The following is a 115343-nucleotide window of genomic DNA, read 5'->3' as shown; positions in this document are numbered from 1 at the left end:
ACTAAATAATACAGTATTAGGGCAGTCCTTAGATGAATACGATAATTTGTGGTTGGGTTTGGATAATGGAATAGCTAACATAGAGCTCAATAATGATAATTACTTTTTTAATGATGTTTCAGGGAAATTAGGTGCGGTTTATGATATTGTAGATTATAAAGGAGTTATATATATAGGAACAAATACAGGTCTTTTTAAACTAGACCAAAAGGATAAGCTACAATTTGTAGAAGGCTCACAAGGACAAGTTTGGAATTTAAAGATTTTGGATGGTGATCTTTTTTGTGGGCACAACGAAGGTACATTTTTGGTAAGCGAAGACGGTTTTAAGATGATCTCTACGCACACAGGTGGTTGGTCCATTAAAAAAGTACCAGAAAGAGAGCACACCTATATACAAGGTACCTATTCTGGATTAGTTAAATTTGAAAAAAAGGCTAATGAATGGCATGTGAAGCACTTAGGTAAAACAACCATACCATCTCGTTTTTTAGTTTTTGAAAATTTGCATACGGCTTGGGTAGCACATGCCACTAAGGGTGTTTATAAGTTGAATTTTGATAATAATTATGACACCATAGTGAGCGTGCAGAATTATCAAAACAAAGGCATTAGTTCAGACTACAATGTTAGGGTCTATAATATAATGAACACCATTAGTTTTAAGACTAACGAGGGCTGGCAAAAATATGAACCTTTACTAGATTCCATAGTTCCATTCCAATTGTTAAATGATAAGTTAGGTAGATATAGTTACATCATTTCTGAAGAAGATACTGAACTTATAGCATTAAAAAACAGAAAAGGATTTATCAATTTTAAATCTTTTGCAAATGATGAGGAAGGTTTAGTCTTAAACGATAAATTTTTGAAGGACCGCTTTATTGTGGGTTATGAGAACGTCTCTAAAATAAAGGACTCTATTTATGCTTTAAACTTGGATAATGGTTTTATGATGATAGATGCTACGTCTAAAGCTGATGTCAAGGTTTTTAAACCAAAAATTAAAAGCGCTTTTGTAGGAGGGGAACCTATTATTATTTCAAATGCAACAAATAAAACCGTGGGTTTTAATTTTAATAAAAACCTTACTGTTGCGTTATCCTCGCCTAAATCTATAAACCATTTCTTTGAGTATAATATTTCTGATACTGATAATACTTGGTATAGGGTAGAAAGTGATAAAGTAGAGTTTTCTAACTTAAAAGATGGTGACTATACTATTGCATTTAGAACAAGTGATAATTATGGTAACGTTTCAGAGGCTCTGGTTATCAATGTGGATGTTTTTCCGCCTTGGTACAGAGATAAGTTAGGTTTATTGCTTTATCTCTTAGTTACAGGTCTTATTGTAGCTCTATTTTATGTAATGCACCATAGAAAAATAGCAAAAGAGCAACGCTTAATCAAGATAAAATTTCAAAGAGAGCAACAAAAGTTATTGCGCGAAAAGACTTTAGAAAATGAAAAGCGCATTGTACAGTTAAAAAACGAATCACTTCAAAACGAAATTAAGCTAAAGAGTAAGCAATTGGCCAATAATGCAATGGCGTTGGTGAAAAAAAATGAAACCTTACAAGAGATTAAAAAAGAGTTAATGCTCAATAAAGAAGGATTTAATAATTACTACACTTTTAAAAAACTATTAAAAAAATTAGACAATTCAATTGTACTAAAAGATGAGTGGGAAGTATTTGAAAACAACTTTAGTCAAGTTCATGACGAATTTTTTGAAATATTAAAACGAAAGCACCCTTCACTTACACCTAAGGATTTAAAGATTTGTGCATACATCAAAATGAATCTTTCTTCAAAAGAGATTGCGCCATTAATGAATATTTCTGTAAGAGGCGTAGAAACACACAGATATCGCTTAAAAAAGAAATTAGATTTGGAAAATGACATTTCTGTAGGTGATTATTTGTTAAATATTAAATAATCGTCACAATTTTTTATTCAATAGGTAATTTATACTACGTCATTAATACGTCATTTAGTTAATTTCTATTCTACTACAACGTTTTTTTTATAGCTTTATAGTACGTCAAAAGCAAGTTTTTCTTAAACTCTTACATCTTCTTTAGGATTATGGCGTATTTAAAATGTAAATAGATGTTAACGGAATTTAACATTAGATTATAACTTAGACAAACAAATAAACTGACTATCTAATCTAATTATTAATTGACTTTATGAAAACAAAAATCAATCTATTATTAACGCTATTATTTTCAATTAGTGTATTTGCACAGGAGATTGAAATTAGTGGTGTTATTACGAGTGCTAGTGACGGTATGCCACTGCCTGGTGTTAGCGTTGTAGTAAAAGGAACAAGTAGAGGCGTTTCATCTGGCTTTGATGGTAATTATGCTATTACGGTTCAAAAAGGTGAAGAAATTCAATTTAGCTACATTGGGTTTAAAACTGTAACTATTACCGTTGTAGACCAAAGCGTTATAAATGTTGCTTTGGAAGATGATGTGGAATCTCTTAATGAGGTTGTCGTTGTCGGTTACGGTACACAAAGAAAGGAAGACCTTACAGGTGCCATATCCACGGTAAAATCAGAAGACATTGCAAAAACACCAAACAGTAATATAATGCAATCTCTTCAAGGTAAAGTAGCAGGTGTACAAATAACAAGTAATGGTTCACCAGGTGCATCACCAAATATAAGAGTACGTGGTGTAAACTCATATTTAGCAGGTAATAACCCATTATTCGTTGTCGATGGAATGTTTTATGATAACATAGATTTTTTAGATTCTAGCCAAATAGAATCTATTTCAGTATTAAAAGATGCGTCTTCCATTTCAATTTTTGGGCAAAGAGGTGTCAATGGTGTTATTATAATTGAGACTAAAAATGGGAAACTAAACCAGAAACCTGTTTTTACCTATAATGGATACACAGGATTTCAGAATGCTCAAAATGTTGTAAAAATGGCTAATGCAGAACAGTTTGTGACTATGGCTTTAGAGTCTGGTTCTCAAGCTGATATTGAATATATAGAAAACGCTATTCAACGTTACGGTAGAAGTAGAGTAAATCCTAATATTCCTGACGTAAATACAGATTGGTATAAAGAGGTATTGCGAGTAGCTCCAATATACAGTCATAGTTTAGGTGTTACTGGAGGAAATGAAAATACAACATATGGAGTTAATGCAAGTTACTTTTCTCAGGATGGTATATTGGATATGAAAAATGAATATGAGCGTTTCAATATACAATCTAATATAGAAGTTAAACTTTCGGATAGAGTTAAAGTTGGTACAAATGCCATCTTTAGTAATGCCACACAATATAATCCAGAAAACGGAGCTTGGTTTCAAGCCTATTTTGCGGTGCCTATTTTGCCAGTGTACGATCGTTCTAATTTAGAAGCAACGCCTATTGCATTTTCTGATGCAACACAAATTGGTTATCGTGGGTCACAAAACCCATTTCCAGTGATGACTTTTAATGAAAACCAATTGAAAATTAAAAAGATATTGGCAAGTATGTTCTTAGAAGTAGATCTTATACAAGATAAATTAAAGTTCAAGACCTTCTATAGTCATGACTATTCAACATTATCGGAACGTAATGTTAGATTACCATATTTTATTTCAGAAAATTCTCAGCGCGAAACTTCTTCAATTAGACGTGCAGAAGCAAAATACTCAAACCAGCTTTGGGATAACACTTTAACCTACACAGATAATTTTGGTGATCATGCATTAACTGCTATAGTAGGTACATCTTACAGAGATGAGCAATACAATACCTTTTCTGCTACAGGAAATGATATACAGGGAATTGGCTTAGAAAGCTCTTGGTACCTCAATTTTGCAGACCCAACGACATTCAGTAATCAGGTAAATGAAATTGGTGATCGTTTCTATTCTTTTGCAGTTTTTGGAAGACTAGAGTATAGTTTTAAAGACAAGTATTTAGTTAACGCAACATTAAGACACGAAGGTGATGGTAGATTTCCTAAAAAATTATGGGAAACTACACCAGCTGTAGGTTTAGGTTGGGTTATCTCTAATGAAGATTTTTTTGAGAGTAATGAGCTGTTTAACTTTTTGAAGCTTAGAGTGGCTTGGGGTAGGTTGGCCAATGGATCATTAGGAGGTAGTACAGGTGCTAGAACAGTATCTCAGGTCGTTACAGATATAGGAGATGTGCCAACCAATGGTATTTTAACAACAAACACATTTCAAGATTTAAGACGTGAGATTTTAGAAGAAACCAATTTTGGTATAAGTTCTCGTTTATTTGATAACAGATTAAATTTAGAGATAGACTATTATATAAGAGACACAGAAAACTTGGTATTACCTCGTGAAGTGCCTATTACTGCGGAAGTAGTGAATGATAATATTGGGGAAATGAGAAACCAAGGTTTAGAGATTGCAGCTAATTGGAGTCAAAGCATTAACGATAATTGGAGCTTCTCTGTAGGTGCTAATATAGCAACGCTTAAAAATGAGATTACTAAGATCAATAGCACACAAGGCTATTTTGATACAGGTAGTGCTGAATTCCGTCAAAGACTTATTGTAGGTGAGCCGGTTAATGCATTTTATGGATGGGAAGTCATTGGTGTTTACCAAAATGATGCACAAGTTTCAGCCGACCCAACAGCTCAATATGAATTAACAGAAAATAGCAACCAGTTGGTTCCAGGTGATTTTATCTACAAAGATCAGAATAATGATGGTAGAATAGATGCTGAGGATAGAGTCGTTTTAGGTAGCTATTTACCAACGTTTACTTATGGAGGTAATTTTAATGTGTCTTATAAGCAATTTGACCTTTCGGTAGCTGTATCGGGTCAGACAGGTAATAGTATTCTAAACCGTAAAAGAGGTGAAGTTATTTTTACAAATGACACTAATATTGATGCTGATTTTGCTATAAATAGATGGCATGGTGAAGGAACAACCAATACTTATCCTTCTTCTGAAGGTAGAAGGAAAGCTTGGAATCAGAAAATGAGCAGTTTCTTTGTTGAAGACGGTGCGTATTTTAGAGTACAAAATGTACAATTGGCTTACACCATTCCTTCAAGTAACTTTAAAGGTGCTCTTTCTCCAGAAATTAAGCTTACACTTACGGCAGAACGTCCATTAACTGTTTTTGATTACAATGGTTTTAATCCAGAAGTGGCTAATGGAGTTGACAGACAGACATACCCAGTGCCAGCAGTTTATACTTTTGGCGTGAATATAAAAATTTAAAAAAAAGCTAATTATGAAAAATTTTAATCTTGTAAAAAAACACCTAGCATTTATGTTAGGACTCTGTATGGTGGCTTTGTCTTGTACAGATAAATTAGAAGAGAATGACGGACAGCTTGCGGCTGATGATCTTGATTTTACTATTTCAGAGGATATGGTTTTACCTTTAATTGGTGCATATTCTGCAGTTTATTCAAGAGGATGGGAAGATCCCTTACTTATAGGTGTAAGAGGAGATGATGTTAATGCTGGTGGTTTGGGAGACCAACCTTTATTTGCAGAAACTGATGTATATAATTATGATAACAATTTTTGGATGTTTAACCAAATATGGGAAAACTTCTATGGAGATATTGTAAGAATTGTAAGTTCTCGAGAAACGATTCAGAGTTATAAAGATTTTGCTACTGAAGATGAGTTTATTGATAGAGCAGATCAGTATATGGCAGAATGTAAAGTGTTGAGTGGTTTCACACATTTTCAAATGTCTAGATTATGGGGTGATATATTTATTATAAGGTCATCAGATATATCTACAGAATTAGATAACGGTGTAAAAACTAAGGATGAAGTAATGCAATATATTTCGGACCTTATGGATGAGGCTATTCCATTTCTTCCAGATGCAAGACCTAATGAGCGCCAAGATGTACCAACAGGTGTAACTAAGTACACTGCTTTAGCTATTAAGGCATTAGCTAATTTAGAGTTAGAGAACTATCAAGGTGTTGCTGATGCAACAGGGCAAATTATCAATTCTAATAAATTCTCTTTATATCCAGATTTTTATGAGTTATTTAAAAAGCCAGGTGAAAGTAGTAATGAGAACTTATTTGAATTACAGTTTTCAGATTATAATACAGAATCTGGCGCCGTAAATAACCATCTCTATGCTCCTTTTGGTCCATCAAGTTGGAACCCTGTGGTAGAAACAGCTTCTGGTGGTTGGGGTTTTTATGAGCCAAGTCTTAAGTATATAAAATTTATGATAGATAGAGGTGATCAAATACGTTTGGTAACGAGTGTCAACTTTACTCCTAGAGGTATTAATGAGTTGATGTTAGACCCACAATATGCAACGTTGCCAAATTATATTTCAAACATTACACCAGATGGAGATGAGTTTAACGATTATCCTAGAGCAATGTTTGGTAGTGGTAAACACTACTTACCATCTAATCAGTTAACTCCTGGAAGAAATAGCTATGGTTCAGGTAAAAACTTCATTGTTATCAGGTATGCAGAGATGTTATTGATGTATGCTGAAGCATTAACACAAGGAGCAACTGGTGTAGGTATGTCAGCAGACCAAGCCGTTAACATGGTAAGAGGCAGAGTTAATATGCCTGCTCTTTCGGGTGTGACTACTCAAGATGTGTTAGATGAAAAATTTGCTGAACTAGCAATGGAATGGGGAGTACGCTATTTTGATATGATAAGATTAAATAGATACGACGAATTAAGTTATGAAGGAAGGACGTTCACTGCTGAAGATGAATTATTACCTTATCCACTAGCGCAATTAGATTTATTACCATTAGGAAACAATTAAAACAAATGACTAAGATGAAAACTTTAAGTAAATATATAATGATGCTTTCTGTATTATTGGTAGTGTCTTCATGCTATGAAGGTATTGATTCAATTACAGAAGTAGATCCAGGTGACGACGCTGGTGCTCCAATGGTTACAATAAATAAACCAGTTGATGGCTTTGAAATACAAGTTGCAGATCCTGTAACCTCTACAGAAATTGATTTTAGAGCAGAAGATGATATAGAATTGGCTTCTGTTAGAGTAACTTTAGATGGTCAAGAAATAGCATTTTTTGATTCGTTTTTAGATTACAGAATCTTTATTCATGATTTCGTTTATGATAATATTACTACAGGAGAACATGTTTTGGAAATATCCGCAACAGATATAGTTGGTAATACTACTGTTGCAACTTCAAATTTTAGTAAAGAACCTCCTTATACACCACTTTTTCCAGGGGAAACTTTTTATATGAATTTTGATGGGAGTTATAGTGAGTTAGTAACAGTAACAGATGCTACGGAGATTGGTAATCCTGGTTTTGCGCCAGAGGCAAGGGTTGGTTCAGGTGCTTATTCAGGAGCATCAGACTCTTACTTAACGTTTCCAACAGATGGTCTTTTAGCTAATGAGTTTAGTGCTTCGTTTTGGCTAAAGGTTAATGCTACTCCAGATAGGGCAGGTGTTTTAGTAGTTGGACCTCCTGACACCGCAAATCCTGATGCTCAAAATAATAGAACAAGTGGTTTTAGATTCTTCCGTGAAAATGCAGGAGGAATGCAACGCTTTAAATTAAACGTTGGTAACGGGACAGGTGATAATTGGTTTGATGGCGGAGCTGCAGCAGATGTGGATCCTACTGCAGATGAATGGGTGCATTTTGCATTTACGATTTCAGGAACTGAATGTGTAGTTTATAAAAATGGTGAAATTGTTAGCCAAAATTCATTTCCTGGTGTAGATTGGACTGGTTGTGATGTCCTCTCTATAATGTCTGGTGCACCACGATTTACAGGTTGGGGACATAACTCTGATGCAAGTTTTATGGATGAGCTAAGGTTATTTAATATGGCATTAACTCAAGATGAAATTATTGAGCAGATTGCTCAAGCAGATGAAATCTTCAAATTAGGATTCAACGGAAGTTATACAGATAGCTATAGTGATGTAGATTGCACTGAAGTTGGCAGTCCAGGATTTACGGGTTCAGCAGATGCTTATGAAGGTAATAATGCTTATCAAGGTGCTACAGATTCTTACTTAACCTTCCCTACAGATGGTTTACTAAATGAAGAGTTTTCTGCCGTATTCAGATACAAAGTTAATGCTGCTCCCGATAGAGCAGGTGTTTTGGTTATTGGTCCACCAGATACAGCAAATCCTGATGCCCAAAATAATCGATCAAGTGGATTTAGATTCTTCCGTGAAAATGCAGGAGGAATGCAACGCTTTAAATTAAACGTTGGTAACGGTACAGCAGATTCATGGTTTGATGGTGGTGCAGCAGCCGATGTAGATCCAACTAACCCACAATGGGTACAGATGGCATTTACAATATCTAATACAGAATGTGTTGTCTATATAGATGGGCAGGTTGTAAGTCAAAATTCATTTCCTGGTGTAGATTGGACAGGTTGCGATATTCTTTCCATAATGTCTGGCGCACCACGTTTTACAGGATGGAATCACTTGTCGGATGAAAGTGCTATGGATGATTTAAGAATCTTCAAAAAAGCATTGTCACAAGCAGAAATACAATCAATGCTATAAATTAATTGAGCCGAAACACCTTAGAGTGTATAGAATTTTTTTGAATTAGTCTTTATTGCTTTAGCTGCATTTATAAAACATAAATGCAGCTAAAGTTTATCCAAGTTTTAGTAATGAAACCATCTAAGCAAAATAAACTATTTGTTTTGGCGGCTATAGTATTATCTATTATGAGCTGTAAAAACAATTCAAGTCAAGCTGAAAAAATAGATTCAACCTCAGTTATTGAGGAAGAATTTAATGAAGAACAATTATTGGATACGATTCAATACCAAACTTTTAACTATTTCTGGGAAGGAGCAGAACCTAACTCTGGCTTAGCGAGAGAGCGTTTGCATTTAGATGGTGCTTATCCAACTTCACCAAAAAACACAGTAACTACAGGAGGAAGCGGATTTGGATTAATGGCTATCTTAGTTGGTGTAGAGCGTGGTTTTATTACCAGAGAACAAGCTTTAGAGCGCTATCTTAAAATAGTTGATTTTTTAGAAAAAGCAGACCGTTTTCATGGAGCTTGGCCACATTGGATTGACGGTGAAACAGGAAAAGTGTATCCATTTAGTAAAAAAGATAATGGAGGTGATTTAGTAGAAACTGCTTTTCTTATTCAGGGATTATTAACGGTTTCAGAATATTTTAAAGAAGGTAATGAAAAAGAAAAAGAGTTAGTTGCTAAAATAGACCAACTTTGGAAAGATGTTGAGTGGGATTGGTACACCAAAAATGGTGAAGATGTATTGTACTGGCATTGGTCACCTGAGTTTGGTTGGGAAATGAACTTCCCAGTTGGTGGTTATAACGAGTGTTTAATAATGTATGTACTTGCTGCAGCATCTCCTACACATTCAATTGACAAATCTGTCTATGAAAAAGGGTGGGCACGCAATGGTCAAATCGTTTCAGATAAAACCTTTTATGATGAAGAACTCGTACTAGATTATTATGAGCATGATAAAGATCTTATAGGTCCCTTATTTTGGGCACACTATTCCTACTTAGGTTTAAACCCAAATGGACTTTCGGACCAATATGCAGATTATTGGAAATTAACCCAGAATCATGCAAAAATTCATTACAAATATGCTGTAGATAATCCTAAAAGCTTTAAATGTTATGGTGATAGTCTTTGGGGATTTACTTCTAGTTATTCTATTAAAGGCTACTATGGTCACAGACCAGAAAAAGATATAGGTGTAGTATCTCCAACAGCAGCGTTATCATCTTTTCCATATACTCCAAAAGAGAGTATGAATGTTTTAGCAAATATCTATAAAAACCATGATAGCTTGGTTGGTAAGTATGGCCCATATGATGCCTTTAGTTTTGAGCACAATTGGTATGTGCCTCGTTATTTAGCTATTGACCAAGGTCCAATTCCAGTAATGATTGAAAACTACCGTACAGGTTTATTTTGGAAATTATTTATGAAGAATAAAGATGTTCAAGCAGGTTTAGACAAATTAGGTTTTAAATACACTAAAGTAGATTAAATGAAGAAATTAAGTTTTATAATTATACTAACTATACTACTAGGTTGTGGTAAAGATGAAGGTCCTGGTTATCAGGAACCTTATGATCCAAATGATGATGATCCAGTTATACCACTAACAGATGAAGAACTTTTGGATTTAACCCAACAAGAAACCTTTAAATATTTTTGGGATTATGCCGAAAGCAATTCTGGTGCTGCTAGAGAACGTTACCATACCGATGAGCCTTCTAATAGTCAAAATGTAGTAACTACTGGTGGTAGTGGTTTTGGATTAATGGCTATTCTTGTCGGTATTGAAAGAGGTTATATTACCAGAGCAGAAGGCTTTAATAGATTAAGTCAGATTTTAGATTTTTTTGAAGGAGCAGATCGTTTTCACGGTGTATGGCCACACTGGTTAAACGGAACAAATGGAAATGTTATTCCGTTTAGTCCACAGGATAATGGTGGTGATTTGGTTGAGACTGCTTTTTTAGCTCAAGGTTTGATTTGTGTAAACGAGTACTTTAAAAATGGTTCAGCCGAAGAAATGGCACTTTCCCAACAAGCTGATGTACTATGGAAAGGAATTGAATGGGATTGGTACACACAAAATCAAAATGCATTGTATTGGCATTGGAGTCCAACAGATGGATTTGCTATCAATTTGGAATTACAAGGTTATAATGAAACATTAATAGCATTTATTTTAGGAGCTGCATCACCAGATTATCCAATTCCAGTGGCAGCTTATCACGAAGGTTGGGCCAATAATGGATCTATTGTGTCACCAGCAAATCAGTATGGTATTCCGTTAATTCTAGATCATGCAGGTACAGGCACTGGACCATTATTTTGGGCGCATTATTCTTATCTTGGTTTAGACCCAAGAAATTTATCAGATCAATACGCTAACTATTGGGATTTAAATGTTAATCATACCAACATTAATTATCAGTTTTGTGTTAATAATCCTAATAACTATGTGGATTACGGACCAAATTGTTGGGGATTAACAGCAAGCTATTCTAGAAATACAGATGGCTCTGTAGGTTATTCAGCTCATGATCCAGAAAATGATATTGGTGTAATTTCACCAACTGCAGCCATAAGTTCTATTCCATATACTCCAGAAAAATCATTGGCAGCAATGCATTATTTTTACGAAAACGAATTAATGGGACCAGCTGGTTTTTACGATGCGTTTAGTCCTCATTATGATTGGGTTACAGAACGTTATTTGGCTATAGACCAAGGGCCTGAGATAATTATGATTGAAAATCATAGAACTGGTTTGCTTTGGAATTTATTTATGCAAAACGAAGATGTCCAAAATGGGTTGGAAACTTTAGGTTTTAGTTATTAACTGTATATGGTTATTAGGTATTACATACTCGTCTTTATTTTTCTCAATAGCTGTAGTAGTTCTAAAGGAGACAGTTTTGAGTTTGTTGTGCTTCCAGATACTCAAACTTTAGTTGAAGAATTTCCAGAAGTATATATGAATCAATTGCAATGGATAGAACGTAATAAAGAAAGATTTTCTTTTGTGTTGCATGTTGGAGATATAACCCAGAACAATTCTGAAGAAGAATGGCAAGTTGCAAAATCTGGATTATCACTTTTAAACAAAAAAGTGCCATATAATTTAGCACTTGGCAATCATGACATGGGTAGCGAAATTGGGAAATTTGCGGATACTAGAAACACAATGCTCGCTAATCGGTTCTTTCCTCATTCAGAATACATAAGTCAATCTAATAGCATTGCTACTTTTCCTAAAGGTTCAATTGATAATAACTGTGCAGAATACGATCTAGTAGGTCAAAAATGGCTGGTTTTTTCTTTGGAATTTGGTCCAAGAAATAAAACAATTGAATGGGTGAATGGTATAATTGCAAACCACCCTAACCATAAAGTAATCCTAAATACACATTCTTATATGTATAATGACAATACTTTGCAAGACGGTAATGATTGGTATTTGCCTCAAAAGTATGGTGTTGGTAAAGATACAGGAGCTGAGGCAGTAAATGATGGAGGGCAACTTTGGGAAAAATTAGTGAAGCCCAATAAAAATATCATTATGGTATTTTCAGGACATATTTTAGGGTCTGGTGTTGGGCAGTTAGTTGCTAAAAACAATTATGGTAACACAGTTTATCAAATGCTTGCCAATTATCAAAAAAATGTAAAAGGAGTGGAAAAGGGAGATTCAGGCTATTTAAGAATTATCAAAGTAGATAAGAAGACAAATACTATTTCAGTAAAAACATATTCGCCTTGGTTAGATAAGTTTTATACCAATCCAGAGCATGAGTTTACTTTTACAAATGTTGAAATCTAAATTTAAAAATATGACCATACAACATAGATACTTACAGCTTTTGATTACTTCACTTTTCATGTTAAGTGGTTTAAGCATATTTGCACAACAAGAAAGTCTTTTTAAAGAGGAAAGCTTTATACAAGAAACTGACACTTTAAAATACCGAATATTATTGCCTGAAGACTTTTCGGAAGACAAGCAATATCCAGTGGTGTTGTTTCTTCATGGTGCTGGAGAACGTGGTGAAGATAATAAAAAACAACTTGTTCACGGTAGTAAACTATTTACAGATATTACCAATCGTGGTGCATTTCCTGCAATCGTCATTTTTCCGCAATGTCCAAAAAATAGCTATTGGTCAAATGCAGAAGTTGACAGAAGCAGTTACCCAATAAAATTAACGTTTCCAAAGGATAAGGAAGCCACAAAACCTTTGCAATTGGTTATTGGTTTAATGAAAGAGATAACCAGTAAAGCTTACGTAAATAAAGATAAGGTTTATGTTGGTGGACTATCAATGGGAGGTATGGGAACGTTTGAAATCTTATCGAGGCAACCAGATATGTTTGCAGCTGCCTTTGCAATTTGTGGTGATGGAAATGCTGAGTTAACCAAAAATTACGCTACAAAAGTAGATATATGGGTGTTTCATGGTGCAAACGATGATGTTGTAAACCCAAAAGGTTCAGTAAAAATGGTCAATGCCATTTTAGAGAATGGAGGAAAACCAAATTTTACATTATACGCAGATGATAATCATAACAGTTGGGACTCAGCTTTTGCAGAACCCGAATTATTAACCTGGCTTTTTTCGAAATCAAAAAAATAGAATATGAACAAATCAACTTTATATATACTCTCATTTTTGGCACTTGTTTTAGTGCCATGCAATGCTAAAGACGGTAACAAGAATAAATCAAGCGCGAATCCTTTTGAAGCTAAAGTGGATTCCATTTTAAATTTAATGACTTTAGAAGAAAAATTAGGACAATTAAACCTGCCATCTTCAGGCGACATTACAACAGGTGCTTCTCAAAGTTCCGATATTGCCAAAAAAATTGAAGAAGGCAAAGTAGGAGGATTGTTCAATATAAAGTCCGTAGCCAAAATACGCGAAGTTCAAAAAATCGCTGTAGAAAAAAGCCGATTAGGTATTCCGTTAATCTTTGGTATGGATGTTATTCACGGCTATGAGACTACTTTCCCAATTCCATTAGGTTTGTCTGCTTCTTGGGATATGGAAATGATTAAAAAAACAGCTCAAATGGCGGCTAAAGAAGCTACTGCAGATGGTATAAACTGGACGTTTTCTCCAATGGTAGATATTTCCCGTGATCCACGTTGGGGAAGAGTTTCTGAAGGGTCAGGAGAAGATGTGTATTTAGGAAGTGAGATTGCAAAAGCCATGGTCAATGGTTATCAAGGAGACGATTTAACCTTAAACAATACCATGTTGGCTTGCGTAAAGCATTTTGCACTTTATGGAGCACCTGAAGCTGGTAGAGACTATAATACGGTTGATATGAGTCGTATTAGAATGTACAATGAATATCTTCCACCTTATAAGGCAGCAATCGATGAAGGTGTAGGTTCTGTTATGGCTTCGTTTAACGAAATTGATGGCATTCCAGCAACAGGAAACAAATGGTTACTTACAGATTTGTTACGTGACGATTGGGGTTTTAATGGCTTTGTAGTAACTGATTATACTGGAATCAACGAAATGATTGCTCATGGTGTAGGTGATTTACAACAATCATCTGCTTTAGCTTTAAAAGCAGGAATAGATATGGATATGGTTGGCGAAGGTTTACTAACCACGCTTAAAAAATCTTTAGATGAAGGTAAAGTTGATATGAACGATATCGATACTGCTGTAAAACGAATTCTTACTGCTAAGTATCAAATAGGCTTGTTCGATGACCCATATAAATATTGTGATTTAGAACGACCTAAAACCGATGTTTTTACTGCTGAAAATAGAGCTTTTGCAAGACAAGTCTCAGCAGAATCTATGGTACTTCTTAAAAATGAAAACAACCTTTTACCACTTAAAAAATCAGGAACGATTGCTCTTATTGGACCATTAGCTAATACAGCTGTAAATATGGCTGGAACTTGGAGTGTGGCAACAAAACAAGAAAAATCAAATCCGTTATTAGAAGGTTTAAAATCTGTTGTGGGTGATCAAGCCAATATTTTATATGCTAAAGGAAGTAATGTCGATTACGATATAGATTTTGAAAAGCGCATTACAATGTTTGGTAAAGATATTCCTCGTGATGATAGAACCGATAAACAATTATTAGACGAAGCTTTGGCAATTGCAAAAAAATCTGATGTTATTCTTGCTGCAATTGGTGAAACTGCTGAATTGAGTGGTGAGAGCAGTAGTGTTACAAATCTTCAAATTCCGCAAGCGCAAAAAGATTTATTAAACGCCTTATTAAAAACAGGAAAACCAGTCGTGTTGGTTTTATTTACAGGAAGACCATTAGCTATAGTTGAAGAAAATGAAAATGTTCCAGCAATTTTAAATGTTTGGTTTCCTGGTAGTGAGGCAGGTTTAGCTATTTCGGATGTATTGTTTGGAGATGTTAATCCATCAGGTAAACTTACAGCTACATGGCCGATGAATGTTGGTCAGGTTCCTATTTTTTATAACCATAAAAATACAGGTCGTCCATTGGGTAATAAAGAAGGAAAATTTGAAAAATTCAAATCCAATTATTTAGATGTACGAAACGAGCCATTATATCCATTTGGTTATGGGTTAAGCTATACCAATTTTGAATATTCAAACTTAAAATTAGATAAATCATCAATAACTGCTGATGGTGAGATTACCGTTTCGGTCGATGTAACTAATTCAGGTGATTACGATGGTAAAGAAGTAGTGCAATTGTATATAAGAGATGTTATGGGTTCTGTAACACGACCAGTTAAAGAACTAAAAGGCTTTCAAAAAGTAATGCTTAATAAAGGTGAAACAAAAAACATAAGCTTTACTGTTTCTGTTGAAGATTTAAAATTCTACAACTCAAATTTAGATTTTGTTGCTGAGCCTGGTGAATTCCATGTATTCGTTGGTACTGATTCCAGCACAGAAATGATGAAAACATTTGAATTAACAAAATAGCATTAAAATGAAATATAGATTCCAATATATTCTTTCTTTTTTACTTGTATCCAGTTTTGGCTTTGCTCAAAATTATGAAGCCAAAGTAGATTCCATAATGAATCTCATGACGCTACAGGAAAAAATAGGACAAACCGTAATGTATGGTGGAAGTTGGGATCAAACAGGACCAATTGTTGGAGCAAATAATGGTAAATACATTCGCGAAGGCAACATGGGAGCGATGCTCAACGCTATGTCTGTAAAAGGAACACGCGATTTACAAAAAGTAGCTTTAGAAGAAACCCGTTTGGGTATTCCTCTATTGTTTGGTTATGATGTTATTCATGGACATCGTACGATTTTCCCAATCAATTTAGGTTTAGCGGCAAGTTGGGATTTAAAAATGGTTGAAGAAAGTTCTCGTATTGCTGCAGAAGAAGCTTCAGCAGAAGGTATTCATTGGACGTTTGCGCCCATGGTTGATATATCGAGAGAGCCACGTTGGGGAAGAATTTCAGAAGGTGCAGGTGAAGATGTGTATTTAAGCAGTGAAATAGCAAAAGCCTATGTCAAAGGTTTTCAAGGAGATGATTTGTCTAAACCTAATACTATTTTAGCTTGTGCAAAGCACTATGTAGCTTACGGAGCAGCTCAAGCAGGTAGAGACTACCATACGGTAAATATGGGTGAAGGCGAATTACGAAACGTTTATTTACCACCTTTTAAAGCTACAATTGATGCAGGAGTAGAAACCTTTATGTCTGCTTTTAATGAGCTTAATGGTGTGCCAACTTCTGGAAATAAATTCACTTTGAGGGATATTTTAAGAGACGAGTGGAAGTTTGAGGGCTTTGTCGTTTCAGATTATACATCGATTAACGAAATGATTCCTCATGGATTTGCAAAAGACAGTATTGATGCAGCTAGAATTGGTATGAATGCAGGAGTAGATATGGATATGATGGGACATATTTATAGAAAACATCTTAAAACATTAGTTGAAGAAGGTAAAGTTTCTGAAGATTACATCAATGATGCTTGCCGAAGAATTTTATTAGCAAAGTATAAGTTAGGACTGTTTGATGACCCTTATCGTTATATAGACGAAGAACGTGAAAAAACAACCAAATATAAGCCTGAATTTTTAACAAAAGCTCGTGAAATAGCTGCAGCATCTTCAGTATTATTACAAAATAATAATAGTGCATTGCCTCTTTCAAACAACACAAAAAAGATTGCATTTATAGGACCATTGGTTAAAGATGAATATGATATTATTGGTAATTGGGCAGCAAAAGGTGATAGAAAGGGTAAAGCGGTTAGTGTGTTTGAAGGCGTGTCTGAGTATTTAAAACCCAATCAAATTTTATATGCTAAAGGTTGTGATATTTTAAAAGATGATGAGTCAGGTTTTGAAGAAGCAATTTCTATTTCTAAACAAGCTGACGCGATTGTTTTGGTTATGGGAGAAGGACATCATATGAGTGGAGAAGCAGCTTCAAGAACCAATTTAAAAATCCCAGGAATTCAACCAAGACTTATTCAAAAAATACGAGAAGCCAATCCTAACAAAAAAATCACTTTAGTATTGATGAATGGTCGACCAATAAATCTTTCCGAAGAAATTAATTTAGTCGATGCCATTTTAGAAGTTTGGTTTCCTGGTACTATGGGTGGAGCAGCAACAGCAGATTTACTCTTCGGGACAGTAAATCCTTCAGGTAAGTTAACAGTCACTTTTCCTAGAAATGTGGGTCAGGTTCCTATTTATTACAATATGAAAAATACAGGACGACCAATACCTGAAAACAATCCAAAAGAGGATTATAAAAGTAATTATATAGACGTGCCAAATACACCTTTGTTTGTTTTTGGGCATGGATTGAGTTATACAAATTTTAAGTATTCAGATTTAAAATTATCAGCCAATCAATTAACGCACTCTAATACTATTACAGCTTCTGTTGATGTTACAAATACAGGTGATTATGATGGTCATGAAATTGTTCAACTCTATATTCACGATAAAGTAGGAAGCGTTACCAGACCAGTTAAAGAGCTTAAAGGATTTCAGAAAATATTCTTAAAAAAAGGAGAAAGCAAAACCGTTTCATTTACTATTTCTGTTGAAGATTTGAAATTCTACAACAGCGAAATGAGATATACCGTTGAGCCGGGTGAATTTGAAATAACCATTGCACCAAGTTCTAACTTTAAATTTAAAAATACGTTTAACCTCATAGATTAATAGCTAACTGATGCCATACATGAATAACAAAATTATCCCCCTTTCCTTGTTGTTGTGTATGGCTTTTTCTTTAAAAGTTTTTTCACAGTCAAAAGTTATTAATTCGGGTTGGCAATATTCTCAAGACAAAACTATTTGGCAAACTATAAATATTCCGCATACTTGGAATATTGAAGATGCTTTTGATGACCAACCAGGTTATCGTCGAGGGTTAGGTTATTATAAAAAGCAGATTTTTATACCTTCAGAAGAGAGCGAAAAAATTCATTATTTAAAATTTAATGCAATAAATCAAGAAGCAACGGTTTTTGTTAATGGTAAAAAAGTTGGAAATCATAAAGGAGGTTATACTGCTTTTAATTTTGATGTCACTAAGTTTCTCAAATATGATGACTACAACCTTATTGAGGTTACTGTAGATAATTCGCACAATATAGATATTCCGCCTTTAGATGCCGATTTTACGTTTTATGGCGGTATTTATCGCGATGTAGAACTCATTTCACTGCCAAAACAACATTTTAGCTTAAAAGATTTTGCTTCAGACGGATTTTACATTGATTATCCTTTTGTTTCAAAGGGTGCAGCTAAAATTGAAATTAAAGCACTAATAGATAATTTTGATTCAAATGAAGTAGAGTTAAATCTAAATTTGGATGTATTTGATAAAGAAGGTAATTCTGTTTTCAATAGTGAGAGTTCTTATGAGGTAAATTCTATTTCAACTAAAACAGTAAATATTAGTGAAATAAAAATAGTATATCCAAATTTATGGTCACCAGACAATCCATATTTATACAAATTACAACTCACATTAAGCGATGAAGATGGAATCATTTTAGACCAAAAACAATCTAACTTAGGCTTTCGTTGGGCAACTGTTGATGCAGAAAAAGGGTTTTTCTTAAACGGAAAACCAATAAAATTAATAGGTGTTAATCGTCACCAAGATCATAAAGATTATGGTAATGCAGTACCAATTGAGCTGCAAAAACAAGATATTCATCTCATCAAAAATATGGGTGCAAATGTGATACGGTTTGCACATTATCCTCACGCTAGAGAATTGTACAAACTTTGTGATGAACTTGGCATTTTAGTCTGGACAGAAATTCCAATAGTTAATAAAGTAACCGATTCCGAAGCATTTTTTGAAGTCTCAAATACAATGCAAAATGAGCACATTAAACAATATTACAACTATCCAAGTGTGGTAATGTTTGGTTATATGAATGAGATTTTTTTAAGACTTGCTTTTGATAATAAATCAACCGAAAAAGAAAAGGAAGATTTAAAAATCACATCATTAAAACTAGCAAGAGAGCTTGAAGATTTAACCCGAAAACTAGCACCAAACCATATTACGGTTATGGCTGGTCATTTAAACGAAGTATATAACGAGACTGGAATTGCCGATTTACCCATGATTTTTGGGTGGAATCTCTATTTCGGCTGGTACGATGCACAAGTTGAAGACTTAGGTAAATTCTTAGACGACCAACATCAGCGGTATCCAAAACGCTCATTGTTACTCTCGGAATATGGTCCAGGAGCAGATGTTAGAATTTTTACCAAGACCCCTAAAAAGTTCGATTTTTCTACTAATTATCAAGCAAAATTGCATCAATCCTATTACAAGCAGATTACAGACAGACCTTTTATGACTGGAATGACAGCGTGGAATTTTGCCGATTTCGGTTCAGAATTCAGAGGTGATGCCATTCCGCACGTTAACCAAAAAGGTTTAGTACAATATGACCGAACACCAAAGGATATTTACTATTGGTACAAATCGGTTTTAGATGATTCTGGACCATTTATTCATATTGCAACTGATTATTTAAAACAGTTAACGGTTTTAGAAGATGAGACATTTCCAATTCAAATCTATTCCAATTCAAAAGACATCAATATAAGTTTGAATGGTAACAATTTAGGCGATTTTAAGGTTGAAAACGGTGTTGTTTCCATCGATATGCCTTTCACAAATGGTGACAATACAATAAAAGTTTCAACTGAAACTATTTCCGAAGAAAAAAGAATTGAAGTCAATCACATTAAAACTTTCAATTTTAAAACTTTCAAACGTTTTGGTATAAATTTAGGTGCACACTTCAACTTTTATGAAGAAGCACAAAACATTACTTTTGTTCCAGACCAAGCGTACAAAAAAGGATGGTTTGGCTATAAAAATGGTTCAGCTTTTGGGATGACTAAAGACAAAAACCAAGGCTTGCCACATAATATTAAAAACACGAATGCAGAGCCTTTGTTTCAAACCTTATTAGAAGGTTGTGATGAGTATAAAGTAGATGTTCCTGAAGGTAATTATAAAGTAACATTATACTTCGTTGAACCTCAAATTAAGCCAACCGAAAACATATATAACCTTTCTGGAAGCACTTCAGAAACTAGTAAGAAACAACGCATTTTTGATGTGTACATTAATGATACATTACTTGAAAAACAATTGAATTTAGCCCAAGCCTATCCTGAAAAATATGGTGTAACGCTTCAGACAACTATTCAAACTAAAAAAGGAATAACTTTAAAACTCAACGCTATTGAAGGGTTACCCGTAATTAGCGGCATTTTAATAGAAAAACTAGACTAAATGAAATTAGTAATAAACGTATTTGTATTCTTATTTGTGCTTACACTGTCAGCACAAAATAAAGCGACATATACCTATTCCATAAAAGGAAATGACACTTTAAAATTGGATGTTTATACACCAGAAAACATCAAAAAAACAGATACGTTGCCTGTTTTGCTTTGGATGCATGGTGGCGGATTTGCTGTTGGTCATAGAGATTACATAGACGATGAAAATTTAGTAAAATATGCTGCCAAAGAACAGAATTATATTGGTATATCCATTTCATACCGCTTGCTAAGAAAAGGCACAAAAACAGGTTTTGGTTGTGATTGTACCAAAGATGAAAAACTCGAAACTTTTAAACAAGCTGCTATTGATTATATGGATGCAGCCAAGTATATTGTTGAACATGCTAATGAACTTCAAATAGATTCTACAAAAATTATTGCTGGTGGTAGCAGTGCAGGCGCAGAAGGCAGTTTAAATGCGGTTTTTATGCGCGAGTATTTTTTAGAAAATGCAGAAGACTATAAAAACGTAAAGTTTGCTGGTGCTTTTTCATGTGCAGGTGCTATTGTGGATGCCAGTTATATGACCAAAGAAAATGCTGTGCCAACCGTCTTATATCATGGAACAAAAGACCAATTGGTACCTTTTGCCAATGCACCACACCATTATTGCGCACCAACAAAAGATGGATATATTATGTTAGATGGTTCTAAAATTATAGCTGATAAATTAGAGGAATTTGAAACCTCATATTATTTCAACATTGTAAAGGAAGCGCGTCACGAAATCTCGAGAATTCCGTACGAAGAATTGGATAAAGTATTCAACTTTTTTGAGCGTACTGTGCTTAATGACGAAGTGATTCAAACCAAAATTGTAAAAACGAAACAGTAATGCGATATAGTGTAGTATTTTTAATAGGTTTTTTGCTATTTCAATCTTGTAAAGAAGTGAAAAAGCAAGATGTCGTTGATGTGCAAAACAAGCGTCCAAATATTGTTTTTATTATGGCAGACGACCATGCAGAACAGGCCATAAGCGCGTATGGACATCCTATAAGTCAACTAGCACCAACACCAAATATTGACAGGATTGCCAATGAAGGTGCGCTCTTTAAAAACAACTTTTGTACAAATTCTATTTGTGGTCCAAGTCGTGCTGTAGTATTAACAGGAAAATTTAGCCATATTAACGGTTTTAAGATGAACGGCAACCGTTTTGATGGTAGCCAACAAACGTTTCCTAAACTGCTTCAAAAAGCAGGTTATAATACTGCAATGATTGGGAAATGGCATTTGCATGGTAATCCGGAAGGCTTTGATTACTGGAATATTTTAAAAGATCAAGGTAATTATTACAACCCTGATTTTATCTCGTTAAATGAAACAACAAAACAAGCAGATACAACCAGGATTGAAGGTTACGCAACCGATATTATTACTGAAGAAGGCTTAGTATATCTAAAAAAAGTGAAAGATTCTGATCAGCCATTTATGCTTATGTTACAGCACAAAGCACCACATCGAAATTGGATGCCAGCGTTACGACATGCTAACAAATACGATTCCATAAAATTTCCATTACCAGATACTTATTTCTCGAATCATGAAGGTTCTTTAGGCTCTCAACAACAATTGCAAACCATTTATAAAGACATGTATGAAGGTCATGATTTAAAAATGACTAAAACAAAAGGTAGTCCGGAATTGGCATGGAATCCTTGGACTACAGATTTTGAACGTATGACCAAAGAACAACGAACAGCTTGGGACAAAGCTTACCAAGCAAAAAATGATGCATTTCATGATGCTAATTTATCTGGAAAAGCATTAGCCGAATGGAAAGGCCAACGCTATTTGCAAGACTATTTAGCAACTATTGCTTCGGTTGATGAAGGAGTTGGTCGTGTTTTAGATTACCTTGAAGAAAATGGATTAGCAGAAAATACTATTGTGATTTACACTACAGACCAAGGGTTTTATTTGGGTGAAAAAGGCTGGTTCGATAAGCGTTATATGTACGAAGAATCGTTAGCTATGCCTTTACTAGTAAAATATCCTAAGACGATTAAACCAGGAACTGTTATTGAAGATTTAACCCAAAACCTTGATTTTGCAGAAACTTTTTTGGATTACGCACAAGCAGAGATTCCTATAGATATGCAGGGTAAATCTCTTAGACCTTTATTAGAACAATCATTTAAAGGTGATGATTTTAGAGATGCAGTGTATTATCATTATTATGATTATCCAGCGTTTCATATGGTGAAAAAGCATTACGGAATTAGAACAAAGCGCTACAAACTCATGCATTTTTATGATGATATTGATACCTGGGAATTATATGATTTAGAGGAAGACCCAAAAGAAATAAACAACCAAATCGATAATCCAGAATATGACGGAATTGAAGCTGAACTAAGAACTCAGTTGGCAGAGCTTCAAAAACAATACAAGGTGACCGATGAAGAATTTAAGCAAGCACCTAAACAGCAAGTAGAACGTGCATACAAACAATTTGAAAGATTACGAGGTGATACCGGAACATCCTATGATCCAACAATCAATAAAGACACTAAATTATAACTCATGAAAAAACTACTTTTTTTCTTTCTCATAACAGTTGTGTTTTCTTGTAAGAATGAGGACAAGCAAAATACAGATATAGATACTAATTTAAAAGAAAATACAACTGCAGAAATAAATACGTCACAGACTTATATTAATCCGTTAGACATAGATTATACCTATATGGTCTATAATTCTAGTAGAAATCAGTCATATCGTTCTGGTGCAGATCCTGCAGTTATCGAGTTTAAAGGTGAATATTATATGTTCGTAACGCGGTCATTTGGCTATTGGCATTCCACAGATTTAGTGAACTGGAAATTCATTAAACCACAACAATGGTTTTTTGAAGGCAGCAATGCACCAACAGCATTCAACTACAAAGATTCCTTGGTGTATTTTGCAGGCGATCCTGCTGGATATGGAAGTATTTTGTATACAGACGATCCTAAAAAAGGATTGTGGACACCAACAGCTTCTATATCAAACAACATACAAGATTCTGAATTGTTTATAGATGATGACGGAAATGCTTATCTGTATTGGGGCTCGTCTAACGTGCATCCCATTCGTGTAAAAATGCTGAATAAAGACGATCGTTTTCTGGAAACTGGCGAGCGAAAAGAACTGATAAATCTTGATGAAGTAAAACACGGTTGGGAACGCTTTGGTGAAAACAACTTTCATCCAACCTTAAAAGAAGGTTATATGGAAGGTGCATCAATGACTAAGCACAACGGAAAGTATTATTTGCAATACGCAGCACCAGGTACGCAATTTAATGTCTATGCCGATGGTGTTTATATTGGCGATTCGCCACTTGGACCTTTCACATATATGAAAAATAATCCGATGAGTTTTAAGCCTGGCGGATTTACAAATGGTGCAGGACACGGCATTACTGTAAAGCAAACCAACGGTCAATACTGGCATTTTGCGACAATGGCATTAGCATCTAACGCACAATGGGAACGTCGTTTATGTATGTTTCCTACCTATTTTGACGACGATGGCTTAATGTACAGTAATACCTCGTATGGTGATTACCCTCGTTTTGGGCCGAGCCATCCTACAAAAGCAGGCGAGCATAACGGTTGGATGCTATTATCATACAAAGGAAATGTAACGGTATCATCTTCGTTACAACAAATAATGAAATTTACCTCTAATGATGATGAAGTTGAAGTAAAAGAAATTCCGACAGAAACCAATACTGAAGGTCAAATTATGTCAAAGGTGTTAACCGATGAAAACCCAAAAACCTTTTGGGTTGCCGAAGCCAATGATGATAAGCAATGGATAACTATTGAATTGTTGAATGAAGGAACCGTACACGCTATTCAGTTAAATTATCACGATCACGAATCAGGTATTTATACACGTGTTGAAGGCTTAAAACATCAATTTACCATTGAAACTTCCGAAGATGGTAAAAACTGGAAAACAGTTGTCGATAGAAGCCAAAGTGCTATTGATGCACCAAATGCTTACTTAGTTTTAGACGAACCTGTAAAAGCAAAATATGTGCGTTACAACAATATAAAAGTACCAGGAAATAACTTCGCCATGTCCGAAGTTAGAGTCTTTGGGCTTGGTTTCGGTGACGTGCCAAATAAAGTGTCTAATTTTAAAATTAATCGAGAAAAAGACCGAAGAGATGCCTCATTTTCTTGGGATAAGGTTGAAGGTGCTCAAGGTTATAATATACGTTGGGGAATTGCCTCAGGCAAACTCTATCAATCTTGGCAAGTCTATGATACCACCACGCATTTTATGAGGTGTTTAGATAGAGATACACCATATTATTTTACCATTGAAGCGTATAATGAAAACGGAATATCTGAGAAAAGTGATTTGATTTTTGTAGAGTAATAATGGAATATATTTTTATTTGAATGTTAGCATTTAAATCTAAAATCATTTTTTTACTAGATGGTTAGAGTTCTACATCGGTAAATAATTTTGAAAGTAATTGTAACATTTCCATACCATTTGCGTCATATAGGTGTAAAAATTACAGAAATCATGGAATCTAATTATCACACATTAAAACGTACGGACAACCAATTAATAATGATTACGCATTTAGCGCAATTATTAACCTATATTACTGGGTTTGGTGGCTTAATAGTTCCGCTTATAATCTGGGCTACTCAAAAAAATAACGTTGATGGAATGGATGCTCATGGTAAATCGATATTGAATTTTCAATTGAGCATTATCATCTATAGTATTTTAAGTATTCCACTAATTTTAGTATTTGGATTAGGAATTCTTACACTTATATTAATAGGAATTTTGGCATTTGTAATGCCAATAATAAACGCTATAAAAGCTAGTAATGGTGAATTACCTAGCTATCCATTATCTCTTAATTTTATTAGTTAGTTAGCTTTCTGAAATAATTCAGAATCAAAGAGATATTAAAAAAGCGCTCACAGTAATGTGGGCGTTTTTATTTATTTAGAAAAAAAATACTCACTTACAGAAAAATACACTAAAGATTAATTGCATAAATACTAAGTTTGTTTAATAGTAGATATGTCACGTTATTTAAAATACATATATATCATTTTTTTTACCTGTGTTTTACAGGCACAAAATCCGGTTTCGGTTAGTATGTCCGAAGTCTCAAATCTTCCTGATGTTGAGTTTTATGATATTGCAGAAGATAACCAAAACTACATATGGCTTGCTGCAAACAAAGGTTTATACCGTTACAACGGAAAAAGTTACAAACACTTTAGTCATCCTCAACAAAGAGGGAATTCTCTTTTTCAATTAAAGTTTGATACTGAAAACCGACTTTGGTGCAATAATATTTACGGACAATTATTTTATGTTGAAAACGATAGCCTAAAGCTGTTTTATGATGCTAATAAATTGGTAAAAGGACAATTGGCTCAGTACGAAATATTAGAAAGCAGTATAAGATTATTTACCGTTACTGGCATTTTTGATATTGATAAAACCACAAAACATATAACCGAAGTCTTTAAAGGTATGTGTATTACTAATGCTAAAGATAATAACAGTAACTACACATTTGTAATCAATCTTGAAGGCGATTTAAAACAACATCGATTATACAAATTTGATAACAATACAAGTACAAAAATACTTGAAATTGCAAGTAGTAATCGTATACAATCACCAAGAATATTTGCCTTTAAAAAAACTGTTTTTTTTACGCACAAAAGTTCTAGTGGAAATGTCATATTTATAATAAATAAAACAAAAAATACTTCAAAAAAAGTAGTAACACCTTCTAGATTAAAAAGTGAAACCATTTATAATGTTTTAAATATTGAAAATGATTATTGGTTTTTAACCAGTTCTGGTATGTTTATTTATGGTTTTGAGAATGAGGTATTTAACTTTAAAGAACAACTTTTCAATACAGAATCTATTACAGATGTTCAAGTAGATTTTAATAAAAACTATTGGTTTACAACATTAGATAATGGTGTGTTTGTGTCGCCAAACTTAAATATTCGTCGATTTGATTTATCCAATATTAAATCTAAAATCACAGCTTCTGTAGCGTTACAAAACAATCAATTTATTTTAGGAACAAATGATGGTAAATTACTGTTTTACAATCAAAATCAGCTAAAAAAAACACTACAATTACCAGGAAAAAAAATTATCGGGAAACTTTTTTTTGAAGCTCAAAGCGAACAATTAGTAGTAAGTATTAATGCTTCAGAATCGTTTGTAGTTAATTTAAAAAATGATAAAATTACCGATGTAAGTAACCGGTTTTCAGTTGCTAAAACATTTTCAAAAATTGATAAAAACACCATGTTTTATGGTAATTATCGTCAAGGTATTGTGTATAAAAATCCGTTTAATCATCCTGAAAAATTTAGTCTTAAAGAAAGTCGTGTAAAAGCTTCGGTGGTTTCTAATAATCACTTGTTTGTATCGTATATCGACGGACTTTACAAATACAATACGCAAACATTTAATACAGAAGAAATCACGTTAAATTCTAAAAGTTTACTAGTTAATACAATAACAAAAACTAACGGAACAGTTTGGATTGCAACCCAACACAACGGATTATTAAAATACGACAATAATACCCTAAAACCTTCAGGAATTAAGCTTCCTAAAAATCTTCAAATTAATGCTATTCATGCCGATGGTTTAGTGTTATGGATTTCAACCGATTCTGGTTTGTTTCAGTATCACACAACGACTCAGCAACTTAAATTGCTAAGTACGCAAGATGGTTTAAATACAGCAGCCAATGATTTTTTAATGCTTCAAGATCAGATAATTGTAAGCTTACCGAAAGCATTTTATGTGCTTCCTAAAACAAATGGGTTATTTAAAACCTTTAAAACTGCCAATGTTAGGGTAGAAGCAGTATCTATAAACGATCGCGATACTTTGGTTGTAAGCCAATACAAATTACCACATAATTTGAATAAAATTGGGTTGACTTTTAATTCTAACGGATTTCAATCTAACCAACATGTTAGCTATCAATACCGCATTAAAGAGATGGATACCAGTTGGCAAAATGTACCATTAAATACGCATTTTGTTACTTTTAATAGTTTGTCTAGTGGTACATATACGTTTGAGTTAAAAGCACAAAATGTAAGCGCAAAACAACCTATTTTTGCTTCACCAATAACCTTTGTTATTGCCAAACCATTTTGGGAAACGTATTGGTTTTACGGCTTGGTTTTAGCATCTATCATAGGTTTAGTTTGGTTGTATTTTAGATGGCAATTACAACAAAAAGAAGCACAGCGTATTGCCGAAATTGATAAAATCTTAATCGATAAAAAAATAACGAATTTAAGACTGGAAAATCTGCGCTCGCAAATGAATCCGCATTTCATTTTTAATGCTTTAAATTCTATTCAAGATTATATTATTTCAAATGAAAAGGAATTGGCAAGCTCGTATTTAGTGAAGTTTAGCCGATTAATCCGTATGTATTTAGATTACAGTCAGCAAAACGAAATTACTTTAGAGGAAGAATTAAACGCTTTAAAACTGTATTTAGAATTAGAAAAAGTGCGTTTTGAAGATGAATTAGAATATACAATTTCGGTTGATAATCAATTGAAAACAAAACAGATAAAAGTACCGTCGTTATTCATTCAACCATATGTTGAAAATGCTTTAAAACACGGATTACTACACAAATTAAACGACCGAAAATTACATATTGAAGCAAAAATTATTCAGCAAAATAAATTAGAAATTACCGTTGAAGATAACGGAATTGGTCGCGCACAATCCGAAAAATTAAAACGACCAAACCAACAACACAAACCGTTTGCTACTAAAGCTAATGAGGAACGTGTACATCTTTATAAAAACAAATTAAAACGTGACATAACTATAACTACCAACGATTTGTATGACGAAAACGACGTTGCTGCAGGTACAAAAGTGATCATCACGATGCCAATACATTAAGATATGAAAGCGATAATTATAGACGACGAAAAACGCGCCAGACATTTACTATCAAACTTACTAACCGAACATTGTGAAAGCATCACAAGCATTGAAGAAGCGCAAGATTTAGCATCTGGTGTCGATTTGATTAAAACCAGTAAACCAGATGTTGTCTTTTTAGATATTGAAATGCCAAATCAGTCTGGATTGGACATTTTAGAATACTTTCCAAATCAGATCGATTTTAAAATCATTTTCGTAACGGCATACAACCAATATGCGATTGAAGCCTTCAAATTATCTGCAGTAGATTATTTGTTAAAACCAGTTGATACTAACGAGCTAAAAGAAGCAGTTGCAAAAGCCGAAGAAGCCATAAAAGCGAATAATTTAAACGACCAATTAAATAAGTTACGCGACTCGTTAAAGCAGCTTTCAATGGATAAAATTGCTTTAGAAATACCAAAAGGAATCATGTTCGCATCGCATAATGATATCGTCTATTTTGAAGCCGATGGTATGTACACTAACGTACAACTTATAGATGGCAAACAAAAAACCATTTGCAAACCATTAAAGCACTTTGTTGAGCAATTGGAACGTAATGCGATGTTTTTTAAATGTCATCGTTCGTATTTAATCAACTTAAAATATGTAGATGAATTGGTAAAAGATGATGGCGATTACTTACTAATGAATAATCAAAAACGCATCCCAATTTCAAAATCTAAACGCGATCAGTTTTTAGATGTGATTAAGGAAACCTTTATGTAGCTTTTCAGAATATCATGTCATTTAGAGTAAAGCGAAGAATCTTGTTAGAATTCCTTCAGAAAAAAAATCATCATTTTCAGAAAAAACCAAATTAAGAATAGTGCTTAAGTGCTTTATTTTGAAGTCCACTAAACACGATTCTTATGAAAAAAATAATTCTATTATTAGCTATAGCTTTATGCTACACAACATCGCATGCGCAATTTGGTAAAATGCTTAAAAATAAAGCCAAAGCAGCAGTAGAGAAGAAGTTAGATAAAAAAGAAACAAGCAGTTCTTCTTCAAAATCTGAAAACGCTTCAGGTATGGTTAGCAGTTCTTCAACATCTAATCAAAATGCATCAAAAACAGAATATACTGATGAAGAATTTAAAGCAGAATTAGCTAAAAAATACCCAAACGACCAGGCGAAACAAGATTTATACTATCAAAAATATCTTGAGAAAAAGCAACAAGAAGCAGAATCTAATAAGCCTAAACCAGCTAATACAGTAAGTGACGAATTCTTATACATGTCGTATCCTTTTGCGATGACCAAAGGTATGAGCGCAGTTGGTGTTGATCGCGTAAAGATAAGACGTCAGATGACAGACATGGGCGATAATGTAGATTTATTTCCTGCACAAGATCCAGAATATGCGTGGTTACGCTTTTTAACAACGCCAGAACTAGTCGCAATGTCACCAGAAGGTTATATAGGTTACGAGTTGGTTTCAGGAATGTTTACAACCAAAGTAGGCGCAGACCGATCGCAAACTTTAGAGCTTGGTACAGGCATGCCTATTTTAGTAAGAGGAATGTTAATTGCAGACGATGTATTTGTAATTTACGCAGCTTCGCACCAAGGCGGACACGCATTTAATGTACCATCGTACATGCATGAAAAAGATATTACTATTTTAAACGTGATAGGTAAAGGCGAACAACAATTTCATTTAGAGTGGTTAGAAAAAGCGAAGCCAATTGTAAAAGAGTTTGAAGCCACGTTAAAAGCAAATTATGATGCTGCTGAAAAATCGACTATGGATGCTATAAAGATGCCAAAAGCAGGTAGCATGAATAGTAAAGCTTCATTAGTAAGTTTTGCTAAAGAAAACGTTTCTAAAACGATAGCAAAAGATGGTGCAAAACTTCTAAAATTAAACATAGAATCTAACGACTGGAATATTGTAACAAATAAATACACAGGTCGTATTTTATACCGTTGGATTAAAGGCGCATTCACAGAAAAAAATAAAAATAACGACTGCTATTTACAAGGTTTTTTAATAAAGCAACAGTACAATGGTAGCGGTTATGGTAGCTCAGAATTTGGTGGTGTTATTCACGGTCAAATGCCTTACGGACAAAAAATGAACTGCGAATAATTAATATACGCTATTAATCATAATTTTTAAAGTCTGCTTATTTGAGCAGGCTTTTTTTATAATATTTAGTGTAAGAATAATCTTCATAAATCATTCAGAAAGAAATTAGAGCTATTCAGAAAAAAGCAAATTGAAAACCTTTAAAAGTGAAGTTATTTTGTTGTTGAATATTAATCTCAACTACAATGAAAAAAACATTACTCTTATTAACCTTTTTAATAGCAACTGCTTGGTGTAGCATACAAGCACAAATAAACATTCCCGATGCTAATTTTAAAGCTTATCTTGTTGGAGATCCAGCTATTAATACTAATAGTGATAGCGAAATTTCGGCTACAGAAGCACAGGCTTTTTCAGGAGAATTATTAATTGATGGTTTGTCAATTTCAGACTTAACAGGTATTGAATACTTTGAAAACATTACACGATTAGATTGTTACAATAATAATTTAACGTCTTTAGATGTTAGTAATAATTTAGCATTAACACGTTTACATTGTGGTTCTAATCAAATTGAAACGTTGGATATTAGTGCAAATACATCAATTACAGATATACAATGCCATAATAATGGTGTTTTATATGAATTAAACATTGCCAATGGTAATAACAGTAATATTAACTGGATGAAAGCCTATGGTAATAGCTTATCATGCATTCAAATAGATGCTGGTTTTACACCACCAGCAGATGCCGGAATATACAGCCAAGGTTGGACTAAAGGTAACTCAGCAGTTTATGGCGACGATTGTGTTGCTCTTAATCAAGTAGTAAACATTCCTGATGCCAATTTTAAAAACTTTTTAGTAAGCGATAACAATATCAATTTAAATGGAGATTCTGAAATAACGATGGCAGAAGCGCAAGCGACTACAGAGTTAATTATGAACGGTATTGGTATTGCAGATTTAACAGGTATTGAAGCATTTATAAATTTAACACTTTTAGATGTTCCTAATAATAACTTAACTACTATTGATGTTAGTAACAACACTAATCTAACAAGATTACATTGTGGAAGTAATCAATTAACTATATTAGATGTTAGTGACATTTCAACATTAGAGCAAGTTCATTGCCAAAACAATCAATTGGTAGAGTTAAACGTAGCCAACGGAAATAATAGCAATTTCATCTACATGAAAGCGTATAATAATCCAAGTTTAACTTGTATTCAAGTTGATGCAGGCTTTTCGCCACCAGCAAATAGCGGTCAGTATAATGTAGGTTGGACTAAAGATAATCAAACAAGTTATAGTGAAAATTGTATTCCTTCAGTGTATTATGTAGATGCTAATGCAACAGGCGCCAACGATGGTAGCTCATGGACAGATGCTTTTACAAACGTAACAGACGCTTTAGCACTTACCAATTTAAATGATGCTGTTTGGGTAGCAAAAGGAACCTATACATTAGCAGATAAAAACACACCAATAGCTGTTAATACAGATGAAGTGGATATTATTGGAGGTTTTGCAGGAACCGAAACTACTTTAGCTGATAGAGACTTAACAACTATTCATACTACAAATGCAACCATTTTTACTGGTGATATTAATGGTGATGATATTGATGGAGATTTTTCATCGAACAAAACAGATAATGCAGAGCGTTTATTTGAATTAAGAACAAGTAACGTCACTTTTGATGGTATAATTTTCGAAAACATTTACGACACCTCGCAATCTGGAGGCGTAGAAGAAAATGGTGTCATATTTATACCAAATAATTTAAATGCTAATAACTTAAAAATTAAAAATTCGGTATTTAGAAATAACTATTCTAATGGGTATTTACTAAAAATTAGAAAATTTAATCAAGGATTACTTATTGAAAATACCAAGTTTATAAATAACATCATTGTTAATATGGGATTGGTTCTCTTAGTATCTGATAGTACAAACGGATATATTTTTACACGTTGGGCAAATGTTTTGGTAGCAGATAACGATATTAATCATTCAGCATTAGAAGTTTATAGAGAAGATTGGAATAACGGAAGCACTTTAGATGTTGTAATTAATAATAGTACGTTTGTTAATAATGATTATAATGGTACTTATGGCAATTCTATAACGGCATCAGGTAATGGAAGTGTAAACCTAAATGTTAATAATTCTATCTTTTGGCAGAATACTGTTAATGGTACAGCAGCTACTAGAGATATTTCCGACGGATTAGACGAGCATTACGATGTGTTTATTAGAAATTCTATTGCAAATGTGTCATCAAACGCAGGAACTTACGGGACATTTAGTGCAACAAACGTAACCACTTTAGATCCAGCAACAGATAATTTAAATTTAGATGCCGAATACAAACCAACATCAGCTTCAAATTATATTGTTGATCAAGGAGATAACGCTTACTACGATGAAGCTTTATTCGGTGATTTAGATTTAGCAGGTAATACAAGATTTTTTAACACCACTATAGATTTAGGAGCTTACGAGTACAATTCTACATTAGGAATTGATGATATTTCTTTAGATACAAACTCAGTAAAACTATATCCAAACCCTGTAAGTGACAGGTTATTTATTAAATCTACAGAGCAAGTTAAAAACATATCTATTTACAACATTAATGGTCAGCTTGTAAAGCAAGCTATTGAAACTACAAACGGTATTGATGTATCTGTATTACCTTCAGGATTATACATGATTCAAATTAAAACATCTAAAAGAACTATTAATCAGAAGTTTCTTAGAAACTAAGTTGGTATAGCATCAACTTAATCTAGCGCTCACAATGTGGGCGCTTTTTTTAACAAACTATTCAAAACAATAACTATGAAATATTTAAAAACAATCACACTCGTAATGCTTACTATTGTATTAACTTCTTGTTCATCTGATGATGATTCCAATACTTCAGAAAGCAATTTTATTAAAGTTGGTGAATCTTCTTTTGAGATGAAAGCAGCATTAGTAGAGCCATCATTTAATTCGGTTTTTTTAAGTTTAACAAATAAAACTGAAGCAGAAATTAATGCTTCTTTTTCAGGAACAACACTAAATAATGTCGATTATTTTACAGCAAGAATCAATCATTTTGATCTTTCGCCTGGAGAAACGTATGATTTAGATGATATTTCTAGTTTAGAATTTATTGTTAATGGAGATGTTATTAATTCTGAATTTGAAAACGGTTTCAGTCAATTTTATAAAAGTGGAAGTAACGCTGATTTTGAAGTTACTTCTGGCAGTATTACTGTTATAGATTATACAGTAGATTCTATTAATTTGTCGTTTTCTTTTACAAGAGGAGATGGCACTGAAATTATAGGGACTTACGTAGGTTCGTTTTTAAATATAAATTCTGAAGATCAATAGATTTCTGCATAGAATATAAAGTTAAAGGTTCATCATAAAATGATGAACCTTTTTATATGAAAAAAAGACTCACCATTACAGTGAGCCTTTTCAATTGTTGAGATAGCAAATTTTTTAGCTTAATTAATTATTAAGCATAACAGGCATAACAAGCATAGTTACATGCTCACCTTCATCTAAACCATCGATAGGTGTTAGGATACCTGCTCTGTTAGGTAAACTCATTTCTAACTGTACGTCATCAGAGTTTAAGTTGTTAATCATTTCAGTAAGGAAACGTGAGTTAAATCCAATTTGCATATCGTCTCCTTGGTAATCACAAGTTAAACGTTCTTCTGCTTTGTTGCTGTAATCTACATCTTCAGCAGAAATGTTTAGTTCTGCACCAGCAATTTTTAATCGTATTTGATGTGTGGTCTTGTTAGAGAAAATACTAACACGACGGACAGAATTCAAAAATTGATTTCTGGCAATAACCAGTTTATTAGGGTTTTCTTTAGGAATTACAGCTTCGTAATTAGGGTATTTACCATCAATTAAACGGCAAATCAAAACTGAATTCTCAAAGGTGAATTTTGCGTTAGACTCATTGTATTCTACTAATACATCGTCATCGCTACCAGCTAAAATACCTTTTAAAAGATTTAGAGGTTTTTTAGGCATAATAAACTCAGCTGTTTCAGTAGCACTTACATCATCTCTAGTGTATTTTACCAATTTGTGTGCATCAGTTGCTACAAAGGTTAAATTGTCTTGAGAAAACTGAAAGAAAACACCACTCATTACAGGTCTTAAGTCATCATTACCAGCCGCAAAAATGGTTTTACTTATTGCAGTAGCTAAGATATCTCCCATGATTGTTGTTTTGCTAGCATCTTCAACAGATACAGCATTAGGGAATTCTGCACCATCAGCATAAGCTAAGGCATATTTACCATGGTTAGAACTTATTTCTACAGTATTGTTTTCTTCAACAACAAAAGTTAAAGGTTGCTCAGGAAATGTTTTTAAAGTATCTAATAACAAACGTGCTGGTAAAGCAATACTTCCTTCAGAATCACTCTCTACATCAATTGTAGAAGACATTGTAGTTTCTAAATCACTAGCAGAAACCGTTAATTTTGAATTACTAAGCTCAAATAGGAAATTATCTAAAATAGGCAATGTATTACTGTTATTAATAACACCTCCTAAAACTTGAAGTTGCTTTAATAAGTATGTGCTTGAAACAATAAATTTCATGTTTAGTATATATGTTTTTTACTTTAAATTAGTCTTACAAATATATCCTAATAGAAGGGTTTTCTAAAACAAACTTATTAACAAAAAATTGTTTCTAAAGCGGGAACGTCTTAACCCAATGTAATGAACTTAATCATGTATATTTCCGTTTCCTCAAATAATTAAAAACAAACCCAAATAAGGCTAAAAGCAGTAATGGCAAAGCAATATTAATTAACTGCCATTTGCCTTTACTTTCTTTAATTTTATCAGAATCTAAGTAAGCAATACTGATTTCTTTTGCTCTAATGTTTATAAGTCCAGTGTCATCAAGCAAGTAATTTATGGTATTAAGTAGAAATTCTTTATTGCCAAAACTTTTTCCTGTAATCTGGTCAAAACCTAATTCTTGAGGTCTGTTTCTAATGACTTCATTTTTTATGATATCACCATCAGAAATGACCACCATTTTAGTTTCTGTACTTGTAGATTTAAAATCCTTAACATTAAATGGTAATACGCGCTTATCATAGACCGATGTAAATTCTCCTTGAAGCAATACTGCTAAGTTTTGAGGTCCTGAATTAAAAGTAGTTTCATCCACTTCTTTAGTAACATCAGCTAAAGAAATACTTGTAGGAACTCCTTCTAGCTTTGACTGTAGAGAACTTTGCAGCAATATGGTTTTTTTTATCTTGTTTTTTAAGGTATCCATAGGGCTGGCAAAATCAAATTTTACCAAGTTTAAATTCTTTGTAATTGGATGATTTGGGTTAGACGCAGCCAAAGGTGAGTATTGCCATTGTACAGGCTGTAATTGTGCTTGACTTCCTTCTCCAATAGCCAACATAATAGGTGCAGAGTAGAGGTCTTTTACTAAACTTGGGTTGACACGTACTCCGTATTTAAAAAAGAAATCATTAAGATTTAAATCTCGTAAAATAGATACACCAGAATTAGAAGCGTTATAAAGACTGTCCTTATCCATAATAACAGATTCCGTTAACCATAAGCTTTTACCGCCATGCATGGTATATTGATCTAAAACAAGTTTTTCATTTTCAGTAAATGCTTCGCTTGGTTTTGCAGCAACGATTAAATCGTATTGTTTTAAATTATCGAGTGTTCCTAGTGGATTTGATGCTACACTGTCTAAAGTAAAAGGGGCAATATTATAATATGGTTGTATGGTTTTTAAAAAATCGGCAATGAAAACATCACCAAGTTCTCCGTTTCCTTTTAAGATGGCTATTTTCTTCGACTTAGATTTTACTAATTTACTAAAGCCATCTGCAAAAGCATATTCCAAGGCTTGTACAGAATTGTTAATTTGTTCTGGTAATCCTTGAGTAATACTTCGTTTTAGTAGCGGGATTTTAACCGTCTTCTCTTTATAGCTTGCAAAAGCCCACGGAAATATAATTTCTTGCGTTACTTTACCAGTACTGTTATCGGTGTTGATGTAAGGTTCTAATCCAGATTTGGTCAACTCTTCAATATGGCGTTGTCGTGTAGATTCATCCTCAATAGGATTGATATAATTAACTCTTATATTGTTGGTTTCTAATTGAAATTCTTCAATAATCTGTCTAACTTCAGTTTGAAGTATTCTAAACTCTGAAGGAAATTCACCTTCTAAAAAGACATCAATTATTAAAGGTGAATCTAAATCTTGAATCAGACTTTTTGAAGCTTCAGAAAGTGTGTAGCGCTTATCTTTTGTTAGGTCAAAACGACCATAGGCTCTATTAGAAATGGTATTGACAACTATTAATCCAATTAAAACAGCGAGTATGTAAATTAATGATTTATTGGTTTTCATTCTCGTATTTTATTTCTTGTTGGTAACGATTTAATGCTATTACCTTGTCATTTTTAAATATAATCTCAACGCATTCTTTTTCACTATTAAAGGCACCAGGCTCAATACCAAGCCCATAATTCCATTTATCATTGTCATGGGATTTGGTGGTGTCATTCCAACTGAGCCATTCATATTTACCAAGTAAAGCTGTAATGTCTTCTTTTGAGGCACCAATTAACGTGTCAGACGCTATAGTATTGTCAATCATTTCGTAACGTAATGCAGGTTTTTCAGTCCATGCTTCACTATCAAAATACTTTTGGTGATGGTAGTTGCTAATGATATTTACAAAAGGGTAAAACATATAAAAATAGACAAAAGGTGTCAGTATTAATGCTATTAATGCAGATAGCCATTTGCGCTTATCAACCGTATTTAAAAACAAAAATAGTAGTACAAAAACTACAATCATAAAAATGACTAAAAAGGGAGTAATAATCATTGTTATTGTTTTTTGATTCTCAGTTTTGTGAATATTAAAAATGCTACCGTAATACTTATAAAATAGACTAGGTCTCTAGTGTCAATAACTCCACGACTCATACTATTGTAATGTGCAGACATACCTAAATTTTCCATATACACCATATTGCCAAATAGGTTGTAATTAGATAAACCTTCAAAACCAAAATAGAAGAAAAAGGAAATAAAAACTGCAATAATAAAAGCTACAATTTGATTGTCTGAAAGGGTAGAGGCAAACACACCAATTGCAGTATAGGCAGCAATTAAAAACAGTAATCCAAAATATGAACCGATAGTACTTCCCATATCTAGATTGCCTTCTGGATTTCCTAATTGTGATACTGTATAGACATATAATAGGGTTGGTATTAATGCCAAAAGAATTAATGCAAAAGCACCAAAATACTTGCCCAACACAATCTGAAAATGCGAAATAGGTTTGGTAACCAACAATTCTAAAGTGCCCTGTTTTTTTTCATCGCTAAAACTACGCATAGTCACAGCTGGTACAAGAAAAATAAGAATCCAAGGAGCTAATAAGAAAAACGAAGATAAACTTGCCAAACCATTATCTAGAATATTGAATTCCCCTTTAAATACCCAAAGAAAAAGTCCGTTTAATAATAGAAAAACACCAATAACCAAATAACCGATTGGCGAGGCGAAGAAGGTGTTTATTTCTTTTTTAAGGATTGCTAACATTAATTTTTAGTATTCAGTATTTAGTGTTCAGTGTCTAGTGCCTAGTGTTCAATAATTTTTAAATTTACTCATTACTTAAGCGAAGCGATCTTATCCACACTCCAAGCTTCGGGCTTTGCATTAAACAACGGTTTTGTTTTGGACCAAACACTTTTAAATAGTTCAGAATGTCTATAATTTTCCAAATCCTCCTCAGCGTTCCAATAACTATACGTAAAAAAGATGTTGGTATTGTTCTGGTCGCGATATAATTCTAAAAAATTACAACCTTCAAAACTTCTAATTTTTGTTTTAACGGTTTCAAAATTAGCTAAGAATTCTTCAATCTTAGACGGTTCAAAACTCATTTTTACAATTCTTACTAACATATCAATAAATAGCCTTTCCTAAATCCTTTCCAAAGGAAAGGACTTTCTCACTGTTGTGAAATTATTTATATATCTTTTTTTGCGTCATCGTGGCTTCCTTCCCTCAGGGAAGGATTGAGGATGGGCTTTTAAAGTTAACCGTTACTGTATCCATATTTTTTAAACCCATTAAAGTAGAGGCACTACCAACGGTTGTACTGTTGCTTTTATAAACCGCTATTTCTAAATATCCGGATGAATTAAAAACTACGAGACCTTTGCCTTCATCGTTTCGCTTAGACTCCTCAATTTCAAAATTTATTATATCGCTGTACTTTTGGTATATGGTCTTAAACTTATGATTTCGCGCTGAGATTTCATAGTCTCTCGTCTTTTGAATATTTTCAAAAAACTTTCGTTTTATATTCGTTACAACATTCCCATAATTATCAATGTAGATGACAGTACCAATAATTTGGTTTTGTTCGTCATTAACAAACGGAATTAAATTTTTAATCGGTTTTATGGTGTTAATAACTTTTCCTATGACCTCAAGCGTACCTCCTCTAGCAATATGGCAAGCGACCTTCACAAAAACATCAAGTACAGGAAAACTTGTTTCTATTTTGTCATGAATGTTTATTTCAACAATTTTTTCTGGAGCAATTTCTGAAGAAATCATACTCATTATACCATTGTTGGCGCATATAAAGTAATGGTCGTCTAACTTAACCGCAATATGCTTATTTTCAGGGCTTAACTCAGAATCAATTCCTATAATATGAATGGTGCCTTTTGGAAAACTACTGTATGCATTTTGAATAATATAAGCGGCTTCCGAAATATTAAAAGGGGAAATAGAATGTGAAATATCTACAATTTTTACATCAGAAAGTTCACTATAAATTGCACCTTTTATAGCACCAGCAAAGTGATCTTTTTCTCCAAAATCAGTCGTTAAAGTGATTATTGCCATGGATTGATTGTTGATATTTTTTTAAAAATTGTGATTGTAAAATCGTTAATTTTGGGTTACACAAAACTAAGAAAAGAAATCAGATTAATACATTAAAAAAAGCACGCTTTTGAACGAACTTATACTAGAACTCGAAGAAATTACTCCAAAAGAATTCTTCGGTCCGCAAAATGCAAATATTGAACTTCTTAAAAAGTATTTTCCCAAACTAAAAATTGTAGCTAGAGGCAATAAATTAAAGGCCTATGGCGATGAAGATTTACTCGAAGAATTTGACCATAGAATGACCATGCTCATGAAGCATTTTGGTAAATACAACAAACTTGATGAAAATGTTATTGAGCGGGTTTTAACAAGCCAAAGTAGTGACGATTACACAACCTCTGAAAAGAGTGGTGAAGTTATTGTACATGGTGTTGGTGGTAAGCTTATAAAAGCACAAACTGTAAACCAAAGAAAATTGGTAGAAAGTATTCGTAAAAACGATATGGTTTTTGCTATTGGTCCTGCAGGAACAGGTAAAACCTATACAGGTGTTGCTTTGGCAGTACAAGCTTTAAAAAATAAGGAAGTTAAGCGAATCATTTTAACACGACCTGCTGTTGAAGCTGGTGAAAATTTAGGATTTCTTCCTGGTGATTTAAAAGAAAAATTAGATCCATACATGCAACCGTTATACGATGCGTTGCGCGATATGATTCCTGCCGAAAAGCTTGAGAGCTATATAGAAAAGGGTGTGATACAAATTGCACCTTTAGCCTTTATGCGTGGTCGTACTTTAGATAATGCCTTTGTGATTTTGGACGAAGGACAGAACACCACACACGCGCAGATGAAGATGTTCTTAACACGTATGGGTAAAAACGCAAAGTTTCTGTTAACTGGAGATCCTGGACAGGTGGATTTACCACGTCGTACCATTTCTGGATTAAAAGAAGCTTTACTGGTTTTAAAGAATATAGAAGGCATCGGGATGATTTATCTAGATGATAAGGACGTTATCCGTCATAAATTAGTTAAGAAAGTTATAGCAGCTTATAAGAGTATTGAGAATCGTGATTAAAAAATTGAACTGTCATTGCGAGCAAAGCGTGGCAATCTTTTTAAATTAAATCAAAAAATATACAGATTACTACGTCGCATAGCGACTCGTAATGACATTACATTAAATAATGAGTAACACAATTATAGATACCAATTTCAATTTTCCAAATCAGAAAAGTGTTTACAAAGGAAAGGTAAGAGAAGTTTATAACATCAACGATGAGCAATTAGTAATGGTTGCTACTGACCGTTTAAGTGCTTTTGATGTAGTAATGCCTAAAGGAATTCCATACAAAGGGCAAATCTTGAATCAGATAGCGACAAAGATGATGAAAGAAACTGAAGATTTGGTACCAAATTGGTTGGTGGCTACACCAGATCCTAATGTTGCCGTTGGTCATTTATGCGAACCATTTAAAGTTGAAATGGTGATAAGAGGTTACATGTCTGGTCATGCTGCTCGTGAGTATAAGGCAGGTAAACGCATGCTTTGTGGAGTTGCAATGCCAGAAGGTATGAAGGAAAATGACAAGTTTCCGCAACCGATTATAACTCCAGCAACTAAAGCTGAAATGGGTGACCATGACGAGGATATTTCTCGAGAAGATATTTTGAAACGTGGTATTGTTACTGAAGAAGATTACGTTATTCTTGAAGACTACACTAGAAAGTTGTTTCAACGCGGAACAGAAATTGCAGCAAAGCGTGGACTGATTTTAGTGGATACCAAATACGAATTTGGAAAAACAAAAGACGGTAAAATTGTATTGATTGATGAAATCCATACACCAGATTCTTCGCGTTATTTCTATGCAGATGGTTACCAAGAACGTCAAGATAGAGGAGAAGCGCAGAAGCAACTCTCTAAGGAATTTGTGCGTCAATGGTTAATAAGCAATGGGTTTCAAGGATTAGAAGGGCAAACAGTTCCTTTTATGAGTGATGCATATATAGAAACCGTTAGTGAGCGTTACATTGAGCTTTATGAAAATATCACAGGTGAGACTTTTGTAAAAGCTGATGTGTCTGATATTCAGAATAGGATAGAGGTTAATGTTTTAGGGTATTTAGAAAACGTTTAATCGTTTATACGTTGAGTTGTTGTCATGCTGAATTTATTTCAGCACCTCATATTTTTTTAATTATTCAGATTCTGAAACAAGTTTAGAATGACATCCCTTAATATTTTCCTTTTAAAATCTTAGTATGATGCTCCACATGGTGTGCAGTCCACATAATAATTTCGCGTACAGGCATTTTTCCCATTAATGGATGTGGTAGTATTACCGTGTCTAAATTAGTATCACTGATTTTTTTGGTTTTGTATTGTAGTTTTTTGCTTTCCGTTTGAAGTCGGTTTAAAATGTAGTGCTTGTCGGCCAAAGTCGGTACTTTCATGTTTTGAGAGCCTTTAAATGTTTTGCCTTTGGCATCCAATAACCGTTCTTGATAACGTTTGACTGTAGTATCGTAATCTCTGACTGGTCTGTTGGCTTTTCCAAATTTAAAACGCAATAAAAACTTAGGCATACTTAAGGCATCATTCAGCGGTTTTATGCTTTGTAGTAAGTGTAAAGCTTGTTGTCCTTGTGTCCATTTGCCTTCAGGACCTTGTGTCCAAGCGTCATCTGGTTGTTTTTCTAACCAAGATATTAATTCAGCATGTTTGGCTTCTATTAAGTCAGCAATTGTTTCTTTATCCATAGGGTTTTTAATGATAAAGAAAAGATAGGAAAAAATATGATTGTACGTTTATTTGTGGATATGTTTATTAGTTTCACTAATCACTAATCACTAATCACTAATCACTAATCACTAATCACTAATCACTCTTCAGCTTCTTTATCCTGGACAACAATTTTATCCTTTTTAAATATTGGAACCATGTAAGAGACATTAAATCCAAAACCTACACCAAACCTACCGCTATCAAACGTTCTGTTGAAGCCTGGTATGTAAAGATTTTCATAATTATCAGGCTCAGTTTCGGTAATTAAACCTTTGAGTTGTGCATTAATACCAGCAAAGAAATTATTGAATAATTCTGCTTTTATACCTATTTGTATTTCGACCCAAATAGCAGTTAAACCTTTAAATTCTTCACTTTCATTTACTGTAAATTGTTCGCCCCAATATTGATTATAGAAATCGTAAATAACATAATTATTTCGGGTTTGACTAAAGGTGCTTGCTCCGACTCTAAAACCGGTATAAATCATGTTTTGCATGTCTAGCCAGTTTGTATATAAGTTAATATCTACACCACCTTTAAAATAACTACCTTTTGTGGTATTGCTTAACACTTCGTTTTCAATGGTACGTTCTTCATTACCAATTTCGCCAGCTAGGTACATTTTTTTGGTAAGACGATAATCTCCCATAAGCTCTAGACCTGTATAGTTGTCATCAAAAAAAGTGCGAGCTAATTTGCTAAGGTCAGCACCTAATCTCAGTCCATATTTTTGCTTATAGACTAAGGTGTCCTTTACGGTTTTCTTTTCTTGTTGTGCAAATACCATTGTAGAAAACAACAGCAATACAACAATACTTCTAATGGAAGATGTTAACATGTACTGTGTTTTCATTATTAATTGTTGTTTCAACTATTTCTATATTATCAATCCATGTATCTCCACCTGTATCTAAAGTTATATTCAAAAGCTCAAAAATGCTTTTATAACCACAAGCTCTTGAGACGTATTCAAATTCTGTGTTGTATGTTATTTCTATGATGTCAGTGCTAGAATCAGTAGTGCCATCATCATCTAAGCGTAGATCAGTGTCTTTTTCTAATACAAAACGAGAGATTACAAAATCGTTACCTAAGTCATCGTTGATTCTTAATGGTAATGCAATCTTATTACTAGTTATATTAAATACATATGCGTCATCATCATCATGTCTTGTTATAATTTTATCTGATGCTTCTGTCGGCTCGATTATTGATCCATTTTCATCTGTAATTAAACCTTCACCATAAACCGTAAGATTAGGGACACTCTTTAATTCCTCAGGATTGTCAGTATCGTAAAATTCAATTATTAGCCTTGATGTTGTAGTTGTGCTTTCTGCACAGATGTCATCGCGCTCGCAATTTTGTAATGTAACAAGAACTATTAAGCCTAATATGAGGAAGGTATAGTATTTTGTTTTCAATAATAATCTCATAGAATATTGTTGATTCGTTTATTTGTTTAGTTGATAATTGCGCAATGCATTTAACATGTTGGTTATCTTTTCAATTTTTTGTCGTGCTAATATATAATCATTCTCAGATATAAAACCTAAATCCTTACCAATAATCAACTGATTTAAAACTTCCATTGCAGAACTAAATGAAATCGTTGTAAAATGGGCTTTGTCTTTTTGTGTTTTTCTTGAAGTGCCTTCAGCTAAATTTGATGAAATAGAAATAGAAGCTCTTCGTAATTGACTTGTTAATCCAAATTTTTCTTCTGATGGAAACGTATCAGTAAGCGTATATATTAATTTTACAAGAACAATAGATTCTTGCCAAACGTCTAATTTTTCAAAGGAGTAAATCTTCATTTTCGTATCAACAAATCAACAAATCAACACATCAACAAATTAACGTTTCTCAAATAAAACAACAGTTTCAATATGTGCTGTATGCGGAAATTGGTCCACTAAACTTAGTTTTTTAATCTCGTAACCAGCTTGCATTAATTGCTCTGTGTCTCTGGCTTGTGTTGCCGGATTACAAGATACATAAACCAAACGTTCTGCATTTAGGTTTATTATTTTTTTAAGAGTTTTGGGGGCAATGCCAGCACGTGCTGGATCTAGAATAATCGTTCTAATTTTATTGGTATATTTTGGATGTTCATTTAAAAATTTACCAACATCAGCAGCATAGAACTTTAGTCCTTCAATATTATTTCTCTTAGCATTTTCTTTTGCATCCTCAATAGCAGATGCCACAATATCTACACCAACAATTTTGGTGTTATTGGCTTTGCTAGCAATGATTTGTCCAATAGTTCCTGTGCCACAAAACAAATCTAAAACTACAGTGTTATCAATGGCTGCTTTGTTTTCTAATGCGTAATCAACAACTTTTGAATATAATTTTTCAGCACATTTAGGATTGGTTTGAAAAAAGCTTTTCATGCTAATTTCAAAATTTAAATTGAGAAGTTCTTCAACAATTTTATCTTCTCCATAAACCAAGTTAATACTTCCTGTTGTAGCTATGGTTCTGTCTCCAATTTCATCATTTATTGTATGTAGAAGTCCTGCAACACGATCGCCAAACAGTTCTACCAAATAGTTCGCAAATTTATCTAAATCAAACTCAGGTAGATCATAAGACGTTGTAACTAAATTGAATAACAACTGATTGGTTTTATACGATTTTCTAACCACAAAATAACGAAAGAAACCTTCCTTTTTTGGTGCGTGCCAAGGTGCTAATCCAGTAGCTTCACAATAATTTTTAATGTCTTTGAGGTGATTTTCAAACTCAGCATCAAATAAGCCAGAATCACTATTTAAATTATCTCCACACCACCAAGTACCACGCTTTTTAAATCCTAAAGTAAACTCATCAACATCGGTTTTTAATTCACGATTATAACCAATAGCAGAAAAGCCATACTCCATTTTATTTCTGTAATGAAATGTGTTTGGTGACTTTACAAATTCATCGAACTTTGCTTCAATGTCTGAAACTTTACCGATTCGTTTAAACAACTCTAAAGTACTCTCCTTTTTATATTGATGTTGTTTTTCAATAGGCAACTGCATGTATGGTGCACCAGGAATATCTTGATAAGGCATATCCACTTCATCTTCCGAAGGTTTTAAAACTTCAAAAAGCTTACATTCAGCATACTTTTTACTCGATTTTTTTACCTGTGCTTTAACCAATTGTCCTGGTAGTGTATTTGGAACGAAAACCACAAACTCGCCATGTTCATTACGAATACGGCCAATGCCTTTTCCGCCAAAAGCATAATCTTCAATTAAGATGTCTATTACTTGGCCTCGTTTTACAAATGGGTTACGTTCTCTTCTTGGCATTTATGAAAAATTAGAGTGCAAAGATATCTTTATTTTATAAATACGTAAGCCGAAAAACAACAGTATAATTTAGGTTATCTTTAATTGATTTAATTTTTTTTGAACCTTTTTTAATATTCTACGTCTTTAGAGTATGCAAGTCATAAATATCCATAAGCGATCAATACAACAACCAAAAGAAAAGGTGTCTCAACTGTTTAAAACTTTGGCGACACAAAACGATCTAGTTTGGCCATACGAACACTGGCCAGCCATAAGATTCAATGATGGAATGAATATTGGGAGTCGTGGTGGTCATGGTTTCGTGCGCTACACAATTATTGATTTTAGGGAAGGAGAGTATATTAAGTTTCAATTTTCAAAACCAGATGGATTTAATGGTATCCATGAGTTGAAAATAACGGCTCTTAATAGTAATACGACAGAAATAAGGCACGAGATTAATGCTAAACTATCCTTTAAAGCAGTTTTATTATGGGTTTATGCAGTCCGTTGGCTTCATGATGCGCTAATAGAAGATGCTTTTGATAAAGTTGAAAATCATTTTTTAGCTGAGAAGAAAGAAACAACATATAATGTGTGGGTAAAGCTTTTACGAAAAATTTATAAAAGTAAATCCTTTCAAACTAAACTTGCTTAATTGAAAACTGACCAAAGCATAGATGAAAAATTAGTTAACGCCTATAAAAATGGTGATAAAAAGGCGCTTGCTCTATTGGTGAAACGATGGCATAAATTGTTTTGTGATAAAGCCTATTGGTTGGTAAAGGATAAGGATGCGGCAAAAGATATTGCCCAAGATAGTTGGTCGATTATTATTAACAAGATAGAAGATTTAAAAGAGCCAAGGCAATTTAAATTTTGGGCGTATAGAATTGTATGTAATAAGTCTACGGATTGGTTAAGAGAGCAGACCAAAAATCAAAAACGAACAGTTGGTTATGATAAGGAAATAGAAAGCTTTGAAGAGCATTATTCAGAAAATCAGATTCAGAAACAGATACTTTTAAAAGCTATAAATGCACTTCCTGAAAACCAAAGGGAAGTAGTAAAACTTTTTTACCATCAAGATTATAAGCTGAAGCAAATAAGTAAACTGTTAAATATATCTGTAGGAACAGCTAAATCACGACTATTTCATGCAAGAGAAAAATTAAAAAAAACTTTAAAACATAGAAATTATGAAAACTAAAATTGAAGACATCGACAAATTAATTAAAGATACATTGACTGAAGAAGAAGCTAAATTTTATGATGATTTAGACGAACAAAATGTCTGGCAGATGATTGGTGGTCTGTACAAAGGAAAAAACGTGTGGTTAACTGTTATTATGCACATCATTAATATAGCTGCATTTGGATTAATGCTTTATTGCCTTTTTCAAACGTTTGATGTAGAAAAAACTAATGACCTTATGCTTTGGATTGCAGGATTTTTTCTAAGTTTGAGTGTAATGAGTATGTTGAAAATCTATGCTTGGATGCAGATTCATAGAAATGCCATGACAAGAGAAATAAAACGATTAGAACTTCAAGTATCTTCGTTGAGTAGTAAAATTTCGGAATAGAATTTTTTATCAATTTATTATTTAGTAATTTGCAGACCTCTAGGGATGATTTCTCTCCCACGCTGCTTTTTCAAGGCTTCACCATAACTTCAAAAATGGTTACGCAAAGCTTTTGAAGGAATAAAGGTAGAGCAGGAATGGTTATTTTATTCACAATTAAATTATTTTAAAATGGCTGTTTTAGACCAATTAACATCGCAACAAGCGATCGATTTAGAAAACAAGTATGGTGCGCACAATTACCATCCACTACCTGTAGTATTAAGTAGAGGAGAAGGTGTGTATGTTTGGGACGTAGAAGGTAAAAAGTATTACGATTTTTTATCTGCATACTCTGCCGTAAACCAAGGACATTGTCATCCAAAAATTGTTGGAGCAATGACTAATCAGGCACAAAACTTAACATTAACCTCTCGTGCGTTTTATAACGATATGCTTGGTAAATATGAGAAGTATGCTACTGAATATTTTGGTTTCGATAAATTACTACCAATGAATACAGGTGCTGAAGCTGTAGAAACGGCTTTAAAACTTTGTAGAAAATGGGCTTATGAGGTTAAAGGTATTGATGAAAATGAAGCTGAAATTATAGTTTGCGAGAATAACTTTCACGGAAGAACAACGACTATAATCTCTTTTAGTAATGACCCTGTAGCTCGCAAAAATTTTGGGCCTTATACCAAAGGATTCATTAAAATAGAATATGATAATTTAAATGCCTTAGAAGAGACTTTAAAAAGCAATTCTAATATTGCAGGTTTCTTGGTTGAGCCAATACAAGGTGAAGCAGGTGTGTACGTGCCAAGTGAAGGTTACTTAGCAAAAGCAAAAGCCTTATGTGAAGCTCATAATGTTTTATTTATTGCAGACGAAGTACAAACAGGTATTGCAAGAACAGGTAAACTTTTAGCTGTGGATCATGAAAATGTAAAGCCAGATGTTTTAATTCTTGGTAAAGCATTAAGTGGTGGTGCTTATCCTGTATCAGCTGTTTTGGCAAATGATAATATTATGAATGTCATTAAACCAGGGAATCACGGAAGTACGTTTGGAGGAAATCCTGTTGCTGCTGCAGTGGCAATTGCTGCTTTAGAAGTTGTTAAGAATGAAGATTTAGCTGAAAATGCTGAAAGATTAGGACAATTGTTTAGAAGTGAGCTTGCTAAGTTTATCGAGACGAGTTCTATTGCAAATTTAGTAAGAGGAAAAGGCTTGTTGAATGCCGTTGTAATCAACGACGATGAAGAAAGTGATACCGCTTGGAATATCTGCTTACGTTTAAGAGATAATGGTTTACTGGCTAAGCCAACTCATGGAAACATTATTCGTTTTGCGCCACCTTTAGTAATGAATGAAGAACAATTATTAGATTGTGTCTCAATAATTATTAAGACTTTAAAAGAATTTGAAGCTTAAAGCTTCATTGTATTTATAATAAAAAAGCGATTTTCTTAATTGAAAATCGCTTTTTATGTTTAAGCAACTAAACTACTGGTTTTGTTGCCATTGTTCCATCATTTCTTGAGATTGTCTCATGAGCTCATCCCAACCAACGGTGTAAATTCTATAAATAGTCATTATTAAATAAATAACATTTATAATTAAGATTACTAGAGCTACTATTTTAGCTGTGTTCATATTTTTTACGCTTGCTAAATCATAATTTTCAGGATTTAAGCTGGCTTTTTTTAGATTACTATTAGCAATAAGAAAAGCTGGACCTGCAAGCAATACTCCAAGACCACCAAAACAGCAGCATAATAATCCTAAAATAGCTAAAACATAAACAATAGCTGGGTTTAATCTTTGTTGTTCCATAATTGAAATTTTATTTTAAGTAAAGTTTGATTAGAAAATTGCTAATAATAATAAATACATTAGCTAAAGCCAATATAACAATAATTTTATTGCTGTATTTGATTTTTTTAAAACTGTTAATTATAAGAAACCCAAACAAAGCAATAAGTGTGTAAATGGCAGGATACATAAAAAAAGCATCAACAAGCTGTCCTTTTAATAGTAAAATAACAGAGCGTTGCAGTCCACAACCCATGCACTCAAAGCCAAACAACTTTTTGTTTAAGCATGGCAACATATAATCTTCAAGACTTTTAATCGCTAAAAACATAGTGCTAAATTAAGGTTTTATGGAATAATTATATAATTGCTATTGTAAATTGTCCAAAACCGTATTTTTGTATTCTAATCAACATTAAACTATGAGTATTTCTAGAATTATAAACTTAATATGTATAGTTGTTGGCGGAATAATTGCCATATACGCACAAGCTGAGGAAAAACAAAACACCTACTTATTAATGGGTGGAATAATGTTGTTAATGTTTGGTATTTATAGAATGTCTAGAAATATTCCTAGTAAATACGACAAAGAACAAGAGGACACCATAGTTAAAAGTGAAAATGATGAAGATTAAAAAAGGTGATGTTGTTGAAACTGTTGATGATGCTATTATTGGCACTGTAACTAAGATTAATGGTAATACTATTACTATTGAAGATGAGGATGGTTTTGAATTTCAGTTTGAAGCCCGTGAACTCATACTTTCTGTTTCAGAAAATAAAATTGATAGCTCTGTTTTTGATGTTGATATAGAGTCTATAAAGAAAGAAAAGGAACTCAAAAAAAGAAAACAAACACCCAAAGTAAAACCCAAAGAGCGTCATGCTCCTAAATTTGAAGTTGACTTACATATTCATCATCTTACAGATTCTACACGCAACATGACTAATTTTGATATGCTCAACTTACAATTAGATACCGCACGAAAGCAATTAGAATTTGCCATAAAAAAACGCATTCCAAAAGTCGTATTTATACATGGAGTAGGTGAAGGTGTGCTTCGTCAGGAGTTGGAAACAATGTTTGGTAGGTATAATAATGTAAAGTTTTATGATGCTGATTATAAAACTTATGGTTTAGGTGCTACTGAAGTTAAGATATTTCAGAATATAGCACCTTGAATTTAATCAATTTCTGTTGTAAAACTAATAGCGCCAGTTTCATACGTTCCAAAATCGATTACAGTTGCACTGATAATTTCTATGCCAGTGTTAGTTACTGTAAACTCCGTTTTAATAACCCTCTTGTAAGTATTATTAATAAAACCAGAATCAGCAAATTCTTCCATGGCAGTTGGGTGATTATATAGATAACGATAAATGTTCATGCCATTTTCATCAAGAACTATATTGTTTTGACTTCTTGGGTTTTCATTTTCATCGATATCTTCTAATCTTGTAAGTACGCCATCTCCATCATCATCATCATCTAAATAATTGGGTTTGTCATCACCATCAGTGTTTAATGGGTTAGTATTAGGATCATTATCACTATCACTGTCATTTAGTTCATTGATTGTTAGTACATTGTCGTTATCGTCATCTTGATCAATATAATCTGGGAATCCATCACCATCAGTATCCTGTGGATTGTCTATGCCTCCAGGACCGTATTCGTATTCATTTGGTACTCCATCTTCATCGTCATCTTCAATAGTAATTGATACATAAACTGTTCCGCTATTAGCTTCATAATCTTCTCGTATAGTTAAATCAGAAGGTGGTACAACAGAACAGATATCACTAGCATCTATGGCTCTGTTATAAGTTCTGTAGATAAACCTTACGGTAGTTTCGTTAATATCAAAATCTTCTTCAATATTTAATTCCGTGAGTTCGCTAGCTGGTGTGTCATTTTCAAAGAAATTTTCGTAAGGTTCACCATCTCTTGGAAATATTAAAATTAAAGCTTCGTTAGGATCTTCTCTAGAATCAAATAAGATGTAAGAATCCTCAAAATTTTCGCAAAGTTCTAATTCTTCATCAAACTCTAAATCCACAGAAATAATATCACCATCATCACATGTGGTTAAAAATGCTAAACAAAAGATTATAAAAAAACGACGTATCATAGCTTCAATTTTGAACAAAAATAATGGATTTGTAAAATTATAACGTTGCATTATCTAAATAATTTTATTTACGATATTTTTGCACTATGAAGTCCGTATATTTAGATAACGCAGCAACTACAGCGTTGCGACCAGAAGTTGTTGAACGAATGACCCAAGTTTTGCAAGAAAACTATGGTAATGCCTCTTCAATACATAGTTTTGGCAGAGCTTCTAAATCCCTTTTAGAACAATGCAGAAAAAATATAGCCAGCTATTTTAAAGTTTCGGCTTCTGAAATTGTTTTCACTTCTGGAGGAACAGAAGCAGATAATTTAGCATTGCGCAGTGCTGTAAGAGATTTAGGTGTTACAGAAATTATTACATCTAGAATAGAGCATCATGCGGTTTTGCATACTGCAGAACAATTACAAAAGGAATATAATGTAAGGCTAAGCTATGTCGATTTAGATGATTGCGGCTTGGTTGATTATAGCCATTTACAAGAATTGTTACAGACTTCGGATAAGGCTATAGTAAGCTTAATGCATATTAATAATGAAATTGGAAACATTCTAGATATAGAGTGCGTTGCCAAAATGTGTAAGGAAAACAACGCTCTATTCCATACGGATGGAGTGCAGTCTGTTGGGCATTACCAAATAGATTTAAATAAAATTCCTATTGATTTTATGGCTGCTAGTGCCCATAAATTTCATGGACCAAAAGGTGTTGGTTTCTGTTATATTAGAAAAGAATCTGGTTTAAAACCTTTAATTTTTGGAGGTGAACAAGAAAGAGGATATAGAGCTGGTACGGAGTCAACCCATAATATTGTTGGGATGGACGAAGCATTAAAAATAGCATACACTAATTTAGCTGTAGAAAAGGATTATATCTCTGAGTTAAAGACTTACTTCATTCAACAATTAAAAGATAATTTAGAAAATGTGAGCTTTAATGGTGGGTGTGAAGATGCAATAAACAGCACGTATACTTTGGTGAATGTATGTTTACCAATTGCTCCAGAAAAAGCACCAATGCTTCAGTTTCAGTTAGATTTAAAAGGTATAGCATGTTCTAAAGGAAGTGCGTGCCAAAGTGGAAGCAGTCAACAATCTCATGTGCTTTCAGCAATATTGGATGATGATAAGCTAAAGCGTCCATCTGTACGTTTTTCGTTCAGTATTTTTAATACCAAAGAAGAATTAGACTATGTTGTTAAGGTACTAAAGGCTTTTGTTAATTCTTAACGATTACCTTTTCAGATTTTACTGTGTTTGTATTAGAAGTTACATTCACAATATAAACACCATCGCTTAAATCTACTGTAGATAACTCATAGCGATTAGATACAACATCATACTGACTATTTAGCATACGTTTACCAGCAACATCAAAAACTTCAATAGATTTTATATCTAATCCATTTGGATTTAATACCGCAAGTTGATGGATTCCATTGTTTTGGATAACAGTTAGTTTACTAACTTCAAAATCATCAACACCCAATGATTGACCTGGTGTAAATACGATTTCAAAACGATCTGTGTAGGTTCCTGGATCTATGTTTAGCTCGTAATCTTGGTCTCTAAGGTTGACATAAATTTCATTTTCAATATCATGAATATAGATGCCTTGAGAGTCATCAAAATTCTGGATATCAAAAATTCTAAATCTAAGCGGTTGCTGTTGTTCTATATCGACGTTAAGCGGAATAACTAAAGCTTGTTCAAAAGGGTATGCCTGTGCTGAATAAGCCTTGTTGTCTAAAGTAAAGTAAGTATCTGAAGCATGATTGTCAGATCGACTTAATTCTAAACCATAATCAAAACCAGCTGTTGCTGTATCATGAAAATTCAATAAAAGCTGTCTTGTGTATTGTGATTGGTTAACACTAAAATCTACATTAACTCTAAAACGTTTATAGTCGCTTGGTACAATAGGAAGCCCATTTTCTTGAAATTGAATTTCGCCTGTATCTGTATTCGTAACATTAGCATTTCTAAAGAAATAACTTTGAGCACCTTCTTTTACATAAGCGCGATGTTCATTTTTTGCACGTACAGTACCAGTTGTGCCAACTCTGCCTTCTACCATAAATCCTTGACCTATTGGGATATAGCGTTGCGCCATTTTAGTGCCTGAAGCTGGTGGGCCAGGTGGAAGCGAATACATATTATCTTGCTCGTCATAAGTGAAAAACACCGCAGGAGTATTAGATATAATTACACCTGATGAGTTAATTGTAAATTCCGAATAACCTCCTACATACTCCTGTAAGACATGCGTTTGAGTTTGAGATGTACTAGCGTCTTGTTCCCAATAAAATAAAGTGCCAGTTATGGCTGCTTGATTTTGAGTATCGTGTATAAAAGCAGCAGAGTCCATAGCACTAGGATATGGATTACCTACCAAGGTAAAATCTCCTGCAGCAACAGGGTTTGCCATTGTACCATTGTTTGGCTTACCTCTAAAATCGTATGTTGTATTGCCAGTACTGGCAGTTCCATTTCCTTTCATTGTAAATCCTAATCCAGGATTTATATCACCAGTATCACCAGCAAAAATCCAATCTGCATAAGCACTTGAGGACACATAAGTCCACAACCATCGTGTTGATATTAATAAAGGGCTAGCGGTTCCGTTATACGCAGCAGTAAAAGCACTATTATTACTATCAATTGTACTTGCTGTAGCTAGTAAAGGGTCATCCAATTGGTTTATTCTATAATCGTTATTACCACTAGTATTGGATAGAATACCACCAACAGGAGAGCACCAATAGTTGTATGCCCACTGATTAACGGTTCCGTCTTGGTAAACACTTAGTTCTCCAATTCCAGAATTACCAGTTGTACCAGCGCCTTGTAGTAATTGCGATTCGCTTCTTAGATATAGTTTGGCTGTAGCTTCCTCTAGATTAACATCATCCTCAACATACAGGACTTGATCATTTACATAGACAAAGGCGTTGTTCCTTACACTAAGTTGTGCAGAAGCCATACTAAAACATAGCATTAGGCATGCGATGAGGGAATATTTCATGCTTTTAAAATTTTTAACTATAGCTTAGTAGGGTAACCTAAAGTGAATTAGATAGTTACAAATTTATAAAATTTAACGATACCTTAGTTGTCATACAACGAGGAATTTGACTGTTTCGCTAAAAACTCAGCAAATTAGACTAAATATCTTCAAAAAGTTAAAATCTAGCAGACAATCTTAAATTAAAAACACGAGGCGTTAAATAATTAGGAATTGCAAACTGACGTTTAGTATAGACATCTCTCACCCAAGTATTGGTAATAGAGTTTTGGTTATTAAACATGTTGTAAATTTCGAAGCCAAGAGAGAGTTCTCTAAATTTCTTTTTCCAACGTGCGTTATAAGTTTTTGTTGGGTTTACTAATTCTAAAGAAATTCCTAAGTCTGCACGTCTATAATCCCTTAATCGTATTTGATAATCGTAAGGATCTGCATAACTTGGTGAACCACCTGGTACACCAGTATTATACACCAAATTGAGATACATTTTTAGATTAGGCATATTTGGTACATAATCCTGAAACAAAGCTCCAAACTTAAGACGTTGGTCAGTAGGTCTGGAGATGTAGCCTCTGTTATCTATGTTTTCTTCAGTTTTTAAGTATCCAAAACTAAACCAGGATTCAGTTCCAGGCACAAACTCACCATTAAGTCTCATATCCAATCCGTAAGCATAAGCTGTGGCATTATTTTTGGCTCTGTAGCGGATTCTAACATTTTCTAATGTGTATGGATTTACATCAGATAGACCTTTGTAGTAGGCTTCTGTTACGAGCTTAAATGGTCTGTCCCAAATTTGAAAGCTGTATTCGTTTCCTAGTACTATATGGAATGATTTCTGAGCTTTTACATCTGGCTGTACTACACCAGATGAGTCTCTTAACTCTCTATAAAATGGTGGTTGGTAATATAATCCACCAGCAACTCTAAAAAGCATGTCCTTTTCCCAATCTGGTTTTATAGCAAATTGCGCTCTAGGACTAAAAACTGTTTGTGTTTTACTTTCTATAGCTTCACCACTTACCGTCCAGTTGTGAGCTCTTATACCAGCATTGTAGAAAACTTCGTTGGTTCCCCATTCTGTGCGTTTGCTATATTGCGCAAAAGCCTGCATACGATCAATTTGTACTCTGTTTAAAGCTCTAACATTTTCAAAAGCCGTAAGCGGTCCTTCAAACGGTTGGTAAGGTTGAAGGTTAGGAATGCTAAAATTAGGAGGACGAATTGAAAACCCAGCAGAATCAATTACTTCCCATTCCACCAATCGGTCTCTAATATCTTCATGAGTATATTTTACAGACCATTCTACTGTAGATTCCTCATCAATTTTATAATCTCCTCTATGTTCTGCATTTACAATAAACGCATCCAAATCGTTACGTGCATGTGTTAATTGAGAGCCAATACCTTCACTAAATTCTACTTCACCTAAATTGTCATCTCCAATATTGGTGTTTACTTCTCCCAAACGGTATTGTGCAAAAATGTCGAAGTATTCTTGTTCAATAGTGTGGTATGCAGACGCAATTAGTTTTAGCGTTAAATCGTCATTAACAAAATAATTGGCTTTAAAAGCTCCAAAATAGGTTTGGTATTGGTCTTTTTCCTGACCGTCATAAAACACCAAAAGCGCTACAGGTTCTTGTAAAGTACCAAAGTTCGTTTGTCTGTTTTCTGGTTGAAAGTTGTATTTGTTTAAGGATATATTCCCAAGGAAATTTAAATGAAACTTATCCGAAAACCGATATGTTAAATAGGTTTGGGCATCAGCAAAAACAGGTTCTACATTACCTTCGGTTTCAAGATTGTTTAAGATTAAACTATTGTCTCTATAACGTACTCCTGCAATTCCTGAAAACTTACCATCTTTAGAAACAGCTTCAGCCGCAACACTTCCTCCTAACAAACTTAAATCTGTCCTAATACCAAATGCAACAGGATTTCTGTAAGTAATATCTAAAACAGAAGATAATTTGTCTCCAAATTTAGCTTGAAAACCACCAGCCGAGAAATCTACATTCTGTACCAAATCCGTATTTACAAAACTTAATCCTTCTTGATTACCAGAACGAATTAAAAATGGTCTGTAAACTTCAATCTCGTTAACATACACCAAATTTTCATCAAAATTTCCACCACGTACTGAATATTGAGTGCTCAATTCATTAGAAATGTTAACACCTGGTAATGTTTTTAGAATATTCTCAACTCCAGGTTGCGCACCTTTTATAGTTCTTAAAGTTTTTGGTGTAACTGAGACCAAACCATCAATTCTGGTTCTTGTGTTATTGTTAATTACAATATCTGGTAATTGCTCTACTTCAACTAACATCACTGGGTTAAATTCCAGTTCTTGCCCATTTTTTAATTGAAACTTTTGAACGATTCGCTTGTGATTAAGATGCGTAAATTCGATAGTGACTTCTACTCCTGAGGGAATTCTTAATTCATAAAATCCATTTGTGTTGGTTGCAGTACCTTCTCCGGTAGATGCTTTTATGTTAACACTTTCTATAGGAATATTAGCTTCGTCTAAGATAACTCCTCTTATAATAGCAGATTGCGAGAAAGAAAGTGCACTGAAAAGCAAGCTTAGTAGTAGAATGAAATGTAAGCGTTTCAAATATTTGGTTTTAGTTAGATTTAAAAGTTTTGCCTTAGAATTTGAATTAAAATGGTCTTAGTCTTCATTCTAAATGCGTAGCGGTCTTTAGTCTAAAATTTTATTTTCTAAAAAATGTTGCTTCAAATGTAGAACTATTTCCAACATTATCCGTAACAATTATCTTTAATTCGTTCTTAGTATCCTTAACGATATTATCATTAAAATCGTGCACAAGCATCTTGGTTTTATAATCGTACTCCATTAAAATCCATTCTCCATTTACTGTAGCTCTGTATTTACTTATTCCTGAGAGTTCGTCATCAATTTTAACCTTAAGATAACGGTATTTGCTTAACCATTTTTTATCTTTAAAATTAATAGGTGTAATGGTTGGAGCAACCGTATCCATTACTAAAGTATAGGTGCCGAAGGTCTTACTGCCAGCACTTAGAATATTGCCTTTTCGTTTAGTGTTAACATAACTAGGCTTTTTGTAATAGCCATATAACCTTGCAATAAAAATCTTATCTAAATGTTCTTCTTTATAGTTCTTTAAATCGTAATTAATGTAAAAGTTTTTTTGAAGTGGTATATTGTCTTCGTGAAGGTGAAGCGTGTCTGAACTTACTTTAAAATCTATCAATACATCATCATAAACTGTGTTCTCGTAAAAGTTTACGGTAACATTACCAGATTGAAGCGTAGTCGGTTGGTTGCTGTAAATTAATGACATCTCTGAAGTGCTATCATCAAAACTATGCTCAATTTTTTCTTTTTTTCCGTCAACAGGAATATTCACCCAGGTTTCATTGCCCTTAAAATCTCTGATTCTAACTTTATAGACTGAAGACGTGCTATCTTCAACATTAATGTAGCCATCGTCATAAGCGTCTTTGTAAAGGCTTAAAGGATTGTTTTTTTGAATAAATAATTTCTGAATTCTGGAGCGTTTTGTTTTAAAATATTCATAATCAATCAAACGTTTAATGTGCTTAGATTCATCAAAACTGAAACGTTTAAAATCTATTTCCAAACTTTTGTTGCCGTTAAAGAATGTTTGAATATTACTTACACCATTGTTGTTTGGCGCTAAATCCTGTTTGTCGTAAGAGGTTATTCCAAAGCCAATACTTCCAAAAGCTGTGATTTTTTCAACCTCATAATCTCCGCTTGTTCTCGGTATTAATCGTAATGGAACACGTTCATTCTTACCGTTAATAGTAGCATTTTCATCCTTAGGATAAGCGTAAATTGCAGAAACAAAAGGAGCTTTGGTGTCTTTTACGTCTATACCAAACAACATTGGGTTCATAGGACGTTCTTGGTTGTCTCTAATTTCAAAATGCAAATGCGGACCACCAGAACCTCCAGTGTTTCCTGAGTAACCTATAATCTCATCTGGTGAAACAAGAAGTTCTTCTGAACTAGGAAAAACCTCCACTTCAAAGCTTTCCTTTTCGTATTGGCATTCCTTGATGTATTTTTCTAAACGTTCAGAAAATTTTTGAAGATGACCATAAACAGTAGTATAGCCATTAGGGTGTGTTACGTAAATTGCTTTCCCGTAACCATAATGCGAAATTTTAATTCTGCTTACGTAACCCTCAGCAGCTGTATAAACCTTTAAACCTTCTCTTTGCTGTGTTTTTATATCTAATCCAGAATGAAAATGTGACGATCTAAGTTCGCCAAAAGTACCAGACAGCACCAAGGTAATATCTAGCGGATTTCTAAAGTAATCCTGAGGATATTCAGATTGCGCGTAAGTTGTAAACGGGATTAATAAAAGGAGCAGAATTTTTTTCATGAAATAATCAATTGAAGCTAAAATATTAATTTGCTTGCGATATACAAAACGTTAATACTGTATTATTTTTCCTAACGCTTTCATTCATTTAATGTTATGGCATTTAAAAATATTTGTAAAAGAATTGTATTTTTTCATTAGGTATGTTAACTTTGTTTCAATAGTATTGAATTACTTTAATGAGTAAAATAGAAGAAATTGTTGATGCCTTAGAGAATAAAATCAGTAAGGTTTTACATAAGCAAGAGGTCTTAAAACAGACTAATGCAAAACTCTCAGAACAATTAGAGTTACAGCAACAAAAGCTTCTTGAGCAACAAGAGGATATTGCCTCTTGGATGGAAAAATATGAAACACTCAAAATAGCAAATTCAATGCTTGGTAGTGACGAAAATAAACGAGAAACGAAGCTCAAAATAAATGCACTTATCAGAGATATTGACCATTGTATAGGACAACTCTCAGAATAATGTTGTAAATTTAGACTAAATGTCAGATCAATTAAAAATTAAACTTTCAATAGCAAATAGGGTATATCCATTAACAATTAACCCTAAACAAGAAGAAGGTTTGCGTTTAGCTACAAAAAAAATTGAGGCTATGATAGGGCAATTTGAGCAGAATTATTCTGTAAGAGATAAGCAAGATGTTTTAGCCATGTGTGCTTTACAATTTGCGGCTCAAGTAGAGCAAAAGTCAATAGATAAAGAGTATGTAAATGAAGAGGTTCAAGAGAAGTTAGAAGCTTTAAATGATCTTTTGAGTCAACATATTTAACTCGTACGTTCTTTAAAATACAAAAGGTTACTGCCTACATTAGTTATATTTTTTGATAAACTCAACGTTAATTCTTTAAAAAGGGTGAGTTTAAGTTGTAAAAGCAAGCCGCTAGTGCTGAACTCGTTTCAGTATCTTGAGCGGATCCTTGATCAGCTTGTTAGCCCTAAACTTGTTTTTAAGGAGTTTATACAAAATCCAAAACTGATGTAGGCTTTTTTTATATACTAAACTAAATAATAAACATGGACACTAACACAATTTTATATATTGTTGGAGGAGTAGTATTAGGTGTAATACTAGGCTATATAATTGCTAAATCACTAGAAAAGGGAAAAGCGTCGAAGCTCATTGCTAATGCTGAAAGTGAGGCTAATTCGATTTTAAAACAAGCAAAAGTAGATGCTGAATCCTTAAAGAAAGATAAAATACTTCAGGCTAAAGAAAAATTTATTGAGTTAAAGGCTGAGCACGAAAAGGTGATTCTTTCACGTGACAAGAAAATGGCAGAAGCCGAAAAACGCATAAGAGATAAAGAATCACAAATTTCTAATGAGCTTGCTAAATCAAAAAAGGCAAATCAGTCTTTAGAGGATAAGGTTAAAGATTATGACTTTAGACTTGAGTTTTTAGAGAAAAAGAAAGACGAGGTAGAAAAGGCTCATAAAAGCCAAATAAAACAATTAGAAGTTATTTCTCAGCTTTCTGCAGAAGAAGCTAAAGCACAACTCGTAGAATCACTTAAAGAAGAGGCTAAGACTGATGCTATGGCATTTATTCAAGATAGAATAGAAGAAGCCAAAATGACGGCACAGCAAGAGGCTAAGAAAATTATAATCAATACTATTCAACGTATTGGTACTGAAGAAGCAGTTGATAACTGTGTATCTGTATTTAACATAGAATCTGATGATGTAAAAGGTAGAATCATCGGTAGAGAAGGAAGAAATATCAGAGCTATTGAAGCTGCTACTGGTGTTGAAATTATTGTAGATGATACTCCAGAAGCAATTATCCTATCTTGTTTTGATTCTGTAAGACGTGAGATTGCACGTTTGTCTTTACACAAATTAGTAACTGATGGTAGAATTCACCCAGCAAGAATTGAAGAAGTTGTAAAGAAAACTCAAAAACAAATTGAACAAGAAATTATTGAAGTCGGTAAACGTACGGTTATAGATTTAGGTATTCATGGATTGCATCCTGAACTAATAAAAATGGTTGGACGTATGAAATACCGTTCGTCTTACGGACAAAACTTACTGCAACACTCTCGTGAAGTTGCTAAGTTATGTGGTGTTATGGCTGCAGAATTAGGTTTAAATCCTAAATTGGCTAAGCGTGCAGGTTTGCTTCATGATATAGGTAAAGTACCATCTTCTGAAACCGATGTGGAAACACCTCATGCTATTTTGGGTATGCAATGGGCAGAAAAGCATGGTGAAAAACCAGAAGTTTGTAATGCCATTGGAGCGCATCACGACGAGATTGAAATGACAACTTTATTGTCGCCTATTGTTCAGGTATGTGATGCTATTTCAGGTGCAAGACCAGGAGCAAGACGTCAAGTACTGGATTCTTACATACAACGTTTAAAGGATTTAGAGGATGTAGCCTTTGGATTTACAGGTGTAAAGAAAGCTTATGCTATACAAGCAGGTAGAGAGCTACGTGTTATTGTAGAAAGCGAAAAAGTGTCTGATGATAAAGCAGCAAGTTTATCGTTTGAAATATCTCAGAAAATACAAACAGATATGACCTATCCTGGTCAGGTAAAAGTCACTGTAATTAGAGAAACTAGAGCAGTGAATATTGCGAAGTAAATTACTAACTCAAATATTTCAAAAAGGCAATCAAGTAATTGGTTGCTTTTTTTATTTTCTAGGATGAAATTTATTTAAAACCTCACTTAAATGAGAGCGGTCAACATGCATATATACTTCAGTAGTTGTTATACTTTCATGACCAAGCATCATTTGTATGGCTCTTAGGTCTGCACCATTTTCTAATAGGTGCGTAGCAAAAGAGTGTCTAAAGGTATGTGGTGAGACTGTTTTGTTTATGCCAGATTTTTCAACTAGCTTTTTTATGATTGTAAAAATCATGGCACGTGTTAGCTTTCTGCCTTTATAGTTTAAAAACAGATGATCTTTAGAGTCTGGTTGTACATTAATATGATTTCTTATGGATTTCCAGATATTAATATATTTTTGAGTCGTGTCTCCAATAGGTACAAAACGTTGTTTGTCACCTTTACCAGTAACTTTTATAAACCCTTCTTCAAAAAATAAGTCAGAAATTTTTAGTTCTATAAGTTCGCTAACACGCAAACCACAACTGTATAAGGTTTCTATAATAGCTCTGTTACGTTCACCAAGATTTACACCATTGTACCCATAGCTCAGATCTATTGCGCTTATAATACTGTCAATATCATTAACAGATAAGGTGTCTGGTAGTTTTCTTCCAATTTTTGGGGATTCAATTAAATCTAATGGGTTGTCTTTTCTATAATTTTCAAAAATCAAATAATCAAAAAAATTACGAAGGCCAGAAATCAACCTTGCCTGAGACCTAGGGTTAATGGTTTTGGAAATAGCGTAGATAAACTGTTTTACAGTTTCATTGTCTATTGAAATAGGTGTAGAATCAATAGTATTGTTATTAAGGTATGTGGTTAGCTTTTTTATATCATAACAGTAATTTTCAATGGAGTTATTTGATAATCCTCTCTCAATTTGAAGGTAATGTTTATAATCGGTTACTGCCTGAGACCATTTCATACTCAAAATTAGCAATTTATGCGGTGAAAATTAACGAATATACTACGTATTTCATCGTATTTTTATATAAAAATGTTAATAACGATATTTTTAAATACCTGATAATCAATAATATAAAAAATAATGTTTACAAAAATGTTAATAACTGTGCGTAGAAACTTTATTATTTCAAAAAAAAGGCTTTAGTTTGTACTAATCAATTTTAAAACTTTAAAGATTATGAAAAAATTATTTTTAGCTGCATTTGCAGTATTTGCTTTTGCAAGCGTACAAGCTCAAACTTTTGGTGTATTAGGAGGTCTCTCTATGTATTCAGGTTCTGGTGACGTTGATGGTTCAGAAACAGGTTTCCATATTGGAGGTTTTGCTGATTTAGAACTTTCAGATCAGTTTTCACTTCAACCAGAAGTAACATATGCAATGGCTGGTGATTATTCAGCTATAGGTTTAAACGCTATCGCCAAGTATGCTGTATCTGATGAATTTAGTATACATGCTGGTCCTACATTAGCTTTTGTAGGTGGAGATGTTGGTGATGGTTTAGATGCTATTTCTGATGCTTTTGATATTGATACTACTAAGTTAAATATATCTCTTGCAATAGGTGGTAGTTATGATATTTCTGAAGAACTTTTCGTTCAAGCTAGATATGGATTTCAGTTGAACAACCATATATCTGAGAGCGATGCTGGTGATTTTAAATATAACGTATTCACAGTAGGAGTTGGTTACAGATTTGGTAACTAATTCTAGTCATTCAATAAAATTTAAAGAGGCGAATTTCGCCTCTTTTTTTTTGTTGAAGATTTTTGTCTAAATAATGAAAAAATTAATTTGTATTTAAAAAAGGGATGACAATATGTTTTACATTTACTCATAAATTAAACATTAATTTTCTTAGTATGAAAAAAATAATCTTATCTGTAATTGTTGCTTTTTGTAGCATCTTTACTGTTAATGCCCAAGACGAAAATGTTATTACAAATACTGAAGTTTCTTATGGTGTAAAAGCAGGATATAATTCTTTTGTAGCTAGAGCATCTGCCGATGGTAACTCGGTATCAGTTGATGAATCTGGCTTTTATTTTGGGATATTTGCCGATTTTGCAGTTTCCGATAAATTCAATATTCAACCAGAATTACAATATGTTGTAATCACTGGAGATGGTGATAATGGTAATGTTCTCGTTGTGCCAATTTTGGGTAAATATGCGGTTTCTGAAAAGTTCAACCTTTTAGCTGGACCTCAGTTAGATTATGTGCTGGATGATGATGCAGAAGGTCTCAAAAGATTAGGTGTTGGTCTGGCATTGGGTTTAGCATTTGATATCAATGAAAATTTTATTATAGATTTGCGCTATTCTTTAGGGATATCTAATCGTCTTGATATTGACGATGATGATTTTGGTGATCAAGATGTAAAGGTGAAGTTTAATTATGTACAAGTAGGTCTAGGCTATCGATTTTAATAACATAATAAGATAATATAAAAGAGGCGAATTTTCGCCTCTTTTTTGTTTTATTAATAATCGATAAAAGGTGTACTTTTTTAACATTTCACTAGGGTTAATAATGTAATCTATCACTTACATTTGCCGACCAAATTAATTTTAAACTTTACCCAAATTATGAAAAAAGTATTATTTACAGCTGCTATTGCAGTATTCGGATTAACAAACATGAACGCTCAAGAAGAGTCTAAAACTTTCGGATTCTCTGAAGGAGATATCTTTGTAGAAGGTAGCGTTGGTTTTAACAGTGAAAATGATAAAAATACAGAGACTAAGTCTAATGGTTTTAACCTTAGCCCAACTGTAGGATATTTTATTAGTGATGATTTAGCTATTGGAGGTAGCTTATCTTATGCTTCTTTTAAAGAAGAGGTTGCTGGTACTGATGTATCAGAAGAATCAGGTTTCGGTGTTGGTGCTTTTGGACGTTACTATTTCTTAGATTTAGGGGAGCGTTTTAAGACTAATGCAGAGTTTGGTGTTGGTTATGCAAGTATGAATGACAAACTTGCTGATGTAAAAGAAAACACTATTGGAGCAGGGTTAGGATTAGGTATTAACTATTTTGTAACTGAAAAGATTGCTTTATCTTTTGGTTTAAAAAACGTTTTATCTTTCTCTTCTTCTAAGTTCGACGTTGATGGAGCAGAGGCCGTGTCAGAATTCAACTTTGGTTTCGGAGATATAGCTAACCCATTTGGTGGTAACGCTTCTTTTGGTTTATTATTTGTATTCTAAGTAATAAACATCATACAAATAAAAAGCCAAAACTTAAGTTTTGGCTTTTTATTTGATTAGTAGTTTTATTATTCGTAGTGTGGATTGTTGAACTGTTCATAAGTTGTAACAGAACATCCTGATGCACTTTGTACAGACCCATATACTACATTGTCTTCATTTAGATAAGTTACTGTAAATTCTTGCTCAAGACCTTGTGTATAAACAGTTATCCTTGAGTGTGAGCTGTTAGACCATTCCCATGAGCCTAATTGGCTAGGATTGCCACCAATAGAAAACTTTTGATAATAATTACCGTCAGGATAAAAAGCAATAAATCCTTGATCTTCTATAGAAAAGTCATCTCCACATTCATCAGAAGAAAAATCGAAATTCGAAATGATGTGAGTCCACCATTTTTGGGTTTCACCATCGATAGGTGTTTCAGAAAAGAATCCTGTTAAGGCTTCGTTTCTAAGTTCTGTAGGTACAATTTCTCCAGAAGGAACACCTTCAATAGAGCTTGAGTCATTATCTCCATCATCGCTAGAGCATGAAAACGCAACTATTGAAAAAATAGCTACAATAAAAAGTTGGGGTAATTTTAAATTTAATTTCATAAATTATATGATTTGGTTTATTTAAGCATAAATATATTATTATTTTTCACTTTTTTAACATATTTAGTAGGAAAATACGTTATTAAATTGTTAATAAAAAAAATGAATCATTGGAGAGGAAAATTTTAGACACTTCAAATTTCTGCTTTAGTATAAAGAATAGTTGCAATAAAAGCTGAAAGACTAACGTATTATTGGCTTTTTTTGTATCGTATTTTTGTTACATTTATAATTATGAAAAAACTTATTATTATAAACGGTCCAAATTTAAATTTGTTAGGCAAACGTGAAACGAATATATACGGTAATTTAACATTTACTGAGTTTTATGATTCTGCTGTGGAAAAATATACAAGTGTGTCATTAGAGCATTTTCAATCTAATATTGAGGGTGAAATTATAGATAAAATCCAGGAAGTTGGTTTTTCTTATGATGGTATTATTTTAAATGCAGCTGCTTATACACATACCTCAGTGGGCATTGGTGACGCGGTTAAGGCTGTTACAACACCTGTAGTAGAAGTGCATATCTCAAACACCTTTTCTAGAGAAGAGTTTAGGCACCAATCTTATATTTCACCAAATGCAAAAGGTGTCATTCTTGGTTTTGGCCTTCAGAGTTACGAATTGGCAATTCAGAGTTTTATTTAATAATATGAAAAAATCAATCCTCCTTTTTGGATTAATTTGCTTTAGTTATTGTTTAACTGCTCAATCAGAGTTTGGAATCAAGGGAGGTTTAAATTTTACATTTTTTAAAGTCACAGAAGGTGATTTTGGGACAAATCCAGATACTGAAGTTGGCTATTATGCTGGTTTATTTTCAGACTTTAGTATTAATGATAATTTTCGTCTTCAACCAGAGCTCATATATATTGGTATAAACGATTTTAAATTCTTAAATGCACCAATATATTTAAAATACAATATTAATAGCGATCTGCATATCTTGGTTGGACCTAGTTTAAACTATTTTTTCGATTTTTTCTCAAATAATTTTAAGGTTAGGGCAGACCTTGGCCTAGGATATGATTTATCGGACAATCTTAATTTACACATGAAATATACCATTGGTTTTGAAGAACTCTCACCTAATATTATATTTCTAGGTATTGGATATAAACTCTAAAAAAAAAGCGATTCTGATGAATCGCCTTAAATTTATTATTCCCATCCGAGTAAAAGTTCCTTCCCTCTGGGAAGGCTAGGATGGGCTTACAAATGAATAACTTCATCATAAGCCGCAGCAACCGCTTCCATAACGGCTTCACTCATTGTTGGATGAGGATGTACAGCTTTTAATACTTCATGTCCTGTAGTCTCTAATTTACGACCTAAAACAGCTTCGGCTATCATATCTGTAACTCCAGCACCAATCATGTGGCAGCCTAACCATTCGCCATATTTAGCATCAAATATTACTTTTACAAAACCTTCTTTGTTTCCACCAGCACTTGCTTTACCTGAAGCAGAGAATGGGAATTTACCAATCTTTACATCTAAGCCTTGTGCTTTTGCTTGCTCTTCTGTTAAGCCAACAGAAGCAATTTCAGGAGTACAATACGTACAGCCAGGAATGTTGCCGTAATCTAATGCTTCTACATGCATACCTGCAATTTTTTCAACACAAAGAATACCTTCGGCAGACGCTACGTGTGCTAAGGCTTGTCCAGGTGTTACATCTCCAATGGCATAGTAGCCTGGTATATTGGTTTGATAGTAATCATTCACAATGATTTTGTCTCTATCGACAACAATACCAACATCTTCTAATCCTATATTTTCAATATTAGATTTAATACCAACTGCAGATAATACTACATCAGCTTCTAATACTTCTTCACCTTTTTTAGTTTTTACGGTAGCTTTAACGCCTTTACCAGATGTATCTACAGAAGTGACTTCAGCAGATGTCATAATTTTAATACCGTTTTTCTTAAAGCTACGCTCTAATTGCTTAGAAACTTCGTCGTCTTCTACAGGTACAATCTTGTCTAAATATTCTACAATAGTAACTTCAGTACCCATTGAATTGTAGAAGTAAGCAAACTCGACACCGATAGCACCAGAACCAACTACAATCATTTTTTTAGGTTGGTTTTCTAAGCTCATGGCTTGTCTGTAACCTATTACTTTTTTACCATCTTGAGGTAAGCTTGGTAATTCGCGAGAACGTGCACCAGTTGCTATAATTATATGGTCAGCAGAATATTCTGTACCGTCAACATCAATTTTCTTTCCGGTTTTTAGTTTTCCGTAACCTTCAATAACATCAATTTTGTTCTTTTTCATTAAGAACTTTACACCATTACTCATGCCTTCAGCAACACCACGACTACGTTTTACAACGGCATCAAAATCGTGTTCAGCATCTTTAACTTTTAAACCGTAATCTTCAGCATGTTTAAGATATTCAAAAACTTGAGCAGATTTTAAAAGCGCTTTTGTTGGTATACATCCCCAATTAAGGCAAATGCCGCCAAGACTTTCTTTTTCAATAATAGCAGTTTTAAAACCTAATTGCGAAGCTCTAATAGCTGCAACATAACCACCTGGTCCACTTCCTAAGACAATAATATCGTATTTACTCATGCGTAAGTTTTTTAGTTGAATTTTGAAGCTACGAATTTACAAAACCAAAATGTAATATTAAAGGTCTTCTGTAAAATGTCTTCTTCCTTTATCCTTATTGAACTTTTCTTTATTGTAGTTTAATGATTTTCCTTTAGGGATAGAAAGCGATTGCCATTTTGTTCCTTTAATGAGTTTGCCTAAAAATACGATTTGTCCAACGTGATAAGCATAATGCATCATTTGTCTATTTATAGCTTCGGTTACTGAATGTCCTTGATTCCTAATGTAGATAATTTGCTCTAAATCTTCTTCTTTTAATGGTGTAATGGCACTAAACAAACATTCCCATCCATTGTTCCAAGCTAGTAGCAGTTCTTCTTTAGTTTTAAAAGTATCTATAAATTCTTCATCTCGTTTTCGCCATACTTTCTCACCATCTTCGGTTAAAAAATTAGTCCAACGACTAAGCATATTGCCTACAATATGTTTTACGATTATAGAAACTGAGTTTGAATCAGCTGCAAATTCTTTTTGTAAATCTACAAAAGTTAACTGCGCAATGGTTTTATCTCCAAGTGATTTGTAGTATTCAAATTGCTTTAAGACACTTGGTAAATACGAATTTTCCATGGTGGTATAATTTGTACCAATAAAAATAGTGATACAAAACCACAAAAGTTATTAATAACCATTGATAGAATTTATATCACTATTCTAAGAGGTTGTAATGTATATTATTCCTCTGAAGGCACAAACTTTAAGGCGGCTCCATTAATGCAATGACGTTTGCCAGTAGTTTCTTTTGGGCCATCATTAAATACATGTCCTAAATGCCCACCACAAGTAGCACAATGCTCTTCATCTCTTGTATAACCAATTTTGGTATCTGTTCCGTAAGCTACGTTTCCTTCAATTTCTCTATCAAAACTTGGCCAACCTGTACCAGAATCGAATTTATGCTCGCTTTTAAACAAAGGTGTATCACAGCCAGCACAATGATAGGTGCCTTTTTTGTAGTTTTTGTTTAAAGGGCTAGAATAAGGACGTTCTGTACCAGCTTCTCTTAAAACATAGTATTGTTTTTCTGTAAGTTGGGCTTTCCATTCGGCTTCAGTTTTTGTTACCGGATAAGTTTCTTTTTCTTTTGTTTCATTTTTTTGTGCTGAAGAATTACAACTAAAGCACAAGGTTATTAAAAGGATTAAGATGCTATTTTTCATAGTATTTATTTTAAATAAAGTTAGTGTTTTCTTAGTTATAACAGTATGTTTTGATTTAGCTTTATAGTTTAGCCTTAATTGTTACACTTGTTATTAAATTATTATTAGTGTATAAATTAACTCACATTTTAATTTAAAAATTTAATTTTAAATTGTAAATTGATTGTTCAATTAATTGATCGATACCAGAGAGTTATTGGTCTCAATTTTTTCAAAACCTTACAGACCAACCGCAATGAAAGCACTTTTTTTTACAAGGGAATTTCCTCCATACGTATATGGTGGAGCAGGAGTACATGTTGAATATTTAGCCGCAGAATTGGCAAAATTAATGGAAGTAGAGGTGCGTGCTTTTGGAGATCAGGACATTACAACTGAAAATTTAAGCGTTCAAGGATATCCTTTTGATAATTCTAATTTTGATAATGCAGACGAAAAATTAAAGGCAGTATTCAAAACATTAAGTACAGGACTTTTAATGAATTCGGATGTCATTGATGCAGACATAGTGCATTGTCATACGTGGTATGCCCATTTTGCTGGTATTATGGCAAAACTTTGTTACGGAACACCATTGGTAATAACAACACATTCCTTAGAGCCATTACGACCATGGAAACGTGAGCAGTTAGGAAGAGGCTATGATGCATCATCTTGGATAGAAAAGACAGCTATTGAAATGGCAGATTGTTTAATTGCAGTTTCCGAAGAAACAAAAGAAGATGTTTTAAAGCATTTTAATGTTGATGAAAGTAAAGTAGAAGTTGTATATAATGGTATTGATTTAGAACAATATGTTGTTGTTGAAGAAACATCAGTTTTAGATACTTACAATATAGATAAAAACAAGCCCTATGTTTTGTTTGTAGGAAGGATTACACGTCAAAAGGGAATCATCCATTTGGTAAATGCTATAAAATATTTAGATAAGGATATACAAGTCGTTCTATGTGCAGGAGCACCAGATACTAAAGAAATAGGTAAGGAGATGGAAGATGCAGTAAAAGAGGCTTCAAAAACGAGAGATAATATTATTTGGATTGATAAAATGCTCGATAAAAAAGATGTAATTCAATTGTATTCGCATGCAGATGTATTTTGTTGTCCTTCTATTTATGAGCCTTTCGGAATTATTAATATTGAAGCTATGGCTTGCGAAACAGTAGTTGTTGCAAGTGCAGTTGGAGGTATAAAAGAAGTTGTGGTAGAAGGGGAAACAGGATTACTTATTAAACTAGAACAACAAACATCTGCACCTTTTGAGCCTGTTAATCCAGATCAGTTTTCAAGAGATTTGGCAGCAGGTATTAACAAAGTCATAAATGATAAAGAACTGAAAAATAAAATGGCAAAAAACGGCAGAAAACGTGTTGAAGAATTTTTTGATTGGCGAGCCATTGCAAAACAAACAGAAGCTATATATAAATCTCTAATAGGTAAACAATGATAAACGACAAAGTCTTAAGTATAATTCTTGGTGGAGGCCAAGGTTCAAGGTTATACCCGCTTACGGAAAGCCGCTCAAAACCGGCAGTTCCAATTGCTGGGAAATATCGATTGGTAGATATTCCAATTTCAAATTGTATTAATTCAGATATTAAGCGCATGTTTGTGTTAACACAGTTCAATTCGGCTTCTCTAAATAAACACATAAAAAACACCTATCATTTTAGTTTTTTTAGTTCAGCTTTTGTTGATGTATTAGCTGCAGAGCAAACAATAAAAAGTGATAAATGGTTTCAGGGAACTGCAGATGCAGTACGTCAAAGTATGCATCATTTTTTGCAACACGATTTTGAATATGCCCTAATATTATCTGGTGATCAATTGTATCAAATGGACTATAATGAAATGATTGATGAGCATATTAAAGCTAAAGCTGATATTTCGGTTGGTACATATCCTGTAAATGCCAAAGATGGAACTTCGTTTGGTATTTTGAAAACAGACGATAACAATAGAATTACATCGTTTGTTGAAAAACCACCTGCAGATGTAATAGTAGATTGGAAGTCAGAGGTAAGCGATGAAATGAAAGCTCAGGGACGAGAATATTTGGGTTCTACCGGAATTTACATTTTTAATAGAGATTTACTTGTGAAGCTAATGAATGATGAAAGTACTGTAGATTTTGGAAAGGAAATCATTCCACAAAGTATTGACAAGTATAAGGTAATGAGCTATCCGTTTGAAGGCTATTGGACAGACATTGGTAACATCGATTCGTTTTTTGAAGCTAACCTTGGCTTAACAGATGATATTCCACAGTTTAATCTTTACGATTTAGACAATCGTGTCTATACGAATGCACGTATATTACCAACGTCTAAAATTTCTGGTACGAATTTAATTAGAGCTGTTATCGCTGAAGGATGTATAATCCATGCATCTACCATTGAAAAGTCTGTAATTGGTATAAGGTCTAGAATAGGTAAGGAGTCCACTGTGATAAATACTTATATGATGGGTAGTGATACGTACGAATCTTTAGCAGATATAGAAGCTAAAAAAATTGATGTTCTAATAGGTATTGGTGAACGTTGTTTTATAAAAAATGCTATAATTGATAAAAATTGTCGCATTGGTGATGATGTAAGGATAAATGGAGGGCCACATCTTAAAGATATGGAAACAGATAAATACGTTATAAAAGAGGGAATTGTAGTTGTTAAAAAAGATGCAGTAATACCTGCAGGAACTATAATTTAAAAGGCCTTACAACTTAATTGTATAGTAATATAAAAGACCAAAATAGAACTATTTTGGTCTTTTAGTTTTATATCAATTTTTTAAGTAATTCTCTTACTTGCTCAGCATCCTTTACTTGATATTTTGCTTTAGTCTTTGTAAAGCCAACTTTAATGGTGTAAGCAGAGTCTGGTGCTTCTTCAAACATATATTCATCCGTCCAATCATCACCTAATATGGAAATAAAGTCGTAATCTTCTTCTAACAACAATCGGTTCACTACACGTCCTTTATTGACATTACTACTTTTAATCTCTATAACTTTATTTCCTTGTAGAATTGATAAGCCGTTGTTAGATACCATACTGGTTAAAACCGTGTTGAGTTCTAGAGTTCTGGTTTTGGCAAGTTCAGGATCTGCTGTTCTGTAGTGCCAAGCTAATGAGTATTTTTTTGTTTCTATAAAAGTTCCTGGCGTTCTATCAACAAAAGTTTCTAAAATAGGTTGTAGATTTTGCATCCAATCTGTTTTTACCCGTTCTAGAGCAGTCCATTTATTGTTTTGGTAAATCCATATACCATGGTCTGTTACTAAATTGTATGATTTATCACCAAACCATTTCTGAAACGTAGCTTTATCTCTACCACTTATTAATACGACTGTGGCTTTTTCTTGAAGAGAATCTAAGAGTTTGTAGAGCTCTTCATCTGGTGAAGCATCTTGTGGATTGTCCTTAAAACCAACCAAAGTTCCATCATAATCTAAAAGTAATAATCTCTTCTTTTTAGATTTAAAGTCTTCTATCAAAGCACTTTCATATTCACTTGTAAGCTTTTTAGTGATATTGTTGCTTGTTACTTCCTTTGTTTTCTTTAAAGCTTTTAAAAATTCTTCTGCCCATTTTTCAACATCATAACGTTTTAAACGCTTTTGCAATAATTTAATCCGAGTTTCTTGCTCATTTAAGGGCATTGTTAGTGCAGTGTTAAGGCTTGCGGCAAAATCTTCATAACTATTAGGGTTAATTAGTAAGGCCTCATTCATTTCTTTAGAAGCTCCAGCCATTTCGCTTAAGATAAGCACACCGTTACCATGAGTTCGAGTAGCAACGTATTCTTTAGCAACCAAGTTCATGCCATCTCTAATAGGAGTGATTAATGCAACATCGGATGAGATGTATAGATCAATTAAATTTTCAAATGGTAATGATCTGTAAAAGTACCATATAGGAGTCCAGCTAACAGTCGCAAATTTTCCATTTATTCTACCAACTAACTCATCTGTCTCACGCTTAAGTTTTTGGTATTGAGGTACATTAGAGCGAGACGGTACTGCTAACATCACCAATCTAACCTTTTCCTTATATTGCGGATAAGTGTCTAAAAAATATTCAAAAGCTTTTATTCTATTAGGAATGCCTTTGGTGTAATCCATCCTATCAATAGATAGAATCAGTTTTTTATCATCTACAAGATGTTCTTCTAATCGCGTTCTGAGCTCTGATTTTTCGTAAGAATCGCTATGATGTTTTAAAGCAGCATTATGAAATTTGCTATAATCAATTCCCATTGGAAATGAATCAACTTTAATTATTCTATCGTGAAAGTTTATCTCATTAAAATTAACATCTAATCGTAATATGCGTTTAACTGAACTTAAAAAATGACGTTCATAATCGTAAGTGTGGAATCCTAATAAATCCGCACCCAACATACCAGTTAAAATCTCTTCACGCCAAGGAAATGTTCTAAAAATTTCATACGAAGGAAACGGAATATGTAAAAAGAAGCCTATTGTGGTATTAGGTTTCTTTTCTTTTATGAGTTGTGGTAAGAGTAATAATTGGTAATCGTGTACCCAAACGGTATCACCATCATTTAAATTGTCAATTACAACTTCTGCAAATTTTTCATTTACACGCTTATAGGCTTCCCATTCTTTTTGCTCAAAATTGGTGTATTCCATAAAATAATGAAACAACGGCCAAAGTGCTCTATTGCTAAAACCTTCATAATATTCTTCTATATCTTGTGAAGTGAGTGGTACGGAAACACATTTTTCTTTTTTTATTTTATTCTGAACTTCTCTTGATAATTCCGGATTTAATTCATTCTCAGGAATACCAGACCAACCAACCCAAATTCCATTACCTTCAGAGTGAACAGACTTCATACCAGTTGCTAAGCCACCAACACTAGGCGAAACTTTTAAGGAATTGTCATGGATTGAAACTTGAAGAGGTAACCGATTTGAAACAATTATAGTTTTATTCATAAAGATAATTTGTGTTAACTGCTAGAATTTTGTTAATTTAAAAAAAATAAAGAACCTTTCACTTCAAAAATCAAATAGTTTATGGATAATTTAGATTATGGTATAATAGGTAACTGCAAAAGTGCTGCTTTAATTTCTAAAGATGGATCTGTAGACTGGTGCTGTTTACCACAATTTGATTCTCCTTCAGTATTCGGAAAGCTATTAGATGATAAAATTGGTGGATCTTTTGGGTTTAAAGTAGATGATAGCTATCAAATTAGTCAGCAATACATTGATAATACCGTAATACTCGTAACTAAGTTTAATAATGGCTTGGATGCTTTTGAAGTTAGAGATTTTATGCCAAGATATTACAAGGAGACTGGCGCATATAATGCACCACCAGAATTTGTTAGGTATATTAAACACTTATCTGGTAAACCTTCGGTAAGAGTTATTTATAACCCTAAATTAGAGTATGCTAAAGGTGAGACATCAACATATGTAAAGAATGATTTTGTTGTGAGTTTAACAGATAATGAAGCTTTTGACACCTTGTTTTTATATACAGATCTAAATAAAGAAAAAGTTGTTAAAGGTGAAGAGATCGCAATAAAATCAGATCATTTTTTCTTGGTAGGTTATCATGAGAAGTTGTTTACACCAACCCTTGAAAATATATTTTTAGAATACGAGCGTACTAAAGTATATTGGCTTAATTGGATGGAGCGTACAACAACGTTCAAAAGCTACAACAAACAAATAGCACGTAGTGCAATGACGCTTAAATTATTAAGCTACGATAAAACAGGTGCTGTATTAGCAGCAGTTACAACGTCTTTACCAGAAACTATTGGTGAGGTCCGCAATTGGGATTACAGATTCTGTTGGATACGTGATGCATCAATGGTAATTAAAGTGATGTCAACCATGGGACATAAAAACATGGCAAAGCGTTACCTTAAATTTATAATCAGTTTAATACCAGATAAAGATGAGAAACTTCAGATTATGTATGGTATTAATGGCGAGAAACAATTAACCGAAGAATTTTTAGAACATTTATCTGGTTATAAAGATTCGAGTCCTGTGCGAATTGGTAATGCAGCATATAAGCAAAAACAAAATGACATCTTCGGAATATTAATGGATATGATTCATCAATTATTGCTAAACTTTAGCAATGATATTGAAGACGGAGAAGATTTATGGAATATAACCAAAGGTATTGTTTGGGTTGTAAATAAGCATTGGCAAGAACCGGATAAAGGGATTTGGGAGTTTAGATCAGAAGATCAACATTTTACATTCTCAAAGGTTTTGTGTTGGACAGCCGTAGATAAAGCTATAAAGGTTGCAAAATTACTAGGGAAAACTAATAAACTTGCGCGCTGGCAGTTGTTAGAAGAAGCCATTAAAGAAGATATTATGGTCAATGCATGGAGCGATAAAGCAAAAGCATTCACCCAATCTTATGGATCAGAAGATTTAGATGCCTCAGTTTTATTGATGGAATCCTACGGTTTTATTGATGCTAAACACCCAAAGTACGTCAGTACAGTAAAAGCAATAGGTAGAGAATTGTCTAACGATGGTTTACTGTATCGCTATAAGAATCAGGATGATTTTGGATTACCATCATCTTCTTTTACAATCTGTACTTTTTGGTATATTAATAGTTTGTATAAAATAGGAGAAGAAAAAAGCGCTGTCGAACAATTCGAGAAACTTTTATCCTATAGTAATCATTTAGGTTTATTTAGCGAAGATTTAGATTTTAAAACAAAACGTTTATTAGGAAACTTTCCTCAGGCTTATTCTCATTTAGCATTGATTGAAACCGCAATAAATCTCTCTAAAGTCACTAAAGATGAAAAGGTAAAGGATATTTTGTCGTAATCTTTATACGATATCTTTTCAAGCCATAGAGAAAATATAATATTGCTTATTTTCAATTAAATATTTAATTCGTAATAACGCAGTACTAATTGTTCTAAATTTTACTAAATTCGACATTATAAAGAAAATTATTATTAAAAATGCAAAACCAAGAACGTGTTGTCATAGATTATGTGTCCCCTCAGATTAACTGCGGAGAATTTTTTATAAAACGTATTATAAACGAAATCGTAAATGTAGATGCTCATGTTCTGGTAGATGGACACGATGTTATTGCTGCCTCAGTTTTGTTTAAACACGAAAAAGCAAAAAAATGGAATGAAGTAAGGATGCATGAAGTCGGTAATGACGAATGGAAAGCGTCCTTTTCTGTTGAAAAACAAGGCTTCTATAGTTATAAAGTGCAAGGTTGGGTAGATTACGCTCTCAATTGGCAACATGGTATAGATAGAAAAATTGACGATAATCAACATGTAAAATCAGAATTACTTGAAGGAGTTACGTACTTAGAGCCGTTAGTAAAGAAAGCAACTAAAGAAGAAAAAGACTATTTAAACTATTGTATTGATTGTTTTAAAGATGACAAAAAATACAACGAGGCAATTAAAGAAGCTATGAGCTCTAAATTGCATCACATTTTTACAAAATATCCAGCAAAACATCTTGCTAATGAATCTAAAGAACTTCAAGTTTATGTAGATAGAAAAAAGGCGAGATTCAGTACTTGGTATGAGTTTTTTCCACGTTCGGCCTCAGAAACTCCTGGACAACATGGAACATTCAAAGATTGTGAGCGACTTTTACCGCGAATTGAGCAAATGGGATTTGATGTTTTATACTTTCCTCCTGTTCATCCTATCGGAGAAGTGAATAGAAAAGGAAAAAATAATACTACAGAAGCTAAAGATGGAGATGTTGGTTCAGCTTGGGGAATTGGCTCCAAACATGGTGGACATAAAGATTTACATCCACAACTAGGTTCGGTAGCAGATTTTAAAGCGTTAATCAAAAAAGCTAAAGCACACAATATTGAAATTGCAATGGATTATGCTTTGCAAGCAGCACCAGACCATCCTTGGGTAAAATCGCATCCAGATTGGTTTAAATGGAGACCAGATGGAACCGTACAATATGCTGAGAATCCACCAAAAAAATACCAAGATATTCTTCCAATTTATTGGGAAAGTAAAGACTATAAAAATTTGTGGAAAGAGTGTTTAGATACTATGTTGTATTGGATTGACTGTGGTATAAACGTTTTTAGAGTAGACAATCCACACACTAAACCTTATTATTTTTGGAACTGGCTTATTGCCGAAGTAAAGAAAAAGCATCCAGATGTATTGTTTTTAGCCGAAGCATTTACAAGACCAAAAGTGATGCAGCAATTGGCAAAGCAAGGTTACACGCAATCATACACGTATTTTACTTGGAGAAACTCTAAGCAAGAATTTATAGAGTATCTAACTGAATTAACACAAACCGACCAGCGAGAATACATGCAACCGAATTTCTGGCCAAACACACCAGATATCAATCCATATCATTTACAAGGTGCAAACGAAGCAAAGTATTTACAACGCTATGCTTTGGCTGCAACACTTAGTTCTAGTATTGGTATTTATGGACCTGTGTTTGAGCAAATGATAGACGATGCCATTCCTGGGAAAGAGGAATACTACATGTCCGAAAAGTTTGAAGTAAAACATTACGATTGGTTTAAGGTTAGTAAGTTAACTTTGTTGATTTCAAAAATAAACGCAGTACGTCATCAAAACGAAGCTTTACAGCAAACCAATAATATTAAATTCTTAAACATTCAGAATGATAATCTTATTGCGTTTTATAAATGGAATGAAGCCAGAACTAATGAATTATTAATCATCATAAGTCTAGATCAATATTATGCACAGCAAGGTAATGTGCAGTTACCATTAAATGATTTGGGAATTGGTGCAGGTCATCGCGTGCAAGTACAAGATTTAGTGACTGCAAGTAGTTATAATTGGTATAACGAATGGAATTATGTAGAGTTGCATCCAACCTTACCATTTCATATCTTTAAGATACATAAGTAAAATGACTAAAAAGGTGACAAAAACAACATTTCAAGCTCCTCTCAATTTTGATGAAAAATGGGAGGAACTCCTAGAGAATAAGGATTTTATTAAAGTGTTTTTGTCAGATGTGTTAGAAAATTATATCATTAAACAACGATGGTATGGAGGTAAATCTAGTGTACTAAAATATATAGAACTTGCGGAATATTTTAGAATTCAAAAAGAAGGTGAAGTTTATTACGGACTTATCCTTGAGGTGAATTTTATTGAAGCGTTCTATCAACATTATTTTCTGCCAATAGCGTTTGTGTCTGATGAAAATTTTGCAAAAGACGATCGTATTTTACCGATAAGCATTCAAAATCAAGAAGGTTTTATAATTGATGCCATAAATCTTGAGGCGTTTAGAAAAGTAGTTTTTGAGCGAATTCTTACAGCAGTTCCTAAAGATAAAACTCGAGTTCGTTATCACAGAAGCGAAATTTTTACGGGTTGTAGATATGAGTCCTCTCGATATATGGGAATGGAACAAAGTAATACTTCTATTGTCTATAACGAAAAGTATGTATTGAAGTTTTTTAGACGAATATATGCAGATCGCAATCCAGATTATGAGATGAGTCGTTTCTTATCTGATAAAAAGGATTTTAAAAATACACCAGCTTATTTGGGAAGTATTCAGATTAAAGATAGCGACAATACCAATATTACCATTGGTTTAATGCAAGAAATGGTTGAAAATCAAGGAGATGCTTGGGAGTACATGCTTAAGGAATTACATAAGGTATTTTCTAATCTTGAATATAAGAGTATAAAAATTTCTGAATTACCAAGAACTGAAGATTTTGGTCGTTTGGGTATAAGAGATGTTCCACCACAAATTATTGATTGGGTTGGTTTAAATGTGTTTACAAAAATTCAAACATTAGCTAAACGAACTGCAGAAATGCATATTGCTTTAGGAAGTGAATTTGAAGACACCTCTTTTACACCAACGCACTTTAATGGAGATTACACAGTTTGGTTAAAAAATAGATTGTTATATCAGTTTCAGAATAGATTGAATGCTGTTGAAAATAATTTACATAAACTTGATGGCTTAGCATTAGAATTGGCACATGAGTTTTTAGAAAAAAAGAATATCATTCGTAAACGTTTTGTAAATTTTGATTGGACGAAGTTAAAAGGTGAACGTATTAGAGTTCATGGTGATTATCATTTAGGTCAGGTCTTAGTAAAAGACGATGATTTTTATATTCTAGATTTTGAAGGTGAGCCAGAAAGCACTATTAGAGATCGAAAAGTAAAACAACCACCATTAAAGGATATTGCAGGATTATTTAGATCGTTTCATTATGCGATATATGCAACAATATTCAACAATATTAACTTATACAAGCAGGAACAAGAACAACTATTTGAAGCTGGTGAAATACTTTATCAGTATTTAAATAATGTGTTTTTAGAAACGTATATTTCAAAGGTTCAAGAGGCAAATCTTAATATAGGTTACAATCAAGAGCGTATTTTTTTACTTAAATATGCAATATTAGAAAAAGCAGTTTACGAACTAGGCTATGAGCTTAACTCACGTCCTCAATGGGCAGTCATTCCATTAAAAGGAATTTCAAATATAATTAACAACTAATTTATGGCAAATGTAATTGCACATAGTCGTTTTACAGATTTCGACATCAATCTTTTTAAATCTGGTAAACACTATCGTTTATACGAAAAATTTGGATCTCACATCACTACGATAGATGGAGTAGAAGGAGTTTATTTTGCTGTTTGGGCTCCAAGTGCAAAAATGGTTTCAGTTATCGGTGACTTTAACTTTTGGGTAGAAGGTGAGCATAAATTAAATGTGCGTTGGGATTCTAGCGGAATATGGGAAGGTTTTATTCCTGGTGCAGGAAAAGGCAGCAAGTATAAATACAAAATACAAAGCAACAATAACGATATTAAAACCGAAAAAGCAGATCCTTATGCCAGACGTTCTGAGCATAATCCTAAAACAGCTTCAATTGTTTGGGATGAGCCGTACACTTGGAAGGATAGTAAATGGATGAAAAAGCGTAAAAAGCATAATGCTCTAGGCGCACCATTTTCGGTTTACGAAGTCCATTTAGGCTCTTGGAAAAAGAAGGTAGAAGAAGGTCGGTTTATGTCTTATGTTGAAATGGCTGATGAATTGGTTGCCTATGTTAAAGACATGAATTTTACACATGTTGAGTTGATGCCAGTTATGGAATTTCCTTATGATCCATCTTGGGGTTATCAGGTTACAGGTTATTTTGCACCAACTTCACGATTTGGTTATCCTGAAGAATTTAAACTTCTAGTAGATAAATTACACCAAAACGATATTGGTATTATACTCGATTGGGTACCATCACATTTTCCTGAAGATGCTCATGGACTTGGTTTCTTTGATGGTTCTGCTTTGTACGAACATCCAGATCCTAGAAAGGGTTATCACAATGATTGGAAGAGTTTAATTTTTAACTATGGTCGTAACGAAGTCAAATCTTTTTTGATTAGTAATGCAATTTTCTGGTTAGACCAATATCATGCAGACGGTTTACGTGTTGATGCGGTAGCATCCATGTTGTTCTTAGATTACAGTAGAGAAGATGGTCAATGGGAGCCAAATATGTTTGGTGGTAGAGAGAATTTGGAAGCCATGTCGTTTTTAAGAGAAATGAATGAGGCAGTATATTCCTCTTTTCCAGATGTGCAGACCATTGCAGAAGAATCTACAGCATTTCCAATGGTGTCTAAGCCAACTTTTATGGGAGGTTTAGGTTTTGGTATGAAATGGATGATGGGCTGGATGCACGATACGCTTCAGTATTTTGCTAAAGAGCCTGTTTACAGACAGTTTCATCAAAATGATTTAACCTTTTCTATGACCTATGCATTTACAGAAAATTTTATGTTGCCTTTAAGTCATGATGAGGTGGTTTATGGTAAAAAGTCCATTTTAGGTAGAATGCCAGGTGACGAGTGGCAACGTTTTGCGAATTTAAGATTGCTATACAGTTATATGTTTACACATCCTGGAACCAATTTATTGTTCCAAGGAGCTGAATTTGGACAAAGTGGAGAATGGAATTTTGAAACTAGTCTCGATTGGCATTTGTTACAGTATGATCCTCACAAAGGTGTACAAGAATTAATCAAAGATTTAAATAAGCTATACAAAAGCCAACCAGCCTTATTCGAAAAACAATTTTCGGCTGAAGGTTTTGAATGGATAGATTACAACGATTCTAAAAATTCTGTATTCACATATATAAGAAAAGGAAATGATGAAAAGGACGATTTAATTATTGCGTGCAACATGACGCCTGTTCCTAAAGAAAAGTACAAATTAGGATTACCAAGAAAAGGGAAACTAAAGGAAGTATTTAACAGCGATTTAAAAAAATACTTTGGAAGCGGACAATACAAGAATAAAATGAAGACTACAATAGCAAGTGCGTGGCACTTTAGAGATCATTCTATAGAAATTGATATTCCACCATTAGGAATGGTAGTTTTTAAGTATTCAAAGTAAATAGTGCTATCTATAAATCAAAAGACCTTTCAGACTAAAAACTGAAAGGTCTTTTTCTGTTTTTTAATTAAACTATTTTCAAAATAAAGTTGTTAAATTCACATAATAGCAAAAAATCAACCCGAAAACGTTATAGTTAACAACAATTGGTAATATGGCATGAGAACCCTTTCAGAAGTTCTATTTTTTCCGTTTTTTTGTCAGTGGTTTTGCCTAAAAATTAACCTATGATTGTAAATACAGAATTAGAAAATAAAGGGAATTTATTTCCTTCAAAAATAATAGACTTTAAAAAGGATGTAGATAAATTATACTTCTCTACAGACAATGATGTTATACTAGAGCTTACTGTTGTTAGAGATAGTGTACTTCGTTTTAGATATACTACCGTTGGTAATTTTGATAATGATTTTTCTTATGCAATAACCAAATATGCAAGTATTGGTTATAATAAGTTAGAAATTGAAGAGAAAGAGGATAGTTATGAAGTAACAACGTCTAAGTTGCGTTGTGAAATTTCAAAAGAAAGCTTAAGAGTCTCTATCTATGACGCTGTTGATGGTGTACTTATTAACCAAGATGAAGGTGGTTTTCACTGGGAAGAAAGCTATCAATATGGTGGTAATATTGTAAAAATGAGTAAGGTTTCTAATGATGGTGAGAGTTATTATGGACTTGGAGACAAGCCCAATCATCTAAATCTTAAAGGAAAACGTTATAATAATTGGGTAACAGATTCTTATGCTTACGGAAAGGATACAGATCCTATTTATAAAGCAATTCCGTTTTACACTGGTTTGCATCATGGTAAAGCTTACGGTATTTTCTTTGATAATACATTTATGTCTTCATTTGATTTTGCACATGAACGCAGAAATGTAACCAGCTTTTGGGCACAAGGTGGAGAAATGAATTATTACTTCTTCTATGGTCCAAAAATGAATGATGTTGTAGAAAGTTATACAGATTTAACAGGAAAACCACATCATTTGCCACCACTTTGGGCTCTCGGTTTTCATCAATGTAAATGGAGTTACTATCCAGAAAGTAAAGTAAAAGAAATAACATCGACCTTTAGAAAACTTCAAATTCCTTGTGATGCTATTTACTTGGATATTGATTATATGGATGGTTTTCGCTGCTTTACATGGAACAAGGAATATTTTCCAGACCCAAAACGTATGGTAAAGGAACTGATGGAAGATGGGTTTAAAACCGTTGCCATTATTGATCCAGGAATTAAAATAGACAAAGACTATTCTGTTTTTAAAGAAGCTTTAGAAAATGATTATTTCTGCAAGCGAGCAGATGGCGATTATATGAAAGGGAAAGTATGGCCTGGTGAATGTTATTTTCCGGATTTTACAAATCCTGAAGTAAGAGACTGGTGGTCTGGCTTGTTTAAAGAACTTATAGAAGACATAGGTGTAAAAGGTGTTTGGAATGATATGAACGAGCCTGCTGTAATGGAGGTGCCAAATAAGACCTTTCCAGATGATGTACGTCATGATTACGATGGTAATCCATGTAGCCATAGAAAAGCCCATAATATATATGGTATGCAAATGGCTAGAGCAACTTATCAAGGTTTAAAGAAATATTCCTATCCAAAACGTCCATTTGTAATTACACGTTCGGCTTATTCTGGTACACAGCGTTATACGTCAACTTGGACAGGAGATAACGTGGCAACTTGGGAGCATTTGTGGATTGCAAATATCCAAGCACAACGTATGGCAATGTCTGGGTTCTCTTTCGCAGGAAGTGATATTGGAGGTTTTGCTGAGCAACCTCAAGGCGAGTTATTTGCGCGTTGGATACAACTAGGTGTTTTTCATCCATTTTTTAGAGTACATTCTTCAGGTGATCATGGAGACCAAGAGCCATGGGCTTTTGATGAAGATGTAACAGATATTGTAAGAAAGTTTATAGAAATTAGATACCAACTATTACCTTATTTATATACGGCATTTTGGAACTATGTAGATCATGGAACACCACTTCTAAAATCTTTAGTGTTATTTGATCAAGAAGATGTGCAAACCCATTATAGAACGGACGAGTTTATCTTTGGTGAGCAAATATTGGCATGTCCTGTATTAGAATCTAATGCAAAGGGCAGAAGAATGTATATACCACGAGGAAAATGGTATAATTTCTGGACGGATGAAATCGTTAAAGGTGGTAAGGAAATGTGGGTAGATGCAGATATTGACAGTATGCCGATATTTATTAAAGAAGGTGCCATAATTCCTAAATATCCAATTCAGCAGTATGTTGGTGAAAAAGAAATAAAAGAAATCACTTTAGATGTTTATTACAAAAAAGGTAAAGAAGAAAGTGAACTATTCAGTGATGCTAATGATGGTTTTGATTATACAAAGGGGAGGTATAGCTTAAGAAACTTCACGTTAACAGGACGTTCTAGCGAATTAATCATAAACCAATACAAAGAAGGAAAGTTTGTAACAGATTACGATACTTTTAATATTCAAATTCATGGTTTACCATTTGATATTGTAGAAGTTCAATTAGATAATGAAAAAATAGCTCATAAAAGCTTAAAAGTGAATGGGATAGATTCTATCACAGTTCATAAGAATTTTTCTGAGTTACATATTATAGGAAATAACTCTAAAGCTTAGTGACTTAAAGTTTATTTTGGTGTCTAAATAAAAGCGGACTGATTTTTGTATTTTAGTAATTATAAATTTTAAAACCATTAGCTATGAACATAAAAAAAATAGTATTAGCATTAGGAATTGTTGCTATAATAGCATCTTGTGCAACGAATCCTTTTACTGGTAAAAAAACAATGGCATTTGTATCCAACGACCAGCTATTTCCAGCGTCTTTTGCACAATACAATCAAGTATTAACGGATAGTAAAGTCATTACTGGGACTAAAGATGCTGAGATGATAACACGTGTTGGTCAGCGTATTGCTGTAGCAGCAGAACGTTGGTTAAATGCTAATGGTCACCAAGGTTATCTTGATGATTATAAATGGGAGTATAAACTTATTGAATCAGAGCAAGTAAATGCTTGGTGTATGCCAGGTGGAAAAATTGCTTTTTATACAGGGATATTACCAATAGCTCAAAATGAAACAGGGGTTGCTGCAATTATGGGACATGAGGTAGCACATGCTTTAGCAAACCATGGTCAGCAACGTATGAGTTCTGGGATGTTACAACAAGCAGGTGGAGTAGCTGTTGCAGTTGCTACAGGAAACGAATCAGCGGAAAAGCAACAAATGTGGATGCAAGCCTATGGACTAGCGAGTAATGTTGGTGGTATGTTACCATTTAGCAGAAGTCATGAAACAGAAGCTGACAAAATAGGTTTAATATTAATGGCTGTTGCAGGTTATAATCCTGATGAAGCTGCTGAACTTTGGAAGCGTATGAAAGCTAATAGTGGAGGACAGGCTCCGCCAGAGTTTTTAAGTACACACCCAAGTAATGATACAAGAATTCAGAATTTACAGGCACTTGCACCAAAAGCTAAGTCTGAAGCTAAGAAGTTTGGTGTAACAACATTTAGACCTATTAATTAATACTAAGATTAAATAATATTTAATACTTTAGAAGCTGCTCAATAAGAGCAGCTTTTTTTTATTTCAATATTATGGGAGAACTTAAAAAAGGAAGTAAAAAACTTCTCAATGCTTGGGCATTTTACGATTGGGCAAATTCTGTTTATACACTGACTATTGCGTCTTCAATCTTTCCTATATTTTATTCAGCATTATTTCTTTCAGAAGTCAAAAAAGTAACAGCTTTTGGGTACGAGTTTAAAAGTACTGCACTCATTACTTTCGTAACAGCATTTACATTTTTGGTAGTAGCTGTGTTGTCTCCAATTTTATCTGGTATAGCGGATTATGTAGGTAATAAGAAGAATTTTATGAAATTCTTTTGCTATGTCGGTTCAGCTGGTTGCATTGGGTTGTACTGGTTTAGTTTAGACCGAATACATTTAAGTCTTTTGTTTTACTTTATGGGCTTAATTGGATATTGGGGAAGTTTAGTCTATTACAACTCTTATTTGCCAGATATAGCTTATGAAGAACAGCAGGATAGCATTAGTGCTAAAGGGTTTAGTTTAGGTTATATAGGTAGTGTACTACTTTTAATAATAAACCTTGTAATGGTCATGAGCCAAGATAATGGTGAAGATAAAATGCAGATGATGCGTTACTCATTTATAACTGTTGGTATTTGGTGGGCTTTATTTAGCCAATATACCTTTTACATACTACCTAAGGGATCGTCTTCTGGTCATAAAGTAACAAAATCAGTTGTTTTTAATGGTCTAAAAGAATTGAAAGGCGTGTGGGTTCAGCTTAAGAAAAACTTAAGATTAAAACGTTACCTCTATGCTTTTTTTGTTTTTAGTATGGCTGTACAAACCATAATGCTTGTTGCTGTGTATTTTGGTGAAGAAGAGATTGCTTGGGGAAGTGACGATGCGAAAACGACAGGACTGATTGTGAGTATTTTGGTTATTCAGCTAGTTGCAATAGTTGGGGCAATTTTAACTTCAAGAGCTTCGGCAAAATTTGGTAATATACAAACACTTATTGCGGTCAATTTTATATGGATGTCTCTCTGTTTTTATGCCTATTTTATGGAAACACCTGTTCAGTTTTATATTGCGGCTTCTTTGGTTGGTTTGGTAATGGGAGGTATTCAATCTTTAGCTCGATCTACCTATTCTAAATTTTTACCAGAAACAGAGGATACAACATCTTACTTTAGCTTTTTTGATGTTGCAGAAAAAATAGGAATTGTTATTGGTATGGTAATTTATGGTTTTATAGACCAAATTACAGGAAGCATGCGTAATTCAATTCTGTTTTTATTTGTATTCTTTTTAATAGGTATTATTTTACTCTTTAGAGTTCCAAAAGAATAAATCCAAAATTAATTCTTAACTTTATCATGCTATGATAAAGAGACACAGGTTACTATATGTTTATATGGTGCTTCTTTTTGGTTTAAGTTGTCACGATGAACCTTATGAAGGAGACTTTCCTACAGAAAATAATGCCTGCCTTTTGGCTGAACAAGCTACTGCAGATGCGGCAGCAAGTTTTGCAATGGCATCAGATGACAATTTTAGTTTGTTCTGCCAGATATATAGAGATGCTTTAGAAAATCAAATAGAGATTTGTGGTGATGGAGATGGATCTTTGCAACTATTGCTGGATAATCTTGGAAATTGTAGTGATGAAGATTTATGTGCTGAAGCTATTGCAGCTACAGAAATTGCTCAAAATAACTACGAAAATGCTACAGACAACAATTCTGAGGCGCTTTGTAATGTATATAAAGACGCACTTATGTATCAAATAGAAGTTTGTGGAGATGATAGTCTTTTGCAGGCTATATTAGAGGAATTGGGTGATTGTGAATCTGAGTTTGTAGATACAGTTGGTACATGGAAACTAGTCGGTTGGGTAACAAACGTTTTAAGAGATATAGATAATGACGGAATTGTTACCAACAATTATTTAGATGAGATAGATTGTTATGACAATGAGACGCTTACTTTTAATGCAGATGGAACAGGAACACTATTTTTAAGATCACGAGCAGATATTACCTTTACACCTCTAAGTGGTCCTCAAGGTGGTGAAGACTTTTTTGTTGACTGCTACTCAATAAGTGAAGACGTCCCTTTTTCTTGGGTACAAAACGCAAACTCTATTACTTTTACACTAACAGATGGCACAGTCTCTAATTATTTTAGAAATGGAAATTCTCTATATGTGGCATTCGACGATGGCTTTTACGCAACAAATACAGAAGATAGTAATTCTGTAATTGTAGAGCGTGTAACTTTTGTGTATTATAAGATTTAGGTTCGTTTTTCTATAGTGTTGATTATAAATCGACAACTATCTTAAACTACTTTTAAGATGAATGGCAAAATGGAAAGTTGATTTTGAAACTGGGACGAAATAAAAAAAGGACAAGCAAACGCTCATCCTTTTTCAATTTTGGTTGATTTAGTTTAGTCATTAACTACTCACTTTTCCAGAGCCAGTAACCTTAGTATCTTTGGATGTTGGATTTCCTGAGTATTTTACATCTCCAGAACCTGTAATCCTTACTGTTAATTCACCATTACAAACTACATTTGCAGAGCCAGAACCTGTAATTTTTGCCACAACATTAGTGCTGTCTAAATCGCTGCCATTAAAATCACCAGAACCAGTAACCTTTACGGTTAAATTTGTTGCAGAACCATCTAACTCAATATCTCCTGAGCCAGCAATACTACTTTCTAATGAATTGGACTGAGCATTTAAGCTAATGTCTCCAGAACCTGCTAATGCTACTTTTAATGCATCTGCTTTAATAGTGCCAGTATTTTTTAAGTCTCCAGAACCTGCAAGAGCGACATAATTTATAGACTCATAAGGAATAGTTACTACAATAGTTTGGCTTGGCTTTAGGCTAACTCCATTTTCAACTTTTACAATAAGGTTATTGTCTTTTACCTCTGTGATAATATAATCCATAAGGTTAGCATCTCCTTTAATGGTAATTTTGCCTTCAGTGCCTGGCACTAACTCAAAGTCCATTGAACCGGCTGCTTTTATGCCATCATAAGAACCAGTTGATCTGGTAATTGTAGTGATATTATTATCACCTTTAATTTTCTTTCCATTTCCCCATTGTGCACATGATAGCGTAGTGCTTAAAAGAAAAACTAATACTGTAATTGATTTTAATAGTTTCATCTGTTCGTTGGTTTTTATTGATTGATATTTAAAGTTTTTTGAAAGTCACACTTCCATATTCAGAATTTATTTTAACCATGTTACCAGAGTTCTGAGAGCCATAATAACCTTTGTATTTTTTGTCTGTATGATCTACTTCTTTACTTGTAAAGTTAAAACCATCAGACTCTCTTAATGAGCCATATTCTAGGTCAATATCAAAATTAAAGTTATAGTCAGAATCGTGTCCAATGGTAATACCTACATAATCTGTGGCAATATCAATATTCTTTGCTTTAGATGCTATGCGTTCAATTTTTATTGAACCATAATCAGCTCTTAGTTTTACATTCTTAAACACATTTCCGAGACGTAAAGTTAAATAGTCGCCATTGCCATCTAAGTTGTTGATGTTATCAATTTTTAAAGATCCATAGTCACAAGAATAGTTAACATTTTCAGACACTTCAATTATAGATTTAGTATAGTCGGCTCTAAGTGTTAGGTTTTTTGTTTTTGCAACTGTAAAACCACTGTAATCCGCTCTAATTTCGCCACTTTTTATGTATTCAAAATAGCAATTGTTACTGTAGTCAAAATAGATTTTATTATTATCTGCCATAAGCTCTTTGGTGGTTATCTTACCATAATCGCATCTTAATGTTGCAACACCTTCAAGCTTATCTAAATTTATTGAACCATAATCGTTGCTTAAATCCACGTTGTTGGTCATTGGCATTTTTATACGGTAATTCACTTCTATTTTAAGGTTTTTGTCACCACTCCAGTTCCACCAAGATTTCTTTTTGTTACTAAATTTGGTAATCGCAGAAACAATGTTTTCAGAATTAGAAAAATCAATATTGATCTCGTTTAGTCTTTCTTGTACTTTATCTGAGTCGCTACCAGTAACTTTTATAGTAATATCAAAGTCGATTTTGTTTTCGTTCCACGTTACTACATCTAAGTTTCCGTAGCTATTATTCACTTTTAAAGTACTGTTTGATGATACGTTAAAAGATTTTTTAATATTCTTTTCTTTTGTTGTTTTAGAACCAATGCCATTAGTTGCTAATAACATAGCAGGCATTAGTAATAGCATAAATGCCAGTTTAAATTGTATTTTTAGTTTCATCGGTGTTGATTTTTAATTGTTTAACATCTTCTATTTGTTCTAGAACCATATTTAAAATGTCTATTCTACTTTGAAAGTTTGAAATCATCGCATAAATAACACGTTGGTCTTTTCCGCTTTCAGTTAAATCTGTTTTTAATTTTTGGTATTCAGTTTCTAATACTTGAATTTGTTCTAAAGCATCTGTAATAATTTGCTCAGTTAAAGGAGAACGTTCCTTATTTAATTTCTTCAGTTCATTTTCAATCGTAGTGGTAAAAAAATCTTGAGTTTTTGACATTTCTGGAGAAACACTTGCTAAGTCTAAAACTTCTGGATCGGTTTTAAGTGCCATAAAAAGCCCTAAACATATCACTACTGAAGCCGCAATAGACAAGAAAGGTTTCCAGTTAATACCGGATGATTTGTTACTATCATTTAAAGCAACATCATTAGCTTTTAATTTTTCTAAAAACCGTAATTCGTGATCTTTTATGGGTTCGTTGATATCAAACTCACCTTTTAGATTATCAAATAATTCGTCAATAGTATCTTTTTGCATAGCTTTAAATTTTAGGCTGTTTGCACTAACTTTTTTCTTAAACTTTCTTTTGCTCTAGAGATTAATGTTCTACAGTTGGCGTAAGAAATGTTCATTATATCACAGATTTCTTCGTAATCATAACCTTCAATAAGGTGTAATGATAAGCCTAAGCAGTAGTTAGGTTTTAATGTTTTCATTACGTTCATTATTTGTTTTACTTTTTCGTTGTTATGATTAAGTTCATCTATGCCTTGGTCATCTTCAGCTTTATACATTACGGTTTCTAAGGGTACTTCGTTTTGTTTTGTTGCTTTGTTGTAGTGCGCAATACTATTATTTACAACAATACGTTTTAGCCAAGCACCAAATAATTTAGTGTCTTCGAGCGTTTTTAACTTAGTAAATGCTGCTAAAAAGGACTCTTGCATAATGTCTTCGGCTTTATAAGAATCTTTTACGATTCTTAAGGCCGTGTTATACATCGCTCTGTTGTATCTATTATAAACTTCCAACTGCGCACGTTGGTTGTTAGATTTACAGAGCAATAGTAACTGTTCGATATCTTGATTGGTTGATGTCAAAAAAACAATTGCTTTGGTATAAAGATGAAGACTTTCATAAAGTGTTACACTTTTTATAAAAAAAGTTTTAGTTGTTATAAAGGTAATGGCATAACAATTGAAAATATACTAGTGTGAATAACTTTGAATATCTTGTAATTAACTGATATTCAATATAAAGTTAATTATTAATACTTTTAAACAAATGCTATTCTATAATTATTAATGACAGAATGGCTTAAATATACTATGGGAAAACGAAAATTTTTAGGACTTGACAGTTTGTCATTTCAGGATTTTGATGAAAATTCAGAATTAATTCCTTTAATGACACCAGAAGATGAAGAGGAAATTAATAAAGAGATTTTACCAGAATCACTTCCTATTTTGCCTTTAAGAAATACCGTATTATTTCCAGGTGTTGTAATTCCGATTACAGCTGGAAGAGATGCATCAATAAAGTTAATTAATGATGCTAATAAAGGAGGAAAGGTTGTTGGTGTGGTATCTCAGAAAGACGAATCTATTGAAAATCCTACAGAAAAAGATATCTATAAAACAGGTACTGTTGCGCGTATTTTAAAAGTGCTTAAAATGCCAGACGGCAATACAACAGTTATTATTCAAGGAAAAAAACGTTTTGAAATTAACAAAATTGTTACAGACAAACCTTATTTAACTGCTACAATCTCTGATATACCTGAAGCAAAGCCTGCACCAGACAATGAAGAGTTTAAGGCCATCATAGATTCTATAAAGGACTTGTCATTAGATATCATAAAAGAAAGTCCAAATATCCCAACTGAAGCGTCTTTTGCTATTAAGAATATTGAAAGTAATTCGTTCTTGGTCAACTTTGTGTCCTCGAACATGAATCTTAAAGTAGAGGAGAAGCAAGAGCTATTAAAAATTAATGACCTTAAGGAACGCGCGCTTCAAACTTTAAAGTATATGAATATTGAATATCAAAAGCTAGAGCTTAAAAATGATATTCAAAATAAGGTTCAAAGTGATATGAACCAACAACAGCGTGAGTATTTCTTGCACCAACAAATGAAAACCATTCAAGAGGAATTGGGTGGAGGTATATCTTCTGGAGAGGAAATAGAAGAGATGAAAACACGCGCTAAAGCCAAAAAATGGGATGCAAAAGTAAATGAGCATTTTGATAAGGAATTGTCTAAGATGCAACGAATGAATCCGCAAGTTGCTGAGTATTCTATTCAACGTAATTATTTAGACTTATTTCTAGATTTACCTTGGAATGAGTTTAGTAAAGATAAATTTGACCTTAAGCGTGCTAAGAAAATCTTAGATCGCGACCATTTTGGTTTAGATGATGTTAAGAAACGTATTATTGAATATTTAGCGGTATTGAAACTTCGTAATGATATGAAGTCGCCAATACTATGTTTATATGGACCTCCAGGTGTTGGTAAAACCTCTTTAGGTAAATCAATTGCTGAAGCTTTAGGAAGAGAATATGTAAGGATCTCTTTAGGTGGTTTACGAGATGAATCTGAAATAAGAGGTCATCGTAAAACCTATATAGGCGCTATGCCAGGAAGAATTATTCAGAGTTTAAAGAAAGCAGGAACATCAAATCCAGTATTTGTTTTAGATGAAATAGATAAATTATCTACTGGTAATCAAGGTGATCCGTCTTCTGCTATGTTAGAGGTTTTAGATCCAGAGCAAAACAATGAGTTCTATGATAATTTCCTAGAAATGGGTTACGACTTGTCTAAAGTAATGTTTGTGGCAACGGCTAACAGCCTTAATACCATACAGCCTGCATTAAGAGACCGTATGGAAATCATCAACGTAACAGGTTATACTATAGAAGAAAAGGTGGAGATTGCTAAGCGTCACTTATTACCAAAGCAGTTAAAAGAGCATGGTTTAGATGATAAGTCTTTAAAAATAGGAAAACCACAATTAGAAAAAATTGTTGAAGGTTATACAAGAGAATCTGGTGTTAGAGGACTTGAAAAGCAAATAGCAAAAACTGTACGTTATGCAGCCAAAAATATTGCTATGGAAGAAGAGTATAATATTAAATTATCTAACGATGATGTTGTAGAAATTTTAGGAAGCCCAAGGTTAGAACGTGATAAATACGAAAACAACAATGTTGCTGGGGTCGTTACAGGTTTAGCATGGACTAGAGTAGGGGGAGATATTCTATTTATAGAATCTATTTTGTCAAAAGGAAAAGGGACCTTAAGCATTACAGGTAACTTAGGTAAAGTAATGAAGGAGTCTGCTACCATTGCTATGGAGTATATTAAAGCAAATGCAGATGAATTTGGTATTAACCCTGAAGTATTTGACAAATATAATGTGCACATTCACGTACCAGAAGGAGCAACTCCAAAGGATGGACCAAGTGCTGGTGTAACGATGTTAACGTCTTTAGTGTCTTTGTTTACACAGCGTAAGGTTAAGAAGAGTATAGCCATGACAGGTGAAATTACATTACGAGGCAAAGTATTACCAGTTGGAGGCATAAAAGAAAAGATTTTAGCAGCCAAACGTGCAAAAATCAAAGAAATCTTATTGTGCGAAGACAATAGGAGAGATATAGATGAAATAAAACCCGAATACCTCAAAGGACTTACTTTTCATTATGTTACTGATATGAGCGATGTTTTAAAGCTTGCTTTAACGAATCAAAAAGTAAAAAATGCAAAGAAACTATAAGTTAATCCTATCGATTGTAGTAGTCTTATTATCTGGCTTACTTGCTTTTTCTCAAGAAGCCGGATACAAAGATGTTATTTTAGATGGAAAACCTGCAAAGCTAAATATTGCTACAGGTGAAATTACTTTCGTTAATACTAAGGATAAAAAAAGGCCAGTACAATTAGACGCTTATGTGGCTTCAACAACCAAAACAGCTGATAATGATTCAACGCCTGAATTAGATTCAGATTATCATATAGTTAAAGACGGTGAAACACTATTCGAAATTGCTAATCTTTACAATACATCTTTAACAGAGTTAAAACAGGCAAACGGTTTAGAGACTACTTTGGTTGATAAAGGACAGAAACTTAGAGTTAAGAATTTTGAAAATCTTGAGCATAATGTTGTTGATAATTCTTCTGAACCTCTTGTAAGTAAAAATAATAATAATTTTCATACGGTTGAAAAAGGGCAAACCTTGTATAGTTTAGCAAAACAATACAATATAACTGTGGATGAATTGAAGCAGCAAAACAAGCTAACCTCTAATATAATTAAGGTTGGTCAAAAACTACGTGTCAGTAATTTTGATTCTAACGTAGTGACTAATAACCTTTCTGTATGGACAGTTTCTAAAGGAGATACATTATATAGTATCGCCAAAAAAAATGGAATTACAGTGCAGCAACTTAAAGATTTAAATGGGCTAACAGACAACCTTATAAAAGTTGGTCAAAAGTTGCATTTAGAATAGAAAAGAACTTCACTAAAAAATAAAAAAATCATATCATCGTTTTAAGATAGATTTAGTTATTTTGCAAAATCTATGATTAAAAGGCTTACCCAATTATCTATTATGCTTTTAGCATTGCCAATGTTTGCACAATTGGGTGGTGAATCGACTTATCAGTTTCTTAATTTGGTATCTTCTCCTAGGCAAGCAGCTCTTGGAGGAAAGATCATTACTAATTTTGATCATGATGTTACTGAAGCCTTATACAATCCTGCATCTATAAATTGGAAAATGCACAATCAGCTTGCTGTTAACGTATCTAGCTATTTAGGAGATATTACTTATGGTACAGCAGCTTATGCTTATACTTGGGATAGACATGTGCAAACTTTTCATTTTGGTGTCACATATATAAATTACGGAACTTTTGATGGGTACGATGTCAATGGAAATTCTACAGGCTCCTTTAGTGGAAACGAAGCAGCTATTTCATTTGGTTATAATTACAACATTCCTTTTACGGATTTTTATATAGGGGCAAACGCAAAAATTATAACATCGTTATTAGAGCAGTATAACTCAATAGGTGGTGCTGTAGATATTGGTGCGATGTATATAAATGAAGATTTAGATTTTCATGCAGCATTAACAGTTAGAAATATTGGAACGCAATTTTCAACCTACGCAGGTGTAAATGAACCTTTGCCATTTGAAGTTAACTTTGGGATGTCTCAAACCTTAGAAAATGTGCCTATACGTTGGCATTTAACTTTAGAAAACCTTCAGGAATGGCCAATAGGAGTATCTAATCCTGCACGAGCAACTACAGATTTAGATGGCAATCAAACCCAAGAAAAGGTTGGTTTTTTTAATAATGCATTACGCCATTTAATTTTGGGAGCTGAATTATGGCCAGAAAAAGGGTTTAATTTAAGATTAGGTTATAACTTTAGACGTGCTGAAGAATTACGTATTGTAGATCAAAGAAATTTTTCTGGTATATCAGTTGGTATAGCCATAAAGCTGAATAACATGCGCTTTAGTTATACCCACGCACGATATACAAGTGCATCTAACACAAGCTTTTTTGGACTTCAAATAAACTTAGACAATAGGAGGAGGTGGTAATCTCTATAGATAAACATATCTAAATAAAGTATGAATAAAATTATTATTGCTATAGATGGATTTTCCTCAACAGGAAAAAGTACTATCGCCAAGCAATTGGCAAAAAAACTTAACTATATCTATGTGGATACTGGCGCAATGTATAGAGCTGTAGCATATTTTGCCTTAGAAAATAATTTAATTGGTGAAGATTTTTTTCATACCGAAAAGCTTATAGAAAAACTTGACGACATTAATATTGCATTTAAATTTAATGAAGACCTAGGTTTTGCTGAAGTCTATCTAAACGGAAAAAACATAGAAAAGGCTATTAGAACTTTAGAAGTGTCGCAATACGTAAGTCCTATTGCTACCATTTCAGAAGTGCGCCATAAGTTGGTAGAACAGCAACAATTAATGGGTAAAGACAAAGGAATTGTTATGGATGGTCGCGATATTGGAACTGTTGTTTTTCCTGATGCAGAATTAAAAATTTTTATGACAGCTTCTGCTGAAACTAGAGCAAAACGTCGTTATAAAGAACTATTAGAACGTGGTCACAATTTAAGCTACGATGATGTTTTAGAAAATGTAACCACAAGAGATCGCATAGATTCTACAAGAGAAGATTCTCCATTAGTAAAAGCAGAAGATGCTATTGAGATTGATAATTCAGATTTAACTATTGATGAGCAGTTGGAAACATTACTAAATCTAGCTAATAAAATTATTAAAACATAAAAAAGCGACCTTTCGGTTACTGAGCGTAGTCGAAGTAGGTCGCTTTTTTTATTTTATAAGCATCTAATTATAGATTAGGAATTATCAATTCCTGATCTGGATGAATTAAATCCGGATTCTTTAAAATATCAGTATTAGCTGCAAAAATTTCTTTGTACTTCATTGCGTCACCATAGTAATGCTTAGCAATTTTTCCTAAAGTTTCACCAGATGCAACCGTATGTCTTGCATAAACTGACTCATCAGCAACCTTGATGTCTGCCATAATATCAGAAGGCTCAGCACCACCGATTTCTTTTATTTTATCCCAAATTAAGTTTTTTTCGTATTGTGTAGCTGCAGTTCCCCAAACTTTAAGTTTTCCGTTTTCTTCTTCTACTTTACCGTTTTGGATGTTTAATTTTTCACCTAAATCAAGCACATCTTGATATTTTGCTTTAACCATAATTGTAAGTTTTAATTATTAATAGTATCGTAAATATATTAATTAAAATGCCATTTTTCAACATAGCCAATGTCATTTTTAATCATTTATTAATAAGACACTCGTGTTTTAAAAAAGTCACAATTTAATTGTTTGGTTTTCAGAATAAAATATAGTACTTTTGCACACCTTTTTAAGTGGACTTGTAAAGTGGTAAAAGGAAAATAAAATTAATAACTAATAACTTCTGTATAGTTTTCCACAAATCTTTAAAATAATACAGAATACAAATTTTTATTCAGCACATGTCTGAAAAAGAAACAAAAGAAGCTGAAGTTGTAGCAACTGAAGCAACTACAGTAGAAGCTCCAGTAGTCTCTGAAGCTCAAGCAAACCCAGAAAAATTCTTAAAAGAGTTCGATTGGCACAATTACGAAGAAGGAATTGAGCAAGTAGAAGACACTAAATTAGAAGAATTTGAAAAATTAGTATCTGAAAATTTCGTTGACACTTTAGATGACGAAGTAGTAGAAGGTGAAGTAATTCACATTACAGATAGAGATGCTATTATCGACATTAACGCAAAATCTGAAGGTGTAATTTCTCTTAATGAGTTCCGTTACAATCCAGATCTTAAAGTTGGTGATAAAGTAGAAGTATTAATTGATGTACGTGAAGATGCTACAGGTCAATTAGTATTATCTCACAGAAAAGCTCGTGTTATCAAAGCATGGGATCGCGTAATCAAAGCTAATGAAACAGGAGAAATCGTTAACGGTTTTGTAAAGTGCAGAACTAAAGGTGGTATGATCGTAGATGTATTTGGTATTGAAGCATTCTTACCAGGTTCTCAAATCGATGTGAAGCCTATTAGAGATTACGATCAGTATGTAAATAAAACTATGGAATTTAAAGTTGTGAAAATCAACCACGAATTCAAAAACATAGTAGTTTCTCATAAAGCACTTATTGAAGCTGATATTGAAGAACAAAAGAAAGAAATCATTGGACAACTAGAAAAAGGACAAGTATTAGAAGGTATTGTAAAAAATATTACTTCTTATGGTGTGTTTATCGATCTTGGTGGTGTAGATGGTTTAGTTCATATTACAGATCTATCTTGGTCTCGTATCAACCATCCAAATGAGATTGTTGAGTTAGATCAGAAACTTAATGTTGTAATCCTTGATTTTGATGAAAACAAATCAAGAATCCAATTAGGTCTTAAGCAATTATCTAAGCATCCTTGGGAAGCCTTAGCTGAAGATGTAAAAGTTGGAGATAAAGTAAAAGGTAAGGTAGTTGTAATCGCTGATTACGGTGCGTTTATAGAAGTAGCGGATGGTGTTGAAGGTCTGGTTCACGTTAGTGAAATGTCTTGGTCAACGCATTTGCGTTCTGCTCAAGATTTCGTATCTGTTGGTGATGAAATCGATGCTGTTATCTTAACTTTAGATAGAGAAGATAGAAAAATGTCTCTTGGTATTAAGCAATTAACGCCAGATCCATGGACAGATATTACTAAGAAATACCCAGTTGGCTCTAAGCACACAGGTATTGTACGTAACTTTACAAACTTTGGTGTATTTGTAGAATTAGAAGAAGGTATCGACGGATTAATTTATATCTCTGATTTATCTTGGACTAAGAAAATTAAGCACCCATCTGAGTTCTGTAACGTAGGTGATAACTTAGACGTCGTAGTATTAGAATTAGATGTTGAAGGACGTAAATTATCTTTAGGTCACAAGCAAACTACTGAAAATCCTTGGGATAAGTACGAAACTGAATTTGCTTTAGGTACTACCCATAAAGCTGCTTTAACAGAGGTTGTAGATAAAGGTGCAACAATTGAGTTTAATGAAGATATTGTTGCTTTTGTGCCTGCACGTCACTTAGAGAAAGAAGATGGTTCTACACTTAAAAAGGGTGAAGAGGCAGAATTCAAAATCATTGAGTTTAATAAAGAATTCAAAAGAGTTGTAGCGTCGCATACTGCAGTATTTAGAGAAGAAGAAGCTAAAATCGTTAAGCAAGCTGTTAAGAAAGCAGAAGCTCAAGCGGCAGAAGCTAAACCAACTTTAGGTGATGCTAATGATGCTTTACAAGCACTTAAAGATAAAATGGACGGGAAGAAGTAATTTCCTTGAATTTTAAATAATTATTAAGCCTCCATACTAGTATGGAGGCTTTTTTATATCCTATTTTGAAAGTTTAAAGTTTCAATTTATTATAATATTACGTTTTATTTCTATGATAGAATCCTTAATTATTATAAATTTATTTTATTAAAATTGTTAATATTTTATTGATATTTCAATTAAAATGTTAAAATATTGTGTATTTTACCTGATATATTTGAATTATATAGATTGTTTGTAGTATATTAGAGCTATAATTCTGTTGACAGTTTATAATTAGTTATTCTATTTTTCTTCCCTCACTTTATTAGCCCTTATCATAATAACAAAAAGTTTAACTCAAATCTTTATTTATTATGAAAACAATTTTACTTAGAATCGCGCTTGTATTTTCAATTATAGTAAGCGCTCAAGATGGAAACACTATTGCAACAGCAATTACGGTGGATGGAACTGATGTAGATGTCAATGTTTTAAATTTTAATTCTGCAACCGAGTCTGGTATGGCTCCTTCTTGTATATCATCGGAAGATGTGTACTATAAACATGTAGCAAATGAAGGAGATAACAAAATAACCATTGGTATGACAAGTGCTGCAATTGCTTTGGTTACTAGTATAAATTACCAAATTTTAGTTGCACCAGAAAACGATATGTCACAGCTTCAAGAATTAGAATGTGATGCTTATACTGTACTACTAATTGTTGGTGGTAGCTTTCAATATGTAATTGAAGATGTAGAAGCCCAGAACACTTATTTTCTTAGAGTTTATAAAACCACAAGTTTAGGGGGTTCTTTAACAGACTTACTCAATGGTACAACAATTACAATGGAAAGTGATTATGATTCTACATTATCAACTGACGATTTAGAAGAAAATACTCCAGATATTATTGTTGGTACCAATGATATTAAAATAAAGAATGATTCAAATAACTTTAATAGTTATAAAATTTATGGTCTTGATGGTAAAAAAATTCAAAGCTCTGTAATAGCTAATGATAAAAATACTATTGATATAGCATATTTATCAAAAGGAATATATGTGCTTAATTTAAATGGAGATAACAGTAATTATGCTTACAAGTTTGTTAAATATTGAAACAATATAATATACCATTTTGTAAAAGGCTCTAGCTTATGTTAGGGCTTTCTTTGTTTTTGAACAATTTTACAATTAAGAGACCATTGCACACCCTATTTTTTTACCTTAACTTTGTTAACCAATAATGTTAGCATATTAAATGAGTCAAAAAGTATTACTTAACTCTAAAGAAGTCAATATAACTCTACACAGATTGGCTTGCCAGCTTATTGAGAATCACGATAATTTTTCTGAAACCGTTTTAATAGGTATTCAGCCAAGAGGAAAGTTTTTGGCAGATCGTTTAGCACAAATGCTTAAGAAAGATTATAACATTAAGAATATTCAATTAGGACATTTAGACATCACTTTTTTTAGAGATGATTTTAGAAGAGGAGATAAACCTTTAGAAGCAAATACAACTGAAATAGATTTTATAGTTGAGAATAAGAACGTAGTATTTATTGATGATGTTCTTTATACCGGACGAAGCATACGTTCTGCACTGACAGCGATTCAATCTTTTGGCAGACCCAATAATATAGAGTTGCTAACGCTTATAGACAGACGCTTTAGTCGTCATTTGCCTATACAACCTAACTATAGAGGAAGGCAAGTAGATGCAATTGATAATCAAAAGGTGAAAGTAAATTGGGTAGAGAATGAAGGAGAAGATACTGTGTATTTAATTGATAAATAGAATACTAAAATTATGAGTGAATTAAGTGTCAATCACTTATTAGGAATAAAATATCTTACAAAACAAGATATCGAATTGATTTTTGAGACTGCTGACCAGTTCAAAGAAGTCATTAATAGACCAATTAAAAAAGTCCCTTCACTTAGAGATATTACAATTGCCAATTTATTTTTTGAAAACTCTACACGTACAAAATTATCTTTTGAGCTAGCTGAAAAAAGGCTTTCAGCTGATGTTATTAATTTTTCGGCTTCGCAATCATCCGTAAAAAAAGGGGAAACCTTAATAGATACTGTAAACAACATTCTATCTATGAAAGTGGATATGGTGGTTATGCGTCATCCCAACCCAGGAGCAGGTGTATTTTTGTCTAACCATGTTAATGCAAGTATTGTAAACGCTGGTGATGGAGCGCACGAACACCCAACCCAAGCGTTATTGGATTCCTATTCAATAAGAGAAAAACTAGGAAGCGTTAAAGGAAAAAATGTAGTTATAGTTGGTGATATTTTACACAGTAGAGTAGCACTTTCAAATATTTATGCGCTGCAATTACAAGGCGCAAATGTTATGGTCTGTGGACCAAAAACTTTACTTCCTAAGTATATTAAAGAGCTTGGCGTAAAAGTTGAGACTAACTTAAAGAAAGCACTAGAATGGTGTGATGTTGCTAATATGTTGCGCGTTCAAAATGAACGTATGGATATCAGTTATTTTCCAACAACACGAGAGTACACACAGCAGTTTGGTGTTAATAAAGAACTGTTAGATAGTTTAGATAAAGAGATTGTAATTATGCATCCAGGACCTATAAATCGAGGAGTAGAAATTACAAGTGACGTAGCTGATTCTAAACAAGCTATTATTTTAGATCAAGTTGAAAATGGTGTAGCTGTTAGAATGGCTGTTATTTATTTGTTAGCATCCAAAATAAAACAATAAGTTATGATCGTAGATAGAGATGGTAATATTACCATAATCACTCAGGAAAAAGCTTCAATAAAAACCTTGGTTAATAATATTGAACAGGCTTATCATAAATATAAAAACTACCACTTAATAGTCAATTTATCTAGCTTAGATAAGATTAGTTTAGAGGATATTATAGAATTTCTGCGTTTAAGTAATAATCATCGTAGCGATAAAAAATCGTTTGTAATTGTTACAGAAAATGTGGATTTAGATCAAATGCCAGATGAAATAGTTGTGGTGCCTACAATGCACGAAGCCTATGATATTATTGAAATGGAAGATATTGAACGCGATTTAGGGTTTTAATACATGAAATTAACCATCCTTGGCTGTCATAGCGCAACACCACGTACTAATACCAATCCTACATCTCAAATTTTAGAGATTAAAAACCACATGTTTCTTATAGATTGTGGTGAAGGTACTCAGGTAGAACTACGTCGTAACAAAATTAAGTTTTCGAGGATAAAACATATTTTTATTTCACACCTTCACGGTGACCATTATTATGGGTTAATAGGACTTGTAAGTACTTTTCGTTTGCTAACAAGAGAAACTGAGCTTCATATTTATGGGCCAAAAGGATTAAAAGAAGTTATTACACTTCAATTAAAACTATCGGATTCTTGGACAAATTACCCTTTGATTTTTCATGAGTTAACCTCAAAAGAGTCAGAGATTATATATGAGGATGAAAAAGTTGAAGTCCACACCATTCCTTTAAATCATCGTGTTTATACCAATGGATTTTTGTTTAAGGAAAAGCCCAACGAACGTAAGCTTAATATGAATGCAGTTTTAAATGCCAATATAGATGTAGCGTATTACAGAAAGTTAAAACAAGGTGCAGATATTAAGAATGAAGATGGTATTTTAATAAAAAATGAAACTGTTACTAGAGACCCATTACCTCCAAAAAGTTATGCATTTTGTAGTGATACTGTTTACGATGAAAGTATTGTAAATGTCATAAAAAATACTACTGTTTTGTACCATGAATCTACTTTTTTAGACAAAAACGAAGACCTATGCATTCGTACAAAACATTGTACAGCTAGGCAAGCGGCAACTATTGCTTTAAAAGCTAATGTAGGTACATTAATTTTAGGGCATTTTTCTACACGTTACAATGGGTATGATGAGTTTAAATCTCAGGCGCAAGAAGTCTTTAACAATGTACTTTTGGCTAAGGATGGTGAAGTATTCAAGTTTTAATTGAACTCATTTAAATGCTTTACCCAATCTATAGCTTCACCTAAACTCCAAGCTCTTTTCATAGGAATAGAAGCTATTTGTTTTTCAATGTTTGCATTCAAATATGTAGAATCTCTATAACTTACAATTGATGCGGCTATTAAGATACTATCATCTTTATCAAAATAAGACCAAAGTACAGGATCTATAGAGTAAGAATTTATGCGGTTAGAGATATAGGCTAAAACTTTATGATTTCCATAATAGGTTCTAAGTGAATCTAATAGAATATTGAGTTTATCCCAATTAAAATGTTCACCTTCATTGATTTCCATTATAAAAAAATTATCACACAGATAATAAGACCCAAAATCTAAAATAACTTTTTCATAATTTATAGATTTTGATAATGGGGAATCTTCAAAGCGCATGTTAAGGTTAAAATTAGTTTAGGGTTTGTTGTCAAAACTACACTTTTTTTGACAGAAACAAAATATTGGATTAACTTCGTAAAACCATGGAAAAAGACTTAAGCAATTACAGAAAATCATACGAAAAAGGGGAACTTTTATTAACTAATGTACCCGAAAACCCAATAGAATTATTTCGAGATTGGTTTGTGGAGGTCGATACACATTTTGATATTGAAGAAGCTAATGCTATGACTATATCAACTTTTGGCTTAGATGGTTACCCAAAAAATAGGGTAGTGCTACTAAAAAAATATACACACGAAGGTTTTATATTCTACACTAACTACAATAGCGAAAAAGGAAAGGCTATAGAAGTCAACCCTAATGTATGTTTGTCTTTTTTTTGGCATTCAGCAGAACGCCAAATTATTATTAAAGGAAAGGCTGAGAAAATTGCAGAAAATCTCAGTGATGGTTATTTTGAATCGCGTCCTAGAGGAAGTCAACTCGGTGCTATAGTGTCTAATCAAAGTGAAGTGATAAAAAACAGAGATGAACTAGAAGCTAAGCTAAAAAGATTGGAAGATGAATATGAAGGAAAAGATATTCTGCGGCCCACTTATTGGGGAGGTTATATAGTTAAACCTGTTGAAATAGAGTTTTGGCAAGGCAGACCCAATCGTTTGCATGATAGAATACGTTATCAGCTGCAAGCAAACTTCGATTGGAAGATTGAACGACTAGCTCCTTGATTCTCATTTTTGTATTATCGGTGAAATACAAGAAACGTTAACTTTTTATTCCATTATTCTTACAAAATAATACGCTTTATCGATTTATAATACCTATAAACGGTAAAAGTTAAATTAATATGTATATTGTCAATGTAATTATTGGTTATTTTGTTGCCCCAAAGTTTAAATAGCCAATGTAAGTAATAAACAATTTAGACCCCAAATCTAAATTACCTAATTAACCTACTTATGAAATTGACTAAACTATTGCCATTTATGGCTATCGTTGCCCTCTTAGGCTTTACATCTTGCTCAACAGATACAGCTGCTGAGGATCAAATTAACTCAATTGAAGTTCCAATTGCTCCACAAGCAAAACTCATAGAAATAGAAATTATGGAGCTCATTAATGTACATAGAATTAATGAGGGATTAAATCCGCTAAATGACCATAGTACAGTAAAGGCTGTGGCATATACGCATACGGATTATATGATTGAGGTAAATAACGTATCTCATGATAACTTTTTTCAAAGAAAACAAAGCTTACAGCTAAATGCAAATGCTAACATAGTTTCAGAAAATGTAGCATATGGCTTTAATTCTGCAGAATCTGTAGTTAATGCTTGGTTAAATAGCCCAAGCCATAAAGAAAATATAGAAGGCGATTATACTGATTTTGATATTTCAGCCGAACAAAATAATGAAGGAAAGTGGTATTTTACCAATATCTTTATTAAGCGCTAAACCGCATTAAAAGTTGATTAATAGCCAAGATGGAAGCCATGACGTGAGTTGTGGCTTTTTTTAGTAGCAACATATTGTTGTGAATGATTAGTTGCATGTTTCTGTAACTAGTTTAGCAAACATTCACGAGCCAATGAATATTCTGAATGAATTTTCGAAAGTTAGCACTTAAGAGTCAATTAATTATATACGTTTTTGGCATAAGTTATTTTTAATTTCTTATACTCTTCAATTCGATCTCTAACTCTTCTTTTGATTTTCTTTCAATAGTATTTAAAGTTGAATTCAGAATATTATTTTTTTCGTAAGGATCATTGATTAAGTTGTACATTTCTTCGTTTCCATCAGCAAATACTAATAGTTTGTATGTACCATTACTAATCGTCCAAGCGTCATTTTTTTCATTCTTCATTTCAGAATACTGATACTTTCTGATTAATTTTTCTTCAGACAAAAGCGACTTAAAACTTTTGCTATCATTTATTTCATCAATTTCCACACCTGCTATTTCAGCTATTGTAGCAAACATATCAGTGCTCGTAATTAGATTGCTATCCGTCCCTTTCCTTTCTACTCCCTTACCAGATACAAACAAAGGCATATTAATACCACCTTGATAAAGACTTCTCTTCACTTGATTTGAGGCGTAAGGAACTTGTGTCACAACAGGTTCGGTGCCATTGTCACCCATAAAAATGATAAGTGTATTTTCTCTTTCTTCTTTTGATAATGAATTCAACAGCTGACCTATTTGATGGTCCATTGCCTCAATTGAAGCCATAAAGTATGGTGTTGGGTCCACACCTTCTTTGTAAGGAGGTAAATTACCTTGATTATGCATTTCTACTGGAGGAATATGAAAGGGAGTGTGTGGTGCATTGTAAGCTAACCACATAAACCAAGGTTTGTCTTGTTTCTGAATCCAATGAGAAGCCAAAGCAGTAAACTTTTTGGTGGTATACTCACTGCTGAGGGATTGTTTTCCTTTTTTAGATAAGGGCCAGCTGTAATAATCTTTTACAGAGCCAATAAAAATACCTTCATAATAATCGATACCAAAGGTTTCAGGATTAATCGTTGCATCATATCCAGATACATGCCACTTACCAATTACAGCGGTTACATAACCATTGTTAGTGTTGTCGTTGATATATTTTTGTAACAGGATTTCATTTTTACTTAATTTTTGATTTGCCCACCTTACATCGGTTCTGTATCCATATTTACCCGTAATCATTGATGCTCTTGTAGGCGAACACGTTGGATACGTCCAAAAGTTTGTAAAATTCAAACCATTATTTCTGATAGCATCGATATTTGGAGTTTGTGGTTTTACATTACCTTCTGAAAAGCCTGCTAAAGCATCTTTCCCCATATCGTCTGCTATGATTAACAATATGTTTGGGGAAATTTCAACGTCTTTATTCGTCTGATTGTTTTTGCAGGATAGTAAATAAATTGCTAGCGTAGTAAGTATTATATATTTCTTCATGAAGCGTTTAACTGAACTTAATTTTGCAAGAACTTTATCAAGGGAGAAATAAAAGCTTCAAATTTTTCGATGTGAGGAAGATGCCCCACGTTTTCTAACTCTACTAATTTAGCATGAGGTATTTTCTTTTGAGTTTCTTTTCCTAACTGATTATATAAACCCATTGTTTTTCTTACGTCTTCACTTACGAGTGGTTTACCAAGTGCTGTTCGGTCTCTAGTTCCAATTATTAACAAAGTAGGAGCAGTGATGTTTTTAAACTCATACACAACGGGTTGTGTAAAAATCATATCATACGTTAAGGCATTATTCCAGGCTATGGTTTTATAATCAGAATTCAACGTCCAACCGGCCAATAAGTTTACCCATTGGTCGTATTCGGGTTTCCATTTATTATCGTAGTAATTCACCAATTGATATTTCTTTATCCCTTCGAAACTTTTTTTAAGTTCATTTTTATACCACCAGTCAACAGGTTTATAAGGTACTTTTAGTTTCCAGTCTTCCAAACCAATTGGATTCTCCAGAATGAACTTTTCTGTCATTTCTGGATACATTAAGGCAAATCGAGTGGCTAGCATTCCGCCCATAGAATGTCCTAAAATGGCTGTTTTTTCAATATTTAAGGTGTCTAAAAGTGTTTTGGTATTTTGTGCTAATTGTTGAAAGGTATAATGAAAATGTAATGGCTTAGATGATTTTCCAAAGCCTATTTGGTCTGGGACTATCACACGAAAACCTGCCTTTGTTAAGGCTTTAATGGTTGTTTCCCAATACGCACCATTAAAATTTTTGCCGTGAAAAAGCACAATATTCTTGCCGTTATATGCTTCAGGCATAACATCCATATAAGCCATTTTTAGGTTTTGTTCTTGAATGTTTAATTCTAAAAATGAAACCTCATAGGGATATTGATAATTAGATAATTCAATATCTAACCATTGTAATTTTTCAGTTTGTGCTGCTGCAAAATGGAAATTCAACAACAAACAAACCCATAATATTATGTTTTTTATCATTTTATATTTTATTTAATGTTTCTAAACCATAGCACCATTTGCACCAATAACTTGACCCGAAATCCATTTAGAATCTTCGCTGGCTAAAAATAGCACAACTTTAGCAATATCAATGGGTTCTGCTAGTCTGTTAAAGGCATTCATAGCACCTATTTTTTCAATGGTTTCCTGCGATTTACCATTAAGGAATAAATCTGTAGCTGTAGCACCAGGCGCAATAGCATTTACTGAGATTCCTCTACCTATTTCTTTAGCAAAAACTCTTGTCATTTGCTCTACTGCTGCTTTTGATGCAGAGTATAGGGCATAAGTAGGAAACATCAATTTAGCGGTACTAGATGAAAAGTTTATAATTATACCATTATCTGCTAATTTGCTATCGGCTTCTTGCATTGTGTTAAAAATGCCCCTTACGTTCACGTCAAAAAGTTTGGTAAAATCTTCCTGAGTATTATCCTTTAATAATTTGGTAAACATAATACCTGCATTATTAATCAATACATCAATTTTTCCAAATACTTTTATGGTTTCATCAAATAGATGTGTGACTTCTTCTTTCTTGCTAACATCTGCTTTTATTGTAATAGCAATTCCACCATTTGTTTTAATGATTTCAGCGGTATCATGGGCTTCTTCTTCACTACTAGAGTAATTCACTATTACTGTTGCTCCATTTTTAGCCAATAGAATGGCAACTTCTTTTCCGATTCCTTTAGAGGAACCGGTTACTATGATTACTTTATTTTCGAGTTTCATAAAGTGTTTTTTTAGTTTTGAATTGATTTTTGGTGGTCATTAGTAAAGTATAATAGTAAAAACAGAAATCCGATATAGGTAGATTGTAGACCAACCAGATCCCATTTTTGAGCAAAAGAACTCCCAATAACTAATATGTTCATTAGCACAAAAGTGGCTATTAGGGTTTCTCGAGTAAATTTATTGAGCAATAAAAATATTCCAATAATGAGCTCCACAAGTGGAATACAGTAGGCTAAAGGTGTTACCATAAATTCTGGTAACAAGGTGTCTTGGAAAGTGTTTTGCATTCCTGTTACAAACTTTTCTAAATCAGGCATTCTCACTATTCCATGAAATAAAAAGTTTATTCCAAAAGATATGCGAAATAGTAATATAGCTAATGTTTTGTTATCTAATTTTCCCATAGTTATTTTAATTCTATCAGTTTTTTGGTGACTAATGCAAGGTCGCTTTCATGTATTTCTGGCTTTGGTGCAAGTGGATACAATTGTGCTCCAGGTCGGCTGATAAAAGCACCTCTCCAACCTGCCCAAATTGCTCCAGCAATATCCCAACCGTGTGCTGCTACAAGCATACATTCATTAGCTTGAATTCCCATTTTTCTTGCTGCCCAATCGTAGGCATCTGTATGCGGTTTAAATTTACCAATGTCCTCAATGCTTAATCTCTGGTCGAAATAATCTATTAATCCCGCATTTTTAAATTGTGTTTCTACACCAATATTTGATGAATTGGTAAAGGACACCAAAGTATAACCTGCATCTTTTAATTTTTTTAAAGATTCTTTTACTTCTGGATGCGGAGGAATGGAGCGTAAAGGAGGCAGAATGGCTTCTTTTGCTTCTTCTTCACTAATATTAATTCCATTATTTGCAGCAACCATTTGTAATGCTGCAGCACCTATAACTCCAAATGCTTCATATTTTCTACCTACTGTAGTAACAAGTGAATATTGAAGCATAGTAGTAAACCATAAAGACAATAAATCGCTTCTGCCACCAAGTGCATCACCTACACTTTTTTTCATTATGGTAAGGTCTAATAAAGTTTCATTTACATCAAAAAATAATACTTTTGGTCTATTTAGTTCTGCTTTCATTGTTTTGTTTTTTAGCGTGTTCTCCGAAAATACCATTTGAGGTATTCCTATTCCAGCTGCACTTAAGAGTGTTACGTTTTTAATAAAATTTCTTCTGTTATTTTTCTTCATTTGTATAGTGTTTGTATAAAAACATTCTAAACGGTATGTTTATGATTAAAAAATTTTACGTTTTTATAAGCTGTAAATAGTTGGAAATTGCTTTTATGTATGCATTGAGAATTTGGTCGTCGTTGTACAGTTTTCTAATTCCTCTAATACCCTCAAAAGCACTAATTAAAAATATTGCAACAGCTTCATTATCGATGCTTTTTTTAATCGAACCCTCAACTTTACCTTTTTCAATTAAAGCAATTAGGGCAGATTTCCATTTTTCAATAATACTTTTTAAAGCTAACTGGTAGCTTTTTTCATAATTGCCAATTTCATTTATGAAATTATTCATTGGGCAACCGTTACTTTTATCGAAGATAGGAAAGGATTTTATACGATTAACAAAAGTGGTTTCTAAAATCTCTATGGCATTGCCTTCTTCGTTTAAAGGAGCAATCATTCCATCGAAAACTCTTTTTTGAATTTTAAGTTTTATGACCTCCAATGCCAGTTGCTCTTTGTTTTTATAATGATGATAAAAGGCACCTTTTGTCATTTTTGCAGCTTTCATGATATCATTAATACTGGTAGATTTAAAACCATTTTGATAAAACAGTTTAAAAGCTTCATGCACGATGTGCTGTCTGGTTATTTCAGATTTTAATTCCTGTTGCATATTTCAAATTTATAAAAAAATACCAATAGGAATGTTTTTTTAACAGATATTAAAGATTTGACAAAACGACTCTACAATTTTGTATTCTAATAATCTAGAAGTATTGACATAGATTAAGTTATTGAATGGATTCAGTATACCGTCTAATTACTTTGTCATTTGTGTACATAATGTTTAAAATTATGTAGCCTTTATTCAGGACGGGTCAATATTGCAGGTAACGGTCTCGTATAACAGTCAGTTTACTGATAAATATACGAATTTTTTCGGTTGAGAACTGACGTTAGCAATTCCGGGTAGATTCCGACGTAGTCGAATCCGCCGTAATTGCGGTTATACATTATTGTAGTCAGTTTATTATTCAAATGCATAGATGTTGATCGGTTCGCAATCGTGCTCATTTCCATAAACCATTACTGGTTTTTCAATATCAATTCCATCCAGTATTTTAATTCCAAGTTCATCGAAAGCTTTATGTAATAATATATAAGTCTTAAATTTAAACGAATTGTTGAGTGCTTGATAAATGTCAGACTCTATAATATAATCATCTATTTCAAATTTTTCTAATACATTATTGAATGAAATTAAATCTTTCCAAGCTAAACTATAATCAATTTTTTCAATATTTATGTAGATTTCTTCAGTAGGATAAAATTCTAAATATTTTGGGCTTTTTAATATTGGATAGTTTCCTTTTCCGTAACCAGATATTGAGGCGATAGGTTGGAAGTCATATTCCAAAAAGATAGCTTGATTTTTAATTCCTTTTTGTTCAGATTGGACTTTTAGTTTTATTTCTGAAAAAGCATTTATCAAATCAGCTTTAAAGTTTGAGAGTATTTTGTTTTCATCCAAATTCAGTTTAAGTGCTTTTTGAAAAGACTCTTTTAATTCTTTATTTTCTTTAAGCTTATTTAATTCAATTGGTTCATCATCATCTAAATAGTGGTTAATTCCAATACTTAAATAATTTTGGTTAGTTTCATTAATATAATTCGTAATTATTTGCCTAATCGTAGCCCCTTTCGTGTAGGAAAGAGATTGTTCTAATAGTTTCTCTAAATTATATAGAATCTCGTTTTTCATTAATTGGCTACAACGGTTTTGGCTATGGTTTCGTTGCGGAATGGTTTGGCAGAACTATTCCGTCGTAAACCAAAGTTAGCAAATACGCAGGAATTTCCGAGAGGAAATTCCGCTGCAATGAACTATAGCCGTTGTTGTGTACCGTTTTTAGTTTATTTTTTCAAATTCTTTATATGCTTTCAGAATTTTCCGTCCCGTATCATATTCCGTAGCTTCTTTTTCTATTTCCGTTATTCTACTTCTAAAAAGATTACACATTTCTGTCCAGTTATCTATTTCGATTTTCCAATATTCAGGATCACTTGTTAAGACCATTTTCAATAAATCACCTTCATAGAGATGTCCTTCTGCAAGGATGTTTTTGTTAAGAGCTTTTAACGCAAGGGGAATTAGAAACCTTAGTCCAATATTTTGTCCAATCATTATTCTCAAATCTTCAGTATTGAATTCCTTAAGTTGCTTTTTTCGCAATTGATGACATGTGGTAACTAAGTAACCTTCATCTTTCGGGATATCTCCCCAAAATTCCTTTTCTAAACTTTCTAATGATTTAGAAAGCCAATTATTTTCAAATTTTGTTTTAGACTTGATTTTGGATTTTTTCATTTCTTCAAATGGTACACAACACATAAATATACGAACATATACAATTTATTATGCAATACTGTAAAAAAAAAGCAAGCCATTTCGGCTTGCTTTTTCTTTAAGTAATTTTGAGGGTAAAATTATTCGTTTACAATGTAGAAGTAAGAACGTCTATTAAGTTGATGTTCTTCTTCTGTACATTTTACACCGTTAGCACATTTATTTAGTAACTGAGATTCTCCATACCCAATGGCACTTTCTATTCTACTAGAATCTATACCTCTTGAGATGATATAATCTCTTGTAGATTTTGCACGTCTATCGGATAACTTCATATTATATTTATCACGACCACGACTGTCTGTATGCGATTCAATTTTAATAACCATGTTTGGATGTTTACGCATTACATCAACAATATTCTCTAACTCGTATTGCGCATCAGTTCTAATATCTGACTTATCGAAATCAAAGAAAATAGGGTTAATAACTATTTGATTATCGATGATTAAAGGCTCTAATAATAAATCTACAGTATTTGTTTTGTTATTGTCATTATCAGTGGTTACAGATTGTTGATCCTCTTTATAGTCTGGTTTATTACCAACTACTGAGTAGGTTTTATTACAATCAACCGTAAAGGTATATTCACCACCATCTTTTGTGAATAACTCTTCAATGACTTTACCAGTCTCGTCAATTAATCTTACAGTAACTCCACTAAGAATGATGTTGGTTTTACTATCTCTGGCAACACCAGTAATTTCTTGCTTACATTGCGTAGCATTAAAACTATAGATGTCATCACTACCTTTTCCGTTTGGTCTGTTAGAAGAGAAATAACCTCTTTTAGTATCAACATCTATAAAAAATGCAAAATCGTCGTAACCACTATTATATGGTGCACCTAAATTTTCAGGCTCTGTTCTTATACCTTTTAAGATATCTGATTTAAAAATATCTAAAAGACCAAGATTTAAGTGTCCATCTGACGAAAAGTATAATGTACTATCTTTAGCTACAAAAGGAAACATCTCGCGTCCTTCTGTATTAACTTTTTCACCAAGGTTTTCTGGTTTTCCATAGGTTCCATCATCATTAATAGCTACAGAATAAATATCGGTTTGTCCTAAGCCTCCTTCACGATCTGATACAAAATATAAAACCTTGTCATCCGCACTTAAGGTTGGGTGACCTGTAGAAAATACATCATCGTTAAATGGCAACTCTTCAATATTAGACCATTGGTCGTTTACCAAAGTTGCTTTGTATATTTTAAGGTGCGTTGTTCCTTTATTGTCGTATTTTAATCGGTTACGTTTATTAATGTTGTCTCTTGTGAAATAAAGAGTTTTTCCGTCACTAGTTATTGCAACTGATGCTTCATGATATTCTGTATTTATATTATCTCCAGGAATATCTGAAGTAGATCCGTAAGTTATAACTCCATCATCATCGGTAAATGTAACTTGATATAAGTCTAAAAATGGTTCTTTATTCCAGCTATAGACTTTACTATTATCACCTCTTGCAGAAGCAAAATAAAGTGTATTATTGAAAATAAATGAACCAAAATCTGCATTTTCTGAGTTGAAGGGTAGGTTTTCAATATTTACAATTACTTTGTTTTTTGAAGTTAGTTTAGCAAATAAATCAACTTCGTCTGGATTGTATCCTTTTAATCTACTATCTCCTTGTTGGGCAGCACTTAGTTCTTTAAACCATTTATCGGCTTCTTTATAATTTCCAATACTTCTAAGCGATTGAATATACTTGTACAGATATTCAGCATCAATATTTTTATGTTCTTTTAATGCCTCACCATACCAATATGCTGCTTTTTCAGAGTTAGAATTATTGTAGTATGCATCTCCTAGACGTGTAAGTACATGCGCACTATTATCGCCATTTTCATAAGCTTTTTCATAAAGCTCTATAGCCTTTATATAACCGAAATTATCAAAAAACTTATCGGCCAATTTCGTTTGCGCATTCGATAACGAAAAGCCAAGTATTAATGTAAGTGCTAATATTTTTGTCTTCATAATGCGTTTATTTTAGAAGTATCTTGGAGATTTAATTCGTTTGCTCTTAAATACTTCAAACATTAGTAATACTTCGTGCGTACCACTTGTGTAAGCTCTTATATCAGATATAGGGTATTCGTAAGCGTAGCCAATTCGTAATTGCTTAGAAACTTGAAAATCAGCAATACCACCAATAGCAGCAGCAGATTCATTTATTCTATAGCCAGCACCAATCCAAAACGTTTCGTTGAATAAGAAATTTGCCGAAACATCAAACGATAATGGTGCACCATTAGTAGCTTTTAATAATACCGAAGGCTTAAGCTTTGTGGTTTTACTTAAATCAAAAACATAACCACCAGTAATGTAATAACTAATACGCTCTAAAGCCACGTAATCTATGTTTCCATTACCACCATTATTATAATCCGTATTTAATATCCTTGGTGCTGAAAGACCAAGATACCAACGTTGAGAATGCCAATATAAACCAGCACCAACATTTGGGCTCCAACGATTTGATACATCGTTAAAAAATGGATCATTTACTACTGATGGGTCGGTTAATAATTCTTCATCTAAGTTATAATGTGTAAAACCTCCCTTAACTCCAAATGCTAATTTAGAATTTACTCCAGTTTGAATGGTATACGAAAAGTCTCCATAGATGTATGAAAAATTCTCATAACCTAATTTGTCATTTATAAACGAAAGTCCGAGACCAATCTTTTCATTCCTAAGTGGAGTATGAACAGAAAGCGTTTGTGTTTCAGGTCCACCTTCTAATCCAACCCACTGACTTCTGTGTAAGCCAACTGCACTGAAAGTTTCTCTACTACCAGCATAAGCCGGGTTTATAGAGATGGTGTTGAACATGTATTGTGTAAATTGAGGTAACTGTTGTGCAAAAGCAGTGGAAACACTCAATAAAAGTACAGCAATACTTAAAGTTTTTGATAGCTTCATCGGTTAAGTTTATTTATTTGTTGCTACGTAGATTGGACCAGCAAATGGTTTTAATCCACTATTTCTTAGATTAATAATATAATAATAAGTTCCTGTTGGTACCTTTCCAGAACTTCCTACGGAAGAACTATGGGCATCACCATTCCAATCATTTTGATAATTGTTGTTCTTGTATATTTCAGCTCCCCAACGATTGAATATTTGTAATTCAATAACAAATCCACAGTCTTCTACACCGCTAATGGTAAAGAATTCATTGAAATTGTCTCCATTGGCAGTAACCGTTTTTGAAATCACAACATCCTCTGCACCACATGGTAGTATTACACAATCATCATCAATAGTTACGTTTACTTCAACTTCTGTAGGACAAGGGCCTTCAGTGATTGAATACATAAAAGTATATATACCAACTTCTACAGTTGAAGGATTAAATAGACTTCCATCTATTGTTGCATTTCCTGAAACAACACTCCACGTACCATTCATATTAAAATCACCAGATAATAAATCGAATAGATCAAACTCAACATCTAGAACACATCTTGAAGTGTCAAAAGCATTAATAACATTACTGATTTCTACAGATATATTTTGTGTGAAAATTGTATTGTTTCCACAATCGTCAGTCAGAGACCATGTTCTAATGATTTCATAATCTTCAAAATCATTCGTTTGTGTCGAGTTTTCATTAAACACTACTTCAATATTAGAAGAACATGCGTCTTCAAATACTAAATCTGGTACTGCAGGAATATCGTCACAGGCAACTGTAATGTTTTCATCAAATGGTGTTACCAATGTTGGTGCAGTAGTGTCTTGTACTGTAATGATTTGTGTATGTACATTTTCATTACCACAAGTATCTATCGCTGTCCAAGTACGTGATATAATATAATCACCATTACAAGCACCATTTGTAATTTCTTCAACAAATGTAACGTTTGCATTTCCACAATTATCTGTAGCTGTTAATGTTTCAGCTGTTGGTACAGCATCACATTCTGCATTTATGTCAGCGGGTAAAGTTTCATTAAAAGTTGGTGCTGTATTATCTTGTACAGTAATAGTTTGCGTATGTACAGTTTCATTACCACAAGCATCCGTAGCAGTCCAAGTTCTTAATAAAGTAAATTCGTTTTCACAACTACCATCAGTAATAGTTTCAGCTATTGTAACCGTAGCATCACCACAATTATCTGTTGCAGTAATGGTCTCTGCTGTAGGTACTGCATCACATTCTAAAGTTACGTCTGTAGGTAAATCTCCAGTAAATGTAGGTGCTGTAGTGTCTACCACAGTAATAGTCTGAACTAAAGTCGTTGTATTGTTACACTCATCAGTCAATGACCAAGTACGTGTGATTGTCGATTCATTAGCACAGCTTCCGGCAGTTACAGTATCAGTGTAAGTTGCTTCAAGACCATTAGAACAGTTGTCAGCTTCGTCAGTAACATCACCAGTAATGGTAAGGTCAGTAGCATCAACATCACACTCAATGGTTAAATCTGCAGGTGCAGTAAATGTAGGTGCCGTAGTATCCACAACATTGATAGTCTGAACTAAAGTCGTTGTATTGTTACACTCATCAGTCAATGACCAAGTACGAGTGATAGTAGATTCATTAGCACAACTTCCAGCAGCAACAACGTCAGCGTAAGTTGCTTCAAGGCCATTAGAACAGTTGTCAGCTTCATCCGTGACATCACCAGTAATGCTAAGGTCAGTAGGGTCAACATCACATTCAATCGTTAAATCTGCAGGTGCAGTAAACGTTGGTGCCGTAGTATCCACAACATTAATAGTCTGAACTAAAGTAGTCGTGTTGTTACACTCATCAGTCAATGACCAAGTACGT

General features: G+C 33.3%; 99 protein-coding genes and 1 other RNA gene (1 of these 100 running past the window's edge). 60 read left to right on the top strand and 40 right to left on the bottom strand.

Features of this window, described 5'->3' with window-relative positions; genetic code table 11:
• From ACFFGA_RS09985 to ACFFGA_RS09890, 20 genes are all read left to right on the top strand, one after another.
• A protein-coding gene (locus tag ACFFGA_RS09985; protein WP_386063283.1) for a helix-turn-helix and ligand-binding sensor domain-containing protein crosses the window boundary here: on the top strand, positions 1-1939 show its 3' portion. 851 nt of this gene lie to the left of the window's left edge; 1939 of the gene's 2790 nt are visible here — the last part of the coding sequence; its start codon lies off the left edge, out of view; its stop codon occupies positions 1937-1939.
• 253 nt (positions 1940-2192) lie between these two features.
• On the top strand, positions 2193-5228 hold the full coding sequence (locus ACFFGA_RS09980; RefSeq protein WP_386063280.1) for a SusC/RagA family TonB-linked outer membrane protein: 3036 nt from the start codon (positions 2193-2195) through the stop codon (positions 5226-5228).
• A gap of 13 nt (positions 5229-5241) precedes the next feature.
• The gene (locus ACFFGA_RS09975) at positions 5242-6780 is read left to right on the top strand and encodes a RagB/SusD family nutrient uptake outer membrane protein (RefSeq protein WP_386063277.1); all 1539 of its coding nucleotides are present in this window, start codon (positions 5242-5244) and stop codon (positions 6778-6780) included.
• A gap of 14 nt (positions 6781-6794) precedes the next feature.
• Positions 6795-8534: a LamG domain-containing protein gene (locus ACFFGA_RS09970; RefSeq protein ID WP_386063275.1), complete on the top strand. Its 1740-nt coding sequence runs from the start codon at positions 6795-6797 to the stop codon at positions 8532-8534.
• Between the two features lie 113 nt (positions 8535-8647).
• Positions 8648-10024 carry a glucoamylase family protein gene (locus ACFFGA_RS09965; RefSeq protein ID WP_386063272.1) on the top strand — a complete coding sequence of 459 codons (1377 nt, stop codon included), beginning with the start codon at positions 8648-8650 and terminating at the stop codon, positions 10022-10024.
• Positions 10025-11371, top strand: coding sequence for a glucoamylase family protein (locus ACFFGA_RS09960; protein WP_386063270.1), 1347 nt, complete (start codon positions 10025-10027; stop codon positions 11369-11371).
• A 6-nt stretch (positions 11372-11377) separates the two neighbouring features.
• Positions 11378-12352, top strand: coding sequence for a metallophosphoesterase (locus tag ACFFGA_RS09955; protein ID WP_386063267.1), 975 nt, complete (start codon positions 11378-11380; stop codon positions 12350-12352).
• Positions 12353-12362: 10 nt separating this feature from the next.
• Complete coding sequence (locus tag ACFFGA_RS09950; RefSeq protein WP_386063265.1) at positions 12363-13163, top strand: carboxylesterase family protein; 801 nt, start codon at positions 12363-12365, stop codon at positions 13161-13163.
• 3 nt (positions 13164-13166) lie between these two features.
• Positions 13167-15473 (top strand): beta-glucosidase BglX, encoded by a 2307-nt coding sequence (gene bglX, locus ACFFGA_RS09945; protein ID WP_386063262.1) that lies wholly within the window; start codon positions 13167-13169, stop codon positions 15471-15473.
• A gap of 7 nt (positions 15474-15480) precedes the next feature.
• A complete protein-coding gene (gene bglX / locus ACFFGA_RS09940) occupies positions 15481-17703 on the top strand; it encodes a beta-glucosidase BglX (RefSeq protein WP_386063259.1) in 2223 nt (740 codons plus the stop codon).
• A gap of 19 nt (positions 17704-17722) precedes the next feature.
• Complete coding sequence (locus tag ACFFGA_RS09935) at positions 17723-20317, top strand: glycoside hydrolase family 2 TIM barrel-domain containing protein (RefSeq protein WP_386063256.1); 2595 nt, start codon at positions 17723-17725, stop codon at positions 20315-20317.
• Positions 20318-21205: an alpha/beta hydrolase gene (locus ACFFGA_RS09930; protein WP_386063253.1), complete on the top strand. Its 888-nt coding sequence runs from the start codon at positions 20318-20320 to the stop codon at positions 21203-21205.
• A complete protein-coding gene (locus tag ACFFGA_RS09925) occupies positions 21205-22896 on the top strand; it encodes a sulfatase family protein (protein ID WP_386063250.1) in 1692 nt (563 codons plus the stop codon). The genes ACFFGA_RS09930 and ACFFGA_RS09925 overlap by 1 nt, the downstream gene beginning before the upstream one ends.
• Positions 22897-22899: 3 nt before the next feature.
• Entirely contained in the window at positions 22900-24750 is a 1851-nt protein-coding gene (locus ACFFGA_RS09920) for a family 43 glycosylhydrolase (RefSeq protein WP_386063248.1), read from the top strand.
• 153 nt (positions 24751-24903) lie between these two features.
• Complete coding sequence (locus ACFFGA_RS09915; protein WP_386064338.1) at positions 24904-25266, top strand: DUF4870 domain-containing protein; 363 nt, start codon at positions 24904-24906, stop codon at positions 25264-25266.
• Between the two features lie 153 nt (positions 25267-25419).
• Positions 25420-28323 (top strand): sensor histidine kinase, encoded by a 2904-nt coding sequence (locus tag ACFFGA_RS09910; RefSeq protein ID WP_386063245.1) that lies wholly within the window; start codon positions 25420-25422, stop codon positions 28321-28323.
• A gap of 3 nt (positions 28324-28326) precedes the next feature.
• A complete protein-coding gene (locus ACFFGA_RS09905) occupies positions 28327-29079 on the top strand; it encodes a LytR/AlgR family response regulator transcription factor (protein WP_386063242.1) in 753 nt (250 codons plus the stop codon).
• A gap of 143 nt (positions 29080-29222) precedes the next feature.
• Positions 29223-30446, top strand: coding sequence for a hypothetical protein (locus tag ACFFGA_RS09900; RefSeq protein WP_386063239.1), 1224 nt, complete (start codon positions 29223-29225; stop codon positions 30444-30446).
• 185 nt (positions 30447-30631) lie between these two features.
• Positions 30632-33163: a T9SS type A sorting domain-containing protein gene (locus tag ACFFGA_RS09895; protein WP_386063236.1), complete on the top strand. Its 2532-nt coding sequence runs from the start codon at positions 30632-30634 to the stop codon at positions 33161-33163.
• A gap of 75 nt (positions 33164-33238) precedes the next feature.
• The gene (locus ACFFGA_RS09890; protein ID WP_386063234.1) at positions 33239-33781 is read left to right on the top strand and encodes a hypothetical protein; all 543 of its coding nucleotides are present in this window, start codon (positions 33239-33241) and stop codon (positions 33779-33781) included.
• A gap of 123 nt (positions 33782-33904) precedes the next feature.
• Here ACFFGA_RS09890 and dnaN read toward each other — a convergent pair whose 3' ends face one another.
• The 6 genes from dnaN to ACFFGA_RS09860 all read right to left on the bottom strand — a co-directional run bounded on the left by dnaN (position 33905) and on the right by ACFFGA_RS09860 (position 39356).
• Positions 33905-35023 (bottom strand): DNA polymerase III subunit beta, encoded by a 1119-nt coding sequence (gene dnaN, locus ACFFGA_RS09885; RefSeq protein ID WP_386063231.1) that lies wholly within the window; start codon positions 35021-35023, stop codon positions 33905-33907.
• 133 nt (positions 35024-35156) lie between these two features.
• Positions 35157-36824, bottom strand: coding sequence for a gliding motility-associated ABC transporter substrate-binding protein GldG (gene gldG, locus ACFFGA_RS09880; protein ID WP_386063229.1), 1668 nt, complete (start codon positions 36822-36824; stop codon positions 35157-35159).
• Positions 36811-37308: a hypothetical protein gene (locus tag ACFFGA_RS09875; protein ID WP_386063226.1), complete on the bottom strand. Its 498-nt coding sequence runs from the start codon at positions 37306-37308 to the stop codon at positions 36811-36813. The genes gldG and ACFFGA_RS09875 overlap by 14 nt, the downstream gene beginning before the upstream one ends.
• Positions 37309-37310: 2 nt before the next feature.
• Positions 37311-38033 carry a gliding motility-associated ABC transporter permease subunit GldF gene (gene gldF, locus ACFFGA_RS09870; RefSeq protein ID WP_386063224.1) on the bottom strand — a complete coding sequence of 241 codons (723 nt, stop codon included), beginning with the start codon at positions 38031-38033 and terminating at the stop codon, positions 37311-37313.
• A 71-nt stretch (positions 38034-38104) separates the two neighbouring features.
• Positions 38105-38401: a putative quinol monooxygenase gene (locus ACFFGA_RS09865; protein WP_386063221.1), complete on the bottom strand. Its 297-nt coding sequence runs from the start codon at positions 38399-38401 to the stop codon at positions 38105-38107.
• 103 nt (positions 38402-38504) lie between these two features.
• Positions 38505-39356, bottom strand: a complete 852-nt coding sequence (locus ACFFGA_RS09860; RefSeq protein ID WP_386063214.1) for an SAM hydrolase/SAM-dependent halogenase family protein — start codon at positions 39354-39356, stop codon at positions 38505-38507.
• Between the two features lie 109 nt (positions 39357-39465).
• On the opposite strand from ACFFGA_RS09860, the gene ACFFGA_RS09855 reads away from it, so the two are divergent.
• Complete coding sequence (locus ACFFGA_RS09855; protein ID WP_386063211.1) at positions 39466-40419, top strand: PhoH family protein; 954 nt, start codon at positions 39466-39468, stop codon at positions 40417-40419.
• 109 nt (positions 40420-40528) lie between these two features.
• Complete coding sequence (locus ACFFGA_RS09850) at positions 40529-41482, top strand: phosphoribosylaminoimidazolesuccinocarboxamide synthase (RefSeq protein WP_386063208.1); 954 nt, start codon at positions 40529-40531, stop codon at positions 41480-41482.
• Positions 41483-41579: 97 nt separating this feature from the next.
• Here ACFFGA_RS09850 and ACFFGA_RS09845 read toward each other — a convergent pair whose 3' ends face one another.
• The 5 genes from ACFFGA_RS09845 to rlmD form a co-directional block, all read right to left on the bottom strand.
• Positions 41580-42104: a DinB family protein gene (locus ACFFGA_RS09845; RefSeq protein ID WP_386063206.1), complete on the bottom strand. Its 525-nt coding sequence runs from the start codon at positions 42102-42104 to the stop codon at positions 41580-41582.
• A gap of 122 nt (positions 42105-42226) precedes the next feature.
• Positions 42227-42985 carry a DUF6048 family protein gene (locus ACFFGA_RS09840; RefSeq protein WP_386063203.1) on the bottom strand — a complete coding sequence of 253 codons (759 nt, stop codon included), beginning with the start codon at positions 42983-42985 and terminating at the stop codon, positions 42227-42229.
• Positions 42951-43568: a DUF6452 family protein gene (locus ACFFGA_RS09835; RefSeq protein WP_386063200.1), complete on the bottom strand. Its 618-nt coding sequence runs from the start codon at positions 43566-43568 to the stop codon at positions 42951-42953. Before ACFFGA_RS09835 ends, ACFFGA_RS09840 begins: the two co-directional genes overlap by 35 nt.
• An 18-nt stretch (positions 43569-43586) precedes the next feature.
• Positions 43587-43949, bottom strand: a complete 363-nt coding sequence (locus ACFFGA_RS09830; RefSeq protein WP_386063197.1) for a four helix bundle protein — start codon at positions 43947-43949, stop codon at positions 43587-43589.
• 39 nt (positions 43950-43988) lie between these two features.
• Complete coding sequence (gene rlmD / locus ACFFGA_RS09825) at positions 43989-45443, bottom strand: 23S rRNA (uracil(1939)-C(5))-methyltransferase RlmD (protein ID WP_386063194.1); 1455 nt, start codon at positions 45441-45443, stop codon at positions 43989-43991.
• Positions 45444-45648: 205 nt separating this feature from the next.
• Between rlmD and ACFFGA_RS09820 the strand changes: the two genes are divergently transcribed.
• The 4 genes from ACFFGA_RS09820 (at position 45649) to rocD (ending at position 48427) form a co-directional block, all read left to right on the top strand.
• Positions 45649-46083 carry a hypothetical protein gene (locus ACFFGA_RS09820; RefSeq protein ID WP_386063191.1) on the top strand — a complete coding sequence of 145 codons (435 nt, stop codon included), beginning with the start codon at positions 45649-45651 and terminating at the stop codon, positions 46081-46083.
• The gene (locus ACFFGA_RS09815; protein ID WP_386063188.1) at positions 46084-46635 is read left to right on the top strand and encodes an RNA polymerase sigma factor; all 552 of its coding nucleotides are present in this window, start codon (positions 46084-46086) and stop codon (positions 46633-46635) included.
• Positions 46625-47011, top strand: coding sequence for a DUF6768 family protein (locus ACFFGA_RS09810; RefSeq protein ID WP_386063185.1), 387 nt, complete (start codon positions 46625-46627; stop codon positions 47009-47011). Before ACFFGA_RS09815 ends, ACFFGA_RS09810 begins: the two co-directional genes overlap by 11 nt.
• A 171-nt stretch (positions 47012-47182) precedes the next feature.
• Positions 47183-48427 (top strand): ornithine--oxo-acid transaminase, encoded by a 1245-nt coding sequence (gene rocD / locus ACFFGA_RS09805; protein WP_386063182.1) that lies wholly within the window; start codon positions 47183-47185, stop codon positions 48425-48427.
• A 72-nt stretch (positions 48428-48499) separates the two neighbouring features.
• Here rocD and ACFFGA_RS09800 read toward each other — a convergent pair whose 3' ends face one another.
• Entirely contained in the window at positions 48500-48829 is a 330-nt protein-coding gene (locus tag ACFFGA_RS09800; protein WP_386063179.1) for a CCC motif membrane protein, read from the bottom strand.
• Between the two features lie 10 nt (positions 48830-48839).
• Positions 48840-49106: a DUF2752 domain-containing protein gene (locus ACFFGA_RS09795; protein WP_386064336.1), complete on the bottom strand. Its 267-nt coding sequence runs from the start codon at positions 49104-49106 to the stop codon at positions 48840-48842.
• 124 nt (positions 49107-49230) lie between these two features.
• Between ACFFGA_RS09795 and ACFFGA_RS09790 the strand changes: the two genes are divergently transcribed.
• Both ACFFGA_RS09790 and ACFFGA_RS09785 read left to right on the top strand, forming a co-directional pair.
• Positions 49231-49446 carry a hypothetical protein gene (locus tag ACFFGA_RS09790; protein WP_386063176.1) on the top strand — a complete coding sequence of 72 codons (216 nt, stop codon included), beginning with the start codon at positions 49231-49233 and terminating at the stop codon, positions 49444-49446.
• Complete coding sequence (locus ACFFGA_RS09785) at positions 49436-49993, top strand: DUF8465 domain-containing protein (RefSeq protein ID WP_386064335.1); 558 nt, start codon at positions 49436-49438, stop codon at positions 49991-49993. Before ACFFGA_RS09790 ends, ACFFGA_RS09785 begins: the two co-directional genes overlap by 11 nt.
• 2 nt (positions 49994-49995) lie before the next feature.
• Here the strand turns inward: ACFFGA_RS09785 and ACFFGA_RS09780 are convergent, their stop codons facing one another.
• Entirely contained in the window at positions 49996-50994 is a 999-nt protein-coding gene (locus ACFFGA_RS09780) for a hypothetical protein (RefSeq protein WP_386063173.1), read from the bottom strand.
• 35 nt (positions 50995-51029) lie between these two features.
• Between ACFFGA_RS09780 and ACFFGA_RS09775 the strand changes: the two genes are divergently transcribed.
• Positions 51030-52175 (top strand): cysteine desulfurase family protein, encoded by a 1146-nt coding sequence (locus ACFFGA_RS09775; RefSeq protein ID WP_386063170.1) that lies wholly within the window; start codon positions 51030-51032, stop codon positions 52173-52175.
• Here the strand turns inward: ACFFGA_RS09775 and ACFFGA_RS09770 are convergent.
• From ACFFGA_RS09770 to ACFFGA_RS09760, 3 genes are all read right to left on the bottom strand, one after another.
• Positions 52165-53970 (bottom strand): DUF8693 domain-containing protein, encoded by a 1806-nt coding sequence (locus ACFFGA_RS09770; RefSeq protein ID WP_386063167.1) that lies wholly within the window; start codon positions 53968-53970, stop codon positions 52165-52167. The genes ACFFGA_RS09775 and ACFFGA_RS09770 overlap by 11 nt on opposite strands.
• Before the next feature lie 157 nt (positions 53971-54127).
• A complete protein-coding gene (locus ACFFGA_RS09765) occupies positions 54128-56593 on the bottom strand; it encodes a carboxypeptidase-like regulatory domain-containing protein (protein ID WP_386063164.1) in 2466 nt (821 codons plus the stop codon).
• Between the two features lie 100 nt (positions 56594-56693).
• Positions 56694-58382, bottom strand: a complete 1689-nt coding sequence (locus tag ACFFGA_RS09760; RefSeq protein ID WP_386063161.1) for a M23 family metallopeptidase — start codon at positions 58380-58382, stop codon at positions 56694-56696.
• Positions 58383-58561: 179 nt separating this feature from the next.
• Between ACFFGA_RS09760 and ACFFGA_RS09755 the strand changes: the two genes are divergently transcribed.
• From ACFFGA_RS09755 to rny, 4 genes are all read left to right on the top strand, one after another.
• Positions 58562-58852, top strand: coding sequence for a coiled-coil domain-containing protein (locus ACFFGA_RS09755; protein ID WP_386063158.1), 291 nt, complete (start codon positions 58562-58564; stop codon positions 58850-58852).
• Between the two features lie 19 nt (positions 58853-58871).
• Positions 58872-59159 carry a cell division protein ZapA gene (locus ACFFGA_RS09750; protein ID WP_386063155.1) on the top strand — a complete coding sequence of 96 codons (288 nt, stop codon included), beginning with the start codon at positions 58872-58874 and terminating at the stop codon, positions 59157-59159.
• 59 nt (positions 59160-59218) lie between these two features.
• A non-coding RNA gene (gene ssrS / locus ACFFGA_RS09745) (6S RNA) lies at positions 59219-59348 on the top strand.
• Between the two features lie 56 nt (positions 59349-59404).
• Positions 59405-60982 carry a ribonuclease Y gene (gene rny, locus ACFFGA_RS09740; protein ID WP_386063152.1) on the top strand — a complete coding sequence of 526 codons (1578 nt, stop codon included), beginning with the start codon at positions 59405-59407 and terminating at the stop codon, positions 60980-60982.
• A 51-nt stretch (positions 60983-61033) separates the two neighbouring features.
• Here the strand turns inward: rny and xerA are convergent, their stop codons facing one another.
• Positions 61034-61942, bottom strand: a complete 909-nt coding sequence (xerA, locus tag ACFFGA_RS09735) for a site-specific tyrosine recombinase/integron integrase (protein WP_386063150.1) — start codon at positions 61940-61942, stop codon at positions 61034-61036.
• A 219-nt stretch (positions 61943-62161) separates the two neighbouring features.
• On the opposite strand from xerA, the gene ACFFGA_RS09730 reads away from it, so the two are divergent.
• The 3 genes from ACFFGA_RS09730 (at position 62162) to ACFFGA_RS09720 (ending at position 64191) form a co-directional block, all read left to right on the top strand.
• A complete protein-coding gene (locus ACFFGA_RS09730) occupies positions 62162-62689 on the top strand; it encodes a porin family protein (protein WP_386063147.1) in 528 nt (175 codons plus the stop codon).
• A 155-nt stretch (positions 62690-62844) separates the two neighbouring features.
• The gene (locus ACFFGA_RS09725) at positions 62845-63411 is read left to right on the top strand and encodes a porin family protein (RefSeq protein ID WP_386063144.1); all 567 of its coding nucleotides are present in this window, start codon (positions 62845-62847) and stop codon (positions 63409-63411) included.
• A 159-nt stretch (positions 63412-63570) separates the two neighbouring features.
• The gene (locus ACFFGA_RS09720) at positions 63571-64191 is read left to right on the top strand and encodes an outer membrane beta-barrel protein (RefSeq protein WP_386063141.1); all 621 of its coding nucleotides are present in this window, start codon (positions 63571-63573) and stop codon (positions 64189-64191) included.
• 68 nt (positions 64192-64259) lie between these two features.
• Here ACFFGA_RS09720 and ACFFGA_RS09715 read toward each other — a convergent pair whose 3' ends face one another.
• A complete protein-coding gene (locus tag ACFFGA_RS09715; protein ID WP_386063139.1) occupies positions 64260-64790 on the bottom strand; it encodes a hypothetical protein in 531 nt (176 codons plus the stop codon).
• Positions 64791-65024: 234 nt separating this feature from the next.
• Between ACFFGA_RS09715 and aroQ the strand changes: the two genes are divergently transcribed.
• Positions 65025-65441: a type II 3-dehydroquinate dehydratase gene (aroQ, locus tag ACFFGA_RS09710; RefSeq protein ID WP_386063136.1), complete on the top strand. Its 417-nt coding sequence runs from the start codon at positions 65025-65027 to the stop codon at positions 65439-65441.
• A gap of 4 nt (positions 65442-65445) precedes the next feature.
• The gene (locus tag ACFFGA_RS09705) at positions 65446-65919 is read left to right on the top strand and encodes an outer membrane beta-barrel protein (RefSeq protein WP_386063133.1); all 474 of its coding nucleotides are present in this window, start codon (positions 65446-65448) and stop codon (positions 65917-65919) included.
• Between the two features lie 86 nt (positions 65920-66005).
• Here the strand turns inward: ACFFGA_RS09705 and lpdA are convergent, their stop codons facing one another.
• From lpdA to msrB, 3 genes are all read right to left on the bottom strand, one after another.
• Positions 66006-67382 (bottom strand): dihydrolipoyl dehydrogenase, encoded by a 1377-nt coding sequence (gene lpdA, locus ACFFGA_RS09700; RefSeq protein WP_386063132.1) that lies wholly within the window; start codon positions 67380-67382, stop codon positions 66006-66008.
• A gap of 57 nt (positions 67383-67439) precedes the next feature.
• Positions 67440-67994, bottom strand: coding sequence for a DUF1572 family protein (locus tag ACFFGA_RS09695; protein ID WP_386063129.1), 555 nt, complete (start codon positions 67992-67994; stop codon positions 67440-67442).
• Positions 67995-68098: 104 nt separating this feature from the next.
• Entirely contained in the window at positions 68099-68584 is a 486-nt protein-coding gene (msrB, locus tag ACFFGA_RS09690; protein ID WP_386063126.1) for a peptide-methionine (R)-S-oxide reductase MsrB, read from the bottom strand.
• Positions 68585-68819: 235 nt separating this feature from the next.
• Between msrB and glgA the strand changes: the two genes are divergently transcribed.
• Positions 68820-70031, top strand: coding sequence for a glycogen synthase (glgA, locus tag ACFFGA_RS09685; protein WP_386063123.1), 1212 nt, complete (start codon positions 68820-68822; stop codon positions 70029-70031).
• Positions 70028-71293: a glucose-1-phosphate adenylyltransferase gene (locus ACFFGA_RS09680; RefSeq protein WP_386063120.1), complete on the top strand. Its 1266-nt coding sequence runs from the start codon at positions 70028-70030 to the stop codon at positions 71291-71293. Before glgA ends, ACFFGA_RS09680 begins: the two co-directional genes overlap by 4 nt.
• 67 nt (positions 71294-71360) lie before the next feature.
• On the opposite strand, the gene ACFFGA_RS09675 is transcribed toward ACFFGA_RS09680, so the two are convergent.
• Positions 71361-73547 (bottom strand): bifunctional alpha,alpha-trehalose-phosphate synthase (UDP-forming)/trehalose-phosphatase, encoded by a 2187-nt coding sequence (locus tag ACFFGA_RS09675; RefSeq protein ID WP_386063117.1) that lies wholly within the window; start codon positions 73545-73547, stop codon positions 71361-71363.
• A gap of 81 nt (positions 73548-73628) precedes the next feature.
• Here ACFFGA_RS09675 and ACFFGA_RS09670 point away from each other — a divergent pair, with 81 nt between their 5' ends.
• The 8 genes from ACFFGA_RS09670 to ACFFGA_RS09635 all read left to right on the top strand — a co-directional run bounded on the left by ACFFGA_RS09670 (position 73629) and on the right by ACFFGA_RS09635 (position 86919).
• Positions 73629-75428 carry a glycoside hydrolase family 15 protein gene (locus tag ACFFGA_RS09670; protein WP_386063115.1) on the top strand — a complete coding sequence of 600 codons (1800 nt, stop codon included), beginning with the start codon at positions 73629-73631 and terminating at the stop codon, positions 75426-75428.
• Positions 75429-75568: 140 nt separating this feature from the next.
• A complete protein-coding gene (locus ACFFGA_RS09665; RefSeq protein WP_386063112.1) occupies positions 75569-77506 on the top strand; it encodes an alpha-1,4-glucan--maltose-1-phosphate maltosyltransferase in 1938 nt (645 codons plus the stop codon).
• Between the two features lies 1 nt (position 77507).
• Positions 77508-79136, top strand: coding sequence for a trehalose synthase (locus ACFFGA_RS09660; protein ID WP_386063109.1), 1629 nt, complete (start codon positions 77508-77510; stop codon positions 79134-79136).
• A 3-nt stretch (positions 79137-79139) separates the two neighbouring features.
• Positions 79140-81050: a 1,4-alpha-glucan branching protein GlgB gene (glgB, locus tag ACFFGA_RS09655; protein WP_386063106.1), complete on the top strand. Its 1911-nt coding sequence runs from the start codon at positions 79140-79142 to the stop codon at positions 81048-81050.
• A 227-nt stretch (positions 81051-81277) separates the two neighbouring features.
• Positions 81278-83695 (top strand): glycoside hydrolase family 31 protein, encoded by a 2418-nt coding sequence (locus ACFFGA_RS09650; RefSeq protein ID WP_386063103.1) that lies wholly within the window; start codon positions 81278-81280, stop codon positions 83693-83695.
• A gap of 83 nt (positions 83696-83778) precedes the next feature.
• A complete protein-coding gene (locus ACFFGA_RS09645; protein WP_386063100.1) occupies positions 83779-84609 on the top strand; it encodes a M48 family metallopeptidase in 831 nt (276 codons plus the stop codon).
• Between the two features lie 71 nt (positions 84610-84680).
• Entirely contained in the window at positions 84681-85970 is a 1290-nt protein-coding gene (locus tag ACFFGA_RS09640) for an MFS transporter (RefSeq protein ID WP_386063097.1), read from the top strand.
• 31 nt (positions 85971-86001) lie between these two features.
• Positions 86002-86919, top strand: a complete 918-nt coding sequence (locus tag ACFFGA_RS09635; protein ID WP_386063094.1) for a hypothetical protein — start codon at positions 86002-86004, stop codon at positions 86917-86919.
• 159 nt (positions 86920-87078) lie between these two features.
• Here the strand turns inward: ACFFGA_RS09635 and ACFFGA_RS09630 are convergent, their stop codons facing one another.
• The 4 genes from ACFFGA_RS09630 to ACFFGA_RS09615 are packed head-to-tail and all read right to left on the bottom strand — an operon-like array spanning position 87079 to position 90022.
• On the bottom strand, positions 87079-87804 hold the full coding sequence (locus ACFFGA_RS09630; protein ID WP_386063091.1) for a head GIN domain-containing protein: 726 nt from the start codon (positions 87802-87804) through the stop codon (positions 87079-87081).
• 28 nt (positions 87805-87832) lie between these two features.
• On the bottom strand, positions 87833-88918 hold the full coding sequence (locus tag ACFFGA_RS09625; protein WP_386063088.1) for a hypothetical protein: 1086 nt from the start codon (positions 88916-88918) through the stop codon (positions 87833-87835).
• Entirely contained in the window at positions 88896-89459 is a 564-nt protein-coding gene (locus tag ACFFGA_RS09620; protein ID WP_386063085.1) for a hypothetical protein, read from the bottom strand. Before ACFFGA_RS09620 ends, ACFFGA_RS09625 begins: the two co-directional genes overlap by 23 nt.
• Positions 89460-89470: 11 nt before the next feature.
• The gene (locus ACFFGA_RS09615) at positions 89471-90022 is read right to left on the bottom strand and encodes an RNA polymerase sigma factor (protein ID WP_386063083.1); all 552 of its coding nucleotides are present in this window, start codon (positions 90020-90022) and stop codon (positions 89471-89473) included.
• 228 nt (positions 90023-90250) lie between these two features.
• On the opposite strand from ACFFGA_RS09615, the gene lon reads away from it, so the two are divergent.
• From lon to cmk, 4 genes are all read left to right on the top strand, one after another.
• Positions 90251-92704, top strand: coding sequence for an endopeptidase La (lon, locus tag ACFFGA_RS09610; RefSeq protein ID WP_386063080.1), 2454 nt, complete (start codon positions 90251-90253; stop codon positions 92702-92704).
• The gene (locus tag ACFFGA_RS09605) at positions 92688-93443 is read left to right on the top strand and encodes a muramidase family protein (RefSeq protein ID WP_386063077.1); all 756 of its coding nucleotides are present in this window, start codon (positions 92688-92690) and stop codon (positions 93441-93443) included. Before lon ends, ACFFGA_RS09605 begins: the two co-directional genes overlap by 17 nt.
• Positions 93444-93515: 72 nt before the next feature.
• Positions 93516-94550 carry a type IX secretion system protein PorQ gene (porQ, locus tag ACFFGA_RS09600; RefSeq protein ID WP_386063074.1) on the top strand — a complete coding sequence of 345 codons (1035 nt, stop codon included), beginning with the start codon at positions 93516-93518 and terminating at the stop codon, positions 94548-94550.
• A 30-nt stretch (positions 94551-94580) separates the two neighbouring features.
• A complete protein-coding gene (gene cmk / locus ACFFGA_RS09595) occupies positions 94581-95270 on the top strand; it encodes a (d)CMP kinase (RefSeq protein ID WP_386063071.1) in 690 nt (229 codons plus the stop codon).
• 67 nt (positions 95271-95337) lie between these two features.
• On the opposite strand, the gene ACFFGA_RS09590 is transcribed toward cmk, so the two are convergent.
• Positions 95338-95715 carry a LysM peptidoglycan-binding domain-containing protein gene (locus ACFFGA_RS09590; protein ID WP_386063068.1) on the bottom strand — a complete coding sequence of 126 codons (378 nt, stop codon included), beginning with the start codon at positions 95713-95715 and terminating at the stop codon, positions 95338-95340.
• Positions 95716-95999: 284 nt separating this feature from the next.
• Here ACFFGA_RS09590 and rpsA point away from each other — a divergent pair, with 284 nt between their 5' ends.
• From rpsA to ACFFGA_RS09560, 6 genes are all read left to right on the top strand, one after another.
• Positions 96000-97835: a 30S ribosomal protein S1 gene (gene rpsA, locus ACFFGA_RS09585; RefSeq protein WP_386063065.1), complete on the top strand. Its 1836-nt coding sequence runs from the start codon at positions 96000-96002 to the stop codon at positions 97833-97835.
• 356 nt (positions 97836-98191) lie between these two features.
• Positions 98192-98938 carry a T9SS type A sorting domain-containing protein gene (locus tag ACFFGA_RS09580; RefSeq protein ID WP_386063062.1) on the top strand — a complete coding sequence of 249 codons (747 nt, stop codon included), beginning with the start codon at positions 98192-98194 and terminating at the stop codon, positions 98936-98938.
• Positions 98939-99080: 142 nt separating this feature from the next.
• Positions 99081-99620, top strand: a complete 540-nt coding sequence (pyrR, locus tag ACFFGA_RS09575) for a bifunctional pyr operon transcriptional regulator/uracil phosphoribosyltransferase PyrR (RefSeq protein ID WP_386063059.1) — start codon at positions 99081-99083, stop codon at positions 99618-99620.
• 12 nt (positions 99621-99632) lie between these two features.
• Positions 99633-100562 carry an aspartate carbamoyltransferase catalytic subunit gene (locus ACFFGA_RS09570; protein ID WP_386063056.1) on the top strand — a complete coding sequence of 310 codons (930 nt, stop codon included), beginning with the start codon at positions 99633-99635 and terminating at the stop codon, positions 100560-100562.
• A 3-nt stretch (positions 100563-100565) separates the two neighbouring features.
• Positions 100566-100898 (top strand): ribonuclease Z, encoded by a 333-nt coding sequence (locus ACFFGA_RS09565; protein ID WP_386063053.1) that lies wholly within the window; start codon positions 100566-100568, stop codon positions 100896-100898.
• 3 nt (positions 100899-100901) lie between these two features.
• Positions 100902-101807 carry a ribonuclease Z gene (locus ACFFGA_RS09560; RefSeq protein ID WP_386063050.1) on the top strand — a complete coding sequence of 302 codons (906 nt, stop codon included), beginning with the start codon at positions 100902-100904 and terminating at the stop codon, positions 101805-101807.
• Here ACFFGA_RS09560 and ACFFGA_RS09555 read toward each other — a convergent pair.
• On the bottom strand, positions 101804-102217 hold the full coding sequence (locus tag ACFFGA_RS09555; protein ID WP_386063048.1) for a hypothetical protein: 414 nt from the start codon (positions 102215-102217) through the stop codon (positions 101804-101806). The two genes, ACFFGA_RS09560 and ACFFGA_RS09555, sit on opposite strands and share 4 nt — an antisense overlap.
• An 86-nt stretch (positions 102218-102303) precedes the next feature.
• Between ACFFGA_RS09555 and pdxH the strand changes: the two genes are divergently transcribed.
• Together pdxH and ACFFGA_RS09545 are read left to right on the top strand one after the other, a co-directional pair.
• Positions 102304-102951 carry a pyridoxamine 5'-phosphate oxidase gene (pdxH, locus tag ACFFGA_RS09550; protein ID WP_386063045.1) on the top strand — a complete coding sequence of 216 codons (648 nt, stop codon included), beginning with the start codon at positions 102304-102306 and terminating at the stop codon, positions 102949-102951.
• Positions 102952-103182: 231 nt separating this feature from the next.
• Positions 103183-103680 carry a CAP domain-containing protein gene (locus tag ACFFGA_RS09545; protein ID WP_386063043.1) on the top strand — a complete coding sequence of 166 codons (498 nt, stop codon included), beginning with the start codon at positions 103183-103185 and terminating at the stop codon, positions 103678-103680.
• A gap of 211 nt (positions 103681-103891) precedes the next feature.
• On the opposite strand, the gene ACFFGA_RS09540 is transcribed toward ACFFGA_RS09545, so the two are convergent.
• The 11 genes from ACFFGA_RS09540 to ACFFGA_RS09490 all read right to left on the bottom strand — a co-directional run.
• A complete protein-coding gene (locus ACFFGA_RS09540; RefSeq protein ID WP_386063040.1) occupies positions 103892-105172 on the bottom strand; it encodes a sulfatase-like hydrolase/transferase in 1281 nt (426 codons plus the stop codon).
• A 17-nt stretch (positions 105173-105189) separates the two neighbouring features.
• The gene (locus ACFFGA_RS09535) at positions 105190-106191 is read right to left on the bottom strand and encodes an alpha/beta fold hydrolase (RefSeq protein WP_386063038.1); all 1002 of its coding nucleotides are present in this window, start codon (positions 106189-106191) and stop codon (positions 105190-105192) included.
• A gap of 21 nt (positions 106192-106212) precedes the next feature.
• Positions 106213-106947, bottom strand: a complete 735-nt coding sequence (locus ACFFGA_RS09530) for an SDR family oxidoreductase (RefSeq protein ID WP_386063036.1) — start codon at positions 106945-106947, stop codon at positions 106213-106215.
• A gap of 11 nt (positions 106948-106958) precedes the next feature.
• Complete coding sequence (locus ACFFGA_RS09525) at positions 106959-107354, bottom strand: DoxX family protein (RefSeq protein WP_386063033.1); 396 nt, start codon at positions 107352-107354, stop codon at positions 106959-106961.
• A gap of 2 nt (positions 107355-107356) precedes the next feature.
• The gene (locus ACFFGA_RS09520) at positions 107357-108160 is read right to left on the bottom strand and encodes a haloacid dehalogenase type II (protein WP_386063031.1); all 804 of its coding nucleotides are present in this window, start codon (positions 108158-108160) and stop codon (positions 107357-107359) included.
• A 55-nt stretch (positions 108161-108215) separates the two neighbouring features.
• A complete protein-coding gene (locus ACFFGA_RS09515) occupies positions 108216-108818 on the bottom strand; it encodes a TetR/AcrR family transcriptional regulator (protein ID WP_386063028.1) in 603 nt (200 codons plus the stop codon).
• A gap of 357 nt (positions 108819-109175) precedes the next feature.
• A complete protein-coding gene (locus ACFFGA_RS09510; RefSeq protein WP_386063025.1) occupies positions 109176-109907 on the bottom strand; it encodes a calponin homology domain-containing protein in 732 nt (243 codons plus the stop codon).
• Positions 109908-110054: 147 nt separating this feature from the next.
• The gene (locus ACFFGA_RS09505) at positions 110055-110513 is read right to left on the bottom strand and encodes a contact-dependent growth inhibition system immunity protein (RefSeq protein WP_386063022.1); all 459 of its coding nucleotides are present in this window, start codon (positions 110511-110513) and stop codon (positions 110055-110057) included.
• A 119-nt stretch (positions 110514-110632) separates the two neighbouring features.
• On the bottom strand, positions 110633-112537 hold the full coding sequence (locus ACFFGA_RS09500) for an OmpA family protein (protein WP_386063020.1): 1905 nt from the start codon (positions 112535-112537) through the stop codon (positions 110633-110635).
• A gap of 12 nt (positions 112538-112549) precedes the next feature.
• A complete protein-coding gene (locus ACFFGA_RS09495) occupies positions 112550-113485 on the bottom strand; it encodes a PorP/SprF family type IX secretion system membrane protein (protein ID WP_386063017.1) in 936 nt (311 codons plus the stop codon).
• Between the two features lie 9 nt (positions 113486-113494).
• On the bottom strand, positions 113495-115343 hold a 1849-nt coding region (locus ACFFGA_RS09490), incomplete at its 5' end, for a T9SS type B sorting domain-containing protein (RefSeq protein WP_386063014.1).

The sequence above is a fragment of the Winogradskyella pulchriflava genome, from assembly GCF_042434315.1.
GTDB classification, from domain to species: Bacteria; Bacteroidota; Bacteroidia; order Flavobacteriales; family Flavobacteriaceae; genus Winogradskyella; species Winogradskyella pulchriflava.
The sequence above is the reverse complement of the archived record's forward strand: the minus strand, read 5'-3'. Positions and strand labels throughout refer to the sequence as shown.

Bases quoted from the DNA above. Each gene is read 5' to 3' on its own strand.
- ACFFGA_RS09630 (WP_386063091.1), bottom strand. From the start codon at position 87,804: ATGAAACTATTAAAATCAATTACAGTATTAGTTTTTCTTTTAAGCACT.
- rocD (WP_386063182.1), top strand. From the start codon at position 47,183: ATGGCTGTTTTAGACCAATTAACATCGCAACAAGCGATCGATTTAGAA.
- ACFFGA_RS09905 (WP_386063242.1), top strand. From the start codon at position 28,327: ATGAAAGCGATAATTATAGACGACGAAAAACGCGCCAGACATTTACTA.
- bglX (WP_386063262.1), top strand. From the start codon at position 13,167: ATGAACAAATCAACTTTATATATACTCTCATTTTTGGCACTTGTTTTA.
- ACFFGA_RS09590 (WP_386063068.1), bottom strand. From the start codon at position 95,715: ATGGTTAAAGCAAAATATCAAGATGTGCTTGATTTAGGTGAAAAATTA.
- ACFFGA_RS09500 (WP_386063020.1), bottom strand. From the start codon at position 112,537: ATGAAGACAAAAATATTAGCACTTACATTAATACTTGGCTTTTCGTTA.
- ACFFGA_RS09925 (WP_386063250.1), top strand. From the start codon at position 21,205: ATGCGATATAGTGTAGTATTTTTAATAGGTTTTTTGCTATTTCAATCT.
- ACFFGA_RS09715 (WP_386063139.1), bottom strand. From the start codon at position 64,790: ATGAAATTAAATTTAAAATTACCCCAACTTTTTATTGTAGCTATTTTT.
- aroQ (WP_386063136.1), top strand. From the start codon at position 65,025: ATGAAAAAACTTATTATTATAAACGGTCCAAATTTAAATTTGTTAGGC.
- ACFFGA_RS09795 (WP_386064336.1), bottom strand. From the start codon at position 49,106: ATGTTGCCATGCTTAAACAAAAAGTTGTTTGGCTTTGAGTGCATGGGT.
- gldF (WP_386063224.1), bottom strand. From the start codon at position 38,033: ATGTTAGCAATCCTTAAAAAAGAAATAAACACCTTCTTCGCCTCGCCA.
- dnaN (WP_386063231.1), bottom strand. From the start codon at position 35,023: ATGAAATTTATTGTTTCAAGCACATACTTATTAAAGCAACTTCAAGTT.
- ACFFGA_RS09770 (WP_386063167.1), bottom strand. From the start codon at position 53,970: ATGAAATATTCCCTCATCGCATGCCTAATGCTATGTTTTAGTATGGCT.
- ACFFGA_RS09890 (WP_386063234.1), top strand. From the start codon at position 33,239: ATGAAATATTTAAAAACAATCACACTCGTAATGCTTACTATTGTATTA.
- ACFFGA_RS09665 (WP_386063112.1), top strand. From the start codon at position 75,569: ATGCAAAACCAAGAACGTGTTGTCATAGATTATGTGTCCCCTCAGATT.
- ACFFGA_RS09790 (WP_386063176.1), top strand. From the start codon at position 49,231: ATGAGTATTTCTAGAATTATAAACTTAATATGTATAGTTGTTGGCGGA.
- ACFFGA_RS09680 (WP_386063120.1), top strand. From the start codon at position 70,028: ATGATAAACGACAAAGTCTTAAGTATAATTCTTGGTGGAGGCCAAGGT.
- ACFFGA_RS09755 (WP_386063158.1), top strand. From the start codon at position 58,562: ATGAGTAAAATAGAAGAAATTGTTGATGCCTTAGAGAATAAAATCAGT.
- ACFFGA_RS09865 (WP_386063221.1), bottom strand. From the start codon at position 38,401: ATGTTAGTAAGAATTGTAAAAATGAGTTTTGAACCGTCTAAGATTGAA.
- ACFFGA_RS09540 (WP_386063040.1), bottom strand. From the start codon at position 105,172: ATGAAGAAATATATAATACTTACTACGCTAGCAATTTATTTACTATCC.
- ACFFGA_RS09635 (WP_386063094.1), top strand. From the start codon at position 86,002: ATGATAAAGAGACACAGGTTACTATATGTTTATATGGTGCTTCTTTTT.
- ACFFGA_RS09520 (WP_386063031.1), bottom strand. From the start codon at position 108,160: ATGAAGAAAAATAACAGAAGAAATTTTATTAAAAACGTAACACTCTTA.
- ACFFGA_RS09900 (WP_386063239.1), top strand. From the start codon at position 29,223: ATGAAAAAAATAATTCTATTATTAGCTATAGCTTTATGCTACACAACA.
- ACFFGA_RS09835 (WP_386063200.1), bottom strand. From the start codon at position 43,568: ATGAGATTATTATTGAAAACAAAATACTATACCTTCCTCATATTAGGC.
- ACFFGA_RS09625 (WP_386063088.1), bottom strand. From the start codon at position 88,918: ATGAAACTAAAAATACAATTTAAACTGGCATTTATGCTATTACTAATG.
- ACFFGA_RS09930 (WP_386063253.1), top strand. From the start codon at position 20,318: ATGAAATTAGTAATAAACGTATTTGTATTCTTATTTGTGCTTACACTG.
- ACFFGA_RS09875 (WP_386063226.1), bottom strand. From the start codon at position 37,308: ATGATTATTACTCCCTTTTTAGTCATTTTTATGATTGTAGTTTTTGTA.
- lon (WP_386063080.1), top strand. From the start codon at position 90,251: ATGGGAAAACGAAAATTTTTAGGACTTGACAGTTTGTCATTTCAGGAT.
- ACFFGA_RS09620 (WP_386063085.1), bottom strand. From the start codon at position 89,459: ATGCAAAAAGATACTATTGACGAATTATTTGATAATCTAAAAGGTGAG.
- ACFFGA_RS09505 (WP_386063022.1), bottom strand. From the start codon at position 110,513: ATGAAAAAATCCAAAATCAAGTCTAAAACAAAATTTGAAAATAATTGG.
- ACFFGA_RS09570 (WP_386063056.1), top strand. From the start codon at position 99,633: ATGAGTGAATTAAGTGTCAATCACTTATTAGGAATAAAATATCTTACA.
- ACFFGA_RS09725 (WP_386063144.1), top strand. From the start codon at position 62,845: ATGAAAAAAATAATCTTATCTGTAATTGTTGCTTTTTGTAGCATCTTT.
- ACFFGA_RS09695 (WP_386063129.1), bottom strand. From the start codon at position 67,994: ATGGAAAATTCGTATTTACCAAGTGTCTTAAAGCAATTTGAATACTAC.
- ACFFGA_RS09565 (WP_386063053.1), top strand. From the start codon at position 100,566: ATGATCGTAGATAGAGATGGTAATATTACCATAATCACTCAGGAAAAA.
- ACFFGA_RS09515 (WP_386063028.1), bottom strand. From the start codon at position 108,818: ATGCAACAGGAATTAAAATCTGAAATAACCAGACAGCACATCGTGCAT.
- msrB (WP_386063126.1), bottom strand. From the start codon at position 68,584: ATGAAAAATAGCATCTTAATCCTTTTAATAACCTTGTGCTTTAGTTGT.
- ACFFGA_RS09760 (WP_386063161.1), bottom strand. From the start codon at position 58,382: ATGAAAAAAATTCTGCTCCTTTTATTAATCCCGTTTACAACTTACGCG.
- ACFFGA_RS09910 (WP_386063245.1), top strand. From the start codon at position 25,420: ATGTCACGTTATTTAAAATACATATATATCATTTTTTTTACCTGTGTT.
- ACFFGA_RS09935 (WP_386063256.1), top strand. From the start codon at position 17,723: ATGAATAACAAAATTATCCCCCTTTCCTTGTTGTTGTGTATGGCTTTT.
- ACFFGA_RS09850 (WP_386063208.1), top strand. From the start codon at position 40,529: ATGAGTAACACAATTATAGATACCAATTTCAATTTTCCAAATCAGAAA.
- ACFFGA_RS09510 (WP_386063025.1), bottom strand. From the start codon at position 109,907: ATGAAAAACGAGATTCTATATAATTTAGAGAAACTATTAGAACAATCT.
- ACFFGA_RS09580 (WP_386063062.1), top strand. From the start codon at position 98,192: ATGAAAACAATTTTACTTAGAATCGCGCTTGTATTTTCAATTATAGTA.
- ACFFGA_RS09645 (WP_386063100.1), top strand. From the start codon at position 83,779: ATGAACATAAAAAAAATAGTATTAGCATTAGGAATTGTTGCTATAATA.
- ACFFGA_RS09895 (WP_386063236.1), top strand. From the start codon at position 30,632: ATGAAAAAAACATTACTCTTATTAACCTTTTTAATAGCAACTGCTTGG.
- ACFFGA_RS09495 (WP_386063017.1), bottom strand. From the start codon at position 113,485: ATGAAGCTATCAAAAACTTTAAGTATTGCTGTACTTTTATTGAGTGTT.
- ACFFGA_RS09545 (WP_386063043.1), top strand. From the start codon at position 103,183: ATGAAATTGACTAAACTATTGCCATTTATGGCTATCGTTGCCCTCTTA.
- ACFFGA_RS09810 (WP_386063185.1), top strand. From the start codon at position 46,625: ATGAAAACTAAAATTGAAGACATCGACAAATTAATTAAAGATACATTG.
- ACFFGA_RS09950 (WP_386063265.1), top strand. From the start codon at position 12,363: ATGACCATACAACATAGATACTTACAGCTTTTGATTACTTCACTTTTC.
- rpsA (WP_386063065.1), top strand. From the start codon at position 96,000: ATGTCTGAAAAAGAAACAAAAGAAGCTGAAGTTGTAGCAACTGAAGCA.
- ACFFGA_RS09675 (WP_386063117.1), bottom strand. From the start codon at position 73,547: ATGAATAAAACTATAATTGTTTCAAATCGGTTACCTCTTCAAGTTTCA.
- ACFFGA_RS09555 (WP_386063048.1), bottom strand. From the start codon at position 102,217: ATGCGCTTTGAAGATTCCCCATTATCAAAATCTATAAATTATGAAAAA.
- ACFFGA_RS09860 (WP_386063214.1), bottom strand. From the start codon at position 39,356: ATGGCAATAATCACTTTAACGACTGATTTTGGAGAAAAAGATCACTTT.
- ACFFGA_RS09730 (WP_386063147.1), top strand. From the start codon at position 62,162: ATGAAAAAATTATTTTTAGCTGCATTTGCAGTATTTGCTTTTGCAAGC.
- xerA (WP_386063150.1), bottom strand. From the start codon at position 61,942: ATGAAATGGTCTCAGGCAGTAACCGATTATAAACATTACCTTCAAATT.
- ACFFGA_RS09920 (WP_386063248.1), top strand. From the start codon at position 22,900: ATGAAAAAACTACTTTTTTTCTTTCTCATAACAGTTGTGTTTTCTTGT.
- ACFFGA_RS09705 (WP_386063133.1), top strand. From the start codon at position 65,446: ATGAAAAAATCAATCCTCCTTTTTGGATTAATTTGCTTTAGTTATTGT.
- glgA (WP_386063123.1), top strand. From the start codon at position 68,820: ATGAAAGCACTTTTTTTTACAAGGGAATTTCCTCCATACGTATATGGT.
- ACFFGA_RS09975 (WP_386063277.1), top strand. From the start codon at position 5,242: ATGAAAAATTTTAATCTTGTAAAAAAACACCTAGCATTTATGTTAGGA.
- ACFFGA_RS09560 (WP_386063050.1), top strand. From the start codon at position 100,902: ATGAAATTAACCATCCTTGGCTGTCATAGCGCAACACCACGTACTAAT.
- ACFFGA_RS09780 (WP_386063173.1), bottom strand. From the start codon at position 50,994: ATGCAACGTTATAATTTTACAAATCCATTATTTTTGTTCAAAATTGAA.
- pyrR (WP_386063059.1), top strand. From the start codon at position 99,081: ATGAGTCAAAAAGTATTACTTAACTCTAAAGAAGTCAATATAACTCTA.
- ACFFGA_RS09650 (WP_386063103.1), top strand. From the start codon at position 81,278: ATGATTGTAAATACAGAATTAGAAAATAAAGGGAATTTATTTCCTTCA.
- ACFFGA_RS09980 (WP_386063280.1), top strand. From the start codon at position 2,193: ATGAAAACAAAAATCAATCTATTATTAACGCTATTATTTTCAATTAGT.
- glgB (WP_386063106.1), top strand. From the start codon at position 79,140: ATGGCAAATGTAATTGCACATAGTCGTTTTACAGATTTCGACATCAAT.
- porQ (WP_386063074.1), top strand. From the start codon at position 93,516: ATGATTAAAAGGCTTACCCAATTATCTATTATGCTTTTAGCATTGCCA.
- rny (WP_386063152.1), top strand. From the start codon at position 59,405: ATGGACACTAACACAATTTTATATATTGTTGGAGGAGTAGTATTAGGT.
- ACFFGA_RS09535 (WP_386063038.1), bottom strand. From the start codon at position 106,191: ATGATAAAAAACATAATATTATGGGTTTGTTTGTTGTTGAATTTCCAT.
- ACFFGA_RS09530 (WP_386063036.1), bottom strand. From the start codon at position 106,947: ATGAAACTCGAAAATAAAGTAATCATAGTAACCGGTTCCTCTAAAGGA.
- ACFFGA_RS09785 (WP_386064335.1), top strand. From the start codon at position 49,436: ATGAAGATTAAAAAAGGTGATGTTGTTGAAACTGTTGATGATGCTATT.
- lpdA (WP_386063132.1), bottom strand. From the start codon at position 67,382: ATGAGTAAATACGATATTATTGTCTTAGGAAGTGGACCAGGTGGTTAT.
- ACFFGA_RS09840 (WP_386063203.1), bottom strand. From the start codon at position 42,985: ATGAAAACACAGTACATGTTAACATCTTCCATTAGAAGTATTGTTGTA.
- ACFFGA_RS09915 (WP_386064338.1), top strand. From the start codon at position 24,904: ATGGAATCTAATTATCACACATTAAAACGTACGGACAACCAATTAATA.
- cmk (WP_386063071.1), top strand. From the start codon at position 94,581: ATGAATAAAATTATTATTGCTATAGATGGATTTTCCTCAACAGGAAAA.
- ACFFGA_RS09640 (WP_386063097.1), top strand. From the start codon at position 84,681: ATGGGAGAACTTAAAAAAGGAAGTAAAAAACTTCTCAATGCTTGGGCA.
- ACFFGA_RS09605 (WP_386063077.1), top strand. From the start codon at position 92,688: ATGCAAAGAAACTATAAGTTAATCCTATCGATTGTAGTAGTCTTATTA.
- ACFFGA_RS09670 (WP_386063115.1), top strand. From the start codon at position 73,629: ATGGATAATTTAGATTATGGTATAATAGGTAACTGCAAAAGTGCTGCT.
- ACFFGA_RS09960 (WP_386063270.1), top strand. From the start codon at position 10,025: ATGAAGAAATTAAGTTTTATAATTATACTAACTATACTACTAGGTTGT.
- ACFFGA_RS09965 (WP_386063272.1), top strand. From the start codon at position 8,648: ATGAAACCATCTAAGCAAAATAAACTATTTGTTTTGGCGGCTATAGTA.
- ACFFGA_RS09970 (WP_386063275.1), top strand. From the start codon at position 6,795: ATGAAAACTTTAAGTAAATATATAATGATGCTTTCTGTATTATTGGTA.
- ACFFGA_RS09525 (WP_386063033.1), bottom strand. From the start codon at position 107,354: ATGGGAAAATTAGATAACAAAACATTAGCTATATTACTATTTCGCATA.
- ACFFGA_RS09750 (WP_386063155.1), top strand. From the start codon at position 58,872: ATGTCAGATCAATTAAAAATTAAACTTTCAATAGCAAATAGGGTATAT.
- gldG (WP_386063229.1), bottom strand. From the start codon at position 36,824: ATGAAAACCAATAAATCATTAATTTACATACTCGCTGTTTTAATTGGA.
- pdxH (WP_386063045.1), top strand. From the start codon at position 102,304: ATGGAAAAAGACTTAAGCAATTACAGAAAATCATACGAAAAAGGGGAA.
- ACFFGA_RS09955 (WP_386063267.1), top strand. From the start codon at position 11,378: ATGGTTATTAGGTATTACATACTCGTCTTTATTTTTCTCAATAGCTGT.
- bglX (WP_386063259.1), top strand. From the start codon at position 15,481: ATGAAATATAGATTCCAATATATTCTTTCTTTTTTACTTGTATCCAGT.
- ACFFGA_RS09830 (WP_386063197.1), bottom strand. From the start codon at position 43,949: ATGAAGATTTACTCCTTTGAAAAATTAGACGTTTGGCAAGAATCTATT.
- ACFFGA_RS09660 (WP_386063109.1), top strand. From the start codon at position 77,508: ATGACTAAAAAGGTGACAAAAACAACATTTCAAGCTCCTCTCAATTTT.
- ACFFGA_RS09800 (WP_386063179.1), bottom strand. From the start codon at position 48,829: ATGGAACAACAAAGATTAAACCCAGCTATTGTTTATGTTTTAGCTATT.
- ACFFGA_RS09845 (WP_386063206.1), bottom strand. From the start codon at position 42,104: ATGGATAAAGAAACAATTGCTGACTTAATAGAAGCCAAACATGCTGAA.
- rlmD (WP_386063194.1), bottom strand. From the start codon at position 45,443: ATGCCAAGAAGAGAACGTAACCCATTTGTAAAACGAGGCCAAGTAATA.
- ACFFGA_RS09775 (WP_386063170.1), top strand. From the start codon at position 51,030: ATGAAGTCCGTATATTTAGATAACGCAGCAACTACAGCGTTGCGACCA.
- ACFFGA_RS09720 (WP_386063141.1), top strand. From the start codon at position 63,571: ATGAAAAAAGTATTATTTACAGCTGCTATTGCAGTATTCGGATTAACA.